At 72.6% G+C, this 115343-nt stretch carries 72 protein-coding genes, 1 tRNA gene and 1 pseudogene (2 of these 74 cut by a window edge); 26 read left to right on the forward strand and 48 right to left on the reverse strand.

The genetic code is table 11. The features are described from left to right. Window positions 1-516: the 5' portion of a PIG-L deacetylase family protein gene (locus ACIRL2_RS34800; RefSeq protein ID WP_402237576.1), read on the reverse strand. Its footprint begins 231 nt before the window's first position; 516 of the gene's 747 nt are visible here — the first part of the coding sequence; the start codon lies at window positions 514-516; its stop codon lies off the left edge, out of view. 84 nt (window positions 517-600) lie between these two features. Here ACIRL2_RS34800 and ACIRL2_RS34805 point away from each other — a divergent pair, with 84 nt between their 5' ends. The 3 genes from ACIRL2_RS34805 to ACIRL2_RS34815 all read left to right on the forward strand — a co-directional run bounded on the left by ACIRL2_RS34805 (window position 601) and on the right by ACIRL2_RS34815 (window position 3836). Next, window positions 601-2238: an ABC-F family ATP-binding cassette domain-containing protein gene (locus ACIRL2_RS34805; RefSeq protein ID WP_395859375.1), complete on the forward strand. Its 1638-nt coding sequence runs from the start codon at window positions 601-603 to the stop codon at window positions 2236-2238. Between the two features lie 22 nt (window positions 2239-2260). Continuing rightward, window positions 2261-3148 (forward strand): CAP domain-containing protein, encoded by an 888-nt coding sequence (locus ACIRL2_RS34810; protein ID WP_395859376.1) that lies wholly within the window; start codon window positions 2261-2263, stop codon window positions 3146-3148. A 196-nt stretch (window positions 3149-3344) separates the two neighbouring features. Continuing rightward, the gene (locus ACIRL2_RS34815; RefSeq protein WP_402237578.1) at window positions 3345-3836 is read left to right on the forward strand and encodes a hypothetical protein; all 492 of its coding nucleotides are present in this window, start codon (window positions 3345-3347) and stop codon (window positions 3834-3836) included. An 887-nt stretch (window positions 3837-4723) separates the two neighbouring features. On the opposite strand, the gene fahA is transcribed toward ACIRL2_RS34815, so the two are convergent. The 4 genes from fahA to hppD all read right to left on the reverse strand — a co-directional run bounded on the left by fahA (window position 4724) and on the right by hppD (window position 9207). Continuing rightward, the gene (gene fahA, locus ACIRL2_RS34820) at window positions 4724-5944 is read right to left on the reverse strand and encodes a fumarylacetoacetase (RefSeq protein WP_402237580.1); all 1221 of its coding nucleotides are present in this window, start codon (window positions 5942-5944) and stop codon (window positions 4724-4726) included. Between the two features lie 24 nt (window positions 5945-5968). Next, window positions 5969-6841, reverse strand: coding sequence for a hypothetical protein (locus ACIRL2_RS34825; protein ID WP_395859379.1), 873 nt, complete (start codon window positions 6839-6841; stop codon window positions 5969-5971). Further along, window positions 6838-8040: a homogentisate 1,2-dioxygenase gene (locus ACIRL2_RS34830; protein WP_395859380.1), complete on the reverse strand. Its 1203-nt coding sequence runs from the start codon at window positions 8038-8040 to the stop codon at window positions 6838-6840. The genes ACIRL2_RS34825 and ACIRL2_RS34830 overlap by 4 nt, the downstream gene beginning before the upstream one ends. Window positions 8041-8127: 87 nt before the next feature. After that, window positions 8128-9207 carry a 4-hydroxyphenylpyruvate dioxygenase gene (gene hppD, locus ACIRL2_RS34835; RefSeq protein ID WP_395859891.1) on the reverse strand — a complete coding sequence of 360 codons (1080 nt, stop codon included), beginning with the start codon at window positions 9205-9207 and terminating at the stop codon, window positions 8128-8130. Window positions 9208-9407: 200 nt separating this feature from the next. On the opposite strand from hppD, the gene ACIRL2_RS34840 reads away from it, so the two are divergent. Both ACIRL2_RS34840 and ACIRL2_RS34845 read left to right on the forward strand, forming a co-directional pair. Continuing rightward, entirely contained in the window at window positions 9408-9959 is a 552-nt protein-coding gene (locus ACIRL2_RS34840; protein ID WP_402237583.1) for an Lrp/AsnC family transcriptional regulator, read from the forward strand. A gap of 211 nt (window positions 9960-10170) precedes the next feature. After that, window positions 10171-12687 carry a Tex family protein gene (locus tag ACIRL2_RS34845; RefSeq protein WP_402237709.1) on the forward strand — a complete coding sequence of 839 codons (2517 nt, stop codon included), beginning with the start codon at window positions 10171-10173 and terminating at the stop codon, window positions 12685-12687. A gap of 1190 nt (window positions 12688-13877) precedes the next feature. Here ACIRL2_RS34845 and ACIRL2_RS34850 read toward each other — a convergent pair. Beyond that, window positions 13878-14450: a Clp protease N-terminal domain-containing protein gene (locus ACIRL2_RS34850; protein ID WP_402237584.1), complete on the reverse strand. Its 573-nt coding sequence runs from the start codon at window positions 14448-14450 to the stop codon at window positions 13878-13880. Continuing rightward, a complete protein-coding gene (locus ACIRL2_RS34855; protein WP_402237587.1) occupies window positions 14450-14659 on the reverse strand; it encodes a helix-turn-helix domain-containing protein in 210 nt (69 codons plus the stop codon). The genes ACIRL2_RS34850 and ACIRL2_RS34855 overlap by 1 nt, the downstream gene beginning before the upstream one ends. A 104-nt stretch (window positions 14660-14763) precedes the next feature. On the opposite strand from ACIRL2_RS34855, the gene ACIRL2_RS34860 reads away from it, so the two are divergent. After that, window positions 14764-15720 (forward strand): NAD-dependent epimerase/dehydratase family protein, encoded by a 957-nt coding sequence (locus tag ACIRL2_RS34860; RefSeq protein ID WP_402237589.1) that lies wholly within the window; start codon window positions 14764-14766, stop codon window positions 15718-15720. 224 nt (window positions 15721-15944) lie between these two features. Next, a tRNA-Leu gene (locus ACIRL2_RS34865) sits at window positions 15945-16031 on the forward strand. Between the two features lie 126 nt (window positions 16032-16157). On the opposite strand, the gene ACIRL2_RS34870 is transcribed toward ACIRL2_RS34865, so the two are convergent. The 14 genes from ACIRL2_RS34870 to ACIRL2_RS34935 form a co-directional block, all read right to left on the reverse strand. Further along, a complete protein-coding gene (locus ACIRL2_RS34870; RefSeq protein ID WP_402237591.1) occupies window positions 16158-17708 on the reverse strand; it encodes an MFS transporter in 1551 nt (516 codons plus the stop codon). A 284-nt stretch (window positions 17709-17992) separates the two neighbouring features. Beyond that, a complete protein-coding gene (locus ACIRL2_RS34875) occupies window positions 17993-19324 on the reverse strand; it encodes a serine hydrolase domain-containing protein (protein ID WP_395859394.1) in 1332 nt (443 codons plus the stop codon). Between the two features lie 118 nt (window positions 19325-19442). Continuing rightward, window positions 19443-20948 (reverse strand): hybrid sensor histidine kinase/response regulator transcription factor, encoded by a 1506-nt coding sequence (locus tag ACIRL2_RS34880; RefSeq protein ID WP_395859396.1) that lies wholly within the window; start codon window positions 20946-20948, stop codon window positions 19443-19445. A gap of 201 nt (window positions 20949-21149) precedes the next feature. Next, window positions 21150-22691, reverse strand: coding sequence for a carboxylesterase/lipase family protein (locus tag ACIRL2_RS34885; RefSeq protein ID WP_402237596.1), 1542 nt, complete (start codon window positions 22689-22691; stop codon window positions 21150-21152). Continuing rightward, window positions 22688-23491, reverse strand: a complete 804-nt coding sequence (locus tag ACIRL2_RS34890; RefSeq protein ID WP_402237598.1) for an Asp/Glu racemase — start codon at window positions 23489-23491, stop codon at window positions 22688-22690. Before ACIRL2_RS34890 ends, ACIRL2_RS34885 begins: the two co-directional genes overlap by 4 nt. A 62-nt stretch (window positions 23492-23553) precedes the next feature. Further along, window positions 23554-24459, reverse strand: coding sequence for a fumarylacetoacetate hydrolase family protein (locus ACIRL2_RS34895; protein ID WP_402237600.1), 906 nt, complete (start codon window positions 24457-24459; stop codon window positions 23554-23556). Window positions 24460-24581: 122 nt separating this feature from the next. Continuing rightward, window positions 24582-25691, reverse strand: coding sequence for a cupin domain-containing protein (locus tag ACIRL2_RS34900; RefSeq protein ID WP_402237603.1), 1110 nt, complete (start codon window positions 25689-25691; stop codon window positions 24582-24584). Beyond that, window positions 25688-26737 (reverse strand): carbon-nitrogen hydrolase family protein, encoded by a 1050-nt coding sequence (locus ACIRL2_RS34905; protein WP_395859401.1) that lies wholly within the window; start codon window positions 26735-26737, stop codon window positions 25688-25690. Before ACIRL2_RS34905 ends, ACIRL2_RS34900 begins: the two co-directional genes overlap by 4 nt. A 21-nt stretch (window positions 26738-26758) precedes the next feature. Further along, window positions 26759-29149 carry an FAD-dependent monooxygenase gene (locus tag ACIRL2_RS34910; RefSeq protein WP_402237606.1) on the reverse strand — a complete coding sequence of 797 codons (2391 nt, stop codon included), beginning with the start codon at window positions 29147-29149 and terminating at the stop codon, window positions 26759-26761. Window positions 29150-29276: 127 nt separating this feature from the next. Then, on the reverse strand, window positions 29277-29759 hold the full coding sequence (locus ACIRL2_RS34915) for an acyl-CoA thioesterase (RefSeq protein ID WP_395859403.1): 483 nt from the start codon (window positions 29757-29759) through the stop codon (window positions 29277-29279). Beyond that, window positions 29756-31438 carry an AMP-binding protein gene (locus ACIRL2_RS34920; protein WP_395859405.1) on the reverse strand — a complete coding sequence of 561 codons (1683 nt, stop codon included), beginning with the start codon at window positions 31436-31438 and terminating at the stop codon, window positions 29756-29758. Before ACIRL2_RS34920 ends, ACIRL2_RS34915 begins: the two co-directional genes overlap by 4 nt. A 437-nt stretch (window positions 31439-31875) precedes the next feature. After that, complete coding sequence (gene glmS, locus ACIRL2_RS34925) at window positions 31876-33699, reverse strand: glutamine--fructose-6-phosphate transaminase (isomerizing) (protein ID WP_402237609.1); 1824 nt, start codon at window positions 33697-33699, stop codon at window positions 31876-31878. 165 nt (window positions 33700-33864) lie between these two features. Beyond that, entirely contained in the window at window positions 33865-34125 is a 261-nt protein-coding gene (locus ACIRL2_RS34930) for a hypothetical protein (protein ID WP_402237611.1), read from the reverse strand. A 150-nt stretch (window positions 34126-34275) separates the two neighbouring features. Further along, window positions 34276-35139 (reverse strand): GNAT family N-acetyltransferase, encoded by an 864-nt coding sequence (locus ACIRL2_RS34935; protein WP_402237612.1) that lies wholly within the window; start codon window positions 35137-35139, stop codon window positions 34276-34278. 291 nt (window positions 35140-35430) lie between these two features. On the opposite strand from ACIRL2_RS34935, the gene ACIRL2_RS34940 reads away from it, so the two are divergent. Together ACIRL2_RS34940 and ACIRL2_RS34945 are read left to right on the forward strand one after the other, a co-directional pair. Continuing rightward, on the forward strand, window positions 35431-38991 hold the full coding sequence (locus ACIRL2_RS34940; protein ID WP_402237615.1) for an indolepyruvate ferredoxin oxidoreductase family protein: 3561 nt from the start codon (window positions 35431-35433) through the stop codon (window positions 38989-38991). 82 nt (window positions 38992-39073) lie between these two features. Then, window positions 39074-40225 carry an acyl-CoA dehydrogenase family protein gene (locus ACIRL2_RS34945; protein ID WP_402237617.1) on the forward strand — a complete coding sequence of 384 codons (1152 nt, stop codon included), beginning with the start codon at window positions 39074-39076 and terminating at the stop codon, window positions 40223-40225. Window positions 40226-40252: 27 nt separating this feature from the next. On the opposite strand, the gene ACIRL2_RS34950 is transcribed toward ACIRL2_RS34945, so the two are convergent. The 4 genes from ACIRL2_RS34950 to ACIRL2_RS34965 all read right to left on the reverse strand — a co-directional run bounded on the left by ACIRL2_RS34950 (window position 40253) and on the right by ACIRL2_RS34965 (window position 44102). Continuing rightward, window positions 40253-41074: an SGNH/GDSL hydrolase family protein gene (locus ACIRL2_RS34950; RefSeq protein ID WP_402237620.1), complete on the reverse strand. Its 822-nt coding sequence runs from the start codon at window positions 41072-41074 to the stop codon at window positions 40253-40255. A gap of 272 nt (window positions 41075-41346) precedes the next feature. Further along, complete coding sequence (ligD, locus tag ACIRL2_RS34955) at window positions 41347-42315, reverse strand: non-homologous end-joining DNA ligase (RefSeq protein ID WP_395859412.1); 969 nt, start codon at window positions 42313-42315, stop codon at window positions 41347-41349. A 180-nt stretch (window positions 42316-42495) separates the two neighbouring features. Next, window positions 42496-43263 (reverse strand): thioesterase II family protein, encoded by a 768-nt coding sequence (locus ACIRL2_RS34960; RefSeq protein ID WP_395859413.1) that lies wholly within the window; start codon window positions 43261-43263, stop codon window positions 42496-42498. Window positions 43264-43319: 56 nt separating this feature from the next. Next, window positions 43320-44102, reverse strand: coding sequence for a BTAD domain-containing putative transcriptional regulator (locus tag ACIRL2_RS34965; RefSeq protein WP_395859414.1), 783 nt, complete (start codon window positions 44100-44102; stop codon window positions 43320-43322). A 198-nt stretch (window positions 44103-44300) separates the two neighbouring features. On the opposite strand from ACIRL2_RS34965, the gene ACIRL2_RS34970 reads away from it, so the two are divergent. Together ACIRL2_RS34970 and ACIRL2_RS34975 are read left to right on the forward strand one after the other, a co-directional pair. Continuing rightward, a complete protein-coding gene (locus ACIRL2_RS34970) occupies window positions 44301-45191 on the forward strand; it encodes a metallophosphoesterase (protein WP_395859415.1) in 891 nt (296 codons plus the stop codon). Continuing rightward, window positions 45188-45859 (forward strand): 4'-phosphopantetheinyl transferase, encoded by a 672-nt coding sequence (locus ACIRL2_RS34975; protein ID WP_395859416.1) that lies wholly within the window; start codon window positions 45188-45190, stop codon window positions 45857-45859. Before ACIRL2_RS34970 ends, ACIRL2_RS34975 begins: the two co-directional genes overlap by 4 nt. A gap of 74 nt (window positions 45860-45933) precedes the next feature. On the opposite strand, the gene ACIRL2_RS34980 is transcribed toward ACIRL2_RS34975, so the two are convergent. The 8 genes and pseudogenes from ACIRL2_RS34980 to ACIRL2_RS35015 form a co-directional block, all read right to left on the reverse strand. Then, window positions 45934-46419, reverse strand: a complete 486-nt coding sequence (locus ACIRL2_RS34980) for a nuclear transport factor 2 family protein (RefSeq protein ID WP_395859417.1) — start codon at window positions 46417-46419, stop codon at window positions 45934-45936. Further along, a complete protein-coding gene (locus tag ACIRL2_RS34985) occupies window positions 46416-46880 on the reverse strand; it encodes a nuclear transport factor 2 family protein (RefSeq protein ID WP_395859418.1) in 465 nt (154 codons plus the stop codon). Before ACIRL2_RS34985 ends, ACIRL2_RS34980 begins: the two co-directional genes overlap by 4 nt. Before the next feature lie 57 nt (window positions 46881-46937). Then, window positions 46938-48248, reverse strand: coding sequence for a thioesterase domain-containing protein (locus ACIRL2_RS34990; protein ID WP_402237712.1), 1311 nt, complete (start codon window positions 48246-48248; stop codon window positions 46938-46940). Continuing rightward, window positions 48246-51935 (reverse strand): annotated as a pseudogene (locus tag ACIRL2_RS34995) (type I polyketide synthase); the annotation flags it as partial. The pseudogene ACIRL2_RS34995 and the gene ACIRL2_RS34990, both read right to left, overlap by 3 nt. Next, the gene (locus ACIRL2_RS35000; RefSeq protein ID WP_402237625.1) at window positions 51926-60616 is read right to left on the reverse strand and encodes a type I polyketide synthase; all 8691 of its coding nucleotides are present in this window, start codon (window positions 60614-60616) and stop codon (window positions 51926-51928) included. The pseudogene ACIRL2_RS34995 and the gene ACIRL2_RS35000, both read right to left, overlap by 10 nt. 1 nt (window position 60617) lies before the next feature. Next, the gene (locus ACIRL2_RS35005; RefSeq protein WP_402237627.1) at window positions 60618-70220 is read right to left on the reverse strand and encodes a type I polyketide synthase; all 9603 of its coding nucleotides are present in this window, start codon (window positions 70218-70220) and stop codon (window positions 60618-60620) included. A gap of 83 nt (window positions 70221-70303) precedes the next feature. Beyond that, window positions 70304-79876, reverse strand: a complete 9573-nt coding sequence (locus ACIRL2_RS35010; protein ID WP_402237630.1) for an SDR family NAD(P)-dependent oxidoreductase — start codon at window positions 79874-79876, stop codon at window positions 70304-70306. A 213-nt stretch (window positions 79877-80089) separates the two neighbouring features. Then, window positions 80090-83059 (reverse strand): AAA family ATPase, encoded by a 2970-nt coding sequence (locus ACIRL2_RS35015; RefSeq protein WP_402237633.1) that lies wholly within the window; start codon window positions 83057-83059, stop codon window positions 80090-80092. Between the two features lie 797 nt (window positions 83060-83856). On the opposite strand from ACIRL2_RS35015, the gene ACIRL2_RS35020 reads away from it, so the two are divergent. Genes ACIRL2_RS35020 through ACIRL2_RS35035 form a run of 4 tightly spaced genes read left to right on the forward strand, consistent with a single transcriptional unit; the run spans window position 83857 to window position 89084 of the window. Further along, window positions 83857-85521, forward strand: coding sequence for an ABC transporter substrate-binding protein (locus ACIRL2_RS35020; RefSeq protein WP_395859423.1), 1665 nt, complete (start codon window positions 83857-83859; stop codon window positions 85519-85521). Next, window positions 85518-86489: an ABC transporter permease gene (locus tag ACIRL2_RS35025; protein ID WP_402237635.1), complete on the forward strand. Its 972-nt coding sequence runs from the start codon at window positions 85518-85520 to the stop codon at window positions 86487-86489. The genes ACIRL2_RS35020 and ACIRL2_RS35025 overlap by 4 nt, the downstream gene beginning before the upstream one ends. Window positions 86490-86493: 4 nt before the next feature. Continuing rightward, entirely contained in the window at window positions 86494-87354 is an 861-nt protein-coding gene (locus ACIRL2_RS35030; RefSeq protein ID WP_402237637.1) for an ABC transporter permease, read from the forward strand. Continuing rightward, entirely contained in the window at window positions 87351-89084 is a 1734-nt protein-coding gene (locus tag ACIRL2_RS35035; RefSeq protein ID WP_402237640.1) for a dipeptide ABC transporter ATP-binding protein, read from the forward strand. Before ACIRL2_RS35030 ends, ACIRL2_RS35035 begins: the two co-directional genes overlap by 4 nt. On the opposite strand, the gene ACIRL2_RS35040 is transcribed toward ACIRL2_RS35035, so the two are convergent. Beyond that, the gene (locus tag ACIRL2_RS35040) at window positions 89062-89847 is read right to left on the reverse strand and encodes a TetR/AcrR family transcriptional regulator (RefSeq protein WP_402237642.1); all 786 of its coding nucleotides are present in this window, start codon (window positions 89845-89847) and stop codon (window positions 89062-89064) included. The genes ACIRL2_RS35035 and ACIRL2_RS35040 overlap by 23 nt on opposite strands. An 80-nt stretch (window positions 89848-89927) precedes the next feature. Here ACIRL2_RS35040 and ACIRL2_RS35045 point away from each other — a divergent pair, with 80 nt between their 5' ends. From ACIRL2_RS35045 to ACIRL2_RS35060, 4 genes are all read left to right on the forward strand, one after another. After that, on the forward strand, window positions 89928-91451 hold the full coding sequence (locus ACIRL2_RS35045; protein ID WP_402237645.1) for an MDR family MFS transporter: 1524 nt from the start codon (window positions 89928-89930) through the stop codon (window positions 91449-91451). 186 nt (window positions 91452-91637) lie between these two features. Further along, the gene (locus tag ACIRL2_RS35050) at window positions 91638-93326 is read left to right on the forward strand and encodes a hypothetical protein (RefSeq protein WP_402237647.1); all 1689 of its coding nucleotides are present in this window, start codon (window positions 91638-91640) and stop codon (window positions 93324-93326) included. Window positions 93327-93484: 158 nt separating this feature from the next. Next, window positions 93485-93883 carry a GNAT family N-acetyltransferase gene (locus ACIRL2_RS35055; RefSeq protein WP_402237649.1) on the forward strand — a complete coding sequence of 133 codons (399 nt, stop codon included), beginning with the start codon at window positions 93485-93487 and terminating at the stop codon, window positions 93881-93883. Window positions 93884-94046: 163 nt separating this feature from the next. Continuing rightward, the gene (locus ACIRL2_RS35060) at window positions 94047-95564 is read left to right on the forward strand and encodes a CHAD domain-containing protein (RefSeq protein ID WP_395859431.1); all 1518 of its coding nucleotides are present in this window, start codon (window positions 94047-94049) and stop codon (window positions 95562-95564) included. Between the two features lie 342 nt (window positions 95565-95906). On the opposite strand, the gene ACIRL2_RS35065 is transcribed toward ACIRL2_RS35060, so the two are convergent. Then, the gene (locus tag ACIRL2_RS35065; RefSeq protein WP_395859435.1) at window positions 95907-96137 is read right to left on the reverse strand and encodes a hypothetical protein; all 231 of its coding nucleotides are present in this window, start codon (window positions 96135-96137) and stop codon (window positions 95907-95909) included. 305 nt (window positions 96138-96442) lie between these two features. Between ACIRL2_RS35065 and ACIRL2_RS35070 the strand changes: the two genes are divergently transcribed. Continuing rightward, window positions 96443-96838, forward strand: a complete 396-nt coding sequence (locus tag ACIRL2_RS35070; protein WP_402237651.1) for a DUF427 domain-containing protein — start codon at window positions 96443-96445, stop codon at window positions 96836-96838. A 57-nt stretch (window positions 96839-96895) separates the two neighbouring features. On the opposite strand, the gene ACIRL2_RS35075 is transcribed toward ACIRL2_RS35070, so the two are convergent. The 9 genes from ACIRL2_RS35075 to ACIRL2_RS35115 all read right to left on the reverse strand — a co-directional run bounded on the left by ACIRL2_RS35075 (window position 96896) and on the right by ACIRL2_RS35115 (window position 105763). Then, window positions 96896-98029, reverse strand: a complete 1134-nt coding sequence (locus tag ACIRL2_RS35075) for a glycoside hydrolase family 19 protein (RefSeq protein ID WP_395859437.1) — start codon at window positions 98027-98029, stop codon at window positions 96896-96898. Between the two features lie 270 nt (window positions 98030-98299). Then, window positions 98300-99313, reverse strand: coding sequence for a 4-hydroxy-2-oxovalerate aldolase (gene dmpG, locus ACIRL2_RS35080; RefSeq protein ID WP_402237653.1), 1014 nt, complete (start codon window positions 99311-99313; stop codon window positions 98300-98302). Then, entirely contained in the window at window positions 99310-100227 is a 918-nt protein-coding gene (locus ACIRL2_RS35085) for an acetaldehyde dehydrogenase (acetylating) (protein ID WP_402237655.1), read from the reverse strand. Before ACIRL2_RS35085 ends, dmpG begins: the two co-directional genes overlap by 4 nt. Further along, on the reverse strand, window positions 100224-101288 hold the full coding sequence (locus tag ACIRL2_RS35090) for an amidohydrolase family protein (protein ID WP_395859440.1): 1065 nt from the start codon (window positions 101286-101288) through the stop codon (window positions 100224-100226). The genes ACIRL2_RS35085 and ACIRL2_RS35090 overlap by 4 nt, the downstream gene beginning before the upstream one ends. A gap of 56 nt (window positions 101289-101344) precedes the next feature. Beyond that, window positions 101345-101959, reverse strand: coding sequence for a 3-hydroxyanthranilate 3,4-dioxygenase (locus ACIRL2_RS35095; protein ID WP_402237657.1), 615 nt, complete (start codon window positions 101957-101959; stop codon window positions 101345-101347). Between the two features lie 163 nt (window positions 101960-102122). Continuing rightward, window positions 102123-102614: a RidA family protein gene (locus ACIRL2_RS35100; RefSeq protein ID WP_395859442.1), complete on the reverse strand. Its 492-nt coding sequence runs from the start codon at window positions 102612-102614 to the stop codon at window positions 102123-102125. Further along, window positions 102611-103453: a 2-keto-4-pentenoate hydratase gene (locus ACIRL2_RS35105; RefSeq protein WP_395859443.1), complete on the reverse strand. Its 843-nt coding sequence runs from the start codon at window positions 103451-103453 to the stop codon at window positions 102611-102613. Before ACIRL2_RS35105 ends, ACIRL2_RS35100 begins: the two co-directional genes overlap by 4 nt. Beyond that, window positions 103453-104265 carry a 2-keto-4-pentenoate hydratase gene (locus ACIRL2_RS35110; RefSeq protein ID WP_395859444.1) on the reverse strand — a complete coding sequence of 271 codons (813 nt, stop codon included), beginning with the start codon at window positions 104263-104265 and terminating at the stop codon, window positions 103453-103455. Before ACIRL2_RS35110 ends, ACIRL2_RS35105 begins: the two co-directional genes overlap by 1 nt. Window positions 104266-104299: 34 nt before the next feature. After that, window positions 104300-105763 (reverse strand): 2-hydroxymuconic semialdehyde dehydrogenase, encoded by a 1464-nt coding sequence (locus ACIRL2_RS35115; RefSeq protein ID WP_402237660.1) that lies wholly within the window; start codon window positions 105761-105763, stop codon window positions 104300-104302. A 249-nt stretch (window positions 105764-106012) separates the two neighbouring features. Between ACIRL2_RS35115 and ACIRL2_RS35120 the strand changes: the two genes are divergently transcribed. Continuing rightward, window positions 106013-106933, forward strand: a complete 921-nt coding sequence (locus tag ACIRL2_RS35120) for an alpha/beta fold hydrolase (protein WP_402237662.1) — start codon at window positions 106013-106015, stop codon at window positions 106931-106933. Here ACIRL2_RS35120 and ACIRL2_RS35125 read toward each other — a convergent pair whose 3' ends face one another. After that, window positions 106934-107083, reverse strand: coding sequence for a hypothetical protein (locus tag ACIRL2_RS35125; RefSeq protein ID WP_402237664.1), 150 nt, complete (start codon window positions 107081-107083; stop codon window positions 106934-106936). 117 nt (window positions 107084-107200) lie between these two features. Here ACIRL2_RS35125 and ACIRL2_RS35130 point away from each other — a divergent pair, with 117 nt between their 5' ends. Continuing rightward, window positions 107201-108352, forward strand: coding sequence for a cytochrome P450 (locus ACIRL2_RS35130; protein ID WP_402237667.1), 1152 nt, complete (start codon window positions 107201-107203; stop codon window positions 108350-108352). Between the two features lie 306 nt (window positions 108353-108658). Further along, window positions 108659-108943, forward strand: coding sequence for a hypothetical protein (locus ACIRL2_RS35135; RefSeq protein WP_402237670.1), 285 nt, complete (start codon window positions 108659-108661; stop codon window positions 108941-108943). Window positions 108944-109074: 131 nt separating this feature from the next. On the opposite strand, the gene ACIRL2_RS35140 is transcribed toward ACIRL2_RS35135, so the two are convergent. Then, the gene (locus tag ACIRL2_RS35140) at window positions 109075-109770 is read right to left on the reverse strand and encodes a TetR/AcrR family transcriptional regulator (RefSeq protein ID WP_402237672.1); all 696 of its coding nucleotides are present in this window, start codon (window positions 109768-109770) and stop codon (window positions 109075-109077) included. An 82-nt stretch (window positions 109771-109852) separates the two neighbouring features. On the opposite strand from ACIRL2_RS35140, the gene ACIRL2_RS35145 reads away from it, so the two are divergent. Next, the gene (locus ACIRL2_RS35145) at window positions 109853-111427 is read left to right on the forward strand and encodes an MFS transporter (protein ID WP_402237675.1); all 1575 of its coding nucleotides are present in this window, start codon (window positions 109853-109855) and stop codon (window positions 111425-111427) included. Window positions 111428-111449: 22 nt separating this feature from the next. On the opposite strand, the gene ACIRL2_RS35150 is transcribed toward ACIRL2_RS35145, so the two are convergent. Then, window positions 111450-112031, reverse strand: a complete 582-nt coding sequence (locus ACIRL2_RS35150) for a hypothetical protein (RefSeq protein WP_402237678.1) — start codon at window positions 112029-112031, stop codon at window positions 111450-111452. A gap of 274 nt (window positions 112032-112305) precedes the next feature. On the opposite strand from ACIRL2_RS35150, the gene ACIRL2_RS35155 reads away from it, so the two are divergent. After that, window positions 112306-113076: a polysaccharide deacetylase family protein gene (locus ACIRL2_RS35155; RefSeq protein WP_402237679.1), complete on the forward strand. Its 771-nt coding sequence runs from the start codon at window positions 112306-112308 to the stop codon at window positions 113074-113076. Window positions 113077-113747: 671 nt separating this feature from the next. Here ACIRL2_RS35155 and ACIRL2_RS35160 read toward each other — a convergent pair. After that, on the reverse strand, window positions 113748-114257 hold the full coding sequence (locus tag ACIRL2_RS35160; protein WP_395859453.1) for a Fur family transcriptional regulator: 510 nt from the start codon (window positions 114255-114257) through the stop codon (window positions 113748-113750). A 93-nt stretch (window positions 114258-114350) separates the two neighbouring features. Here ACIRL2_RS35160 and cobG point away from each other — a divergent pair, with 93 nt between their 5' ends. Beyond that, on the forward strand, window positions 114351-115343 hold the 5' portion of the coding sequence (gene cobG / locus ACIRL2_RS35165; RefSeq protein ID WP_402237682.1) for a precorrin-3B synthase. It continues 339 nt past the right edge of the window; the window shows 993 of its 1332 coding nt (coding positions 1-993); the start codon lies at window positions 114351-114353; the stop codon falls past the right edge of the window.

Consider the following 115343-nt stretch of genomic DNA (forward strand, 5'->3'; position numbering starts at 1 on the left):
CCCGCCCCACGGCTCGTGGCCCTCGGCGAGCAGCTCGCGGAACACCCACCGGTTGCCCGCGTCGCGTACCGCGTCCACGACCGCCCGGCCGACCGCGATGTGGTCGGCCTGGTTCAGGAAGACGCCGCCCCACGTGTCGCGGAAGTTGCCGGTGATCACGATCTCCGGCCGGTGCCGGCGGACCACGCGGGACAGGTCGCGGCGCAGCGGCAGGCCGTACTCGATCACGCCGTCCGGGTAGCCGAGGAACTCGACCGTGTCGACGCCGACGATGCGCGCCGACTCGATCTGTTCGGCCTCGCGCAGCGGGCGACACTCGTCCGGGTCGAGTCCGTCGATGCCGGCTTCGCCGCTGGTGACCATGACGTAGGTGATGTGCTTGCCCTGCCGGGTCCAGCGGGCGATCGCCGCGGCGGCACCGTATTCGAGGTCGTCGGGGTGCGCGACGATGGCGACGGCGCGCTCCCAGTCCTCGGGCAGCGCCTCGTACGGTTCGGGCCGGGGTTCGGTGGTCATGCGTGGTCCTTCCCAGGTGGCCGCACGGGCCGGTGCTACACGGACGTCGTCATCCTTTCAGCGGCCGATAGGATTCGTATCCTCATGAGCGCCACGATCGTCGTCAAAGACCTTGCCGCCGGACACGGTGACCGTGTCCTGTTCTCCGGATTGGACCTGGTGATCGCCCCCGGCGACGTCGTGGGTCTGGTCGGGGTGAACGGCGCGGGCAAGTCCACCCTGTTGAAGCTCCTCGCCGGGCTGGCCGAGCCGGAGGCGGGAGCGATCCAGTTGAGCCCGCCGACCGCGTCGGTGGGCCATCTGCCGCAGGAGCCGGAGCGGCGCCCGGGCGAGACCGTGCGCGCGTTCCTGGCCCGGCGCACCGGGGTCGCCGCCGCGCAGGCCGCGCTCGACACCGCGACCGAGGGCCTGGTCGAGGGCCGCGCGGGCGCCGACGACGAGTACAGCATCGCGCTGGATCGCTGGCTGGACCTGGGCGGCGCGGACCTGGAGGAGCGGGCCGAGGAGGTCGCGGCGGATCTGGGCCTGGCGGTGGACCTGGATCGCGAGATGACCGCGCTGTCCGGCGGCCAGGCCGCGCGCGCGGGGCTGATGTCGCTGCTGCTCAGCCGGTACGACGTGTTCCTGCTCGACGAGCCGACCAACGACCTGGACCTGGACGGGCTGGACCGGTTGGAGCGGTTCGTCACGGGGCTGCGCGCGGGCACCGTGGTGATCAGCCACGACCGCGAGTTCCTGGCCCGGACGGTGGACCGGGTGGTCGAACTGGACCTGGCCCAGCAGCAGATCCGCAGCTACGGCGGCGGCTACGACGCGTACCTGGCCGAGCGCGAGGTGGCCCGCCGACACGCGCGCGAGGAGTTCGACGAGTACGCCGACAAGCGCGGCGACCTGGAGGCCCGGGCCCGGATGCAGCGCGGGTGGATGGACAAGGGCACCCGCAACGCGCGCCGCAAGTCCACCGACAACGACAAGATCAGCCGCAAGACCCGGTCCGAGGCGAGCGAGAAGCAGGCGTCCAAGGCCCGCCAGACCGAGCGGATGATCGAGCGCCTGGAGGTGGTCGAGGAGCCCCGCAAGGAGTGGGAGCTGCGGATGGAGATCGCCGCGGCGCCGCGCGCGGGCGCGGTGGTGGCCGCGCTGCACGGCGCGGTGGTCGAGCGCGGCGGCTTCACGCTGGGTCCGGTGACGTTGCAGATCGACTGGGCGGATCGGGTCGCGATCACCGGCGCGAACGGCGCGGGCAAGTCGACGCTGCTGGCGGCGCTGCTCGGACGGGCCGAGTTGACCGGCGGTCGGGGTTCACTGGGTTCGGGTGTCGTGGTCGGCGAGGTGGACCAGGCGCGCGGGTTGTTCCTGGGCGACCTGCCGCTCCTGGAGGCGTTCTGCGCGGTGGTCCCGGACCTGCTCCCGGCCGATGTGCGTACGCTGCTGGCCAAGTTCGGGCTCAAGGCGGCGCACGTGCTGCGCCCGGCGGCGACCTTGTCCCCGGGTGAGCGCACCCGCGCCGCCCTGGCCCTGCTCCAGGCCGAGGGGGTCAACCTGCTGGTCCTGGACGAGCCGACGAACCACCTGGACCTGCCCGCGATCGAGCAGTTGGAGTCCGCGTTGGAGTCCTACGAGGGCACGCTGCTCCTGGTCACCCACGACCGGCGGATGTTGGAGGCGGTGCGCACCACCCGGCGGATCGAAGTCGCGGACGGCCGGGTCACCGAGGTGTGATCCGTCGTTAGAATCCGAGGTCATGAACGAACTGCCGCCGGGTGCTAACCAATCCTTGCCGGGCGGCGTCGTGCGCGTACGCGTGCCCGGCCCCTTCGACATCTCCGCGCTGATCACGGGTGAGGACCGACGGGTGTCCGGCGACGCGGACTTCGTCTTCTTCAACCAGGTCTCGGCGCCGGGGGTACGGCTGGGCGGGGACACCGTCACGGTGGACCCGACCGGCCTGCGGGCGGGCGCCACGCGCGTGACGGTGGTGATCAGTCCCGCCGACACCACGCACACGCTGGGCGAGTTGCCGCCGCCGGCGATGACGCTCACCGGTGCGAGCGGCACACTGCTGGCGCGGTTCACCCCGCCTCGGCCGCGCGCCGAGACGGTGTTGTTGCTGGCCGAGATCTACCGGCGCGGTGCGGGCTGGAAGGTGCGCGCGCTGGGCCAGGGCTACGCGGACGGGCTGGCCGGGATCGCCCGGGACTTCGGGGTCGAGGTCGAGGAGCAGACCCAAACCCCGTCGGGGCTCTCCGAGTTCCAGCGCGGGGTGGTCGAGCTGACCAATGGCGAACGGGCCCGGCACGGCCTGCGCGCCCTCGTGCCACAGCCACAACTGACCGCGTGCGCACAGGCGTTCAGCGCGGACATGATCAACCGCGCGTTCTTCTCGCACACCGATCCGGACGGCCGCGAGCCGTGGGACCGGGCGATCGCGGCGGGCTATCTCTACAGCCGGATAGGGGAGAACATCGCGTGCGGGCAGCGCACGCCGGCCGAGGTGGTGCAGGGCTGGATGGACAGTCCCGGCCATCGCAAGAACATCCTCACTCCGGAGTTCACCGAGATCGGTGTCGGGTATGTCACCGGCGGCACCTACGGCACCTCGTGGACCCAGGTCTTCGGCACCCCGCGATAGCGCTCCCGGAGCCGGTGTCGAAGCTTCCCGGATTGGCCCGAACGGGTACAAAGCCGAGGCCGACGCCGGCCCCGACGGGAGCGTTGCCGTCCGGGTACGGGCACCCGGCCGCCCTCCCCCGCCGAACCGGCAACCGGGTGCGAGGGAGCCCGATGACGGTGCGCCATACTCGGTTGTTCGAGGCGAGGGAGATCACGTGCAGCTTGAGTTGGATCCGCCTTACGGCGTAGGGCCGATCAAGATCGGCATGTCCATGGACGAGGCAGAGGCGGCTCTGCGCGAACTCGGAGGAGATCTGTCGGGACGCACTCGTGGGTTCGCCCACTTCGGCGCGGACCTCTCGATTCATGTGGTGAGCGACAAGGACGGACTGGTCGAGGCAATCGAGGTGCACCGGTCCGAGGACGACTTCGCGGACACGGTGTTGTGTCTGGGCGTCGACGTCTTCGGTACGCCGGCCGTCGACGTCACCCGACTGCTCGGTGAACTGACACCCGTCCGGGTGGAGACCGAGGGGGCCTCGTTGGTGGCCCCCGACCTGCTGGTGGCCCTGTGGCAGCCGTTCGTGCCCGGACACGGCAACAACAACGGCGTCGTCGGCGAGGGCCTGTACTTCCGCACCGCTCTGGTGGCCGGTCCCGGCTACTACGACAAAAGCGGGCAACACCGGGCGATCCGCATCGGATGACCGGTACCCCATGAACCGAACCGGGCGGCCCGGCCGCCCGAGTGTGTGACCTGTCCGCTCGTCCGGCGAGGCATTCGCCGAGCGGGTGGAGTCCGGAGGGATCGCGACCGGGATCGAGGCGGGGGCCGGCGTCTCGGTACGCGAGACCGCGTCGTGGCACGTCGACGAACGACAACCGTGGATCGCCGCCGAGGACATGCTCGGCAAGGTCCACGACGTCGTCGACGGGTCGCACGGCCGGCCGGATTCCACCGCTCGGCGCCTCGCCGGACGCGGCGTCGGGTGCGGGCCGGTGGATCGGCCGTTGGTTTGCGTCGCGATCGAGGCCCACGAGGCCGCCACGGCCTCGTGTGGCGGGCCGTGGGAGCCGCCGGGACGCGCGACCCGCCGGAGGCCCGGAGGCCGCTCACACGGCGACGGTGGACGTCGGGAAGTCCCGGAACGAGTGCCCGCGAGTCCGCGGGCAGGCGAGTCCGAGGGTCCGCGAGTCCGCGAGTCCGCGAGCAATCGGAGTCCGAGAGTCCGCGGGCGATCGTTTTCGGACGGTCGGCCGGCCCGGTGATCCGATCGCCGTGCAACGCGTATTCCGTCGCGATCGCGGTGGGCGCGGAGGTACCGTCCGTCGGTCGTGCGGATGTGGGGGCACGCTCGATCGCCGAGCGGCAGGGCTTCGCCGACGCGCGGAAGGATGCCGTCAGCGTGGGCGTCGGAAGGCGGCCTCGCGCGGTCGCCCCTGGGGTCCGCCTCGGTCTGCGCCTCGAACCGTCCGCCTCGGACCGATCGCCTCGACGCGTCCGCCGCGGACCGTTGGCCGCGGAGCCTTGTCCCCGGACCGTCCGCCTCCGGCGATATGCCGGCTCCCGCAAGCTGCGGGAGCCGGCATCAGGTCAGCGCGCTGCCAGGATTCGCCCGCTTACCTCGCCGAATCCGATACGAGTGCCGTTCGGACCGGGGGCGGTAGCGGTGATCGTGACCTCGTCGCCGTCCTCCAGATAGGTCCGGGTGGACCCGTCCGGGAGTTTGAGGGGGTTCTCGCCGTTCCAGGTGATCTCGATCAGCGCGCCGCGCTGGTCGGTCTCGGGGCCGCTGACCGTACCGGAGGCGAACAGGTCGCCCGGGCGCAGCGCCGCGCCGTTGACGGTCATGTGCGCGAGCTGCTGCGCGGCCGTCCAGTACATCGCCGCGAACGGCGGCCGGGAGATCAGGTGGCCGTTGAGCCGGACCTCCAGGGCCAGGTCCAGGCCCCACGGTTCGCCGGCGCGGTCGTCCAGGTAGGGCAGTGGCTCGACGTCGCGCGCGGGGGGTGCCACGCGTGCGACGCCGAGTGCTTCGAGGGGGACGATCCACGGCGACACCGAGGTGGCGAACGACTTGCCCAGGAACGGGCCGAGCGGGACGTACTCCCAGGCCTGGATGTCCCGGGCGGACCAGTCGTTGACCAGGCACACGCCGAACACGTGGTCGGCGAAGTCGGCGAGCCCGACCGGCGTGCCGAGTTCGGAGCCGGCGCCGACCACGAAGCCGACCTCGGCCTCGATGTCCAGTCGGCGGGTGGGCCCGAACGAGGGCACCGCGTCGGTGGGCGCCTTGCGCTGCCCGCTGGGGCGCACGATCGGCGTGTGCGAGACCACCACGGTGCCCGCGCGGCCGTGGTAGCCGATGGGCAGGTGCTTCCAGTTCGGGGTCAACGGCTCGGAGCCGGGCCGGAAGATCCGACCGAGGTTGCTCGCGTGGTGCTCGGAGGCGTAGAAGTCGACGTAGTCCGCGACCTCGAACGGCAGCCGCAGCACCACTTCCCGACGCGGGATCAGGTGCGGTTCGATGCTCGCCCGCAGCTCGGGGTCGGTCAGCCAGGTGGTGAGCGAGGCACGTACCGCGGTCCAGGTCGCCCGGCCGGCCGCCATCAACTCGGTCAGGCTCGGCGCGTCCAGCACATCGGCCGGCGCCCCGACCGCGTGCGCCGCCGCGCCGGCGTCCAGCACGAAGTCGCCGATCGCCACCCCGACCCGCGGCCGGTCCGGCTCGCGGTCGGTGGCGAACACGCCGTAGGGCAGGTTGTCGATGCCGTACACCGTGTCGGTCGGCAGCGGGACCCAGGTGGTGGGCATGAGACGTCGGGCTCCTCGATCGGATCAGTCGCGCTGGTGCGGGGGTTCGCCGAGCAGACCCAGGGTGAGTGCGTCCTGGAGCGGCTCGGCGACGCTACAGGTGCCGTACGAGGTCAGGTAGCCACGCAGGCGGGTGCGCTCGGTCAGGGTCAGGTCGTGCGCCATCCGGGTGAGTTCGGCGCTGTCGCGGATCGCCAGCAGGTCGGCGAGCGCGTCCGGTTCGGCGCCGGCAACGGCGTGGTGGGTGGCGAGCATCAGGTTGAGGTACCCGTGGTGCTCGAAACCCGTGGTCGGGTCGGTGTGCCGCACGGCGTTGTGCAGCCCGGCCGTGACCTTGAACGGCAGTTCGCGGATCCGGCACGCGTACACGAACGCGGCCAACTCGGCCTCGTCCGGGAACGCGTGCGCGGCGGTACCGCCGGTGCGGAACTTGGGCCGCCCGTACGTGCCGGCGAGATTGTCCAGGTCTGCGTCCAGGCCCGCGCCCTTGAGGACCTCGACGTAGCCCGCCGTCATCTCCGGCAGGTGTTCGTGCAGCGCCGCGACCGCCTTGCCGATCTCACCGTCGCCGGCGACCTCGATGCCCTCCAGGAACAACCCGGGGGCGCTCAGGATGGTGCGTACGGCGGGACCCACCGAGGCGGGGCCGCCGGGAGCCACGAGCACCACACGCAGTGGCTCGCCGGAATCGGCGAGCGCGAGCAGGTCGGGCACGTGTGCCGCACCGACCAGGAAGTTGCGCACGAACGGCGCGAACCACTCGACGCGGTACACCCGGTGCGCGGGCACCGCCTCGGCCATCGGGGCGTTGCCGGGTGGGAACAACGCGGCGTCGTCCCACAGTCCGGTGAACAACGCGTGGTGCAGGGTCTCGGGTGCCTCGGTGGATGCGCTCATGGTCCGGGCGCCTTCCCGGCCCAGGTCCACGCGTAACCCGGATCCTCGCTCGCGATGCCGCCCTCGCCGACACCCAGCGGGCTGAAGGTGTCCACCATGACCGCGAGCTCGTCGAAGAACTCGATGCCGATGCTGCGCTCGTAGGCGCCGGGCTGCGGCCCGTGCGCGTGCCCGCCCGGGTGCAGCGAGATCGATCCTTGGCCGATCCCGGACCCCTTGCGGGCCTCGTAGTTGCCGCCGCAGTAGAACATGACCTCGTCCGAGTCCACGTTGGAGTGGTAGTACGGCACCGGGATCGACAGCGGGTGGTAGTCCACCTTGCGCGGCACGAAGTTGCAGATCACGAACCCCTGCCCCTCGAACACCTGGTGCGCGGGCGGCGGTTGGTGGATCCGGCCGGTGATCGGCTCGAAGTCGGAGATGTTGAACACGTACGGGTACAGGCACCCGTCCCAGCCGACCACGTCGAACGGGTGGGTGGGGTAGACGTAGCGGGTGCCGGTGATCTCGCCGCCCAGGCCGCGGTGCTTGACCAGCACCTCGACGTCCGTGCCCTCGGCCAGCAGCGGTTGGACCGGCCCGCACAGGTCGCGCTCGCAGAACGGCGCGTGCTCGAGCAGTTGGCCGAATCGGGAGAGGTAGCGCTTGGCGGGCGTGATGTGCGAGTTGGCCTCGATGCAGTACGCGCGCAGCGGCTCCTCGGTGCCGGGCACCCACCGGTGGGTGGTGGCACGCGGCAGGATCACGTAGTCGCCGGGGCCGACGGTGAGCGCGCCGAACACGGTCTCCACCGTTCCGGAGCCGGACTCGATGTACACGCACTCGTCACCGAGCGCGTTGCGGTACAGCGGGGAAGGGCTGCCCGCGACCACGTAGGAGATCCGTACGTCGCCGTTGCCCAGCACCAGCCGCCGACCGGTGACCGCGTCGACGGCCTTCCACTCGTTGTCCGCGAACAGCTCGTGCAGCTTGAGGTGGCGCGGCTTGAGCGGGTGGTTGGCGGTGACGCTCTGGTCGGGGACCTCCCACACGCTCGCGTCGGCGATCGCCGACGGGATCGCGCGGTGGTAGAGGAGCGAGGAGTCGGAGGTGAAGCCCTCCTCGCCCATCAGCTCCTCGTAGTACAGGCCGCCGTCCGGGCGGCGGTGCTGGGTGTGCCGCTTCGGCGGCACCTCGCCCACGCTGCGGTAGTACGCCATGACTGCCCGACTCCTCCGTCCGCTCCCGCTGCCCTGTCGGCCCGTGTCCTGCCGGCCGCCGCCGTACGCGACGGCCGGCCCCGCGGCCTAGAGGTTGCCGCGGCGCTCCTGCTCGCGCTCGATCGCCTCGAACAGCGCCTTGAAGTTCCCCTTGCCGAATCCGAGCGAACCGTGCCGCTCGATCAGCTCGAAGAACACCGTCGGCCGGTCCTGCACGGGCTTGGTGAAGATCTGGAGCAGGTAGCCGTCCTCGTCGCGGTCGACCAGGATCTTCAGTTCGCGCAACGTCTCGACCGGTACCCGGGTCTCGCCGGCCCATTCCCCGAGCGTGTCGTAGTAGCTGTCCGGGGTGGACAGGAACTCGACGCCCATCTCGGCCATCGCGCGCACCGAGGCCACGATGTCGCCGGTGGCCAGCGCGATGTGCTGGACGCCGGGGCCGCCGTAGAACTCGAGGTACTCGTCGATCTGCGACTTCTTGCGGCTGACGGCGGGCTCGTTCAGCGGGAACTTCACCCGGTGGTTGCCGCTGGTGACCACCTTGGACATCAGCGCGGAGTACTCGGTGGCGATGTCGTCGCCGACGAACTCCTTCATGTTGGTGAAGCCCATGACGCGGTTGTAGAAGGCGACCCACTCGTCCATCCGGCCGAGCTCGACGTTGCCCACGCAGTGGTCGATGGCCTGGAAGTAGCGCTTGGGGTGGGCGGCGGGCTTGCCGCGGAACAGCGGCTCGGCGGCGACGAAACCGGGCAGGAACGGGCCCTTGTAGCCGGACCGGTCCACCAGCGTGTGCCGGGTCTGGCCGTACGTGGCCAGCACCGCGGTACGCACCGTGCCGTGCTCGTCGGTGTCGTCGTGCGGCTCGACCAGCACGGTCGCGCCGTTCTCCCGGGCGAAGGCGATGGCCTTGTCGACGTCGGGAACCTCGATGGCGATGTCGGACACACCGTCACCGTGGGCGGCGGTCGCGACGCCGACCTCGGTGCCGGCGTGAACCTCGCCGGTGATGCGGAAACGTGCCTTGCCGGACACGAGCACGTACTCGGCGACGTCGCGGCTCCCGGTCTCGGGACCGCGATAGGCGACGCAGGTCATCCCGAACGCCGTCGAGTAGTAGTGCGCGGCCTGCTTGGCGTTGCCGACGAAGAAACGAACATGGTCCATCGCGACGACCGGGAAGGGGTCTCCCGCCGGGTCGTGCTCGACGGCGCCGACGAGGGCGTCGGTGTCTTCAAGGGTGGTGAAGGTGCTCATGACGCGCGATCCCCTCGGAAAGGAACGGATGCCGAAAGTACACTTCCGAATGCAACATCTGACAAGGTTCGATCTGCGAGCTATGCAATTTGCCTAGATGGGCGGCCCGTATGCGGGATGATCTACAGGATTCGCGCAGCACGCTCGACGAATTGGACGTGCGTCTCATCCGGGCCGGCCGACTACACCCGCGGGCGGGCATGTTGGAACTGTCCCGGGTGATCGGTGTCTCCCGCGCCACGGTCCAGGCCCGCCTGGAGCGGATGGAGGCGGCGGGGGTGATCACCGGCTACGGCCCCGAGGTCGATCTGGTCGCCGCCGGGTACCCGGTTCTGGCCTTCGTCACACTGGAGATCGCCCAGGGCGGCCTGTCCGGCGTGGCCACCGCGCTGAGCGCGGTCCCACAGGTGCTGGAGGCGTACGGGACGACCGGCATCGGCGACGTGCACTGCCGGATCGCCGCCACCTCGAATCAGGACCTGCAACAGATCCTGATCGACATCAACCGCATCCCCGAGGTGGTCCGCTCCACCAGCGTCATCGTCTTGTCCGAGGTAGTCCCGATGCGCACCCTCCCCCTCCTCGAAGCCCAGGAACGCCGCCGCCCCAGCCGCGTCCCGTCCCTGCGCGACACCAACGCGCCCCCGCCCCCGGAAGGCTGAACCAAGCTCGACCGACGCGGCGGACAGGACGCGGGGACAAGGCGCGGCGGACAGAGCGCGACACCGCGACCCGAACCGGCGCCCGGGCGGCCGGCGGGTGGCCGGACCGGGAATCCGGGGGTGGTGGCGGTGGGGCAGGGCGACAACGGGGGGTGTGGCCCGAGAGAATGCCGGGGGCAGGCTTGGTGATGAGGTGGATCGGGACGTGACGATGTCGGTGTCGGGGCAGCAGGGTTCGGAGCAGGGCGCGCAGCAGGATGTGCATCGGCGGATCGCCGAGGAGCTCGGGGTTCGGGAGGGGCAGGTCAGAGCGGCGGTCGAGTTGCTCGACGGCGGGGCCACCGTGCCGTTCATCGCCCGGTACCGCAAGGAGGTGACCGGGACCCTGGACGACACGCAGTTGCGCAACCTGGAGGAACGCCTGCGCTACCTGCGGGAGCTGGAGGAGCGCCGTACCGCCGTGCTCGCCGCGATCGAGGCGCAGGGCAAGTTGGACGACCCGCTGCGGGCGCAGATCCTGGCAGCGGACTCCAAGGCCCGGCTGGAGGACATCTACCTCCCGTACAAGACGAAGCGGCGGACCAAGGCGCAGATCGCCCGCGAGGCCGGTCTGGAACCGCTCGCGCTCGGCCTGCTGGCCGACCCCTCGCGCGACCCGGCCGCCGCGGCGGAGGCATTCGTCGACGCGGACAAGGGTGTCGCGGACGCGCAGGCGGCGTTGGACGGCGCGCGCTCGATCCTGGTCGAGCGGTTCGCCGAGGACGCCGACCTGATCGGCGCGCTGCGCGAGCGGATGTGGACGCGCGGGCGCGTGGTGGCCAAGGTGCGCGAGGGCAAGGAGGAGGCCGGCGCCAAGTTCGCCGACTACTTCGACTTCGCCGAGCCGTTCACCCGGCTGCCCTCGCACCGAATCCTGGCCATGTTCCGGGGCGAGAAGGAGGACGTACTCGACCTGACCCTGGCGCCCTCGACGGACGAGGAGGTCGACGGCCCGACCGACTACGAGCGCTCGATCGCGCACGCGTTCGGCATCGTCAACCGCGACCGCCCGGCCGACAAGTGGCTCGCGGACACCGTGCGCTGGGCCTGGCGTACCCGGATCCTGGTGCACCTGGGCATCGACCTGCGCGGTCGGCTGCGGCAGGAGGCCGAGGACGAGGCGGTCCGGGTGTTCGCGGCCAACCTGCGCGACCTGCTGCTCGCCGCGCCGGCCGGCACCCGCGCCACGATGGGCCTGGACCCGGGCCTGCGCACCGGGGTCAAGGTCGCGGTGACCGACGACACCGGCAAGGTGGTCGCCACCGAGACGATCTACCCGCACGAGCCGCGCCGCCGCTGGGACGAGTCGATCGCCACCCTCGCCAAACTGGCCGCCGCGCACCGGGTGGACCTGATCGCGATCGGCAACGGCACCGCATCCCGCGAGACGGACAAGCTGGCAGCCGAACTGATCTCCAAGCACCCCGAGTTGGGCCTGACCAAGGTGATGGTGTCCGAGGCGGGCGCGTCGGTGTACAGCGCCTCGGCCTTCGCCTCGCAGGAACTCCCGGACCTGGACGTGTCGTTGCGCGGCGCGGTCTCCATCGCCCGCCGACTCCAGGATCCGCTGGCCGAGTTGGTCAAGATCGACCCGAAGTCGATCGGCGTCGGCCAGTACCAGCACGACCTGTCCGAACTGAAGTTGTCCCGCTCGCTGGACGCGGTGGTCGAGGACTGCGTGAACGCGGTCGGCGTGGACGTCAACACCGCGTCCGCGCCGCTGCTCACCCGGGTGTCCGGGATCGGCGCGACGCTGGCCGACAACATCGTGCAACACCGGGACGCGAACGGCCCGTTCAAGACCCGGCGCGACCTGAAGAACGTCGCGCGACTGGGCCCGAAGGCGTTCGAGCAGGCGGCGGGCTTCCTGCGGATCCCGGCCGGGGACGACCCGCTGGACGCGTCCTCGGTACACCCGGAGGCGTACCCGGTCGTCCGCAAGATCGCCGCGGCGGCGGGTGGCGACGTCCGGACCCTGATCGGCGCGGCGCCGAGGCTGCGCGCGCTGGACCCGAAGGCGTTCACGGACGAGAAGTTCGGCCTGCCGACGGTGACCGACATCCTGCGCGAGTTGGAGAAGCCGGGGCGTGACCCGCGGCCGGCGTTCAAGACGGCGACCTTCAAGGAGGGCGTCGAGAAGCTGTCCGACCTGCAACCCGGCATGCTCCTGGAGGGTGTGGTCACCAACGTGGCCGCGTTCGGCGCGTTCGTGGACGTCGGCGTGCACCAGGACGGCCTCGTACACGTCTCGGCGATGTCGAAGACGTTCGTGAGCGATCCGCACGACGTGGTCAAGTCGGGCGACGTGGTCCGGGTCAAGGTGCTCGACGTGGACATCCCGCGCAAGCGGATCTCGCTGACACTGCGGCTGGAGGACGAACCGGAGCAGCGCGGGGCGCGTGGCGATCGGGGCGACCGGGCCGACCGCGGTGACCGCGGCCCTCGCGGCCCTCGGCCGGAGCGCGGGGCCCGCGACGGTCGGCCTCAGGGCGACGGGCGACAGAGCGGTGGCCGGCAGGGTGACGGGCGGCAGGGCGGTGCGCGCCAAGGCGGCGGCTCGGGCAGTGGTCAGGGCGGTGGCCAGGGCCGGCGCGCGACTCCCCCGAAGCAGAGCCGAGGGCCGCAGGGCCCGGCCGGAGGCGGCGGCGCGATCGCGGACGCGCTGCGGCGGGCCGGCTTGGTCGAGTGAGGACGTGAAGTAGGACAGGGCGGTGGGATGAGGGCGGTGATCGCGGCCGGGCGGGACTGTGGGAATCGGGCTTCCCGGCCGCGTTCGGACCGTAGCTTCCCAGCCGCGTTCGGACTATGTGGGGACTGAAGTGATCGAGCCGGGTCAGGCGCGCCTTCACTCCGGATTCACTCCGGACGGTCCGGCCCGGCCGGCCCGGACGGTCCGGCATTGGCCCGCGTGGGGGATGGGCTCCGCATCCGGGCCGAGTCGGCCGAGTGGGCGCTGACCGGACCCGATCGGACGGGCGGGCCTTCCACCCTGGGCGACAAGGCCCGTCCGGAGTGATCGGGCCGGGTCAGTGGCCCACTCCGCACGGTTCGGCCCGGCCGGCCCGGACCCGGACGGTCCGGCATCGGTCCGCGTGGGGCATGGGCTCCGCATCCGCATCCGGGCCGAGTCGGCCGAGTGGGCGCGCTGACGGACCGGCCGGGCGGGCGGGCCTTCCTCCCCGGTGACCAGGCCCGTCCGGAGTGATCAGGCCGAGTCAGGCGGGCCCTCACTCCCGACGGTTCGGCTGGCCGGCCCGAACCGGACGGGCCGGCATCGGCCCGCGTGGGGCATGGACTCCGCATACGCAATCGGGCCGAGTTGGCCGAGCAGGCGCTGACGGACCCGATCGGGCGGGCGGGCCTTCCACCCCGGGCAACAAGGCCCGTCCGGAGTGATCGGGCCGGGTCAGGCGGGCCCTCACTCCGGACGGTTCGGCCCGAACCCCGGACGAGCCGGCATCGGCCCACATGGGGCATGGGCTCCGCATCCGCATCCGGGCCGAGTTGGCCGCGCAGGCGCCAACCGGACCCGGCCGGGTGGGCGGGCGTTCCACCCCGGAGACAAGGCCCGTCCGACCCGACCGCAGGCGCCGGAGAATGAGGCCCGGGTGGGGCTTCCGGTTCCCCGGCTCCCTTCGGGATGAGCAGGATCAGCGGGCTGAGCTGAGCCGGACCGGGTAGTGGGTCGGCCCTCCGCTCCGACCTGTCGATGGGCCGTCCACCCGGTGCGCGCGTGGGTTTCGGAGCCGGCCACCGGCGTTGGCCGGGCCGCCGCTCGTCGGGCGAGGGCGTACCGCTACGTCTCCGGTCGGCCGTCGGGCGAGGGCGAGGTCGAGGTCGGCCCACGACGTCCCGGTCCCCCATCGCCCGTGGGCGTGGTCAGCCCGCCTGTGCCGTCGGCGCCAGTGCCCGCAGTACCGCCGTGTGGGTGACGCCGTGTTCCGCGAGCAGATCCGCGACCACGCCCGAACAGGCGGTGATCGCGAGCAGGATGTGCTCGTCGCCGATGTGCCGCTGACCGCGGGCCACCGACTCGCGCAGCGACTGCTCCAGCACCTTCCTGGCGCCGGGCGCGAACGGGACATGCCCAGTACGCCCACCGAACGGCCACAGCCGGCGCCGCCGTCGGCCCACCGCCAACGCGCCCTCGCCGTGCGCCTGTTCGACGCGCGCGACGATCTCCCCCACGTCGATCCCCAGGTCTGCGAGCGCGGCCTCGTCGGCCTGCGACATGCCGCCGCGCCGCCGGGCCCGGGCCAGTCCGCGTTCGAACTCGTCCCGACTCGCCACGAACCCGAGCGTCGCCAGCGCGACCGAGGCCTGCGTACCCTGCGCGTCCAGCAGCGCCGCGAGCATGTGCTCCCCCTCCACGCGGGCGTCCCCCGCCCGCCGCGAATGCTCGATGGCCCCGTACACGACGCCCCGGGCACTGTCCGTGAACCTCTCGAACATCAGTTCCTCCCGTGCTTCTTGTGCACCGCCTGGCGGCTCACCCCGAGCTCGGCCGCGATCTCCTGCCACGACCACCCCTGCACGCGCGCACTGCGCACCTGCACGTACTCCAATTGCTCGAGCAGCCGGCGCAGCGCGGCCACGGCCCGTAGGCCCACCCGTGGATCCCGGTCCCCCGCACGACTGGCGAGGTCGGTTGCTTCGGTCATGACCGTCAACCTACGTTGACATCTCGGGCCTGTCAACCACAGTTGACATGCGACATCGAGAATGCGGGCGCGCCCGTCCCGGCGACCCGATACGGTCGCGAACCATGCGAATTCTTGTGCTCGGGGGCACCGCGTTCGTGGGCCGGGCGATCGTCGAGGACGCCCTGGCCCGGGGCGCCGAGGTGACCCTGTTCGGCCGAGGCAGAACCGGCACCGACCTCTTCCCGCAGGCCGCCCGACGGATCGGCAACCGCGACACCGGCGACTACACCGCGCTGCGCGACGGCGAGTGGGACGCGGTGGTGGACGTCAGCGGATACGTACCGCGCCACGTCGGGCAGGCGATGGCAGTGCTCGGCGACCGGGTCGGCCGCTACCTGTTCGTCTCCAGCCACGCCGTCTACGTACAGTCCGGAGTCGGCCCCGGCTCGGACGAGGACACCCCTCGCCGCGCACCCGTCCGCGACACCGAGGTACTCGACAACGACACCTACGGCCCCTGCAAGGTCGCCTGCGAGGACGACGTACTCGCCCGCTACGGCGACCGCGCCACCATCGTGCGCCCGGGCAAGGTCGCCGGCCCTCACGACGTACAGGAAACCTTCACGTACTGGAGCCGCCGAGCCGCCCGCGGCGGCCGCGTCGCTCTGCCGGGCCGACCCGAACAGCCGATCCAAGTGGTCGACTCCCGCGACCTGGCCCGCCTGGTCAACCGACTCCTGATCGACAACCGCCCCGGCGCCTTCCACGCCGTAGGCCCCGCCGAACCCACCACCCTGGGCGACCTGATCCACACCTGCGCCCGGGCCGCCGGCACCGAGGTGGAAATCGTCCCCATCTCCCCCGACGCGGTCCCCGGCCCCTTCCCCCTGGTCACCCCCGAGCCCCAATGGCCCGCTCGCCAACGCAGCGCCACCCGAGCCCGCGCCGCCGGCCTCTCGACCACGCCGCTGTCGATCACCGCCGCCGACGTCCTCGCCTGGGACCGCTCCCGAGGCGAACCCCCACTGCCCCAGGGCCTGACCCCAACCCAGGAGGCCCACCTACTCAACGGGCCCTGACCCACCCCACCAACCCCACCAATCCACCCCGCCCCCAATCCACCCCAGCCAGGCCCGGCAACCAAACCACCCCGGCCCCGGACCTCCCCCACCACCGAACCACGCACCGCGCCAACCCAGGCCAACCCCCCCAGGTCAGCCCCACCCATCCCGGTCCGATTCCCCTCCGGATCTTTGATATGGTTCTCCACGTCGCCGCACGAAACACCAGCGGAGACCACCCGGTCCGGGTGGCGGAATTGGCAGACGCGCTAGCTTGAGGTGCTAGTGCCCGAAAGGGCTTGGGGGTTCAAGTCCCCCCTCGGACACCACGAGAGACCCCTGTTGATCAGGGGTTTTTCTGCATTTACGGCGTGGGGCGTGCGACGCCGGGAAGCTGGAAGGTCCCTGCGCGGAGTTGACTTGGTCGTAACCGGTCGCGCCGATCCGACGCCCGGTCAGCCTCCCGGCCCCGCGGGGCCGTCGCCGCGTAGGCGTTCGAGGTCCGAGGCGCGGACCTGGATGACGAACATCGCGATCACGGCGGCGATCACCGCGAAGATCGCGGCCGTCACGAAGGCGGCGGAGATGCCCGTGGTCAACACCTGGTGGCTCCAGGGCGCGGGCAGGTCGCCGGTGCGCTCGAAGGCGGCGCGTTCGGCCGGGGTGGCCTGGGCGAGGAAGGCCGGGACCTGGTCCTTGGCCTCGTTGCGGTTGGCGGTGCCGAAGACGGTGACCAGGATGGACAGGCCGAGCGAACCGCCCACCTGTTGGGTGGCGTTGAGCAGGCCCGAGGCGGCGCCGGTTTCCTTGGAGGCGACGCCGGAGACGGCCATCAGGGTCAGCGAGACGAATTGCATGCCCATGCCGAGGCCGAAGACCAGCGTCGGGCCCAGGATGCTGCCGGCGTAGGTGCTGTGCACGTCGGTACGGGTCAGCCAGGCGAGACCGGCCGCCGCCAGGAGGGCACCGACGACCATGAAGGGTTTGGGTCCGTAGCGCGGCAGCAGTTGCGACGCGAAGCCTGCGCCGACCGCGATCACCGCGCTGATCGGGAGGAAGGCCAGACCGGCCTCGATCGGACTGAAGCCCAGGACGTCCTGGACGAACAGGGTCAGGAAGAAGAACATCCCGAAGATCGCCGCCGCCAGGCACAACATAATGCCGTAGGTGCCCGACCGGTTACGGTCCGCGAACATCGCCAGGGGGGTGATCGGCTGCCTGGATCTGCGCTCGATGGAGAGGAAGATCGCCAGCAGCACGACGGCCGCCGCGAACGCGGCGAGGGTCAGGCCGTCCCGCCAGCCCTCCTGGGCCGCCCGGATGAAGCCGTACACGAGCGAGCCGATGCCCAGGGTCGAGGTGAGCGCGCCGAGCACGTCGAAGTGGCCGGGATGTCGCTCGGACTCCCTGATGTAGCGCGGGGTGGCCAGTGCGATGAGCACACCGATGGGCACGTTGACGAAGAACACCCACCGCCAGTCCAGCCATTCGACCAGGATGCCGCCGGCCAGCAGCCCGATCGCGCCGCCGCCCGCGGAGACCGCCGCGAAGACGCCGAAGGCCCGGTTGCGGGCCGGGCCTTCGGGAAAGGTCGTGGTGATCAGGGCGAGGGCGGTCGGGGAGGCGATGGCGCCGCCGACGCCCTGCAGCGCCCGGGCGGCGAGCAGTTGCGGCGCGGTCTGCGCGAGTCCACCCAGTAGCGAGGCGACCACGAACAGCAGCACGCCGAAGATGAACACCCGCCTGCGGCCCAGGATGTCGCCCGCACGCCCGCCGAGCAGCAGCAGACCGCCGAAGGTGAGCGTGTACGCGTTGAGCACCCAGGACAGGCTGGTGGTGGAGAACTCCAGCGAGCGCTGGATGTGCGGCAGCGCGATGTTCACGATGGTGATGTCCAGCACCACCATGAGCTGACACGAGGCGATCACCGCGAGCGCGGCGCCATTGCCGCCGCGTCGTTTCGGTGCGGCGGCGGTCTGCGAGGGTGTCGCGTGAGGATTCGCCATGGTGGGTCCCGCGGTTGCCGAGGGCCGCGCCACGCGGCGCCGTCCGGCGGGAATCGACGGTCTCCGACCGATCCGGTGCGGTTCGGCGGTCCCGACGATCCGGTGTGCGTCGACGGCCCCGACGATCCGGCAATGGTGCGCCCGACCGGACGGGGTGCGCTCACTCGTTCGACCGTAAGCCCGGACCCGAACCGGCACCACCCGGGGCGCCTGGCACACGCGGGATGGTGCGGGTCGGATCCGGGCTCACCGGGCCGTGCTCCCCAAGGCGGCCCGGCGGCGGGTCAGGCGGTCTTCGGGGTGGCGCGTACGCCCATGTGTATGTACGGCGAGCCGTCGGCGAGTTCGTAGAAGACCACGTTGTCCCACAGCGGGCTGCCCTCGCGGCGGCCCACGAACGTGGTCTCGTCGACGGGTATCAGATCCCAGTCCATCTCCGGCGAGATGTCGGCCAGCGCACCGGTGATCCGGATGTTCAGGTGCAGCTTGGCGTCGTCCTGGACACTCACCGTGGCGAGGCAGCCCACCCGCTCGTACGTCCCCGCGTGGCGCGCGACGTCCACGTCCACCGGTGTGTCGGGCGGGCCGAGCAGCTCCGGCATCTCGACGTCCGCGAGCACGGCGAACAGCTCGGCGCCCAGGGTGCGTTGCAGCGCGGACGTCTCACCGCCGTTGGCCAGCAGGCAGACCACCGTGCCGGTGTCGGGCAGGACCCAGAGCATCGCGGACTGGCCGATGGTGTTGCCCGCGTGCATGATCACCCGGTGCCCGGACCACTCGTCGAGGATCCAGCCGATCCCCCACTCCGGAGCGATCGTGTACGGATTGGGCAGGCGCACCTGCGGCTCGGTCATCGCGCCCGGCGCGGCCAGCAGTTCGGTACCCAGGTGGGCCAGGCCGAACGCGACCACGTCGCTGGCTCGCGCGCAGATCAGGCCGGCCGGGCCCATGGCCCGGGTCAGGCCCCATACCGAGGTGGGGCTGCCGTCCTCGACGTGCCCCGTCGCCGCACCGAAGCGCAGCACGTCCTCCGGCAGCGTCCAGGTGTGCGTCAGACCCAGCGGCTCACAGATCTGCTCGCGCAGCGCCGCGTCCCAGGTCTTGCCGGTGAGCCGCTCGATGATCCGTCCCGCGATCACGAAGCCGGAGTTGCAATACGAGAACGACTCGCCGATCGGGTGGTTCTGGGTCAGCTCGGCGCAGGCCGCGACGTACTTCTCCAGACAGTCGTCGCCGCGCCCGGAGTCCAGGAACAGGTCACCGTCGATACCGGAGGTGTGCGTCAGCAGGTGCCGCACCGTCACCGTCTTGGTCACCTGCGCGTCGGCGACCTTGAACTCGGGCAGCAGGTCGACGACCGGCGTGTCCAGGGTGAGCCGGCCCTGCTCGACCAACAGCATCAGCTGGGTCGCCGTCCACACCTTGCTCACCGAGCCGATCTGGAACAGCGAGTCGGTCGAGACCGGAGTACCGGTGTCCTTGTTCAGCACCCCGGCGACGAAGGTGTGTACCTCACCCTCGTGCGCGAACGCCAGGCTCGCGCCCGGTACGTCGTATCGGGTGATCAGCTCGGCGAGACGGGCATTCCAGTGGGCGGAGTCGACGGTTGCGGCCATGGGACCTCTTTCGCGAGTGGGCTCGGCGGCGTACCGGCACGCTACGCGGACGAAGCGCTCCCGCTCATGGCCGTGACGACGAACCCGAGGGCAACCCTTGGTGCGAACGCACAACCGGTCAGCGCGGCAGGCCGGTGTGGCCGACCCGGACCAGGCCGGATTCGTACGCCACCACCACGGCCTGGGCACGATCGCGCAGGTCGAGCTTGCCCAGCAGGTCCCTCTCGTAGCGCTCCACGGTGGCGTCCTCGACCCGCATGGCCTCGGCGATCTCGCCGCTGTCCCTGCCCGCCGCGACCAGGCGCAGCACCTCGATCTCGGCCGGGGTGAGTCCAGCGAGGGCGTCGGGAACCGGGGGCGTCGACGGCGTCGTGGGCTCGTCGGCCGGCCCCGTCGCAGGCGTCACCGGGATGCTCGCCGCGACCAGGAACCCGCCGCCCGCGACGTGCTCGGCCCGGAACGACCCGCCGTGCACCGCCACCCGCTCGCGCATACCGAGCAGCCCGTGACCACCGCCGGTCGTCGCGTAACCACCGCCGGCCTTGTCGCCGCCGCCGTCGTCGCGGATCTCGATGGCGACCGCGTCCGGCAGGTATTCCAGCAGCACCCGAGCCATGGCCGCGCTGCCGGCGTGCTTGCGCGCGTTGGTGAGCGCCTCCTGGGTGATCCGGTACAGCGCGAGGCCGACCGGCAGCGGCAGTTCGCGGCGCGTGCCGAGCACCTGGAGCTCGGTCGGCAGGCCGGCCAGGCAGGATTCGGCGATCAGCCGGTCGAGGTCGTCGACGCCGGGCTGCGGGCTCGACGGCGCGCTCTCCGGGTCCTTGTCGCTGCGCAGCACGCCGAGCAACTGCCGCATCTCGTCCAGCGCGACCCGGCCGGACGCCTCCAGGGTGAGCAGCGCGCCGCGCGCACCGTCCAGGTCGCGTTCCAGACTGGCCCGGGCGCCGCCGGACATCAGATGCATGGTGGTGATGTGGTGCGCCACGATGTCGTGCAGTTCCCGGGCGATCCGCCGGCGCTCCTCGGTCAGCGCGCGCTCGGCGAGCAGGACCCGGTTGACCTCGACCTGTCCCTGCCAGTGCCGCACCGCCGCGCTCGCCCCCAGCACGAGCGCGGTCGCGACCAGGTCGCCGCTGAACACCCAGAAGAACGACTCGTCGGCGTTGCGGTAGCCGGAGGTCTGGGCGGCCATGGTCAGCGCCGCGGCCACCGCGATCGTCCGGGGCCGGCAGGCCAGGCCGACGGTGTACAGCGCGACCGCCAACGAGATGCCGAACCGCTGCCCGATGTCGGTCGACAGGTTCAACCCCACCTGGAGCACGAGAACCGCGAGCAGCACCGGGAACGGGGCGCGCCGGCGCGCCACCAGGCACAGCGCCGAGGCGACCAGGAACGCGACGCAGGTCGCGGCCTCCCCGGCGCCGTCGCCGCGGACGGTGACCACGTAGCCGAGCAGGTCGACGGCCATCGCCACGAGCGCGACCAGGAGGTCCGACCGGGTACGCGCCGGGAGGATCCGGCGCGCGGGGGCCGACCCGAACCCCGCGGGGGTGTCCGTGGCGGTCAGGTCACGGCCGGTGATCGCCTTGCCGAGCGTGGCCATGGACTTGGGGCCGAAGCCCATCCAGGGCCTCCTTCCATGGGGAGCCTCCATGCGGAGCGGCGGCCAGTATTCCACCGCGACGATCATTCGGCCGAAACGCGCGAACCGTGCGAACCACCCGGCCCTCGACGTCCCGGCCGCGCTCGCGAACCATCCGGCGGCCCCTCGAAACCCCCGCTCCCCACCCCCTCGGGCCGGCCGACACCGGCCCGCCACCCGCGCTCAGCCCCTCCCGTCGGCCCCGCCGGCCCCGTACAACCCGCGCTTGGCCGCGCCGACCGGGTCCGTCCCCGGCTCGCAGGCCGCCGCGAAGCGCATCGCCGCCCGGGTCGGTGTCGTGTACCGCTCCCACGCGGGCAGTCCGGCGTGGTTGGGGTCGCCGGTGCGGACGAACGCGATCCACGCGTCGTGCATCGCCGCGCCCAGCCCGTCCAGGGTCTTCGGCTCGACCCCGGCCAGGAACGGTGCGTGTGCCCACCGGTCCGCGTTGCGGAACGTGAACGGCAACTCCAGGCAGTGCGCGGCGCCCAGCCGGCCCCCGTAGGCGGGCGTCGCGTAGTCGAACTGGTAGAGCCACACCGGCCGTTCCTGTGCGGCCAGACCTTCCGCGAGGGCCGTGCCCGGCAGCCGGAACAGCTCCTCGGAGACCAGATCGGTCAGCAGTTCGAGGGCGGTTGCCCCCGGACGCTCGGCGGCGAAGATCTCGTACGCCTCCCCGCCCCGCGCGCCGAACGCCTCGTCGAAACGTGCCCGGACCTGCTCGAACGTGGCCCGCGCGTACATCTCGTTGGCCCCGAACGCGAAGCCGGCCTCGTCGGCGGTCCAGCCGAGCAGGATGTCCAGGTCCGGATTCTCCCCGGCCAGGAGCGCCGCCAACGGGTGCCGGGTCAGCGTCGAACCGTCGACCATGGGCAGGAACGGCACCGGCCATCGGCCCCACCGGGCCTGTACCCCGAACATGCCGACGGTGGCCTCGACCAACGCCTCCCACGGCAGCGCGCGCAATCCCGCGACGTCGGGGACGCCGGCCACCTCCAGCAGCGCGGCCGTGGTCCGCAGCGCCTCCTCGCGGTCGGGCGTGCGCACACCCAGCGGCGGGCTCTGCAGGATCGCCCGGTGGAACAGGCCGCGGCCCTGCGGATGTACGGCCAGCGCCGCCGTGGAGAAGGCGCCGCCCGACTGGCCCGCGACGGTGATGTCGTCCGGGTCGCCGCCGAAGGCCGCGATGTGCTCCCGGACCCAGCGCAGCGCGGCGAGTTGGTCGGTCAGCCAGAAGTTCCCGGCGTCCGCGTCGTCCTTGGCCCCGAGGTAGAGGTAGCCGAGCGCGCCGATCCGGTAGGAGACGCTCACCACGACCAGGTCGCCGTCGCGCGCGAAGGTGTCCCCCGCGTAGATCGGCAGCGTGCCGGAGCCGCTGACGAAGCCGCCGCCGTGGATCCAGACCAGGACCGGGCGGCGGGCGTCGTCCGGGCCCGGTGTCCAGACGTTCAGCGTGAGGCAGTCCTCGTCGAACGGCGGCGCGCCGTGGCCGCCGAGGACCGGGTCGACCAGCCCGACCTGCGGGGCACTGGGTCCGTACTCGCCCGCGTCCCGGACCCCCGCCCAGCCCGGATGCGGTCGGGCCGGCCGCCAGCGCAGTTCGCCGACCGGCGGCGCCGCGTACGGAATGCCGCGAAAGACCGCGAGCCCGTTCTCGGCCCGCCCGCGCAGCGTGCCGACAGGCAGCCGTACCAGCGGCGCGTCGTCCGGGCCCGGGGCGCTCACGTCACCGAGCCCGCGTCGGCGGAGGCGGCGCCCAGGGGCGCCTCGGCGAACTTCCCGGACAGCAGGTGTCCGGCCCCCGGCGCGAAGGCGGGCAGGTCGAGGGCGCGCAACATCTGGTGCACGGTGCACACCGCGGCGGAGACGACCGGCTTGCCCAGTCGTTGCTCGGCCTCCTCGATCGCGGCCAGCGAGGGCATCTGCACGCACGCGGACAACACCACCGCGTCCGCGTCCGCGTGGGCGAGCCGCTCCGCGATGCCCGGCAGGCGCAGCGGGTCGTGCGCGGCCACGTCGAGGTTGTCCGGGATCTCCAGCGCCTCGAAGTCGAGCACCTCGATGCCCTCGTGTCCCAGGTAGTCCACCACGGTGCGGGTCAGCGGCAGCATGTACGGCGCGACCAGGGCGACCTTGCGCGCGCCGATCGTGTGCAGCCCGTGCACGAGCGCGCCCGCGCTGGTGACCACCGGCGCGGGCGCGCCGTTCTCGACGGTCCGGGTGTGCAGGCGCTCCTCGGAGACCCGGTGGTAGCCCAGGCCCATGCTCATGATCGCCACCAGGCACGCGTAGCCGAGCACGTCCACCCGCGCGTCGGAGAGTTCGACGGCGCAGCGGTCGGAGTCGGCGTCCATCGCCTTGAGTTGCTCGGGCGTGACGTGTGTCATCCGCATCCGACTGGAGTGGAACGTGAAGCGCTCCGGGGCGACCGCTTCGCGCGCCCGCAGGATCGCGGGCACCTCGGTCTCCATCGTGACGTTCGAGCTCGGCACGATCTGGCCGATGCGGTAGGGGTGTTGACGCACGGAGGTCCTCCTGCTGGATGCCGACTGCGAGCCGAGAGTGTGGGGTGGGGTCGAGCCGCGGGTCAGCGGGCGTCGATCACCGGGTTGGACAGCGTGCCGATCCGCTCCACGGTGGCCTCCACCACGTCGCCGGGGCGCAGGTACTGCGGCGGGACCTGGGCCGCGCCGACGCCGGACGGCGATCCCGTGGAGATCACGTCGCCCGGCTCCAGGGTCATTCCGGAGGAGATGTCGGCGATCAGGCGCGGGATGTCGAAGAGCATGTGCCGGGTGTTGGACTTCTGCTTGACGTCGCCGTTGACCCGCAGCGACAGGTCCAGCGCCTGCGCGTCCGGGATGTCGTCGGCGGTGACCACCGCGGGGCCGAACGGCGCGTAGGAGTCCTGGCCCTTGGAGAAGAACCACTGTCCGGACCTGCGCTGGTCGCGGGCGCTGATGTCGTTCATGATGCTGTACCCGAACACGTGGTCCCACGCGTCGGCCTCGCTCACCTTGTACGCGGTCCGCCCGATCACGACGGCGAGTTCGCACTCCCAGTCGAGCTGCTGCGTGAGGTCGCCGTTGTGCAAAATCGGCGCGCCGGGGCCGGTGACCGCGGTCGCGGGCTTGCCGAACAGCACCGGGCGATCCGGGAGTTCCTTCGCGGTGTCCAGGGTGCGGTTGGACTCGGCCACGTGCTCGACGTAGTTGAGCCCGATGCCGATGATCTTCCCGGGCCGCAGCGGCGCGAGCAGCCGCACGTCGGCGCTCGCGTGCACGGCGGCGGCGGGCCGGTCGGCCGGGTCGCCGCCGAGCAGGTCGCGCGCGGCGTCGAACGCCTCGGCGCCCGCGCGGATGAACGACAGCAGATCGCCGGGCAGTTCGGTGTCCGCGGCGGCGGCGAGCGCGACGAGGTCGATCACGTGCGCGCCGTCCTCGGCGCCCAGGCGGGGCGTCGTGCCGTCGACGGTGTAGGTGACCAGGCGCATGGGAGTGTCCTCACTGTCCTTGCGTCCGGGCGGCACGGTCGCGCCGCCCGGATCGTCGTGGGGGTTGGGAATCGCGGGGCCTGCGATCGGTGGGCACGCGGCCTGATCGGCCGCCCCGGTGATCAGGGGGTCGGCTGGTGTCCGTCGTTGTCGACGTACGCCTCTTCGCGGTGGAAGCCGAGCGAGCGCATCACCGGGAAGTCGTTGAAGGAGAACAACACCGCGTCCTCGGACGGGTCGAGGTTGGCGTGTTCGTGCCAGGCCCAGGCCGGGACCGCGAAGACGTCGCCCTCGTGCCACTCGAAGCGCTGCCCGCCCACGATCGAGACGCCGTGGCCCTTGGCCGCGGTGTACACGACCGAACCGGTGTGCCGGTGCGCCTTCGTCGCCTGGCTCGCGCGCAGGAGTTGGATGTGCGCGCTCATCGTCGGCATCACCGAGCCGCCGGTGGCGGGGTTGGTGTACTCCATGATCACGCCGTCGTACGGCGATCCCTCGCTCGCCTTCGCCAGGTCCAGCAGCGCCTGGTAGGTGGGCTCCCACGGCCAGGCCAGCAGCGGCGAGTAGGGCCGGGTCCACCGCTCGGTGCCGTACGGCACCAGGTTGCCGCCGAAGGTCAGAACCGAGGAGTTCACCACCTTGCCGGGCACCTGGTACACGTCGGGGTGCACCTCGTAGAAGCCCGCGTCCAGCGCGTTGACCAGCGGGATGTCCAGGCCGTCCTGCCAGATCACCGGTGCGTCGTCGGACTCGTTGCCGTGCTCGTGCCAGGTGCCGTTCGGGGTGATCGCGAAGTCGCGGGCGCCGACCTTGAGTTTCTCGCCGTCCACGATGGTCCACGCGCCGGTGCCCTCCAGGACGAAGCGCAGCGCGGCGGCCTGGTGTCGGTGGGCGGTCATCGACTCGCCCGGGCCCATGATCTGCAGGCCCGTGTACAGCAGGCCGGCCGCGGCGCTGACGTCCCGGCGCCCGGGGTTGACCAGCATCACCACCCGGCGGCCCGCGTCGTCCGCCTTGACCAGGTCGAGCGCCTTGCGTACCAGGGGGCGCAGTTCGGCGTAGCGCCACAGTGTGGGCACCGACTTGGGCTGTGGGTACCACGGCTCGATCTCGTTCGCCACGGTCCACAGCGCACCGGCCTCGCGGTCGGCCAACTCGGCGTAGTAGGCGCTCAGTTCCGGGGTATCGGTGACTCGGGCCCGGCCGAGCATGTTGTCGTCCTGGGTGGTCATTTCTCCTCCTCGGGGGCAGGTGCGAGGGGCGTGGGGGCACTGTCGTGGGTGAAGGTGATCGGCGATCTGGGCCGGTTGTCGACGTTGAGTCGGAAGATGTCGAAGCGGTTGTAGTGGCCGACGATGTCGTGCATCTGCTTGGGCTGGATGCACTTGGCGAGATCGATGTCGGCGTAGACGATGCCCTCGTCGTCGATCAGCGGTTCGGTCACCGGGCGGCCGTCGGGGCCGAAGATCCCGGAGAGCGCGCTGCGTTCGCGGCCGAGCTGCTTGCGTACCTCGTCGTCGTCGCCGGCGATGGCGTCCACGATCTCCGGCGAGATGGTCGAGCACGCGACCACCGAGAAGACCTTGCCCTCGAAGCTGTGCGCGGCGGTGCGCACCGCGATGGCGTCCGCCATGTCGTAGTCGGCCGGTGCCACCGGCAGGGCGATGTAGCTCGCGGCGTGCACGAGTTCGCCCTGCGCGAGCAGGGTGAAGCGGGCCAGCGTGTTGGTGTTCTCGCCGCACGCGAGCACGCCGAGCGGGCCGATCCCGGTCGGGTGCACGCGCAGCGAGCTGCCGTCGCCGCCGGTCCAGGTCAGCTTCTCCGCCCAGGTGGGCACCAGCTTGCGGTGCACCCCGATCAGTTCGCCGTCCGCGTCGATGGTCAGCATCGTGTTGTAGAGCACGCCCATGCTGTGCGGGCCGCGCTCGTTGACGCCGATCACCACCACCGCGCCGGCCGCCCGGGCGGCGGCGCGCAGTGCCTCCACGTGCGGGCCGGGCACGTCCACCGAGGAGCGGTACAGGCGTTCGAACCAGGGAGAGCCCTGGACCGGGTTCATCGTCCAGTTCCAGTACGGGTACCCCGGCACGAACACCTCGGGGAAGACGATCAAAGCGGCGCCGTTGGCAGCGGCTTCGCGGATCAGCGCGACCGCCTTGGCCACCGTGGCGGCCGCGTCCAGGTAGACCGGCGAGGCCTGCACGGCGGCGGCCTTGAACCGGGGCGGGTTGTCGCGTTGTTCACCGGTCAGCACGATCGGCGGGGTGGGGCTGTCCATGTCGGGCTCCTCGTGTCCGGGTCAGCGCCGGCCGGGTACGGCCACCAGGCTCGGGTCGGGCTCGGGCCGCCAGCGCCGCGGCACCGCTTCGACGCTCTCGCGCAGCAGGTGCAGTCGCGGTGGCACCCGGTCGCTGCCCGCGCCGGGCGGCTTGCGGCTGCCGGGGCGCCACGCGCTCGGCCAGGGCGCGCCGGGTCCGGTGTAGCCCTGCTCGGCGGCGGCGTGCAGCGTCCACATCGGGTCGTACAGGTGGGCGCGGCCGACCGCGCACAGGTCGGCGCGACCCGCGAGCAGGATCGAGTTGACGTCGTCGTAGGTGGAGATCGCACCGACCGCGATGGTCGGCACGCCGGTCGCGTTGCGGATCAGATCGGCGAACGGGGTCTGGTAGCCGCGCCCGTAGGCGGGCCGCTCGTGCGCGACCACCTCGCCCGAGGACACGTCGATCCCGTCCGCGCCGGCCGCCGCCAGTGCCCGGGCGATGCGTACCGCGTCGTCCTCGGTGGTGCCGCCCCGGGCCCAGTCGCTCGCCGAGATGCGCACCACCAGCGGCTTGTTCGTCGGCCACACCGCCCGCACCGCGGACAGCACCTCTATCGGGAAGCGCAGCCGGCCGGCGAGCGAGCCGCCGTATTCGTCCTCGCGCAGGTTGGTCAGCGGGGACAGGAAGCCGGACATCAGGTGGCCGTGGCCGTACTGGAGTTCCAGCGCGTCGAAGCCCGCCCGGTCGGCCCGCGCGGCGGCGGCGGCGAACGCGGCGGTGATCGCGTCCAGGTCCGCGCGGTCCGCCTCGCGCGGACGGAAGTCGTTCGCGGTGTCCCATGGGATCGCCGACGCGGCCACCGTCGGCCAGCCGTTCGGGCCCAGCGGCACGCTCCGACCGTCGGCGTCCGGCACGGTGGTCGCCGCGCGGCGTCCGGCGTGGCTGAGCTGGATGCCCAACAGCGGGCCGTCCGGGGCCTGTTCCTTGACCCGGGTGACCACCTCGCGCCACGCGGCCTCGTGCGCGTCCGACCACAGACCCGGACATGCCTCGGTGGCCCGGCCGTTGGGCAGTACGGCCGTCATGCCCACGAAGACCAGGCTCGCGCCGCCGAGCGCGAGCGCGCCCAGGTGCGCGGCCTCGAACGGTCCCGGGATGCCGTCGCGGGCCGCGTAGGTGGCCATCGGCGGCACCAACACGCGGTTGCGCAGCCGGACCGACCCGAGCCGGAAGGGCTGGAACATCGGCGCGGCGTCCACCCGGTCCGGCCGCCCGGCGGTGAACGCGGCATCCACCCGGGCGACGAACTCGGGGTCGCGTTCGAGCAGGTTGGCGTGGGTGACCCGGCGGCTGCGGGTGAGCAGATTGAAGGCGAACTGCTCGGGCGCCTGGCCGACCGCGCGGTCGATGTTCTCGAACCACTCCAGGCTGGCCTGCGCGGCGCGCTGGGTGGAGCCGACCACCGGCTTGCGCTCGGCCTCGTAGGCGGTCAGCGCGGCCGGGATGCCCGCGTGCTCGTTCAGGCACGCGGCCAGCGCGAGCGCGTCCTCCATCGCCAGCTTGGTGCCCGAGCCGATGGAGAAGTGCGCGGTGTGCGCGGCGTCGCCGAGCAGGACCACGTTCTCGTGGTGCCACGAGGCGTTGCGCACGGTGCTGAACCTGATCCAGCGCGAGTTGTTCGGGATCAGCCGGTGGCCGTCCAGGTGTTCGGCCAGCAGCGCCTCGCACCGCGCGATCCCCGCGTCGTCACTGGCTCCGCGCGGCAGGTCGCGGCCGGCGAACTCGGCGAATCCGCCGCGGCGCCAGGCGTCCTCGGCGAGTTCGACGATGAAGGTGCTGCGTCGGTCGTCGAACGGATACGCGTGCACCTGCACCACGCCGAAGTCGAACTTGTCGACGATGAAGGTGAACGCGTCGAAGACCTTGTCGGTGCCCAGCCACATGTACCGGCAGCCGCGCTCGTCGAGATCGGGCCGGAAGGTGTCGGCGTAGCGTTCGCGCACCGCGGAGCGCACGCCGTCCGAGGCGACCACCAGGTCGTGGGTGCGCGCCAGTTCGTCCACGTCGGGTGCCTCGGTGCGGTAGCGCAGGTCCACGCCGAGCGCGGCGCAGCGTTCCTGGAGGATGCGCAGCAGTCGCTCCCGGCCCAGCGCGGCGAATCCGTGCCCGCCGGAGGTCAGGGTGCGACCGCCGTAGCGGATGTCGATGTCGGTCCAGCGAGCGAAGCCCGCGGACATCGCGGCGAAGATCTCCGGGTCGGCCTGCGCGATGCCGTCCAGCGTCTCGTCGGAGAAGACCACGCCGAAGCCGAACACGTCGTCCGGTGCGTTGCGCTCCCACAGGGTGATCTCCGCGGCCGGCGAGAGCTGCTTGGCGAGGGCGGCGAAGTACAACCCGCCCGGCCCGCCACCGATGACTGCGATGCGCACAGCGTCCTCCAATGTTCCCGGCCTACCCGAGCGTATGTAATAAATTCCACGGTCGTCAACAGGGCGCGATATCCGGCACGGGTCGAGGGCTCGCGGGTGCCTTCGAGCCCTCGCACCGGCGCGCCGGTCAGGCGTACGACTCCGGTCGTTGCGGGCCACCGCTGGAGAGCGCGGCCCGCGTCGCGTCCGGCCAGGGCGAGGCACCCTTGGCGTCCGGCGGGCAGTGCGCGACGGACACCCGACCGGTCGCGGCGACGCCCTGCTCGCCGCGCACCTCGAACGTGTAGTGCAGCGAACTGGTGCCCACCCGGGCGATCCCCAGCGCGATGTGCGCGGACTCGCCGAACCACAGCCGCTCGCGGTAGTCCGCCTCGAAGTGCACACGCGGGATCCGGCCGAACAGGTCGGCCACACCCAGCCGGCGCAGCAGCACCGCCTCCGCCGCCTCGACCCAGCGCTGCACCGCCGAGTAGTGGTAGTGGCCGGCGGCGTCGGTGTCCTGCCATTCGACCCGGCGCTCGATCACCACCGAGGGCAGCGTGGCCGCCTCGGCCGAGTCGGCCGGGTCGGTCTGTGCCGGGCGGGTGTCCTGCATCTCGTCGCCTTTCACGAGGTCTCCGGGGCAAGGGGGTTCGGGGCCGGGGGTTTCGGTCCGGCCGGTGCGGGCGCGGTAGGCGCCTGGGCCCAGGCGCGCAGTTCGCCGCGCCGCAGCTTGCCGTTGCCGGTGCGCGGCAGCGTGGCCACGAACTCGACCGCACGCGGGTACTTGTACGGCGCGATGGCCTGCTTGACGAAGGTCTGGATGCGGGTGGCGGTCTCGGCGTCGGCGGCCACGCCCTCGCGCAGCACGACGTACGCCTTGACGATCAGGCCGCGTCTGGGGTCCGGCGCGCCGACCACGCCGCACTCCGCGACGTCCGGGTGGGCGGCCAGGGCGAGTTCGACCTCGGGGCCGGCGATGTTGTAGCCGGAGGAGACGATCATGTCGTCGCTGCGGGCCTGGTACCAGAGGTAGCCGTCGGCGTCGCGGATGTAGGTGTCGCCGGTGATGTTCCAGCCGTCCCGCACGTAACTGGTCTGGCGCGGGTCGTCGAGGTACCGGCAGCCGGTCGGCCCCTTGACCGCGAGCTGCCCGGGCGTACCGTCCGGGACCCGCTGCCCCTCGGCGTCGAGCACCACGGCCTCGAAGCCGGGCACCGCTCGGCCGGTCGCGCCGGGCCGGATGTCCTGGTCGGCGGCGGAGACGAACACGTGCAGCAGTTCGGTCGCGCCGATCCCGTCGATCAGCTCGATCCCGGTCGCCGCGTGCAGGTCGTGCCAGGTCTCCGCGGGCAGCGCCTCACCCGCCGACACGCACCGCCGGACACCCTTGAGCAGGTCGGCCAGGCCCGCGCCCATGATCGCCCGGTACGCGGTCGGCGCGGTGAACAGCACGGTGACGCCGTGGTCGGCGATGATCCGGGCCAGCCGCTCGGGCGAGGCGTGCTCGAGCAGCAGGGTGGCCGCGCCGACGTGCAGCGGGAAGACCACCAGGCCGCCGAGACCGAAGGTGAAGCCCAGCGGCGGAGTGCCCGCGAACAGGTCGTCCGGGGTGGGCTTGAGGATGTGCCGCGAGAAGGTGTCGGAGTTGGCCAACACGTCGCGGTGGAAGTGCATGGTGGCCTTGGGGCGCCCGGTGGTCCCGGAGGTGAACGCGATCAGCGCGACGTCGTCGGCCGAGGTGTCCACCGCCTCGAACCCGCCGCTCTTGTCCGCGCAGCGCCGGCCGAGGTCGGTCGGCGCGTCGCCGCCGTAGGCGACGGTGGTCAGCCCCGGCACCCGGGCCGCGTCCAGCTCCTCCAGGAAACGGTGGTCGCACAGCGCGACCGTGGGCGCGCTGATCTCGCACAGCGTGGTCAGCTCGTGCGCCCGAAGCAGCGGCATCGTGGTGACCACGACACCACCCGCCTTGAGTACGCCGAACCAGCAGGCGACCAGCCACGGGTTGTTCGGGCCGCGCAACAACACCCGGTTGCCCGGCACCACGCCGAGTTCCTCGGTCAGCACCCGGGCCACCTGATCGGCCCGAAGCAGCAGGTCACCGTACGTCCACTCGTCATCGAGCGTGACCAGACACCGCCGGTCGGGACCCAGTCGGCGCACGGTGTCGTCCAACAGCACCCGGGCGCAGTTGAGCCGAGTCGGGTAGCGCAATTCCGGCAATTCAAAACGCAGTTCGGGCCACAACTCGGCCGGTGGCAGTCGATCACGACAAAACGTGTCGACATGAGCGGAGGGAAACAGCTCCATGTGCGCGCACCTCATCCTGGTGTCAGCGGGAGTCGCGGAGCCAGTATCTATCATTCCTGACGACAGTCAATGTAACGCGATAGTTCTTCGATCGGCAGAGTGCGCCTCGGGCGGGCGACGGGGTGGGCGCGGATCGCGTCCGAGGCGGGCTCGGGCCGGGTGGGATGGGTGGAGCCGTTGGGGCCGCGAGGGTAGGGAGGGTGGGGGCGGTGTCCACACCCGAGACTCCCCCGCCGCGGGCCGGCCTGCCCACCGCAGGTCGTCTCTCCGGGTGATCCGGACGGCCCCCCGATCGGTCGCCGGCGTGCGTTTGCGGGTCGCCGTACTGCCGTACCGGTGTCGTGGGGCCGGAGCAGGCAGGCCCGGACATGCGTCCGGCCCGCTCGGGGATGCCGAGCGGGCCGGGTGGGCAACGGGGGACGGGTGGACCGAGTGGCCTACTCGACCGTGACGGACTTGGCGAGGTTGCGGGGGCGGTCGATGTCCTCACCGAGGGCTCGGGCCGCGTGGTAGGCCAGCAGTTGAGTGGGGATCGTCAGCAGGATCGGGTCGAGTTCGGGTTCGTTGCGCGGGATGTCGATCCGGTCGGCTTCGAGGCCGCCGAGGTCCACTCCCGGGTGGGTGATCACGGTCAGCCGGCCGCCGCGCGCGCGGATCTCGTGTGCCGCCGCGAGATTGCGGCCGACCAGGCCGTCGTCCGGGATGATCGCCACCGTCGGCAGGTCGGCGTCGATCAGCGCGAGCGGACCGTGCTTGAGCTCGCTGCTCGGGTACGCCTCGGCGTGCCGGTAGGTGATCTCCTTGAACTTCTGCGCCGCCTCCCGCGCGACCGGGAAGCCCCGCACCCGGCCGATGAAGAACAGGCTGCGCGCGTGCGCGAGCCGCCGCCCCGCTTCGGCGATGGTCTGCTCGTCGGCCAGGATCTCGGCGATCTGGCCGGGCAGCGCCTGAAGGCCGGCCAGGATCCGCGCGCCGTCCACGTGCGACAGGTCGTGCACCCGACCGAGCGCCAGCGCCAACAGCGCGAAGCCCACCGACATGTGGGTCAGCGCCTTGGTCGAGGCCACCGAGACCTCGGGCCCCGCGTGCAGGTAGATGCCGCCGTCGCACTGCCGCGCGATGGACGAGCCGACCACGTTGACCAGGCCGACCACCCGACCACCCTTGCGCTGGATCTCGCGCACCGCGAACAACGTGTCGGCGGTCTCGCCGGACTGGCTGACCGCGACGTACAGCGTGTCCGGCTCGATCACCGGATTGCGGTAGCGGAACTCCGAGGCCGGTTCGGCGTCGGCGGGCACCCGGGCCAGGTCCTCGATCAGCCCGGCGCCCAACTGGCCCACGTAGTAGGCCGATCCGCACCCGAGCACCTTGACCCGACGGAACCCGCGCAGTTCGCGCAACTCCATCCGCAGTCCGTCCAGCCGGGCCGAGCCGAACCGGTCGTCGAGCCGCCCGCCCAGCATGCGCTCCACGGAGGAGGGCTGTTCGTGGATCTCCTTGTGCATGAAGTGCTCGTGGCCCGCGAGTTCGAGTTCCTCGACGGTGAGCTCGACCGTGGTGGGCGTCTTGGCGACGTCCTCGTGCTCACGGGTGAAGGTGCGGAAGCCGGTCGCGGTGACGCTCGCCAACTCGCCGTCCTCCAGGTGCACGACCGAACTGGTGTGCCGGACCAGGGCCGCGGCGTCGCTCGCGACGAACATCTCCCGCTCGCCGACCCCGATCACCAGCGGCGAGCCGTTCCGGGCCACCACGATCCGGTCCGGGGTCGCCGCGTCCACGACGGCGATCGCGTACGTCCCGGTCACCTGCGCGAGCGCGGCCACCACGGCCGCCTCCAGGGTGTCCTCGTTCGCCCGGGCGATCAGGTGCGCCAGCGCCTCGGTGTCGGTGTCGGAGGCCAGTTCGACCCCCTCCGCGGTGAGTCGGGCCCGCAACGCCGCCGCGTTGTCGATGATCCCGTTGTGCACGACCTGGATCCGGCCGTCCGCCGAAGCGTGCGGATGCGCGTTGGTCTCCGAGGGCACGCCGTGGGTGGCCCAGCGGGTGTGTCCGATGCCGACCCGGCCCGAGGTCTTGGCCGGCACGGCGGCCGCGAGCGCGTGGACGCGGCCCACCCGACGCACCACCTTGGCCGCGCCGCGCGCGCCCAGCACCGCGATGCCGGCCGAGTCGTAGCCTCGGTACTCCAGCCGGGCGAGTCCTTCGAGCAGGATGGGGGCGGCCTGCTGCGCGCCGATGTAGCCCACGATTCCGCACATGCTGCTGCGCTCCTTGCTCTTGGCAGGTCGGTCCGTTCGGCCGCGCCGGGCGGTCGAAGGGTCGGAGGTCGGTCCGTCGGGCACGTCGCGGGTCGCCGGCGAACGGGTCGGCCGAAGCGACCCGGTCGAGCCGGGGAACCCGGTCGGCCGGCGGAACCCGTCGGCTCAGCCGTAGATGACGCGCCGCAGTTGACGCTCGGTCAACTCGGGTGGCGCGACGAGGCGATCGGCGAGTTCGGCGGCGATCAGGCGGTAGATCTGCGCGTTGCGCTTGCCGTAGACCTTGTGGTGCCGATGCCGGCGCCGGACGTAGTCCTCGACCGGCTCGCGGTACCAGGCCAGCACGTCGTCGACGATCCGCGCCGCCTCCGAAGGAGAGAGCCCTGTCGTCGCCGCGATGCGCTCCACCAATTCGCCGTCAGCCACCCTCCGATCCTGGACCCGACCCGCCCGGACGGCAAGAATCTGCCCGAATTCGGGCAGATCCCGCCTCTGCGGCGGGCGAGAGCGCGCTCTCGACACCCGAACCGGTACGCCCTCGCCGGTCGACCCGTCGCGCGCGGGGGCGTGGCCTGGTCACTCCTGCCGCGAGCGCGACACCACATAACCCGCGTCCCGGTCGAAGCTCAGCACCGTGGCTCCGTGGTCGAGGAGCACGCCCAGGGTGTCCCGCAGGGCTGTGCGCCAGGCTCGGGACGTGGTCGGGTCGGTGCGGCGGAGGGATTCGATGTCCGGGGGGACCGCGATCAGTACCGTCTCGGCGTTCGTGCCGGTCGGAGCCGGTCGGCCGGCCCGTGTCGTCAGGGCCGACTCGGCGTTCGGGGGCGGCGGGGGCGGGGTCCAGTCGTGGCGCACGGCCGCTCGTACCCTCGGATCGTTCAGCTCCCAGGACACCAGGAGCCGGTCGCTCTCGTCACCGCTGTTGACGGTGTCCATCATGTCGCCGTAGAAGTCCGGCAGGTAGGACACCGGACGCGCGCCCAGCTTGGTCACGTTGAAGTGGGCGTTGCGACGGATCAGCGGGTCGTAGGTCCAGGTGATCCGGCGCAGCCCGCGCGCGAGGGCCCAGCCGCGCTGGTGCGTCTTGAGCGCGAAGCCCGCACCGCTCCCGGCCAGCGCGCCGGTGACGTGCGAGTGCAGCGTCTCGCCGATCGGCGCGCCCAGGAAGGCGACCGCCGCACCGACCATTCGACCGCCCCGATACGCCCCGGCTACGTAGTTCCCGGCGTACGTAAGCGCCCGCATCAACTCGACGGTCACCGGGAGGCCCTGCCCCGGCACGGCCGGCCAGATCCCGCCGTACAGGTGCTCGACGTCGCGAAACTCGTCGATCTCGCGCAGTTCGCGCACGTCCGGCTCGCCCACGTCCGGCTCGCCCACTCCCGGTGCACGCCCTCCCGGCTCGCGCACGCCCGGTTCACGCGCCTGCGAATCACCCATTCCAGCCGCACCGCCCCTCATCCCACATCTCGTCGTGTTTCGTCGTGCCCCTGGTGTGTTCGGCTACCCCTGGACGGCACCGCGCGAACGACCCGGGTCCCCTCCCGACCCCTTCGGTGACGCGCTTCACACGCAAACAATTCGACCGACCGATCACCGCTCGGCAAGATCTTTGCGTCTTCTGCCCCAAATCTCGCAAGGTACTTGCGTCCTGGAGGCGCCATTGGTGTGCTTATCGCACCCCACCCCACCCCCAGCCGCCCCACCCATCCGGCTACGACGGAGGCTTCCGTGCGCACAGATCAGGCTTCGCCTTCGCTTCCGGTCCCGGTGGCGCAGGACGCGCCCACGTCCTTCCCGGATGTCTCCCTCGACGACAAGTACACCGCCGAGCAGGGCCGGGTGCTGATCTCGGGTGTGCAGGCGCTGATCCGACTGACCCTGGAGCAGCGCCGTCTGGACATCGCGCGCGGCCTGGACACCCGGGTCTTCGTCAGCGGTTACCAGGGTTCGCCGCTGGGTGGCGTGGACCTGGAGATGGGTCGCGCCAAGCGCTGGCTGGACCCGGCCGGCGTGGTGTTCCAGGCGGGGTTGAACGAGGAACTGGCCGCGACCGCGGTCGCCGGGACGCAGCTCGTCGACCAGACCCCGGGCGCCCGGTACGCCGGCGTGACCGGATTCTGGTACGGCAAGAACCCGGGCCTGGACCGGGCCGCGGACGCGATCCGGCACGCGACGATGGCCGGTACCGCCCCGCTCGGCGGCGCCGTCGCGTGGATCGGCGACGACCCGGGCAGCAAGTCGTCGACGGTGCCCAGCTCTTGCGAGCCGATGATGGAAAGCCTGTCGATGCCGCTGCTCGCACCCGGCACGGTCGGCGAGATCGTCGAGTTCGGCCTGCACGCGGTGGCCATGTCCCGCGCGTGCGGCCTGTGGACCGGCCTGAAGATCGTCGCCGACATCGCCGACGCGTCGACCACGGTGGACGTGTCCGCGTGGGGCAAGGGCATCCCGGTCCCGGCGGCGACCAAGCGCGGCACGCTGCCCACCCTGGTCGGCCCGGCCGCGCTCGACGCCGAGCACGACCTGATCACCCGTCGGCTCGACCTGGCCCGCGCCTACGCCCGGGAGCACCGGCTCAACCGGATCGAGCGGGACGCCCCCGACGCCCGCCTCGGCATCCTCGCCGCGGGCGTGTCGTTCTCGGTGGTCCGCCGCGCGCTCGCCGACCTCGGCCTGGACGGGGACGACACACTCGGCGTCCGGCTGATCCGGATCGGCATGCCGTTCCCGCTGGACGACGCCGAACTGGCCGAACTCACCGACGGCCTGGACGAGGTGCTGGTCGTCGAGGACAAGGTGCCGTTCCTGGAGGCCCGCCTCAAGGAGGCGCTGTACCGTCGCCCGGACGCGCCGCGCATCGTCGGTCGCCGGGACGACACCGGTCGCCCGCTGCTCACCGCGCGTGGCACGCTCGGCGCGGACGACGTGGCCCGGGCCATCGCCGCGCGCATCGGCGTCGAGCGGCTGCCCGCGTCCGCGACCGCGTACCTGGCCACCCTCGCCCCCCGGCGCCCGTCGCGGATCGCGCTGCCGATGTTGGCCTCGCGCACCCCGTACTTTTGTTCCGGTTGTCCGCACAACGCCTCCACCCGCACCGCCGACGACACCCTGGTCGGCGTCGGCATCGGCTGCCACGTGATGATCGCGCTGGACGGCAAGGGCCGAGGGCATCAGCTCGGGCTGACCCAGATGGGCGGCGAGGGCGCGCAGTGGATCGGCCTGATGCCGTTCACCGACGACAAGCACTTCGTGCAGAACCTCGGCGACGGCACCTTCCACCACTCCGGGTCGCTGGCGATCCGGGCCGCCGTCGCGGCCGGCGCCAAGATGACCTACAAGCTGCTGTACAACGACGCGGTCGCGATGACCGGCGGCCAGAAGGCCGAAGGGCGGCTGGACGTACCGGCGTTGACCCGCTGGCTCGCGGTCGAGGGGGTGCGCCGGGTGGTGGTCACCACCGACGACCCGCGCGGCTACCGCGGAGTTCGGCTCGACCCGATCGCCACTGTCCGCCACCGTGACGAACTCTCCGATGTCGAGCGTGAGTTGGCCGCCCTCGATGGCGTCACTGTGCTGATCCACGACGACCGGTGCGCGGCCGAGGAGCGCCGGCTGCGCAAGCGTGGGCAGTTGCCGACCCCGGCCGAGAAGGTGGTCGTCAACGAGCGGGTGTGCGAGGGCTGCGGCGACTGCGGGGACAAGTCCTCGTGCCTGTCGGTGCAGCCGGTGGACACCGAGTTCGGCCGCAAGACGCACATCCACCAGGGCTCGTGCAACTCGGACTTCAGTTGCCTGAACGGCGACTGCCCGTCCTTCCTGCTGGTCGAGCCGGGCACCCGCAAGGCCCGGAGCATACCTGCCCTGCCGCTGGAACCGGCGCTGCCCGCGCGTCGGGTCACCGACGCCGACCTGCTGGTGCGGATGCCCGGGATCGGTGGCACCGGCGTGGTGACCGTGTCCTCGATCCTGCAGATGGCAGCCCACCTGGACGGGCTGTACGCGGCCGGCCTCGAGCAGACCGGCCTGGCCCAGAAGGGCGGCCCGGTGGTGTCCGACCTGCGCATCTCGAACCGGCCGATCGACGGCGCGCTGCGCGCCTCGCGGGCCGGCGCGGACGTGCTGATCGGCTTCGACCTGCTCGGCACGGCGGCCGCGAGCAACCTGGCCACCGCCGACCCGGAGCGCACCGTCGCCGTGGTCAACACCGCGATCGTGCCGACCGCCGCGATGGTCACCAACCAGATCGCGCTGCCCGGTTCACCGACCGAGACGCTGGAGCGCATCGACGCGGCGACCAGGCGCGCCGAGAACCTGTACCTGGACGCGCTGGGCCTGTCCGAGGCGCTGTTCGCCGACCACATGCCGGCCAACATGATCCTGATCGGCGCCGCGTTCCAGCACGGCTGCCTGCCGCTGAGCGCGAGTGCGATCGAGCGGGCGATCACCCTCAACGGCGCGGCCGTGGACAAGAACCTGGCGGCGTTCCGCTGGGGTCGGGCGATGGCCGTGGACCCGGCCGCGGTACTGGCCGCCGCCGTCGAGGCGCCGCCGCGCGCGGTGGTCGAGGTCGACGCGGCCTCGGCCGCGCTGGCCGACGGCTCGGGCGGCGAGGCCGAGCTGCGCGAGGTGCTGGGCACCCGGATCGCCGACCTGACGGGCTACCAGGACGCGGCCTACGCCCGCCGGTACGCCGACGACGTGCGCGCGGTCCGGACCCTGGCGATCGAGCGGGCCGGCGCGCCGGCGGGTGAGCGCGTCGCGGTGGCGTACGCGCGGGCACTGCACCACCTGATGGCCTACAAGGACGAGTACGAGGTGGCCCGCCTGCACCTGGACCCGGTCGAACAGGCCCGTCGGGACGCCGAGTTCGGCCCGGACGCGGCGGTCTCGGTGCTGCTGCACCCGCCGGTGCTGCGCTACCTGGGGATGAAGCGCAAGATCCGGCTGCGCCGCACGGCGGTGCCGGCCTTCCGGGCCCTGCGCGCCGCGCGCGGCCTGCGCGGGACCCGCCTGGACGTGTTCGGCTACGCCGAGGTGCGTCGGGTCGAGCGCGAACTGGTGCCGCAGTACCGGAACCTGGTCCGGGCCGCGCTGCGCGAGCTGTCCGCCGCCAACGTGGACGCGGTGGTGGCGCTGGTCGCGCTGCCCGAGTCGATCCGCGGCTACGAGGAGATCAAGCTCGCCCGGGTCGCCGAGTACCGCACGGCGGCGCGCACCGCGCTGGCCGAACTGACCGCGCCCGCCCCGGTCGACAGGGCCGCCGACCCCGCGCTCGTCTGGGCCGGCTGAACCGCTTCCCGCCTCGGCCGGCCCCTCGGGGCCGGCCTTCCCTCCCCCGACACCCCCGACACCCTCGACTTCCGGAGCAGCCGTGACCGTCGACCGCCTCCTGCCCACTCGGGACGCCGAGGACCTGCTCGATCTCACCCGTACCGTCGCGGATCGCGAGCTGGCACCCATCGCCGCGCGCTACGAACGTGACGAGACCTACCCCGAGGGGTTGTTCGGCATCCTGGGCGAGGTGGGCCTGCTGGGTCTGCCGTACGCCGAGGAGGACGGCGGCAGCGGCCAGCCCTACGAGGTCTACCTCCAGGTCCTGGAGGAACTGGCCGCGCGCTGGGCGGCGGTGGCGGTCGCCACCAGCGTGCACACGCTGGCCTGCTTCCCGGTGGCCACCTACGGCACGCCCGAGCAGCGCGAGCGGTGGTTGCCGCGGATGCTGGAGGGCCGGTTGATCGGCGGGTACAGCCTGTCCGAACCGCACGCGGGCTCGGACGCGGCCGCGATCGTCTGCAAGGCGCGCCCGGTCGCCGACGGGTATCGGATCAACGGCACCAAGGCGTGGATCACGCACGGCGGAAAGGCTGACTTCTACGCTCTGTTCGCCCGGACCGGCGAGGGCAGTCGGGGCATCTCGTGCTTCCTGGCGCCGGGCGCGGCCGAGGGGCTGGAATTCGGTCGGCCCGAGGAGAAGATGGGCCTGAACGCGGTGCCCACGACCAACGCGTTCTGGGACGGCGCGATCCTGGGCCGGGACCGCCTGATCGGGGCCGAGGGCCAGGGGTTGGCGATCGCGTTGAGCGCGCTGGACTCGGGCCGGTTGGGCATCGCTGCGTGCGCGACGGGATTGGCCCAGGCCGCGTTGGACGCGGCGGTCGAGTACGCCAACGAACGCACCACGTTCGGCCGTCGGATCGTCGACCACCAGGGTCTGGGCTTCCTGCTCGCCGACATGGCCGCCGCCGTCGACTCCGCACGCGCGACCTACCTGGACGCGGCCCGCCGCCGCGACCTGGGCCGTCCGTACAGTCGCCAGGCCAGCGTCGCGAAGCTGGTCGCCACCGACGCGGCGATGAAGGTCACCACGGACGCGGTCCAGGTGTTCGGCGGATGCGGCTACACCCGCGAGTTCCCGGTCGAGCGCTACATGCGCGAGGCCAAGATCATGCAGATCTTCGAGGGCACCAACCAGATCCAACGCATGGTCATCGCCCGGCAGTTCGCCCGGGCCGCGAAGGAGTAGGCCGATGCCCGCGAAGAACGCGGCGCGCTAGGGGCGCGCTCCGACGGTCGCCCCGACGGTGGCCTGGAGTGCGGGCAGGTAGCCCTGGCTCTGGCCCGCGCCGTTGGGGTGGTAGGACTCGTCGATGGGCAGCTTGATGCCGTTGATCCAGGGGTTCGAGCCGCATACGCCGTGTCCGGCGAAGCGGTTGCGCACGTCGGCGTAGTCGGCGTTCGCCGCACCGGCCCGCCCTCGGGTGATGTCGGCCAGGGTGTCGGCGGCCTGGTTGAGGATGGTGCGCTTGTAGGTGCTCATGCCCAGGAAGCACCCGCCGAGTTCGAACAGGCGCGGGTAACCGAGCACGACCAGCCGCGCGTTGGGCGCGCGGTTGCGGATCTGCGCGTACGTGGCGTCCAGGTCGGCGGGGAGCTTCGTCGTCGCGTAGGTCTTCGCCTTGTCCACGGCGACCGAGCAGTCGTTTTCCGAGCCCAGCACGCAGGACTTGACGGTGTCGACGAACCCGGCGTCGTTGCCGCCGATGCTGATGGTCACCAGGGTGGTCGCGGAGTTCAGCACGGACAGTTGGCCCGCGCGGACGTCGGCGGTCTTGGCGCCGGAGCAGGCGACGAAGGCGAAGCCGCCGCCCGGGTGGCTGTTGTTCCACAGGGCCGGGTAGGAGTTGGCGCTGCGCTTGCAGGCGCCGCTGTCGGGCAGGTAGTTGCCCGCGCCGACACCGGCGCTGTACGAGTCGCCCAGGGCCGCGTAGTTCGACGCGGAGGCGGCATGGGCGGTCGGCGTGACGAATGCGGTCCCGGCGGCGACGGTGACGGCCACGACCGTCGCGGACAGGGTGCGAGGCAGCGAGAGCACGAGTGGACTCCTCGGCGGACGTGGGGACGTCGGCGGAGGCATCGACGGAAGTTGCGCTGTCCGAACCCGATGACCCGTCGGGATGCCGAGCCGGAACGCCCGTTCGCGGTCCGGATCTTCCGCAGTCGTCGCCCTTGGTGCTCGGATGGGGTCCCTCATCGTCCCGTGCCGAAATCACCCCTGCATAGGCGGATTTCGGCCCCGACCGCCGACCCCGGCAATGTTCACCGGCCGGCCGCTCGGCGTTCTCGCGGGAATATCCAAGCCGCGCCTCAGCGACGGGTCAGGTCCGGGCGCAGCCGTTGCCAGGTCGGGTGGCGGAGTCGGCCGGCGGTGGTCCAGCCGGAGACGGTGACCTCGGCGACCAGGCGGGGTTCGACCCACTGCGCGCCGGGGATGTCGGCGAATCCGGCGAAGGGCGAGTCGGCACGGGTCAACGCGCCCAGGTATTCCCCGAGTTCGCCGCGCTCGGCGGCGGTCAGACCGTCCTCCACCGTGCCGACGAAGCGCAGCCCGTCCGGTGCGTCGACGCCCACGAGCAGGCTGCCCGGGAGGCCGCGCAGGTCGCCTCGGCCCTCGACCCAGCCGCCGATGACCACGTCGTGCGTCTCGATGTGCTTGGCCTTGATCCAGTCCGGGGAGCGGCGCCCGGGCTGGTAGTCCGAGGCCAGCCGTTTGCCCACGATGCCCTCGTACCCGTGGTGCAGGCTCGTCGCCCACGCGTGCTGCACGTCGCCCTCGCTCCATTCGGGCGTGGACCACCGGGGGCCGGCCAGGTCCAGGCTCTCCAGGAGCATCCGGCGCTCGCGGTACGGGGTGGGCAGCAGCGAGCGGCCGTCCAGGTACATCACGTCGAAGAGCATCAGGTGCACCGGCGCGTCCATGGTCAGCCGGGCCACCTTGCGCGGGTTCACCACGCCCATCCGCCGTCGGAGCAGTTCGAGGTCGGGGCGCCCGCGATCGTCGAGCACCACGATCTCGCCATCGAGCACGGCCTGCCGCTGTCCGTGCTGCTCGCCGAGGCCGGCCAGCTCGGGATAGGTGCGGGTGACGTCCTCGCCCTCGCTCGAGACCAGCCGTACGGTCCGGTCCCCCGCGCAGTACGCCACCGTGCGGGCGCCGTCCCAGTTGACCTCGAAGCCCCAGTCGAGGTCGTAGCCCGCCCCGGGCAGCGGCGCGGCGGTGGCCAGCATCGGCTGAATCTCGGGCAGTACGGCGTGAACTTGATCCTGACCGGCCATGCCTCGATCATCGGCGGGCCGCATCGCCGCCGCCGGCGGAGCGTGCACCGTGTTTCGTACACGCGTTCGATCCGGCGCTCGCCGGCCCCCGTGTCCCGGACCGGTACGCCGGTCGAGACCGGGAGCCATTCGAGCGAGCGCCTCGGGCGGCGGTCCGCCGACGGGGGCACTCCGGGTCGCTCAGGCCCGGGAGCGGCCCGTCACCGCCGCGACCGCGGCGGCGATGCGCGCGGTGACCTCAGCCTGGTGATCGGTCAGGTAGAAGTGACCTCCGGAAAAGGTGTGCAGGGCGAATGTGCCGATCGTGTGTTCGCGCCAGGACATCGCCTCGTCGAGGGTGACCTTCGGGTCGCTGTCTCCGATCAGCACCGTGATCGGGCACTCCAGCGGGTTCGCGGAAGCGCACTTGTACGTCTCGATCGCGCGGTAGTCGGCGCGCAGTGCGGGCAGCACCATGCGCAGCACCTCCTCGTCCGCCAGGATGCTCGCGTCCGTGCCGCTCATCGAGCGCAGTTCGGCGGCCAGCCCCGCGTCGTCCAGGAGGTGGAGCCGCTCGTCGCGCCCCCGGTCCGGGGCCCGGCGGCCGGAGGCGATCAGCGCGGCGGGCGGCACCCGCAACCGGCGGGCCACCTCGTAGCCGAGGATCGCGCCCATGCTGTGGCCGAACAGGATCAGCGGACTCCGCTCGTCCAGCCACGGATCCAGGGCCTCGGTGATCCGGTCCGCCAGGGTGTCGATGTCGTCGATGAGCGGTTCGGCGCGCCGATCCTGGCGCCCCGGGTACTGCACGCCGAGCACCTCGGCCCGACCCTCGAGCGCCGCCGACAGCGGAAACCAGAAGCTCGCCGATCCACCCGCGTGCGGCAGGGCGACCAGGCGCGGCAGCGGTTTCGCGGCCGGATGGAATCGGCGGATCCAGGCATCCGAGACGGCGGAGGCGGTAGTCATGTGACGGGTTCCTTCCCGATCGTCGCTGTTGATCATCGCTGCACGGTGCCGGCCGGCTACCCGGCGAGCGAGTCGGTCCGCGTGCCCCGCGGCTCCACCCCGGTGAGCACGGCGTGCTGTACCTCGCGCAACGCCCGGGACGGCTCCAGGCCCAGGACCTCGCGCAGCGCTCCCCGCGTGCCCTGGTACACCGCGAGCGCGTCGCCGCGCCGGCCGCAGTGGTTGAGCGCGACCATCAGGTGCCGGGCGAAGTTCTCGTGCAGCGGATACTCGGCGGTCAGCGCGTACAGCCGCGCGACGCTCTCCCGATAGCGGCCGAGCGCGAGGTTGGCCTCGATCAGCATTTCCAGGCACTCCAGCCGGGACGCGTCCAGCCGCGCGGCGTGCGCGCGCACGATCGGCCCCTGGGCGACGCCCGCGTACGCGGGCCCCCGCCACAGGTCGAGCGCGCTCGTGAAGGTCTCCGCCGCCTCGTGCCGCCGCCCGGCGCACAGTCCCGCCCGGCCTCGGTCGACCAGGCCGTGGAACGCGTCCGCGTCCAGCCGGTCCGGTCCCGCGTGCAGCACGTAGCCGCCCGCGCAGGTGGCCAACGGGCCGTGCCGCGCGGGCCCCTGGGCGCCGAGCATCGCCCGCAGCCGGGAAACGTACACGTGCACCGTGGACTTGGCCCGCTGCGGTCCGGCGTCGGGCCAGATCTCGGCCACGATCTGCTCGACGGTCAGCAATTGGCCCCGCCGCGCGAGCAGGGCGGCCAGGAGGGTCTCCGGCTTGGGCGCCGCGATCGTGCGCGGCTCATGGCCGTCGACGATCCGCACGGGGCCGAGAATCTCGTACCGCAACGGCTCTTCCCTCTCTTTGACGGTCGGGTCTTGCGCTCTCCGGCGGTCCGGTCTTGCTTCCTGACGACGGTGACATACGCCGGGCGTGTGGCGTACCCCTGACCGACCCCTACGCGACCTTGCGCGGGACTTGCGTGCGGGTCGGACCACGCCGTGTCGGCCTTCCCAGCGCACCGCGAACCCGCTTATGGTCGATCGATGAGCACTGCCCGTTTGCCCGAGCGCGCGCTGTACGCAGTCAGCGACCTGCATTCCGCGATCCCGTCCAACCGCGTACTCGTCGAGGGCATCCGGCCCGGAACCGACGAGGACTGGATCCTGGTCGCGGGTGACGTGGCCGAGCACATCGAGGAGACCCAAGCGACCCTTCGGCTGCTCGCCGAGCGTTTCGCGCGCGTGGTGTGGGTCCCGGGAAACCACGAGTTGTGGTCCACACCGGATGATCCGGTGCAACTGCGCGGCGAGCGGCGCTACCGCCATCTGGTGGCGATGTGCCGGGAGTTGGGCGTGCTCACCCCCGAGGACCCGTTCCCGGTCTGGGACGGTCCGGGCGGTCGGGTCACCGTGGCACCGTTGTTCGTGCTCTACGACTACACCTGGCGCCCGCCCGGCACGACCACACAGCAGGAGGCGCTGGACGCCGCGTACGCCGCGGGCGTGGTGTGCAGCGACGAGTTCATGCTGCACCCCGACCCCTATCCGACCCGAGGCGAGTGGTGCCGGGCCCGGGTGGCGTACAGCGAGGGCCGACTCGCGGCGGCGGCCGATCCGGACGCGCCGCTGTTGCTGGTCAATCACTTCCCGCTGGTCCGGCAGCCCACGGACGTGTTGTGGTACCCGGAGTTCGCGCAGTGGTGCGGCACCGACCTCACCGCCGACTGGCATCGCCGCTTCCCGACCGCCGCCGTCGTCTACGGCCACCTGCACATCCCGCGCACCACGTGGTACGACGGGGTGCGCTTCGAGGAGGTCTCGCTCGGCTATCCGCGCGAGCGCAAGAACGGGCTGCGCCGGCCGATCCCGCGCCGGATCGTGCCCGCCGAGACCGCCGACACCTCCCGTACGGACCAACAGGCGGGCGCCCGATGACCGCCGCGCGTCCCGTCGACCGGACGCTGATCGCCCGCGTGCTGCCGCCCGAGGTGTTCGCCGAGGAGTCCTTCGACGACCCCGACGGGCCGCCGCTGTTCCCGGCCGAGGAGGCGCTGCTCGCCAAGGCGGTGGACAAGCGCCGCCGCGAGTTCACCACCGTACGGCGCTGCGCTCGCCGCGCGTTGGCCCGGATGGGTGTCCCCGCCGCACCGCTGCTGCCGGGGTTGCGCGGCGCGCCCGGGTGGCCGGCGGGCGTGGTCGGCAGCATGACGCACTGCGCCGGGTACCGTGCCGCGGCCGTCGCCGATCGGGCCGTGCTGCTCACCCTGGGCATCGACGCCGAACCGGCACTGCCGCTGCCCGAGGGGGTGTTGACGACCGTCTCGTCCGAGACCGAGCGCAAGCACCTGCTCGACCTGGCCGCCGCTCGACCCGAGATCGCCTGGGATCGGCTGTTGTTCAGCGCCAAGGAGTCGGTCTACAAGGCGTGGTTCCCGCTCACCGAACGGTGGTTGGACTTCGCCGAGGCCGAGGTCGAGTTCGATCCGGTGGCCGGCACGTTCGCCGCCCGGCTGTTGATCGAGGACCGACCGCTGGACGGGTTCGCCGGTCGCTGGCAGGTCGACGCGGGCATCGCACTGACCACGATCGCGGTGGCCCGCTAGGGCCTGTCCGCAGTCCCCCACCGCGTTCCACGGATCGGGGCGGGCCGTCGGCCGCGCCCCGATCCGCGCGTTTCTCACTCCCGGGCGAAGCGCACCACGTTGTCCGCCGTGGGCCGCCACGCCCGGGCGAACTCCTCCGGCAGGTCGATCCGGTCCAGGATCGGATGCCGGGGCACCGAGACCCGGTACTTGATCCGCCAGCCCCGCGGCGTGCGTTCGAGGATGTCGTAGTAGTCCCCGCCGTGCACCTCGCCGTCGGTCAGCGTGGCGATGTACCGGCTGCGGGCCCGCACCGTGCCGCCCGCGTCCACCAACAGCACCGTGTCCAGCGTCTGGTGGTCGGGTGTGTCCGGGCTGCGTCGACCGGTGAACTGCCGGGCCGAGGCCAGGCCGTCGATCGTGTAGCCATTGCCGATGGTGTTCTCGATCACCGCGTCGTCGGTGAACACCCGGTCCAGCTCGCCGATGTCGTCGTTGTCGAAGACGTGCGCGAACAGCGCGAGGGTGTCGTGGATGCCCGCGACGTCCTCGGCGGTCAGCCTCGCCGCGCCGGCGGTCACGGTGCGACCACCTCGGAAAGCCGTACCGGAAGCGGGAATTCCGCCTTGGGCACGCCCGCGCCGGCCTGCCGGGGGGCGCGCGGCAGGCTCAGTCGGTAGGCGATCCGCCAGCCGTGTGGAGTCTCCCGCAGGATGTCCAGGAACTCGCCGCCGGTCAGCCGGCCCGCCGGGTTGATCCCGATGTACCGGCTGCGGGCCTGGACCTGCCCGTGCCCGTCCACCTCGACGGTGGTGTTGAGCGTGTGGTGGTCCGGCGTCGCCGCGCTCTTGCCCCGGGTGTACTCGGCGAACTCGGCGATGCCCCGGAAGGATCGCGGCGCGCCGACGCCGATCTCGACCACGACGTCCTCGGTGAACACGAGATCGAGCCCGGCCACGTCCCCGTTGTCGAAGACGTGCGCGAACAGCGCGAGTGTGCGGTGGATCTCGGCGAGATCCACCGGGGACAGTACCTTCGTCATGAATTTCCCAGCCTCGAAGTGGTGTTGTGCTCGCGACGTGCCGTGGTGGTGGAGCGGTCAGCCGGGCAGACCGGCCGCCCAGTCCACGATCGTCGCCGCCGTCAGGTCGGCGTGGTCCTCCAGCACGGTGAAGTGGTCACCGGTGATCCCGATCAGGTCGTGCGGCAGCGGCCAGTACGCCCGCCAGTCCCACCGGCCCTCGGGATCGATCACCGTGCCCCGTACCGGGGTCTGCGCCTGGGCGACCAGGGTCGGGGTCGCGATCGGCTGCGGCTTCCAATCGGCGAACAGCCGCTGATACCGGCCCATCGTGGTGAGGTTGGTGTCGTTCAGGGTCATGTCGTACTGCGCGACCCGGCCGAGCATGCCCTCGATCATCGCGGGCAGCCACCAGTCCATGCCCGGGACCAGCGCGGTGTCGATCGGGAACGTGTCGATCAGTCCCAGTCCGACCGGGCGCACCCCCTCGGCCTCCAATCGGCGGGTCACCTCGTGCGCGATGCAACCGCCCATCGAACGCCCCACCACGATGAACGGCCGCTCGCCCACGGCCGCCCGCACACTCTCCAGATGAATCTGGATCAGGGTGTCGGCGTGCTCGGGCAGCGACTCCTCCGCCGCGAAGCCCGGTGTCCGGAGCACGAACACGTCCCGCTCGCCCTGGAACACCTGCCCGAACCGGGCGTATTCGTGCGGTCCGGAGATCGCGCTCACCGACGGGAAGCACACGATGGCGGGCCCCGTGTCGCCGGTGGCCAACCGCAGCACCGGCTTGGCGTGCCGGTCGCGCTCGGCCGGCGGGAAGGACGGACGCAGGCCCGCCGAGGCCATGATCACCTCGGCCGCGGTGTTGTACTTGCCGGCCGCGCAGAGCTGGACGTAGAAGGAGGCCAGCGCGCCCTTGGCCACCTCGGTGGGCGCGGCATCCGAAGCCGGCGCCGGCGCCGGGGACGTGCCCTGTTCGGCCAGTTCGGCGTCCAGATGCAGGGCGAGGCCGCGCGGGGTGGGGTGCGCGATCGTGACCGTGGCGGGCAGCCGGAGACCGGTCGCCGCGGACAGCCGGTTGCGCAGTTCCACGGCGGTCAGCGAGTCCAGGCCGACCTCGAGGAACGCCTGTTCGGCGTCCACCGATTCGTCGTCCGCGTGGCCGAGCACGACGCCCAGTTCGGCACGCACCAGATCCACCAGGATCTCGACCCGCTCCCCCTCGGACCCCGCCGCGAGCCGCTGCGCGAACGCCGATGCGGTGCTCGCCGGCGCCGAGCGCACCGCCCGCCGGGTGCGCCGTACGGCTGCCGAGCCGGGTACGTCCGCATCCGCCGAGGCCCGCGACCGGGTGCCGCCGCCGGCCGGCAGGCCGCCGGGCACCGGGCGGGAGATCAGCGACCCGACCGACAACACCGGCGCGCCCCGCTCGTCCGCGGCCTCCAGGGAGACCGCGTCCGGACCGGCGAACGCGAGTCGCACCCGCAGCCGCACCGCGCCGGTCGCGTGCAGCCGCACACCGCTCCAGGCGTAGGCCAGGCTCGTCCCGGCCTGCTCACCGGCGGCCGCGGCCCGCCGCACGGCCTCGACCACCGCGATGTGCAGCGCCGCGTCCAGCAGCGCCGGATGCACACCGAACCGCGGTGCGTCCTCGGCCTGCTCCGGGGCCAGCGCGACGTCGGCGAACAGGGCGTCCTCGCCGCGCCACGCGGCCTGTAGGCCCTGGAAGACCGGGCCGTAGTCGATCCCTGCGGCGACGAGCACGTCGTAGGCGTCCTCGACCGGGACCTCGACCCCGTCGACGGGCGGCCAGTCGCCGAAGGCGAACGCGGCGTCCGTCCCGGCGTCGACCTCGGCCGTCTCCGGCGCCAGGAAGCCGCCCGCGTGCCGGGCCCAGTCCGCGTCGTCCGGCGCGTCCTCGGCCCGCGAGAACACCGCGAACCGGCGCCGCCCGTCCTCGGCCGCCGCGCCCACCGCGACCTGAAGGTGCACGGCCGTGTCCGGGTCGGTCAGGATCAGCGGCGCCTCGATCACGAGTTCGTCAACCGTGCCCAGGCCCACCTCGTCACCGGCCCGCAGCGCGAGTTCCAGGAAGGCGGACGCCGGCAACAACACCGTGTCGCGCACCGCGTGGTCGGCCAGCCACGGATGCGAACGCACCGAGATCCGCCCGGTCAGCAACACGTCGTCGCCGTCGCCGGCACGCACGGCAGCGCCCAGGAGCGGGTGTTCGACCGGGCGCAGGCCCAGCGACGCGGGCCCGGCCGTCGGATCGGCCGGAATCTGCCGCCAGTAGCGCTTGCGCTGGAACGCGTAGGTGGGCAAGTCGACGCGGCTGGGTTGGTGTTCGGCGAAGGCCGTGCCCCAGTCGACGGACACCCCACGCACCCACAACTCGGCGAGCGAGGTGTACAGGCGCTGCGCGCCGCCCTGGTCGCGGCGCAACGTGCCGACCACGACCGGACTTTCCCGACCCGCGTCCTCCAGCGTCGCCTCGATCGCGGCGGTCAGCACCGGATGCGGGCTCACCTCGACGAACACCCCGTGCCCGGATGCCGCCAACCCCCGGGTCGCCTCCTCGAACCGGACCGTCTCACGCAGGTTGGTCGCCCAGTACGCGCCGTCCATCCCGGTCGTGTCCAACCAGTCGCCGGTCACCGTCGACCACAGCGGCACCGACCCGGACGCCGGCGCGATCGCCGCCAGATCCTCGGTGATGTGTGCCCGGATCTGCTCCACCTGGGCCGAGTGCGACGCGTAGTCCACCGGAATCAGGCGGGCCCGGCCACCCTCGGCCGTCACCGCCGCGACCAGCTCCTCCAGCGCGTCCGGCTCTCCGGAGACCACCACCTGCCCCGGACCGTTCACGGCCGCGACCGAGATCCGCCCGTCCCACGCGCCGATCCGCGCGCGGACGTCCGGCTCGGCCAGCGCCACCGAGGCCATCCCACCGCGCCCGGACAACGCGACGATCGCCCGACTCCGCAGCGCCACCACCCGGGCGCCGTCCTCCAGGGACAATCCGCCGGCCACCACCGCCGCCGCGATCTCCCCCTGCGAATGGCCCACGACCGCGTCCGGGACCACCCCGAACGAGCGCCACACTTCGGCCAGCGACACCAGCACCGCCCACAACACCGGCTGGACCACATCCACCCGGTCCAGGGACGGCGCGCCCTCGGCGCCGGTGAGCACATCGATCGGCGACCAGTCCACGAACGGCTCGAGCGCCTTCGCGCACTCCGCGAAAGCCGCCGCGAACAGCGGTGACTGGTCGTACAGCTCCGCCGCCATCCCGGTCCACTGCGAACCTTGGCCGGGAAAGACGAACACGGTCCGGCCCACCGGTCCGGCCGACCCGGTGACCACGCCGGCCACCGACTCGGCGCGCAGCACCGCGCCCAGACCCGCGACCAGTCGGCTCCGGTCGCCGAGCACGACGGCGCGCTCCCCGAACGCGGCCCTGGTGGCCACCAGCGAGAAGCCCACATCCACGGTCGCGGGTGACGGGTCGGCGCCGAGCCGATCCGCCAGGCGACCCGCCTGCGCGCGCAAGGCGTCCGGGGTCTTCGCCGACAACACCCACGGCAGTACGGCGGGCTCCGGCGCGTCGTTGTGCTCGGCGACCTCCGGCTCCGATTCCGGGAGTTCCAGGATCACGTGCGCGTTGGTGCCGCTCACCCCGAACGCGGACACCGCCGCCCGACGCGGGCGGTCCGCCTGCGGCCAGGGCCGAGCCTCGGTCAGCAGCCGCACCCCGCCCGAGGACCAGTCCACGTGCGGCGTCGGCTCCTCGGCGTGCAGCGTCCTCGGCAACACGCCGTGGCGCAGTGCCTGGACCATCTTGATCACACCCGCGACACCGGCCGCGGCCTGCGCGTGGCCGATGTTGGACTTCAACGAACCCAGCCACAGCGGCCGTTCGGCCGGGCGGTCCCGGCCGTACGTGGCCAGCAGGGCCTGCGCCTCGATCGGGTCGCCCAGGGTGGTCCCGGTCCCGTGCGCCTCCACCACGTCCACGTCGCCCGCCGCCAGCTCGGCGTTGGCCAGCGCCTCGCGGATCACCCGCTGTTGGGCCGGGCCGTTCGGCGCGGTCAGACCGTTCGAGGCGCCGTCCTGGTTGACCGCGCTGCCGCGCACCACGGCGAGCACCCGATGACCCAGGCGCTCGGCGTCCGAGAGGCGTTCCAGGATCAGTACGCCGACCCCCTCGGCCCACCCGGTGCCGTCCGCCGACGCGGCGAACGCCTTGCACCGGCCGTCCACGGACAACCCGCGCTGCCGGGAGAACTCGACGTAGCCCATCGGCGACGCCATCACCGTGGCGCCGCCCGCGAGCGCGAGATCGCACTCGCCCGAGCGCAGCGACTGCGCCGCCAGATGCAGCGCCACCAACGACGACGAGCACGCGGTGTCCACCGTCACCGCGGGCCCCTCGAACCCGAAGGTGTAGGAGATCCGCCCGGACGCCACGCTGCCCAGCGTCCCGGTGCCCAGGTAGCCCTCCAACTCCTGCGGAACGCGGTCCGGGGCCGGCGCGTAATCTATCCCGGCGATTCCGGTGAACACCGAGGTCCGGCTGCGGCGCAGGCTCGTGACGTCGATCCCGGCCCGCTCGAACGCGTCCCACGCGGTCTCCAGGAGCAGCCGCTGCTGGGGGTCGGTGGCCAACGCCTCGCGGGGCGAGATACCGAAGAACGCCGCGTCGAAGTCCCCGGCGTCCGGCAGGAAGGAGCCCGCCGTCGTGTAGGTGGTGCCGGGCCGGTCGGGGTCCGGGTCGTACAGGTCTCGCAGGTCCCAGCCCCGATCGGTGGGGGCCTCACCAACCGCGTCCGTCCCGGATTCGACCAGCCGCCACAGGTCTTCGGGCGAGCCGACGCCACCGGGCAGCCGGCAGGCCATCCCGACGATCGCGATCGGCTCGCGCCGGCTCGCCTCGATCTCGTGCACCCGTTTCCGGGCCTGGCGGACATCGGCCAGCGCGCGCTTGAGGTATCCCCGGAGCTTGTCTTCGTCCGACATGGAACTGCCTTTCCTGGTGGGTTCGGTGGTCCGGGGGGTCAGAAGGATTCGACGTTGCCGTCGAGCAGGCCGAACAGTTCCTCGTCGCTGGCGGTGTCCAGATCGATCTCGTCCGAGTCGGCCGGTGCCGAACCGGAACCGACCGAGGGGTCGGCCCACTTGGTCGCGAGCACCCGCAGCCGGTCGAGGATCGCCAACCGCTGGGCGGAGTCGCCGAGGTCCGCCGACAGTGCGGCGTCCAGCCGGTCGAGTTCCTCCAGCGCGGACGGCAGCGGGCGGCCCGGGATCGTGCTCGCCGGTCGGTCTGCGAGCAACTCGGCGACGAACGCGGCGACCTCGGCCGGGGTCGGGTAGTCGAAGATCAGCGTGGCCGGCAGTTGCAGGCCCGAACCGGTGTTCAACCGGTTGCGCAGCTCCACGGCGGTCAGCGAGTCGAAGCCGAGTTCGCGGAAGGCACGTTCGGGCTCGACCGCGACCGGGTCGCCGTGGCCGAGCACGACGGCGGTCTCGGTGCGTACGAATTCCAGCACCACACCCTCGCGTTCGGCCGCTCCCAGGCCCGCGAGGCGGTCGGGGAGTGTGGGCGCCGCGTCCTCGACGGGCCCCCCGCCGGCCTCGCTCGGCAGGCCGAGCGCACCCGCGCCGCCCCGCGCGGTCCGGCTCCCGTCGAGCCAATAGCGCTCGTGCTGGAACGCGTACGTGGGCAACTGCACCCGGCGTGGCCGATACCCCGCGTAGGCCGCGCTCCAGTCGACGTCGATGCCGCGCACCCACAACTGGGCGAGCGAGGTATACAGGCGCCGCGCACCGCCCTGGTCGCGGCGCAGCGTACCGACCACGAGCGAGCGCTTCGTCTCGGCGGCCTCCAGGGTCTCCTGGATCGCCGCCACCAGCACCGGGTGCGGGCTCACCTCGACGAAGACCCCGTGCCCGGAGGCCGCCAGGGCTCGCGTGGCCTCCTCGAACCGCACGGTCTCCCGCAGATTGCCCGCCCAGTAGCCGGCATCCATCGACGCGGTGTCCAGCCACTCGCCGGTGACGGTCGACAGGATCGGCACCGTCCCGGACACCGGCGCGATATCGGCCAGATCGGTGACGATCCGGTCCCGAATCTCGTCCACCTGGGCCGAGTGCGACGCGTAGTCCACCGGGATCACCCGAGCCCGGCCACCCTCGGCCGTCACCGAGGCGACCAGTTCGGCGAGCAGTTCAGGCTCGCCGGACACCACCACCTGACCGGGACCGTTGACGGCGGCGATCGACACCCGCCCGCCCCAGCTCGCGATCCGCGCCCGCACATCCGCCTCGGGCAGCGCCACCGACGCCATTCCACCGCGTCCGGACAAGGCCACGATCGCCTTGCTTCGCAGCGCAACCACCCGCGCGCCGTCCGCCAACGACAACCCGCCCGCGACCACCGCCGCCGCGATCTCGCCCTGCGAATGGCCCACGACCGCGTCCGGGAGCACGCCGTACGAACGCCACACCTCGGCCAGCGAGACCAGGACCGCCCACAACACGGGCTGGACCACGTCCACTCGATCCAACGACGGCGCGCCCTCGACACCGGTCAGCACATCGGTGGCCGACCAGTCGACGAACGGTTCGAGCGCCTTCGCGCACTCGCCGAATCGGGACGCGAACACAGGTGACTGGCCGTAGAGTTCGGCTGCCATTCCGGCCCACTGCGAGCCCTGCCCGGGAAAGACGAACACCGTCCTGCCGAGCGTGCCCGCCGCCGATCCGGTCACCACGCCGGCGGCCGAGTCGCCTCGGGTCAGCGCGGCCAGGCCCTCGGTCAGCGACTCCCGTTCGCCGATCACCACCGCGCGCTCTTCGAGCACGGCCCGGGTGCCGATCAGGGCCGAGCCGACGTCCACCGGATCCGGGCCGCTCGCGAGGAGGTCGGCCAGTCGTTCGGCCTGTGCGCGCAGCGCCGGGACCCGCTTGGCGGACACGATCCAGGGCAGCACCGCGTCGGGGTGCGCGTCGCCCGGGTCGGGCTCGACCTCCGCCGGCGGCTGCTCCAGGATCACGTGCGCGTTGGTGCCGCTGACCCCGAACGAGGAGACCCCCGCTCGGCGGGGCCGCCCGGTCTCCGGCCACGGCTGGGCCTGCGTCAGCAGCCGCACCGCGCCCGCCGACCAATCCACGTGCGGCGTCGGCTCGTCCACATGCAACGTCCTGGGCAAAACCCCGTGCCGCAGCGCCTCCACCATCTTGATCACACCCGCCACACCGGCAGCCGCCTGCGCGTGCCCGATATTCGACTTCAACGACCCCAACCAGAGCGGCCGTTCCACCGACCGGCCCTGCCCGTACGTCGCGATCAACGCCTGCGCCTCGATCGGATCCCCCAACGTCGTACCCGTCCCGTGCGCCTCGACCGCGTCCACCTCACCGACGGCCAGACCGGAGTTGGCCAGGGCCTGACGGATCACCCGCTGCTGGGACGGACCGTTCGGCGCCGTCAGACCGTTCGAGGCACCGTCCTGGTTGACCGCGCTCCCCCGCACCACCGCGAGCACCCGATGCCCGTTGCGCCGCGCGTCCGACAACCGTTCCAGCAGCAGCATGCCGATGCCCTCGGCCCAGCCGACGCCGTCGGCGGCGCCGGCGAACGCCTTGCAGCGCCCGTCCACGGACAGGCCGCGCTGCCGGGAGAACTCGGTGAAGGCGCCCGGTGAGGCCATCACCGCGACGCCGCCCGCGACCGCGAGGTCGCTCTCGCCCAGCCGCAACGACTGCGCGGCCAGGTGCAGCGTGACCAGCGAGGACGAGCACGCGGTGTCGATGGTGACCGCCGGGCCCTCGAAGCCGAACGAGTAGGAGATCCGGCCGGACGCGACGCTGCCGGCGTTGCCATTGCCGACGTAACCCTCCAGTGCGCTGGGCACGTTGCCCGGGTGCGGCGCGTAGTCGTGGTACATCACGCCGGCGAACACTCCGGTCCGGCTGCCGCGCAGCGTGGTCGGGTCGATGCCGGCCCGCTCGATCACCTCCCACGTGGTCTCCAGGAGCAGCCGCTGCTGGGGGTCGGTGGCCAGCGCCTCGCGCGGTGAGATCTCGAAGAACCCCGCGTCGAACTCGGCGGCGTCGTAGAGGAAGCCGCCGTGGCGGGTGTACGACTTGCCGGCCGCCTCGGGGTCCGGGTCGAACAGGTCCTCGACGTCCCAGCCGCGATCGGTGGGGAACTCGCCCACCGCGTCGGTGCCGGATTCGACCAGCCGCCACAGGTCGTCCGAGGAGGCCACGCCACCCGGGAGCCGGCAGGCCATGCCGACGATCACGATCGGGTCGTCCGCCGTCGCGGCGAGCCCGCTCGCCGGCGCCGGCACCGGCGCGGCGTGCGTGTCCGGCAGGTCGCCGAGCAGTGCGCCGCGCAGGTGGTCGGCCAGCGCGCCCGGGGTCGGGTGGTCGAAGACCAAGGTCGCGGGCAGCCGCAGGCCGGTGGCGGTGTTGAGCCGGTTCCGCAGTTCGACCGCGGTGAGCGAGTCCATGCCCAGGTCGCTGAACGCGCGTCGGACGCCGACCGCCTCGGGGTCCGCGCCCAGTACGCCCGCGACCTCGGCGCGGACCAGGTCGAGCAGTGCCTGCTCGCGCTCGGCCGCGCCCAGCGCGGCCAACCGCTGCCCGAGCGAGGCCGGTCCGGCCGTCTTGACGGCCTGCCGTCGGCCCGGCCGCACGAGGCCGCGCAGCAACGCGGGAACCGTCTCCGGCCGGGCTCGCAGGCCCGCCAGGTCCAGCGGCGCCGGCACCAGCACGGCCCGGTCGATCCCGCTCGGGCCGCCGTCCGGCCGCACGGCCAGGTCGAACAGGCGCAGCCCGGCGGCCGAGCCCAACGCGCGGATCCCGGCCCGGGCCGCGCGGAGCCGGTCCGCCTCGGCCAGGTGCGCGGTCATCCCGCCCGCCTCGGCCCACATGCCCCACGCCAACGACACCGCGGGCAGCCCGAGCACCCGGCGTCGGACGGCGAGCGCGTCCAGGAAGCTGTTGGCGGCGGCGTAGTTGCCCTGCCCGGGGCCGCCCAGGGTGGCCGCCACCGAGGAGAACAGCACGAAGCCGGCCAGGTCCTGATGCCGGGTCAACTCGTGCAGATGCCAGGCCGCGTCGGCTTTCGGCCGCAGTACCGCCGCCAGCCGCTCGGGGGTGAGCGCGTCGAGCACACCGTCGTCGATGACACCCGCCGCGTGCACGACGGCGGTCAGCGGATAGGCCGCAGGCACACCGGCGATCAGCGCGGCCAGCGCCTCGCGGTCCGCCACGTCCGCCGCCGCCACGGTGACCCGCGCGCCGAGCGCGGTCAGTTCGGCGACCAGGTCGGCCGCGCCCGGGGTGTCCGGGCCCCGACGGCCGGTCAGCAGCAGCCGGCGCATGCCGTGTTCGGCGACCAGGTGTCGGGCGAGCAGCGCGCCGAGCACGCCGACACCACCGGTCACCAGGACGGTGCCCTCGGGGTCCCAGCCGCGCACCTCGCGCGGATCGAGCGCCGCGGCCCGGCGCAGGCGCGGCGCGTACGGCGCTCCCGCGCGGATCGCCAGTTGCGGTTCGTCGGCGGCGAGCGCGCTCGCGTGGGCCGCGCCGAGCACGGCGTGTGAGGCGGGTTCCTCGTCCAGGTCGATCAGCACGATTCGGCCCGGCTGTTCGGACTGGGCGGAGCGGACCAGACCGGCCACCGCCGCGCCGGTCGGATCCGGTACGTCGCCCTCGGTCACCGCGAAGGCGCCGCGGGTGAGCACCAGGACACGTTCGGCGTCGCCTTGGAGCTGCGCCAACACCCGCGCGGTCTCCCGGTGTACGGCGGCGAGTGTGTCCTCGGCGGCCTCGACCGTCACCACGAGCGTTCCGTCGGCGAGCCGCATGCCGTCCGTGCCGAGTGCGATCACCGGGGCCGGCGAGCCCGGTGCGTCGACCACCACGTGGTCGACCCAGGCGAGTTCGAACAGCGCGTCCGTATCCGCCGCCTGCGACCCCTCCAGCTGATCCGCCGTCACCAGCCGTGTGGCCAGCGTGTCGATCGACACCACCGGTGCGCCGCCTGCGTCGGTGGCCGTCAAGGTCAGCTCGCCGGGCCCGGTCACCGAGATCCGGATCCGGAGCGTGGTGGCGCTGGAGGCGTGCAGTCGCACGCCGTTCCACACGAACGGCAGCCGGCGCCCTTCCGTGTCCCGCGATTCGTCCAGGCCGTCCAGGGAGGCGACGTGCAGCGCCGCGTCGAGCAGTGCCGGGTGGATGCCGAACAGGGCTGCGTCGGCGTGTTGTTCGGCGGGCAGTTCGGCTTCGGCGAGGATCTCGTCGCCCAGCCGCCAGGCGGCCCGCAGGCCCTGGAACGCCGGGCCGTAGTCGATCCCGGCCTCGGCGAGCGTGGCATACGCCCGGCTCACGTCGATCGCCGTCGTGCCCGCCGGCGGCCACACCTCGCCCGCGGCGCCATCGGTCCGCGTCCGGTCCTCGGCGGCGGCCAGGAAGCCGACCGCGTGCCGCGTCCACGGCGCGTCCGACTCGGCGTCCTCGGGCCGGGCGTACACGGCGATCGGCCGTCGGTCGCCGCGATCGTCCTCGGGGCCGTCGACGACGACCTGGAGATGTACCGCGTCCCGCTCACGCAGGATCAGCGGAGTCTCGATCACCAACTCGTCGACGGTGTCCAGGCCGACCTCGTCGCCGGCCCGGATCGCGGCCTCCACGAAGGCTGTTCCGGGCACCAGGACCGAACCGAGCACGACGTGCGCGGCCAGCCACGGGTGGGTGCGCACCGACAGTCGCCCGGTCAGCAGCACCGCGTGTGATCCGTCGTCCGCCGCCGCGCCCCGGCCGGTGGCCACCCGCAACGAGGCGGCCAGGAGCGGGTGATCGGCGGTGGCCAGCCCCAGGCCGGCTGCGTTCCCGGCCGTCGTGGCGGGTTGCTCGATCCAGAAGCGTCGGTGCTGGAAGGGGTACGTGGGCAGGTCGACCCGGCGTGCGCCGGAACCGGCGTACAGCGCGGCCCAGTCCACGTCGGCGCCGTGCGTGTGGGCGGTGCCGAGTGCGAGCAGCGCGGTGTCCGCCTCCGGCCGATCCCGGCGCAGCGCCGCCGCGAAGGCGGGCGGGTGGTCGCTCGCGGGCGCGTCGGCCAGGCTGTCCTGGGCCATCGCGGTGAGCACGCCGTCCGGGCCGAGTTCGAGATATGTGGTGACGCCGGCCGTCGCGAGGTGTGCGATCACGTCCCGGAAGCGGACCGCGTTGCGCACGTGCGCGACCCAGTGGCCCGGGTCGCCCAGTTCCTCGATCCCGGCCGGTCGCCCGGTGAGGTTGGAGACCACCGGGACGCGTGGCGCGCGATAGGTCAGCGTGGCGGCGACGCGCTCGAACTCGGCGAGCATCCCGGTCATCAGCGGCGAGTGGAACGCGTGGCTGACCCGCAGTCGTTTGGTCTTGCGGCCCTGTGCGGCGAAGCCGGCGGCGATCTCCAGGGCCGCGTCGGCGTCGCCGGAGAGCACGATCGAGCGCGGGCCGTTGATCGCCGCGATGCCCACCTCGTGCTCGCGCCCGGCCAGCGCGGCGGTGACCTCCTCCTCGCTCGCCTGCACCGCGATCATCGCGCCGGTGGTGGGCATCGCCTGCATCAGCCGGGCCCGGGCCGCCACGAGTGTGGCCGCGTCCGCGACGGTGAGCACGTCCGCCACGTGCGCGGCGGTGAGTTCGCCGAGCGAGTGCCCGGTGACGAAGTCCGGCCGCAGGCCCCACGACGCGTACAACCGGTACAGCGCGACCTCGATCGCGAACAGCGCCGGCTGCGCGTACACGGTCCGGTCCAGGTGTTCGGCGGCGCCCTCGGCGACGCCGAACACCACATCGCGCAGCGGGTACGGGACGTGACCTGCCAGCTCGCCGTCCAGCGCGTGCGCCACCTCGTCGAACGCGGCGGCGAACACCGGATAGGCGTCATACAGTTCACGGCCCATGCCGACGCGCTGGCTGCCCTGTCCGGTGAACAGGTAGGCGAGCGGCCCGGATCCGGCGGCCGAGCCCCGGACCAGGGTCGGGGCCGGCGTGTCGGCGGCGAGCGCGTCGAGGCCGGCCAGGAAGCCGGCCAGGCCGGTCGGCGTGTCGGCGCCCGCGACCAGCACGGCGCGCTCGTCGAACCGGGCCCGGCCGGCGGCCAGCGAGTAGCCGATGTCCACGACATCGGTCGCCTTGACCGCCGCGCCTCGTACGTGTGCCGCGAGCCGGGCCGCCTGCGCGCGCAGCGCGGCCGGCGTCCGGGCCGAGAGCAGCCAGGGCGCGGCGGCGAGCGTGCCCTCGCGCTCCTCCTCCTCCGCGGTGGTCGCCGCGACGGCTTCCGGCTGCTCCAGGATCAGGTGTGCGTTGGTCCCGCTCGCGCCGAACGCCGAGATGCCGACCCGGCGCGGACGTCCGGTCTCCGGCCAGGGCGTGGCCTGCGTCAACAGCCGCACCGCGCCCGCCGACCAGTCCACGTGCGGGGTCGGCTCGTCCACGTGCAGCGTCCTGGGCAGCACGCCGTGTCGCATCGCCTCGATCATCTTGATCACGCCGACGATTCCGGCGGCGGCCTGGGTGTGTCCGATGTTGGACTTGGCCGAGCCGATCCACAGCGGTCGATCCTCGGGGCGGTCCTTGCCGTAGGTCGCGATCAGCGCCTGCGCCTCGATCGGGTCGCCCAGCGTGGTCCCGGTGCCGTGCGCCTCGACCGCGTCGATGTCGGCCGCGCTCAACCGGGCGTTGCGCAGTGCCTGCCGGATCACCCGCTGCTGGGACGGGCCGTTCGGCGCGGTCAGACCGTTGGAGGCGCCGTCCTGATTGACCGCGCTGCCCCGCAACACGGCCAGCACGCGATGGCCCAACCGCCGTGCGTCCGCCAGCCGTTCGACCAGCACCAGACCGGTGCCCTCGGACCATCCGGTGCCGTCCGCCGCGCCCGCGAACGCCTTGCAGCGGCCGTCCGGGGCCAGGCCGCGCTGCCGGGAGAACTCGACGAAGCCCAGCGGCGAGGCCATCAGTGTCACGCCGCCGGCGAGCGCGAGATCGCATTCGCCGCTGCGCAGCGAGTGTGCCGCCAGGTGCAGCGCGACCAGCGAGGACGAGCACGCGGTGTCCACGGTGACCGCCGGGCCCTCGAAGCCGAACGAGTAGGCGATCCGCCCGGACGCCACGCTTGCCGCGTTGCCGTTGCCGATGTAGCCGCCGACCTCGTCGGGCACCTCGCTCAGCCGGGCCGCGTAGTCCTGCCCGTTGAGGCCGGCGAAGACCCCGGTCCGGCTGCCCGCGAGCGTGGTCGGGTCGATGCCGACTCGTTCGAAGAGCTCCCAGGCGGTCTCCAGGAGCAGCCGGTGTTGCGGGTCGGTGGCCAGCGCCTCGCGGGGCGAGATGCCGAAGAACTCGGCGTCGAACCCGGCGATGTCGGACAGGAACGCGCCCTTGCGGGTATACGACTTGCCTGGTCGATCGGGGTCCGGATCGTACAACTCCTCGACGTCCCAGCCTCGGTCCTCGGGGAAGTCGCCGACCACGTCGACCCCTTCGGCCAGGATGCGCCACAACTCCTCGGGCGACTCGGCGCCGCCGGGCAGCCGGCACGCCGCCGAGACGATCGCGATCGGCTCGGGCGTCGGGTTCTGCGCCTCCTTGAGCCGTTCCCGGGTCTCGTGCAGCTCGACGGTGAGCCGCTTGAGCAGGTGGCGGATCTGCTGGTCGCTCATTGTGGTTGTGCCTTTCGCATGGACCGACAAGTCAGGAGATGCCGAACTGCTTGCCGATGAATTCGATGAGCTCGTCGTCGGTGGCCGAGTCGATCTCGTCGGCGATGCCTTCGAGTTCGCTACCGGGCGACTCCGGAGCGGGTGCCGCGCCGGCGGCCCAGCGTGCGGCGATCTCGGCGAGCCGGACCGCGGTCGCCTCGTGTTCGGCCGGATCGGCGGCCGCGTGCGCGAGGAGCGCTTCCAGGCGGTCGATCTCGGCCCGGATGGCGTCGGCGCTCGGAACCACCCGCGGCAGCAGCTCGCCGTGCAGGAATTCGGCGAGCGCGTTGGGCGTGGGGTAGTCGAAGACCAGCGTCGCGGGCAACCGCAGACCCGTCTCGGCGGTCAGCCGATTGCGCAGCTCCACCGCCGTGAGCGAGTCGAACCCCTGGTCCCGGAAAGGCTTCCCGGCCGCCACCGCGTCGGCGGAGGCGTGCCCGTGCACGATCGCCGCCCGGGTCCGGACCAACCGCACCAGATGTGGTCGGCGCTCCTCTTCGGCCAGTTCGGCGAGTGTCGCGATCAGCCTGGTCGCGGCCGTCTCGGGTGAGGTCGACGCCGAATCCGTTGCCGATCCCGAGGCCGTCGCCGAAGCCGCGGGCGCGCGCAGGAGTTCGGCGACCAACGGGTGCGGCCGGTCGCGGAACAGCACGTCCCAGTCGATGTCGCAGACCGTCAGGTGGCTCTCGTCCGCGTCCAGGATCTGCCCGAGCGCCTCGACCGCGAGGGCCGGATCGAGCATGGTCAGGCCCTGACGGCCGAGGCGCTCCTCGATCTCCGGCGCGGCGATCCCGCCGCCGGCCCAGTGCCCCCAGGACACCGAGGTCGCGGGCAGCCCGTCGGCCCGACGACGTGCGGCGAGCGCGTCCAGATAGGCGTTCCCGGGCGCGTAGTTGCCCTGGCCGGCGACCCCGCACAGTCCGGCCACCGAGGAGAACAGCACGAACGCCGACAGGTCGGCGTCCCGGGTGAGTTCGTCGAGATGCCGGGCGCCGTCCACCTTGACCCGCGCCACCCGCTGCTGCTGCTCCGGGGTCAGTTCGCCGATCACCGCGTCGTCCAGGATCGCCGCCGCGTGCAGCACGGCGGTCAGCGGGAACTCCACCGGGATCGCGGCCAGTACGTCGGCCAGCGCGTCCCGGTCGCCCACGTCGCACGACGCGAAGGACACCCGCGCGCCCGCCGCGGCGACGTCCTCGGCCAGTCGATCGGCGCCGGGCGCGTCCGCGCCGGTACGGCTGACCAGCAGCACGTGCTCGGCCCCGCGCGCCGCGACCCAGCGGGCCACATGCCCGCCCAGCGCCCCGGTCCCACCGGTCACCAACACCGTGCCGGACGGCCGCCAGGTCCCGGCCGGCCGGGCGGCACCGAGCGGCGCGCGAACCAGCCTGCGGCCCCAGGCCCCGGTCGGCCGCACCGCGACGTCCCGCTCGTCCACCGCGCCGGCCAGCACCGCCACCAGGCGGGCCCAGGCCGGTGCCTCGGCGTCCGTGCCGGGATACGCGCTCGGCAGGTCGATCAGTCCGCCCCACGAACGCGGATTCTCGGCCGCGACGACCCCGCCGAAGCCCCACACCTGCGCCTGCTCGGGTACCCGGACCGGGTCCGCCGCACCGGCCGTCACCGCGCCGCTGGTCACCGCCCACAGCGGTGCCACCACTCCCGCGTCGTCCAGGGCCTGGACCAGGGCGACGGTCGCCGCCGTCCCCCACGGCACCGCGTCGAACCCGGCCGCGGTGCCGTCGGCCAGTGCCAACAGCGAGAGCACACCCGCGACCGGTCCTGGCTGTGCCGCGGCCAGGTCCCGCAGCGCCGCCCGCTCGCCCCGGTCGCGAGCGACGGGAACACGCTCCACCCGGGCACCGGCGGCGGTCAGCAGCGGGGTCAGGAAGTCCGCCCACCCGCGGGCAGCCTCCTCCTCGGGCACCACGAGCAGCCAGGTCCCGGACAGGTTCCCGATCCCGGTCCCGGCGACCGGACGCCACACGATCCTGTGCCGCCACGCGTCGAGGGTGGCTCCCGAGCGCCGACGGTCCCACCACGACGACAACGCGGGCAACACCGCGCCCAACGACTCCGCCGAGGTCTGCGTACCCAGCGCCTGGGCCAGGCCCGCCTGGTCACCGCTCTCCACGAGCGACCAGAACGCCGCGTCGATCGTGTCCACCACCCCCGTGGCCGTAGCCGCGCCGGTCGTCGAACCGGCCGGGCCCGGGGTGTCGAGCCAGTAGCGCTTGCGCTCGAAGGGATAGGTGGGCAGCTCGACCCGACGCGGCCGGGTTCCGGCGAACGCGGCGGTCCAGTCCACCGCGACGCCGCGCACGAAGGCTTCGGCGAGCGAGATGTACAGGCGCTGCGCGCCGCCCTGGTCACGGCGCAGTGTGCCGACCACGACCGGGTTCTCCAAACCCTCCTCGTCCAGCGTCGCCTCGATCGCGGCGGTCAGCACCGGATGCGGGCTCACCTCCACGAACACGCCGTGACCGGTGGCGGCGAGACCTCGGGTGGCTTCCTCGAAGCGCACGGTCTCGCGCAGGTTGGTCGCCCAGTACGCGCCGTCCATCGCGGCCGTGTCCAACCAGTCCCCGGTGACCGTCGACCAGATCGGGATCGTCCCGGACACCGGTGCGATCTTGGCCAACTCGGCCACGATCTCCGACCGGATTTCCTCGACGTGCGCCGAGTGCGACGCGTAGTCCACCGGGATGAGCCGGGCCCGGCCGCCCTGGCCGGTGACCGCCGCGACCAACTCGGCCAACGCGTCCGGCTCGCCGGAGACCACCACCTGGCCGGGGCCGTTCACGGCCGCGACCGAGATCCGCCCGTCCCAGCCGGCGATCCGCTCGCGGACCACCACGATCGGCTCGGCCACCGACGCCATCCCGCCGCGCCCGGACAGCGCGACGATCGCCCGACTCCGCAGCGCCACCACCCGTGCTCCGTCGGCCAGGGACAGTCCGCCGGCCACCACGGCCGCCGCAATCTCGCCCTGCGAGTGGCCGACCAGCGCGTCCGGCGCCACCCCGAAGGAGCGCCACACCTCGGCCAGCGACACCAACACCGCCCACAACAGCGGCTGGACCACATCCACCCGATCCAACGACGGCGCGCCCTCGACACCGGTCAACACCTCGACCGGCGACCAGTCCACGAACTCCGCCAGGGCCGCCGCGCACTCGTCGAAGCGGGCCGCGAACACCGGGGACTGGCCGTGGAGTTCGGCCGCCATACCGGTCCATTGCGAGCCCTGGCCCGGGAACACGAACACGGTTTTGCCCACCGGTCCGGCCGTCCCGGTCACCACGCCCGCCGCACTCTCGCCGCGTGCCACCGCGTCCAGGCCGAACGCCCATCCGGTCGTGTCCCCGACCAGCACGGCCCGTTCCGCGAACAACGCCCGCGAGGTGAGCAGCGAGAACCCCGCGCCCACCGGATCCTCGTCCAGTGCGCCGCGCACCCGACCGGCCTGCGCCCGCAGCGCGTCCGGAGTCCGGCCGGACAGGACCCACGGGAGCACGGCCGGGGCGGCCGCGAGCGGCTCCTCGACGCGCACTTCCGCAGGAGGCTCCGGGAGTTCGAGAATCACGTGCGCGTTCGTGCCGCTCACCCCGAACGCCGACACCGCCGCTCGGCGCGGCCGACCGGTCTCCGGCCACGGCTGGGCCTGCGTCAGCAGCCGCACCGCGCCCGCCGACCAATCCACGTGCGGCGTCGGCTCGTCCACATGCAACGTCCTGGGCAACACCCCGTGCCGCAGCGCCTCCACCATCTTGATCACACCCGCCACACCGGCAGCCGCCTGCGCGTGCCCGATATTCGACTTCAACGACCCCAACCACAAAGGCCGTTCGACCGGCCGACCCTGCCCGTACGTCGCGATCAACGCCTGCGCCTCGATCGGATCCCCCAACGTCGTACCCGTCCCGTGCGCCTCGACGACGTCCACGTCCGCCGCCGTGACACCCGCGTCGGCGAGCGCCCGGCGGATCACCCGCTGCTGGGACGGGCCGTTCGGCGCGGTCAGACCGTTCGAGGCGCCGTCCTGGTTGACCGCGCTGCCCCGCAGCACCGCGAGCACCCGATGCCCGTTGCGCCGCGCGTCCGACAACCGTTCGAGCAGGACGAGTCCGACGCCCTCGGCCCAGCCCGTACCGTCGGCGGCGCCGGCGAACGCCTTGCAGCGCCCGTCCACGGACAGCCCACGCTGCCGGGAGAACTCGACGAACATGCCCGGCGTGGCCATCACGGCCACGCCCCCGGCGAGCGCGAGGTCGCTCTCCCCGGTGCGCAACGACTGGGCGGCCAGATGCATCGCCACCAGTGACGACGAGCACGCGGTGTCCACCGTGACCGCGGGGCCCTCGAAGCCGAACGAGTAGGAGATCCGACCCGACGCGACACTGCCCGCGCTCCCGGTGCCGAGATAGCCCTCCAGGCCCTCGGGCGCCTCGGTCAGGCCGCGCCCGTAGTCGTGACCGGCCATGCCGGCGAACACGCCGGTCCGGCTCCCGATCAGCGTGTCCGGGTTGATCCCGGCCCGCTCGAACGCCTCCCACGCGGTCTCCAGGAGCAGCCGCTGCTGCGGGTCCATGGCCAGCGCCTCGCGCGGCGAGATGCCGAAGAACGCGCTGTCGAACCCGGTCGCGTCGGACAGGAAGGCACCCGCACGGGTGTACGACGTGCCCACCCGGTCCGGATCCGGGTCGTACAGGCCATCGATGTCCCATCCCCGGTCGGTGGGGAACTCGCCGACGGCATCCGTACTGGCCTCCACGAGCCGCCACAGGTCGGCGGGCGAACTCACCCCACCGGGAAGGCGGCAGGCCATCCCGACGATCACGATCGGATCGTCGGCGTCCGCCCGAGCCGCCGCGCCGGCGGCGGCCGTCGTCTCGGTCTCGCCGACGCCACCGACGTCGCCGAAGATCTCACCGCGCAGGAATTCGGCGAGCGCGTTGGGCGTGGGATAGTCGAAGACCAGCGTCGCGGGCAACCGCAGACCCGTCTCGGCGGTCAGCCGATTGCGCAGCTCCACCGCCGTCAGCGAATCGAACCCCTGGTCCCGGAACGGCTTCCCGGGATCCACGGCGGCGGCGCCGCGGTGGCCCTGGACCACCGCCGCCTGGGTACGCACCGCCTCGACCAGGAAGCGCAGCCGGTCGGCCGAGCCCAGCCCGGTCAACCGGGTCGCGAAGGTGTCGCCGCCGGCCTCGGCGAGTGCGGGCGCGGACGCGGCGGGATCCGGGCCCTTCGCGCCGAGCAGTTCGGCGACCAGCGGCGCGCGCCGATCCCGGAACAACACGTCCCAGTCGATGTCGCACACCGTCAGATGCGACTCGTCCGCGTCGAGCACCCGGCCCAGCACCCGGATGGCCGCATCCGGGTCGAGCATCCGCAACCCCTGTCGGGTCAGCCGCTGTTCGACCTCGGGAGCGGCGATCCCGCCACCGGCCCAGTGGCCCCACGAGATCGCCGTCGCGGGCAGCCCGGCGGCGCGGCGCCGGGCGGCCAGCGCGTCGAGGTGGGCGTTGCCGGGCGCGTAGTTGCCCTGGCCGGGCACGCCGCAGATGCCCGCGAGCGAGGAGAACAACACGAACGCGGACAGGTCGAGGTCGCGGGTGAGTTCGTCCAGGTGGCGGGCGCCGTCCACCTTGACCCGCAACACACGGTCGAGTTGATCGAGGGTCAGGTCGGCGATCACCGCGTCGTCGAGCACCGCCGCCGCGTGCACGACGGCGGTGAGCGGGAATTGTGCGGGGACGCCCGCGAGTACGTCCGCCAGCGTGGTGCGGTCGCCGACGTCGCAGGCCGCGAAGGACACCCTGGCGCCGGACGCCTCCAGGTCCGCCGCGAGGGCCGGTGCGTCCGGGGCCTCGGCCCCCGACCTGCTCACCAGCAGCACGTGTTCGGCGCCGCGCGCCGCGACCCAGCGGGCCACGTGCCCGCCCAGCGCTCCGGTGCCGCCGGTGACCAGCACGGTCCCGGACGGCTGCCACGACCCGGCCGAGGAGCCGGCCGCGTGTGGTGCCCGGACCAGCCTGCGGGCCCACGTCGCCGCGCCGCGGATCGCGATCTCGCTCTCCCCCGCCGCGCCGGACAACACGGCGCTCAGCCGTGTGGCCGCCGCGTCCGCCGGCAGCGCGTCCGGAATGTCGATCAAACCGCCCCACAGGTCGGGGAGTTCGGCCGCGGCGATGCCGCCGAAGCCCCACACCTGGGCCTGTTCCGGCACCCGGACGGGGTCGTCCGCGTCCACCGAGACCGCACCGCCCGTGACCGCCCACACCGGAGCGTGCACGTCCGCGTCGCCCAGGCCCTGGACCAGCGCCAGTGTGGCCGCCGCGCCCCACGGCACCGCCGGGTACGCGGTGACCGACCCTTCGGCCAGGGCGAGCAGCGACACGATCCCGGTCACCGGCTCCCCGGCGGCGCCGGCGGCCTCCGCGAGCAGCGCGCGCAGCGCGGCGCGATCCGCCTGTTCACGGCCCACCACGACGGGCGCCACCCGAGCCCCGAAGGATGCCAGGGCGGTATCGAACCACCGGGCCACCGGGCCGGAGTCCGACCCCTCCGCAAGCGCCAGCAGCCAGGTGCCGGTGAGCCGCTCACCGCCCTCCGCGCCCGCCACCGGCCGCCAGACGATGCGATGCCGCCAGGCATCCGTGCCGGCATCGGAACGGCGCCGGTCCCACCACGAGGACAGGGCCGGCAACACCGCGCCGAGCGGCTCGGCCAGATCGCCGTCGACGTCGCCCAGCGCGGCGGACAGACCCGCGCGGTCGCCGCCCTCGACGAGGTCCCAGAAGGCCGCGTCGACCGCCACCGCGGCGGGCGGCGTGTACTCGCCGGTGTCCAGCCAGAACCGCTCACGCTGGAACGCGTAGGTCGGCAGGGACACCCGCTCGACCGCCCCCGCCTCGAACGCGACGTCCCACGCGACCGGTACACCGCGCACGAACGCCTCGGCCAGCGAGGTGTGCAACCGGAGCAGATCGCCCTGATCGCGGCGCAGCGTGCCGACCACGACGGTGTCGGCCGCGCCGATCTCCTCCAGCGTGTCCTGGATCGCGGCGGTCAGCACGGGATGCGGGCTCACCTCGACGAACACGCCGTGATCGGCGTCCGCGAGCGCGCGCACGGCCTCCGCGAACCGCACGGTCTCGCGCAGATTCGTCGCCCAGTACCCACCGTCCAGTTCGGCGGTGTCGATCCACGCGCCGGTCACCGTCGACCAGAGCGGGATCGTCCCCGAGGTCGGCGCGATCGCGGCCAGGTCGGCGACGATGCGCGCGCGGATCTCCTCCACCTGGGCCGAGTGCGACGCGTAGTCCACCGGGATCACCCGGGCCCGACCGCCCTCCGCGGTCACCGCGGCGACCAGTTCCTCCAGCGCGTCCGGCGCGCCCGAGACCACCACCTGACCCGGGCCGTTGACCGCCGCGACGGAGATCCGCCCGTCCCAACCGGCGATACGCGCCCGGGCCTCGGGCTCGGCCAGCGCCACCGAGGCCATCCCGCCCCGTCCGGACAGCGCGAGGATCGCCCGACTGCGCAGCGCGACCACCGTGGCCCCGTCCTCCAGGGACAACCCGCCGGCCACCACCGCGGCCGCGATCTCGCCCTGCGAGTGACCGACGAGCGCGTCCGGGACGACCCCGTACGCCCGCCACACCTCGGCCAGCGACACCAGCACCGCCCACAACACCGGCTGGACCACGTCCACCCGATCCAACGACGGCGCGCCCTCGTCACCGGTCAACACCTCGACCGGCGACCAATCCACGTGCGTTTCCAGCGCCTTCGCGCACTCGTCGAACCGTGCCGCGAACACCGGCGACTGGGCGTACAGGTCGGCGGCCATCCCGGCCCATTGCGAGCCCTGTCCGGGAAAGACGAACACGGTCCTCCCGGCCGCGTCCGCCGTGCCGGTGACCACGCCCGGTGCCGATTCGCCACGTGTCAACGCGCCCAGCCCGGTGGTCAGCGCGGCCCGATCCGCGCCCACTACGACCGCCCGCTCGCCGAAGACCGAGCGCGCGGAGGCCAGTGAGAAGCCCACCTCGGCGGCGTCGATCGCGGGGGCGGCGTCGAGTCGCTCGCCCAGTCGAGCGGCCTGGGCTCGAAGTGCCCGCGGCGACTTGGCGGAGAGCACCCACGGGGTCGACGGTGCGGGCGCCGGCGGCGGAACCGGCCGCGAGTCGCGATCCTCGTCCGGGAGTTCCAGGATCACGTGCGCGTTGGTGCCACTCACCCCGAACGCGGACACCGCCGCGCGGCGCGGCGCGGCCGTCTCCGGCCACGACCGGGCCTCGGTCAGCAGCCGTACCCCGCCCGAGGACCAGTCCACGTGCGTGGTGGGTTCGTCCACGTGCAGGGTCTTGGGCAGTACGCCGTGCCGCAGCGCCTGGACCATCTTGATCACGCCGGCCACGCCCGCCGCGGCCTGCGCGTGGCCGATGTTGGACTTCAACGAACCCAGCCACAACGGCCGTTCCGGCGCCCGGTCCCGGCCGTAGGTGGCCAGCAGCGCCTGCGCCTCGATCGGGTCGCCGAGCCGGGTGCCGGTGCCGTGTGCCTCGACCACGTCCACATCGGCCGGGGTCAGGCCCGCGTTGGCCAGCGCCCGGCGGATCACCCGCTGCTGGGAGGGGCCGTTGGGCGCGGTGAGCTGGCTGCTGGTGCCGTCCTGGTTGACCGCGCTGCCCCGGATCACCGCGAGCACCCGGTGCCCGGCCGCGCGTGCGTCGGAGAGCCGCTCCAGCACCAGCAGCCCGACGCCCTCGGCCCAGCCGGTGCCGTCGGCGGCGCCGGCGAACGCCTTGCACCGGCCGTCCGCGGACAGGCCGCGCTGGCGGGCGAACTCGACGAACATCCCGGGCGATGCCATCACCGTGGCGCCGCCCGCGAGCGCGAGATCGCACTCGCCCGAGCGCAGCGACTGCGCCGCCAGATGCAGCGCCACCAACGACGACGAGCACGCGGTGTCCACCGTCACCGCGGGCCCCTCGAACCCGAAGGTGTAGGAGATCCGCCCGGACGCCACGCTCGTGGTGCTGCCGGTGAGCACATAGCCGTCCACCCGGTCGGGCGTGGTCTTGTACAGCCGCGGCGTGTACTCCTGTGCGATCACACCGGCGAAGACCCCGGTGGACGAGCCGCGGATCGCCGCCGGATCGATCCCGGCGTCCTCCAGGGCCTCCCACGCGGTCTCCAGGAGCAGCCGCTGCTGGGGATCGGCGGCGAGCGCCTCGCGCGGCGAGAGACCGAAGAAGGACGCGTCGAATTCGGCCGCGTCGTGCAGGAATCCGCCCTGGCGGGTGTACGTCCTGCCGACCGCGTCCGGGTCCGGGTCGTACAGACCGTCCAGGTCCCATCCCCGGTCGGTCGGGAAGCCGCCGACCGCGTCCCGGCCCTCGGCAACCAGCCGCCACAGGTCGTCCGCCGAGTGCACGCCGCCCGGCAGCCGGCAGCCGATACCGACCACGGCGATCGGTTCGTTCCGGGCTTCCTCGTTCTCCCGCAGCCGGCGCCGGGCCTGGTGCAGGTCGGCGGTCACCCGGGTGAGGTAGTCGCGCAGCTTCTCTTCGTTCGCCATGGGGTATCTGCCTTTTCCGTGCGGCGGCTTCGCCGTGGTGGTGGTGCCAGTCGTGGGGGCCCGGGGGGCGTGGGTGGGCCGGGTCAGGAGATGCCGAGTTCGTTGTCGATGAAGTCGAAGAGCTCGTCGTCGCCGGCCGCGCCGAGTTGTTCGATCAGCGCCGCCGTCGGATCCCCGGGTACCTCGGCGCCCAGCCGGCCCAGCAGTGCGTACAGGCGCGCCACCGCGCCGGTCCGGAAGTCCTCGTCCGGGGCCTCGCCGTCGGCCAGCAGCCCGGTCAACGAGACCTGCCAGCGATCGAGTTCGGCGAGTAGCGAGCCGGTGCCCGGGTGCGGGGTGGCGGCGAACAGCCGCTCCCGCAGGTGTTCGGCCAGCGCGATCGGGGTCGGGTGGTCGAAGATCAGCGTGGACGGCAGTTCCAGGCCGGTGCCCGCATTGATCCGGTTGCGCAGCTCGATCGCGCCGAGCGAGTCGAACTCGGCCTCCAAAAAGCCGCGTTCGGGCTTGATCGCGGCCGGTCCGTCGTGCCCGAGAATGGCCGCGGCGGTGAGCCGGACGAACGTCAGCAACTCGCGGCGCTGTTCGTCGGCCGGGCGGCCCGCGAGCCGCTCCCGGATCCCCGCGCCGGCCCGACGGCCCGTGCCGGTGCGGGACGAGGCGCCGCGTTGCGCGGGCACTCGGCCGGGGCCGGCCGCGCGGATCAGGCCGGCCAGGAGCGCGGTCGCCGCGTCGGGACGCAGCGCGCCGGTATCGATCCGGGCCGCGACCGGTGCCGGCAGGGGTGTGTCCAGCGCACGGTCGAGCAGGTCCAGGCCGGTTTCGCTGCTCATCGGGGCCAGGCCGCTGCCCGCCATCCGGCGGCGGTCCACCTCGGTCAGGTGCGCGGCCAGACCGCCCGCCTCGGCCCAGTGCCCCCACCCGATCGAGGTCGCGGGCAGGCCGTGACCGTGTCGGTGGTGGGCGAGCGCGTCCAGGAAGGTGTTGGCGGCGGCATAGACGGACTGGCCGGGGTTGCCCAGGACGCCGACGGCCGAGGAGTACAGCACGAACGCGGACAGGTCCAGGTCGGCGGTGAGCGTGTGCAGGTGCCACGCGGCGTCCACCTTGGGCCGCAGCACGGCGTGCAGTCGCCCGGGGTCGGTGCCGGTGAGCGCGCCGTCGGCGACCACGCCGGCGGTGTGCACGACGGCGGTGAGCGGGTGTGCGGTCGGAATGGCGGCGAGCAGTTCGGCGAGCGCGCTCGGGTCGGCCACGTCGCACGCCGCGATCTCGACCTCGGCGCCCAGCGCGCGCAGTTCGGCGCGCAGTGCGTCGGCTCCGGGCGCGGCCGGGCCGGTGCGGCCGACCAGCAGCACGTGTCGGGCGCCGTGTCGGGTGATCAGCCGGCGGGCGGCCAGGGCGCCCAGCGCGCCGGTGCCGCCGGTGATCAGCACCGTGCCGGTCGGGTCGAGGCCGGCGGGTGCGGGCGCGATGGTCAGGACCAGTTTGCCGGTGTGTCGGGCCTGGCTCAGGTGGCGCAGCGCGCGTACGCCGTGCCGGATGTCCCACGCGGTGACCGGCAGCGGGGTGAGCGTGCCGGCCGCGAACAGCGGGGCCAGCACGCGCAGCATCCGGCCGATCCGCTCGGGCTCCAGGGTCAGCAGGTCGAACGCGCGGTAGTCGACCCCCGGGTGGGCGGCGGCCACCGCGTCGGGTTCGCGCGGGTCGGTCTTGCCCATCTCGACGAACCGGCCGCCGGGCGCGAGCAGCCGCAGTGAGGCGTCGGTGAACTCGCGGGCGAGCGAGTTGAGTACGACGTCGACGCCGCGCCCGCCGGTGACGGCGCGGAACCGGCCCTCGAAGTCGAGGGTGCGCGAGGACGCGATGCTCTCGTCGGTCAGGCCCTGGGCGCGCAGCGTGGGCCACTTGGCCGGGCTCGCGGTGCCCAGGACGTCGGCGCCCAGGTGTCGGGCGAGCTGCACGGCGGCGGTGCCGACCCCGCCGGTGGCGGCGTGCACCAGGACGGATTCGCCCGGGCGCAGGCCGGCCAGTTCGACCAGGCCGTGGTACGCGGTCAGGAACGCCACCGGGACGGTCGCCGCCCGTGCGTAGGTCCAGCCCGCCGGGATCGGGGTGAGCAGTCGGTGGTCGACCACGGCGTGCGAGCCCAGGATGCCGGGCAGCAGGCCCATCACCCGGTCGCCGACCGCGAGTTCGCTCACTCCCGGGCCGACCTCCAGGACCCGGCCGGCGCCCTCCGCGCCGATCCGGGCGGCGCCGGGGTATCCGCCCAGTGCGATCAGCACGTCGCGGAAGTTCAGTCCGGCCGCGCGCACCGCGATCCGCACCTGGCCGACCGCCAACGGCAGGGCGGCCTCGGGCGCGGGCAGCAGCGCGATGTTGTCGATGCTGCCGGGTTCGGTGACGTCCAGTCGCCACGGTGCGTCGAGGGCGGGCGGTTCCAGTGCGTCGTCGGGGCGTACCGGGGCCAGTCGCGGGGCCAGGATCGCGCCGCCGCGCAGCGCGAGTTGCGGCTCGCCGCCGGCCAGTGCCGAGGCCACCGCGGCGGCCGAGTCGGGGTGCGCGTCCAGGTCCAGGATCCGCAGCCGGCCCGGGTGTTCGCCGGCCGCGGCCCGGATCAGGCCCCACAGGCCGGAAGCGCTCAGGTCGCGGACGTCCTCGCCGGCGTGCGTGGCCACCGCCTCGCGGGTGACCAGGACGAGTTCGATGTCCGCGAAGCACGGGTCGCCCAGCCATTCGCGGAGCAGGGTGACCGCCCGTTCGGTGACCGCGTGGGTGGCGACGGCGGTGCCCAGTGCGGGGCTCGGCGGGTCGAAGGCCACCAGCACCCGCGTGGGCGGGCTCGCTCCGGCGGCGAGCGCGGCGCGCAGTCCGGCGAGGTCGCGGTGCACCTCGGGCGACGCGGGGCGCATGCCCGATCCGAGTGGGTCCGCGTCGCCGTCCGCGAGCACCACCCAGGTGCCCTGGTCGGCGGCGACCGTGTCGCCCGGCACCGGCACCCAGTGCACGTGATACCAGGAATCCGGCGTGGTGGTCGGGCGGGCGGCGAAGCGGTCGGCCGGGATCGCGCGCAGGGTCAGCCGGTCGATCGAGACCACGGGCGTGCCGTCGGCGTCGGTGGCGGTCAGCGCGACGGCGTCGGGGCCCAGCGGCGCGATCCGCACCCGCAGTTCGCGGGCGCCGGCGGCGTACGCCCTGATCCCGGCCCACGCGAACGGCAGCCGGGTGGGCGCGTTCGGGTCGGATCCGGGCAACAGCGCGACGACGGCGTGCAGCGCGGCGTCCAGCAGTGCGGGGTGCACCGGGTGGCCGAACTCCTCGGCCGGGTCCGGCAGCACGACCTCGGCGAGCAGCTCCTCGCCGTGGCGCCACGCGGCGGTCAGGCCCCGGAAGACCGGGCCGTAGTGGTATCCCAGGTCGGCGAGCCGGCCGTACAGGTCCTCGACGTCCACGGCGACCGCGCCCGGCGGCGGCCACGCGCCCTCGTCCCGGCCGGGCGCGGCGGTCTCGGCCGGGGTCAAGCGTCCGGCGGCGTGCCGGGTCCAGTCCTGGGCGTCGGCGGCGCGCGAGTGCACGGTGACCGCTCGGGTGCCGTCCGTCTCCTGGGCGCCCACCGCGAGTTCGATCCGTACGGTGCCGTCCTCGGGCAGGACCAGGGGTGCGGCCAGCACGAGTTCGCCGATTCCGCCGGCGCCGGCACGTTCGGCGGCATGCAGCGCGAGGTCGACGAACGCTGTGCCGGGCAGCAGGACCGTGTCGTGCACGGCGTGGTCCGCGAGCCACGGCCGGCTCCGGGTGGAGAGTACGCCGGTCCAGACCAGGCCCGAGCCGTCCGCGCGCTCGAAGCCCGCGCCGAGGAGGGGGTGTTCGCTGGGGTCGAGCCCGGCCGAGGTCGGGTCGGCGGCGTGCGGCGCGTCCAGCCAGTGCCGGCGGCGCTGGAAGGCGTACGTGGGCAGGTCGACGCGGCGCACGGCGCGGCCGGCCCAGACCGGGGCCCAGTCGACACCGACGCCTGCCACGTGCAGTCGGGCCAAGGCCCGGGTGTAGGTGAGCGCTTCGGGGCGGTCGGCGCGCAGTGCGGCGAGCACGAGCGGCGCGGGGTCGTCCAGGCTCGCGAGGGTGAGCGCGGTGAGCACGGCGTCGGGGCCCAGTTCCAGGTAGGTGGTGGTGCCCAGTTCGGCGAGTCTGCGCACGCCGTCGCGGAAGCGGACCGCCTCGCGGATGTGCCGGACCCAGTAGTTCGGGTCGGCCAGTTCGGCGGCGTCCGCCACATCGCCGGTCAGGTTGGAGACGATCGGGATGCGCGGCGGGGAGAAGCTCAGGCTTGCCGCGACCGCGCGGAACTCGTCGAGTACGGCGTCCATGTGCGGCGAGTGGAAGGCGTGGCTGACCTGGAGCCGCTTGGTCTTGCGGCCGCCCGCGCGCCACCGCGCGGCCAAAGCGTCGACGATGTCCGCCGTACCCGAGATCACCACGGAGTCGGGGCTGTTGACGGCCGCGACGCCCACGTGCGCCTCGTGGCCGGCGACCAGTTCGGCGACCTCCTCCTCGGTGCCCTGGAGCGCGATCATCGCGCCGGTCGCGGGCAGTTCGCCCATCAGCCGGCCGCGGGCCACCACCAGCGTCGCGGCGTCGGCCAGCGTGAGCACGCCGGCGATGTGCGCGGCGGTCAGTTCGCCGATCGAGTGGCCGATCAGGTGATCGGCGCGGATCCCGCGCGATTCGGCGAGTCGATACAGCGCGGTCTCCACCGCGAACAGCGCGGGCTGGGTGTACTCGGTCGCGTGCAGCAGCGCGGCCTCGGGGCTGTCCGGCGCGGCGAACAGCAGGGCGCGCAGGGGGCGTTCCAGGGAGGCGTCCAGGTGCTCCAGCGCCTCGTCCAGGGCTCGCGCGAACACCGGTTCGGCCGCGTACAGTTCGCGGCCCATGCCGACGCGCTGGCTGCCCTGTCCGCTGAACAGGACGGCGAGCGAACCGGTCGGTCCGGCCTCGCCGCGGATCAGGTCGGCCGCGTCGACGCCGTCGATGAGCGCGTCCAGGCCGCGCAGCAGGTGCTCCCGGCCGGTCCCGGTGATCACCGCGCGGTGCGCGAAGGTGCCTCGGCCGTCGGCCAGCGCGAAGCCGAGGTCGCCGGGCGCGACGTCGGGGTGGTCGGCGACGTGCTCGCGCAGTCGGGCCGCCTGGGCGCGCAGCGCGTCCTCGCTCGCGGCGGACAACAACCACGGGCCGGCCTGGTCGGTGCCGGGCGGGACCGAGGTCTCCGCGGCCTGTTCCAGGATGACGTGCGCGTTGGTGCCGCTGATCCCGAACGAGGACACCGCCGCGCGGCGCGGGCGGTCGGTCCGGGGCCAGGCGGTCCGCGCCGCGAGCACCTCGACGCCGCCTCGGGACCAGTCCACGTGCGGGGACGGCGCGTCCAGGTGCAGGGTGCGCGGGAGTTCGCCGTGCCGCATCGCCTCGATCAGCGCGATCACGCCGGTCACCCCGGCGGCGGCCTGGGTGTGTCCCAGGTTGGACTTGACCGAACCGAGCAGGAGCGGGCGATCGGCGGGCCGGTCGGTACCGTAGGTGGCCAGCAGCGCCTCGGCCTCGATCGGGTCGCCGAGCGTGGTGCCGGTCCCGTGCGCCTCGACCGCGTCGATCTCGGTCGGGTTCAGACGCGCGTCGGCCAGCGCCTGGCGGATCACCCGCTGCTGGGCGGGTCCGTTGGGCGCGGTCAGGCCGTTGGAGGCGCCGTCCTGGTTGACCGCGCTGCCGCGCACCACGGCGAGCACGGGGTGGCCCAGTCGGCGGGCGTCGGACAGCCGCTCCAGCAGCACCAGGGCGACGCCCTCGGCCCACGCGGTGCCGTCGGCGGCGGCGGAGAACGGCTTGCAGCGGCCGTCGGGGGCGAGCCCGTGTTGCCGGCTGAACTCGGTGAACATGCCGGGCGTGGACATCACGGTGACGCCGCCGGCCAGCGCGAGCGTGCATTCGCCGGCGCGCAGCGCGCGGGTCGCCAGGTGCAGCGCGACCAGGGAGGAGGAGCACGCGGTGTCGATGGTCAGGGCGGGGCCCTCCAGGCCCAGGGTGTAGGCCAGCCGGCCGGAGGCGACGCTGCTCAGGCTGCCGGTGAGCAGGTGGCCGCCGTAGCCTTCGGGCGCCTCGTGCAGCCGCGGGCCGTAGTCCTGCGGCATGGCGCCGACGAAGACGCCCGCCCGGGTGCCGCGCAGCGCGGTCGGCGCGATGCCGGCCCGCTCGACCACCTCCCACGCGGTCTCCAGGAGCAGCCGCTGCTGCGGGTCCATCGCGGCCGCCTCGCGCGGGCTGATCCCGAAGAAGCCGGGGTCGAACGCGTCGGCGTCGTAGAGGAATCCGCCCGCGCGCACCGAGGAGGTGCCGGGACGGGCGAGTTCGGGGTCGTAGAGCGCGTCCAGGTCCCAGCCGCGGTTGCTCGGGAACGGGCCGATCGCGTCGGTCTCGGCCGCGAGCAGGTCCCACAGCGCCTCGGGGGTGTCCGCACCGCCGGGCCAGCGGCCGCCGGTCGCGACGACGACGATCGGGTCGTCCTCGTGCGCGACCGGCGCCGGGCCGGCCCCGGACCGCGCGGCACCGGCGGGCACGGTGCCGGCCGTGCGATCCGCGAGGTGACGGGCGACGGCCCGGGGGGTCGGGTGGTCGAAGGTCAGCGACGCGGACAGCCGGGTCCCGCTCGCGGCGGCCAGCCGATCGCGGAACTCCAGTGCGCCGACCGAGTCGAAACCGAGGTCCTTGAAGGTGCGGTCCGGGTCGACCGCGCCGGGTCCGGCGTGTCCGAGCACGACGGCGGCGGTGGCGCGGACCAGGAGCAGCGGGTCGGGTCCGGCGGGAAGGGCCGGCTCCGGGTGTGCCGCCGGCTCCGGGTGTACGGCGGGCTGCGCGGGCTCGGCCGGGCGCGCGGGCTCGGCCGGGCGCGACGCGGCGTCGGGAGCGGGCGACGTGTTGTCGGGAGCGGGCGATTCGGGTTCGGGGATCCAGTGCGAGGTGCGCCGGAACGCGTATGTGGGCAGTTCGGCGCGGCGGGCCGCGGCCGGCAGCGCGGCGGTCCAGTCCACCGGGGTGCCGTGTACGTACGCCTGGGCCAGCGAGGTCAGCAGTCGGCGCGGCCCGCCGTCGCCGCGGCGCAGCGTGCCCACCGTCAGCGCCTCCGGTCCGGCCGCCTGGTCCGCGTCCAGGATCTGGCGAAGTCCCATGGTCAGCACGGGATGCGGACTGGCCTCGACGAAGGTGCGCCGGCCGTCGGCGAGCGCGGCGCGGGCCGCGTCCTGGAAGCGCACCGTGCCGCGCAGGTTGCGGTACCAGTAGTCGGCGTCCAGTTCGGCGGTGTCCAGCGGACCGCCGGTGACCGTGGAGTAGAACACGATCGGGCTCGACACCGGCCTGATTCCGTCGAGTTCGCGGGCCAGGTCGGCGCGCAGCGGCTCGACGTGCGGCGAATGCGACGCGTAGTCGACCGGGATCGCCCGTACGTCCACGCCCGCCTGGGTGTACTCGGCCAGCAGCGCGTCGAGCGCGGCCCGGTCGCCGGAGACCACGGTGGACGCGGGCCCGTTGATCGCCGCGATGCCGAGCCGGTCGGCCCGGTCGCCGAGCGCGGCCCGCACCTCGTCGGCCGGACGCGGGATGGAAGCCATGCCGCCGCCGGGCGCCAGACCGGTCAACAGTCGGCTGCGCCGCGCCACCAGGCGGGCCGCGTCCGCCAGGGTGAGCGCGCCGGCGATGTGCGCGGCGGCGATCTCCCCCTGCGAGTGGCCGATCACCGCGTCGGGTCGAACCCCGAACGCCTCCCACAGCCGGGCCAGCGAGACCATCACGGCGAACAGCACGGGCTGTACGACGTCCACCCGATCGAGCGAGGCGGCGCCCGGCACGTCCCGCAACACGTCGTGCGGCGACCAGTCCACGTGTGGCGCGAGCGCGTCCGCGCAGGCGTCCAGGTGAGCGGCGAACACCGGTGAGGCGTGCAGCAGTTCGGTGGCCATGCCGACCCACTGCGAACCCTGGCCGGGGAAGACGAACACGGTCGAGGTGTGCGGGCGGGCGGTGCCGGTCACGGCTCCCGCGGTCGGCAGCGCCTGGGCCAACGCCGCCGTGGCGTCGGTGAGTTCGGCCAGGTCCGCGCCCAGCAGCACGGCCCGCTGCTCGAACGCGGTGCGGCCCGCCGTGAGGGTCAGCGCGACGTCCTGCGGCACGGTGTGCTCGGTCAGCGCCGCGCACAGCCGGCCGGCCTGCTCGCGCAGCGCCTCGGGGTCGCGGGCGGACAGCGGCCACGGCAGCACCGCGGGTGGGTCGAACCCCCGGGTTCCGGGCAGCTCCCGGGCGTGCGTGGCGGGCGGCTCGCCCAGCACCACGTGGCAGTTCGTCCCACCCATCCCGAACGAGCTGACCCCGGCGAACAGCGGCCGGTCCGGGTGCGGCCAGGGGCCGGGCACGGTCTGCACCCGCAGGCCGGCCTCGTCCAGGTCGATCGCCGGGTTGGCGGTGGCGTGGTTCAGGCTCGCGGGCAGGGTGCGGTGCCGGATGCCCAGCACGGTCTTGACCAGTCCGACGATCCCGGACGCGCCTTCGAGGTGGCCGATGTTGGTCTTCACCGAGCCGACCGCGACCCGGTCGGCGCCGGTGCGGCCCGCGCCGTAGGCCGAGCCCAGCGCGGCGGCCTCGATCGGGTCGCCGACCCGGGTGCCGGTGCCGTGCAGTTCGACGTACTGGATCCGCTCGGGGGCCACGCCCGCGGCGTCGGCCGCCCGAAGCAACACGTCCGCCTGCGCCCCGGCGTCGGGCACGGTGAGTCCGTCGGTGTCGCCGTCGCTGCCGACCGCACTGCCGTGGATCACCGCGTGGATCGGGTCGCCGTCGGCCAGCGCCCGCTCCAGCGGCTTGAGCAGCACCACCGCGCCGCCCTCGCCGCGCACGAAACCGTTGGCCCGCGCGTCGAAGGTGAACGAGCGGTGGTCGGGCGAGAGTCCGCCGAACCGTTCCGCGCCCACGGTGCTCTCGGGCGCGAGGTTCAGGTGCACGCCGCCGGCGAACGCGACGCTCGACTCGCCGCGGCGCAGGCTCTCGCAGGCCAGGTGGATCGCGACCAGGGACGAGGACTGCGCGGTGTCGACGGTCAGGCTCGGGCCGTTCAGGTCCAGGGCCCAGGACAGCCGGTTGGCGATCAGGCCGCGGGCGACGCCGGTGAAGGTGTGCCTGGTGATCGCGTCGGTGCCGTACCGGTGCACCACGGTGGACCAGTCGGCCGCGATCGCGCCGACGAACACGCCGGCTCGGGTACCGGCCAGGGATCCGGGCGGGAGTCCGGCGTCCTCGGCGGCCTCCCACCCGAGTTCGAGGACCAGTCGCTGGTGCGGGTCCATCGCGTCGGCCTCGCGCGGCGAGATCCCGAAGAACGCCGCGTCGAAGGTGTCGACCCGGTCCAGGTAGCCGCCCGGACGCAGTTCGGCGCCGCGGCGGCGCTCGGCGCCGGCTTCCCCGACGGCGTCGACGCCCTCGCGCAGGAGTCGCCAGAACGCGGCGGGGTCGGCGGCGCCCGGCAGCCGGCACGCCATCCCGATGACGGCGATCGCGTTGCCGTGCCGGTCACGCTTGCTGGTGGTGTTCTCGCGGCTCATCATCGCGGAGTGGTCGCCCCTCATCCCGAACGGTCCGGTCCCGAACGGCGACGACTGCGCCGAACGGTCTCAAGATTCGTCCGGTGGACCCCACCCGAATAACCCCTGTCGATCCCCTACCGACCCCATAGGGGAGCAGTCGTGCACAGGACTCGCGAAACGGCCCCCGACCGGGTCTTCCGGGGGCGCCGCCCGACCCGCGCGGCGTCCCCGGTCCCACCCCCGGTCAGGGGCCGTTCAGCCCGCGATCTCCTCTTCCAACCACGGCGGCAGATCCAGTCGGCGGGCCACCCCGAGCTTGCGATAGACCCTGGTCAGGTGCTGTTCGACGGTGCTGACCGTGATGAACAACCGGCGTGAGATCTCCCGGTTGGTCTGCCCCTGCGCGGCCAGTGCGGCCACCCGGCGCTCGGCGTCGCTCAGGCCCGCACCGGGCTGTTCGTCCACACCGGCGGACGCGCCGACCATCGGGGTGGGCTCCGAGGCGCGGGCCCGGCCCGCCTCGACGACGCGCCCCGACTCGGCGACCCGACCGGCCTCGCCTACCCGCCCGGCCTCGCCGATCCGGCCCGCCTCACCGATCCGGGCCGGTTCCCGGATCGGCGCCGGCTGCGGCACGTGCGGTATCGCGCCGTCCCGATCGGGCACCGCGGCCAGCCGCTCGGTGCGCGGCAGCGGGCGCGGCGGCTCGCCCTGGCACGCCTCGGACAACTGCTGCGCCCGTCGCGCGGCGCGCCGGGCCCGTCCGAAGTCGCCCAGCTCGCGGTAGGCGTTGCCGAGTCGGGCGAACGCCAGCGACAACTCGAAGCGGTCGCCGCAGGCCTGGAGTTCGCGGATCGACTCCCACAGCAGGGCGGGTCTGCGGCGCAGTTCGACCACCTCCGCCTGCACGCCCAGGGCCAACCCCCGGGTGCGCGAGGGCTCGTCCGACAGCCGGTCGAACTGCTCCGCGAGCAACTCGCGGGCCGCCTCGTGATCGCCCAGTCGCACATGCGCGCGGGCCGCCTCGACCCGCCACGGCACCAGCCCGGGCAGGTCGATCCGCCACGCCATCATCAACTCGCCGCACGACATGAAGTCGTGCAGGGCCGCGTCCGGGCGGCCGGTGGCCAGGTTGTACCGCCCACACGCGTGCAGGTAGTGCAGCCCCGCCGGGGTGTGGAACATCGCTCCCGGCACCGGGAGTTCCAGATGCCGGGCGGCCTGCTCGTGGTCACCGCGGGCGACCGCGGCGGTGATCCGCGCGGCGAGTGGGACGCCCACCGCGACGCCCCAGCCCTCGGGCACGATCCGGGTCAGCGCCGTCTTCGCGCTCTCCTCGGCCCCGAGCAGGTCGCCCTGGCGGACCGCGATCTCGCCGAACACGGCGGCCATCAGCGCGTGCGCGATCGGGCTGCGCCGCGCCGCCGCCTGGTCGATCAGCGCGGCGCACCACTCCTGTGCCTCGGCGGCACGATCGGCGTACACCAGCGCGGTCAGCGTGGAGGTGAGCGATTCCATCGTGCCGTCGTCCAGCCGTGAGCCGCGCAGGATGCGCTCGGCGCGATCGCACACCTGGTCGCCGCTCAGCCGCCCGGCCAGCACGGCGGTGAGCAGGTCCAGTCCCTCGATCCGGCCGATGGTCGCGGGCAGCGGGGACACCTCGGGCTCGGATACTCCCGCGTCCACGGCGGGATACCAGTACTTGAGCCAGACCCGGGCGGCGCGGACCTCGGCGGCGGTGGCCCACTCGGCCTCCTCGCCGGGCGCGCACGAGTGCCGGCCGGCCTCGACCACGGCCTTGGCCTCGTCGAGTCGGCCGTACCAGGCCAGATAGCGCACGCACACCAGCGCGTCCCGGCCGGTGAGTCGGCCGTCGCGGACCGCGGTGGCCAGCCACGGCACGTGTCGTGCCGCGGCGGCCGGGTTGACCAGCCACTCCAGACCGATCAGGAACGCCTTGATGGACACCCGGGTGCACTCGTCCGGCGCGATCCGCTCGGCCAGCTTGAGGTAGTCGACGGCCAGCCGCAGATCACCCTCGGCGACCACCGCCTCGGCCGCCTCGCGCAGCGTGCGCACCGCCCACGGCGCCCGGAACTCCCCGGCGCCGGCGAGGTGTTTGGCGACCGACTCGGAGGGGGCGCCGTCGATGTGCAGCAGCGTGGCCGCCCGGCCGTGCCCGCGCTCGCGCTCCGGACGGGTCATGGTGTCCAGCACCGCAAGGCGGGCCCGGTCTTCGCGGAATCGACCGCACGCCACCAGTCCCGCGTCGTTGAGCGTGCGGGCCGCGCGGGTGGCCGTGGCGGGTTCGAGTTCGAGCAGTTCGGCCAGACCCTCGGTGGTCTCCGATTCGCCGAGCAGGGCAAGTCCGCGCGCGACGTCCACGGTGGCCGGGTCGAGCCGGTACAGGCAGCCGACCACGGCCCGGCAGTACGCGTCCGCGACGGTGGGCCGCAGTGGGCGTCGGGAGGGGTCCGAGCGGGCGCCGGGGCCCGTGTCCTCCAGTAAGGCACGGATCAACAGCGGGTTGCCGCCGCTGAGTTCAAGCACGTCGGCGGACAGCCGGGCGGCCGCGGCCGGGCCCAGCGAGTGGGCCAGCAGCTCGGTGACCGAGGCGCGGCCTAGCAGGCCCAGGCGGATCCGCTGATGGTGCGGCTGGCGTTCGACCTCCGCCGAGAACGCGGCGAACGCGGCCGAGGGCGCGGCGGCGTGATCGCGCTCGCCGAGCAGCACCAGGACCGACGCGCTGCGGATCCGCCGGATCAGGTGGGCCAGGAACTGGAGCGACACCGGGTCGGCGTGCTGGATGTCGTCGACCACGATCACGACGGGCCGGGTCTGCGCCAACGTCAGGAGCACGGCGCTGAGTTCGTGCACGGCACGCACCGTGGTCGGGGTCGGCGCGTCGGTGCCGCCGAACGCGGCGGTGTACGCGCCGTCGTCCAGGAGTCGGTCGATCCGGCTCGCGTCCACGTCGGCCGGCGGCGCCGCCAGGACCAGTTGGCGGACCACACCGAGCGGGAAGTCCTGTTCCATCGGGGTGCCGACGGCGCGCAGGAAGAGCGCGTCGTCGGACGCGGGCCGATCACCGAACGCGTGCAGGAGCGCGGTCTTGCCGACCGCCACGGGCCCGCAGACGGTGATCACACCGCCGACGCCGGTCGCGCAGCGGGCCCGGGCGGTATCCAGTCGGCTGAGTTCCTCGGTTCGACCCACGAAAAACACGTGCCACTCCCCCGGCGGAAATCTCTGCGTTTCCGCATGTTGAATTCGCTATTGACGCTGAATTAATATTTCCGCACGCCCGTACCACGCCCGGGCCGAAACGAGGCAGGATATCCATGCCTCGAACGACTGCGGCACGCGTGATTTCGGAGTCCGGGGTGCCGGAGCCGTCGGGCACGTCGATGGGCCCGAGGGGACCAGGGAAACGGAGAGGGATCGACCCGGTCCTGGTCGGATGTACGGGTACTCGGATGTACGGGTACGACATCCGCCCGCCACCTGCCGGGCGGCGCGGGCATCAACCCGACGAACGATCCCTGCGACGAAGGACTCGACGACACAGCCCGCTGGACATGCGCGCGAGGTCGACGTCGAGGCGGGACACCAGGGCGAGTCGCGAAGCGCTCGCACCACGGGTCCCCTGCACGGCCATCTCCGAAGAAGAAGTAGTAAAGCTCCGAGTCGGTGATCCGGACTTTCGCTTCATAGCTGAACGGCAGTCTAGAAATCCGCCCGCGTCGCGTCAACACGAAGGCATCGCGAAAGAAAGCCGACACACGGACACGCCGTTCGCCCCCTTATGACCCGGGCGAGACGCACAAATGGAGCACCGCCGGACAAGTCACGCCGGGCTCTCGATCGCACCCGTTTCCGTCCCCGCACCCGCAAGGGTCGGTAGGGGTCCGTTAGGGGTGCTGGGGGTCGCGGCGGCGCCACTAGCGTCCTGGTGTGCCGGCGGCGGTCGCTCCGCCCTGCGCCTCTTCGCACGATCCCCCGACTCTCGACAGGACTCGACCATGCGCGTATTCCGACCACGTCTACCCGGAATCGTCGGTGCGGCACTCGCCGCCGCGTTGGTCCTGTCCGCCTGTACCGCGAACACCAGGACCGACAAGGCGGCGGCGGAGCCGGCCGCGGGTCCGCCGGTCAAGGGCGGATCCGCGACGGTGGCGATCAACACCGAGCCGACCTGCTTCGACATCCACGTCAGCCCCCAGGACATCACCGCCTCGATCCAGCGCAATGTCTTCGACTCGCTGGTCTCCGAAGACGAGCAGGGCAACTTCCAGCCCTGGTTGGCCACTTCCTGGGAGGTCGCGCCGGACCTGACCAGCTACACGTTCAAGCTGCGCACCGACGTGAAGTTCACCGACGGCACCGCGTTCGACGCGAACGCGGTCAAGGTCAACTTCGACCGCATCGCGGCCAAGACCACCAAGTCGCAGTACGCGGCAAGCCTGCTCGGCCCCTACACCGGCGCCGAGGTGCTCGACCCGGCGACCGTCAAGGTCACCTTCAACAAGCCGTTCGCACCCTTCCTCCAGGCCGCGAGCACCGCCTACCTCGGCTTCTACTCGCCACAGGCGTTGACCGCGGCGGGCGACAAACTGTGCGCGGGCGGAGCCCAGTTGGTGGGCACCGGCCCGTTCAAGTTCGCCGCGCACACCAAGGCCCAGAGCCTGACGCTGGAGAACAACCCGGCGTACAACTGGGCGCCGGCCGGATCCAAGCACCAGGGCCCCGCCTACCTGGACAAGCTCACCTTCCGCTTCCTGCCCGAGGACTCGGTCCGGGTGGGCGCCTTCGCCGGCGGTCAGGTGGACATCGCCGGTTCGATCCCGCCGATCAACGTCAAGAGCCTGGAGGCGCGTGCGGACGTGCGCGTACTGCGGCACGACTTCGCGGGCGCGGTGTACAGCCTGTTCCTGAACACCACGCGGGCACCGTTCGACGACGAGCGGGTGCGCAAGGCGGTGCAGCGCGGGATCAACATCGGACCGAACATCCAATCGATCTACTTCGACCAGTACCGGCGCGCGTGGGGCCCGCTGGGACCGGCCACGCCGGCCTACGACAAGTCGTTGGAGAACACCTGGCCCTACGACCCGGCGCTCGCGGGCCGACTGCTGGACGAGGCCGGGTGGAGCGCGCGCGACGGGGACGGCTATCGCACCCGGGACGGCAAGCGGTTGACCGTGCAGTGGCCGACCGCGCCCGCCGCCGTGCGTGAGCAGCGCGACATCCTGGCCCAGGCCGTGCAGTCGGACCTGAAGAAGATCGGTGTGGAGGTCCAGCGCCCGGCCCTGGACCTGGGCGCGTTCACCACGAACGCGTACGCGGGCAAGTACGACCTGCTCGACATGAGTTGGGCCCGGTTCGAACCGGACGTGCTGCGGCTGTACTTCAACTCGGCGAACCTGCCCAGCACCGGCGGACAGAACGCGGCCTGGCTGAGCAACCCGCAGATCGACGAATGGACCAACGCCGCGGCGGCCACCCTGGATCGGCCCACCCGCGACCAGCTCTACGCCAAGACCCAGGGCTGGGTGATCGAACACGCCGCGGTGGTCCCGCTCTACTCGGCCACCACCCTGTTCGCGACCGGCAAGCAGATCAACGGGCTGCGGTTGGACCCGAACGCGTGGCCGCTGTTCCACGACGTGTGGACCTCACGGCGATGACCTCCGCCGCGGCCTCGGCCGCCCCCACCGCCCGCCTGCCGCGCGTGTTGCGCGCGGTCGGCGGGCGCCTGGTGGCGATCGCGACGGTCCTGCTCGGCGCCGCGACGCTGGCTTTCGCCGGGCTCAAGCTGCTGCCGGGCGATCCGGTGGCCACGCTGCTGGGACCGCAGACCACCGCGTCCCCGGCCGTACGCGCGCAGATCCGCGCCGACTACGGCTTCGACGACCCGCTGGCCAGCCAATACCTGCACTATCTGCGGGAGTTGCTGCACGGCCGACTGGGCGAGTCCTATCAGCTCCAGCAGCCGGTGTCCGCGCTGATCGGCGAGCAGTTCGGCTCGACCTTCGAACTGGCGCTGTCCGCGCTCGTGTTGGCCGTGGTGATCGCCGTGGTGTCGGCGCTGGCCACCGCCGGGCGGCGGTCCGCGCTGCGGTCGGCCTTGGGCGCGTGGGAGTTGGTCGCGGTGTCCACACCCTCGTTCTGGCTGGGCATCGTGCTGCTGACGGTGTTCTCGTTCCGGTTGCAGTGGTTTCCGGTGGCCGGCACCGAGGGCGTGCAGACGCTGGTGCTGCCCGCCGTGACGCTCGCCCTGCCGATCGCGGGGGTGCTCGCGCAGGTGCTCCGGGAGAGCCTGGACAAGGCACTGGGCGAGCCGTTTGTGGTCACCGCGCGGGCGCGCGGGCTGAGCGCGACCGCGGTCCGGGTCCGGCACGCCTTCCGGCACGCGGCGATTCCGCTGCTGACCCTGTCCGGCTGGCTGATCGGAACCCTGCTCGGCGGCACGGTGCTGGTCGAGAAGGTCTTCGCCCGACCCGGGATCGGCGCGCTGACCCTGCAATCGGTGAACACCAAGGACATGCCGGTGGTGATGGGCGTCGTGCTGCTCGCCGCCCTGGTGTTCGTGCTGATCTCGCAACTCACCGACGTGCTCTACGCCGTCATCGACCCACGGCTGCGGAAGGGCTGAGCGGATGAGCCAGACACTGGCGGCCGGCAAACGGCGGGTGCGGATCCGGCGCGGCGACACACCGCGGCCGAGCGTCGTGGTCGCGCTCGCCGTTCTGCTCCTGTTCGCGCTGATCGGCCTCGCGCCCGGGCTGTTCACCGGCACCTCGCCGATCGAAACCGATCCGCTCGCCGCCCTCGAGGGACCGAGCGCGGAGCACTGGTTCGGCACCGACCAACTCGGTCGCGACGTGTTCGCCCGGGTCCTGCACGGCGCCCGCCCCTCCCTCCTGCTGGGCCTGGGGGCCACCGTGTTCGCACTGGTCGGCGGGACCGTCTGGGGGCTGCTCTCGGCGCTGGGCGGGCGGGCCGCCGACCAGGTGGGCATGCGCCTGGCCGACATCATGTTGTCGCTACCCGAACTGCTGCTCGCGCTGTTCGTGGTCACCCTGCTCGGCCGGGGCACCGTGGACGTGATGGTCGCGGTGGCGATCGCGGCGATGCCCGGTTACGCGCGTCTGGTGCGCGCCGAGGCCCTGGTGGTGCGCCGCTCGGGCTACGTCGAGGCGGCGGCGGGCCTGGGCCTGCGTCGACCGGTGCTGATCGTGCGGCACGTGTTGCCCAACGCGATCGGGCCGCTCCTGGTGCTGGGCACGGTCGGCTTCGGCACGTCGCTGATCTACGCCTCCGGGCTCAGCTTCCTGGGCCTGGGCGCTCAGCCGCCCTCGCCCGAGTGGGGCGCGATGCTGTCCGAGGGGCGCGGCTTCCTGGAGACCGCGTGGTGGATCGGGGTGTTCCCCGGCGCGGCGGTCACCTGCGCGGTGATCGCGGTGAACGTGGCCGGCCGGCATGCCCATACCCGATTCGCCGGAGGGATTCCCCGATGACCACCACCCCCGCGACCGATCCGCTGCTCGTCGTGGACGGACTCGACGTCGCCTTCCCCGGCCGTGAACCCGTGGTGCGCGACGTGTCGTTCACCCTGGCACGGGGAGAATGCCTGGCCGTGGTCGGCGAATCCGGGTCCGGCAAGAGCGTCACCGCGCGCACTCTGGTCGGGCTCACCGGCGGCGGCGCCCGGGTGAGCGCCCGTCGCCTCGACTTCGCCGGCACCGACCTGAGCCGACTGTCCGAGTCGCGCTGGCGAACGATCCGGGGCCGCCGGATCGGCCTGGTCCTCCAGGACGCGCTGGTCTCGCTCGACCCGCTTCGCACGGTCGGCGCGGAGGTCGCCGAGACGCTGCGTACCCACGCCGTGGTGCCCCGCGATCGGATCGGCGCCCGGACGCTCGAACTCCTGGGCGACGTCGGCATCCCGGACCCCGCCCGCCGAGCCCGGCAGTACCCGCACCAGCTCTCCGGCGGGCTGCGCCAGCGCGGCCTGATCGCCTCCGCGCTGGCCGGCGGCCCCGAACTGCTCCTCGCGGACGAGCCGACCACCGCGCTCGACGTCACGGTGCAGGCCCAGGTGCTCGGCCTGCTGGGCCGGCTCAAGGAACAGGGCACGGCCGTACTGCTGATCAGCCACGACCTGGCCGCGGTGGCCCGGATGGCCGACCGCATCGCGGTGATGTACGCGGGCGAGATCGTCGAACAGGGGCCGGCCGAACGGGTCTTGTCCGAGCCCGAGCACTCCTACACCCGGGCGCTGCTCGCGGCGGTGCCGTCGGTGCACGCGAAGGGAACCCGCCTGTCCGCGCCGGTGGGTTCGGCCCGGGTGGCGGTACCGGCCGCGCCGCCCGTGGGCGAGGTGTTGTTGGAGGTGGCCGGGATCGGCAAACGCTTCCGCGGGCCGGACGGGACCCGGCACGACGCGGTCCGGGACGTGTCGTTCGAGCTGCGGGCGGGCGAAACGCTCGGCGTGGTGGGCGAGTCCGGATCCGGCAAGACCACGGCCGCGCGGATCGTGCTGGGCTGGGAACGGCCCGACACGGGATCCGTGCGCTTTCGCGACGCGCCGTGGAGCGAGCTTCCCGAGTCCGCGCGGCGTGCCTCGCGCGGTCGGATCCAGGCGGTACAGCAGGACCCCCTCGGCTCGTTCGACCCCCGCTACCCGGTCGCCCGGATCCTCGGCGAGGCGGTCGCCGCCGCGGGGCTCCCGGGCGGCCGGCTGCGGCCCACCCGCGCCGCGCATCGCGCCCGGGTGGCCGAACTCCTCGAACTGGTCGGCCTGTCCACGGACCTGTTGGATCGCAGGCCACGCGACATGTCCGGCGGTCAACGCCAACGTGTGGCCATCGCACGGGCGTTGGCGCCCTCACCGGACCTGATCGTGTGCGATGAGCCGGTGTCCGCGCTGGACGTGTCCATCCAGGCCCAGATTCTCGACCTGCTCGCCGATCTACGTGCCGAGTTGGGCCTGGCGCTGCTGTTCATCTCGCACGACCTGGGGGTGATCCGGCACGTCAGCGATCGCATCCTGGTGATGAAGGACGGACGGGTGGTGGAAAGCGGCGACGCCGAGCGGGTGTTCACCCGGCCGCAGGCGCCCTACACGCGCGAGTTGCTCGCGGCCGTACCGCGCCCGGTGGCGGCGGCCGACGACAACCCGCTCCCCGCACCGAGGCATCCGGCGGAGCGCGACGGTCGGGTGCTCAGCGCCGGGGGCGCGTCGTGACCGGGGCGGCGCCCGCGCGCGGCCCGAACGCGCGCAGGAACGTGGTCACCCCGGCGGTGACCGCGCGGTCCAGGGCCGCGTCGTCCACCGGCCGGGTGCCCAACGCGGTGAGTGTGGGCAGGTCCCCGGAGATCAGCGCCAGGAACTGGTTCGCGGCGGTGACCGGGTCGTCGATGTCCAGGTGTCCGCCGTGCGCGAGCCGGGCGAGTCGGCCCGCCAACGCGTCGATGATCCGTACCGTGCCGCCCTCGCGGATGGTGTCGTACAGGTCCGGGAAGCGCGCGGCCTCGGCGTACACCAGCCGCTGCAGCGCCCAGCCCTTCTCGCCGGCCTGACACTGCACGACGCGATGGGCGATGGCGGTCAGCCGCGGATGCAGGTCCTCGGCGTCGGTGGGAAACGCCTCCAAGGCGGCCAGGATCCGGCCGCTGGACTCGATCGCGGCCTCCACCACGACGGTGCGGAAGAGGTTCTCCTTGCCGCCGAGGTGGTTGTAGATGGTCGGCTTGGACACGCCCGCCTCGGCCGCGATCGCGTCGATCCCGGCCAGCGTGTAGCCCTCACGGGTGAACACCGCCTCGGCGGCGGCCAGGATCGCCCGGCGCTTGTCGATCCGCCCGCGCGTGGTGGCGTGCGCGGCAGGCGGCACCGGTTCGGCCGCCTCGGTCGGCGCCGTTTCCGCGCTCGCGCGGGCCGCCCCGCCGGCCCGCGTCGCCGTACCGCCGGTCGTTCGCGTCGTCGACCTCTTCGTTCCCTCGACCATGTTGCGACGTTACCAGACGTGCTGTTACTTTTTACTCGCGAGTTTAGTTAACTGATCTCATCGGTAACTTGGAGGCGTTCATGGCCACCGCACCCCCCGACCCCGAGACCAAGATCGACGGGCCACTCCTGCGCCTGATGCTGGTGATGCTGCTCGGCGGCGTGATGGGCATCCTGGACACCACGATCGTCAACGTCGGCATCGAGACCCTCGGCGACCGCTTCGACGCACCACTCAAGACCATCGAATGGGTGGCCACCGGCTACCTGTTGGCCCTCGCCGCGACCGTGCCACTGGCCGGCTGGGCGGCCGCCCGCTACGGCGGCAAGACCGTATGGCTGACCGGGCTGACCGTCTTCCTCGCCGGTTCGGCGCTGTCCGCGATCGCCTGGAACGCGGAGAGCCTGATCGCCTTCCGGGTGCTCCAGGGCATCGGCGTCGGCGCACTGGAGCCGACCCTGCTGACCATGCTCGCCCTGGCCGCCGGCCCCAAGCGGGCCGGAAAGATGATCGGCATCGTCGGCGCCGTGGTCACCCTGGGCCCGATCCTGGGACCGGTTCTCGGCGGCGTACTGCTCGAACACGCCAACTGGCGCTGGATGTTCATCATCAACCTGCCGATCGGTGTGCTCGCGCTGGCACTGGCCTATCGGCAGATCCCGGCCGATCCGCCGCGCGAGGGCGAGCCGCCGCCATTGGACGCGCGCGGCATCGCACTGCTGTGCCCGGGGTTCGCGGCGGTCGTGTACGGCCTCTCCCAGGCCGCCGGCGACAGCGGCTTCGGCGCGCCGCAGGTGATCGCGGCACTGATCGCGGGCGCGGCCCTGATCGTCGGCTACGTACTGCACGCGCTGCGCGCGGAGCACCCGCTGATCGACGTCCGGCTGTTCCGGATCCGCGGCTTCGCGGGCGGCATCGGCGCGGTGTTCCTGACCGGGATCCTGTTGTTCTCCCTGCTGTTCCTGATCCCGCTGTACTACCAGGTCGCGCGCGACCGGGGCGTGATGGCGGCGGGCCTGCTGCTGGTACCGCAGGGAGTCGGCGTGTGGATCGGCATGCCGATCGCGGGGCAACTCTTCGACAGGATCGGTGCCCGCGCGCTGATCCCGTTCGGCGGCGTACTGGCCGCGCTGGGCATCCTGGGCTTCAGTACCGCCGACGCCGGTACCAACACCGCGATCCTGGTGGGCTATTCGCTGGTGACCGGTGCGGGCCTCGGCTTCGTCGGCGCGCCCGCGATGTCCTCCGTGTTCGGCTCGGTGGCCCCGGAATCGGTGCCCAGCGCGACGGCGGCCGTCTACCTCAGCAACCAGATCGGCGGCACGCTCGGCATCGCGATCGCCGCGCTGGTCCTGCAGAACCGCACCGAGAGCCACGCCGTGGTGCCCGCGTTCCAGGGCACCTTCGGCTATTTGATCGCGATCGCGCTGGTCGTCGGGGCGGTCGGGCTGGTGTTGCGGCGCGCGACGGCCGGAGCTTCGGGCGGGGACGTGGACGGGGCTTCGGACGAGACTTCGACCGGGGACGCGAAGGCGGTGGCCGAGACGGAGGCGGGTTCGAAGGACGGCGTGGCTGCGGCCGGACCGGCGCGGCTGGAGGTCTGACGCCCGGCGTGGTCCCGGTCCGTGCCCCGTCTCGGCGGCGCGCGGACCGGGGCCGCCGGGTCTCGGCGGCTCGACGTCTCCTCCCGCGTTCGAAAATTCCGCGCACGAGGCGTGAGGATGCGCCGGTCGCGGTGTCCCAAGGAGGCAGGATCCGGCGGGGAGCCGGGCCACCTCGGGGGGATACACATGGGGGACACCGATCGCGACGGCGAACGACCGGACGGTTTGGTTCCGGTTGATCTACGCAAGGACCTTTCGCTCGCGCGACAAGCACCCGAAGCTGCGTCCGCGGCTGCGTCGGCGACCGCGACCAAGACCGCGCCCGCGCCCGCACCGAAACCGACCGGTTCCCTCGCAGAGCCGACCGGCCTGATCTACGACCTGATCCGCTGGCCGATCCGGATCGTCGCGGTGCTCGTGCTGTTGCCGACCCGGCTGGCGTGGGAACTGCTCAAGGTCGTCGGCCGAGGCGCCCGGAACCGGGTCCTGTACCCGGCCGGCCGGTTTCTGGCGGCGCTCGGGCGCGCCGCCAAGGCGGGAGTTCGGAACTGGTTCCTGATCCCGATGGTGCGGGCGATCGTGGCCATCGGGCGCGGGCTCCATACCTGGGTGTGGGGCCTGATCGTGGTCCCGCTCGCGAAAGGCGTGCGGGCCGGTGTGTTCGCGGTGGGTCGCGGGCTGCGGTGGCTGGCCGTCGACCTGCTGTGGCGCGGGCTGCGGCTGTTCGTTCGGTACGCGATGGTGGTGCCGCTGCGCTGGGCCCGGACCGCACTGCTGCGTCCGCTGGGTTCCGGGCTGGTCGCGCTGATCCGGTTGCTGATCCGCGCCCTCCGCCTGCTCGGCGCCGCGATCGGCCGCGCCGGGTACGTGCTTCTCGTGTTGCCCGCCCGGTGGGGTTGGCGCGCCGGCCGGGTGGCCGGTCGCGGCCTCGGGCGGTGGTTGCACTACCTCCTGATCGTGCCGCTGAAGTGGCTGTCGCGCGGCGTGTTGGCCGGCGCGCGATTCGGCCGACGTGGTCTGGTCGTGCTCGGGCGGGGTGTCGGCTTCCTGCTCCGGCACGTCGTGCTGACGCCGGCCGGGTGGGTGTGGCGCGGACTGCTCGCCGGAGCCGACCTGGTCGGGCGTGGCCTGGTCCTGAGCGCCCGGTTCGTCGGACGCGTGTCGTACCTCGGCCTCGTCGTCCCGATCCGCTGGGCCGGCCGAGGCACGCTGCGCGGGCTGCGGCTCGTCGGGCGCGGGATCGCGGCCGTCGGGCGCGGCATCGGGATCGTCTTCGAGGTGGTCGTCGCACGATCGGTGGTCTGGGCCTGGCGCCGGGTCGTCCGCCTCGTCCGCGCCCTCGGCCGGGTGTTGTACGTCCTGGTCGTGCCGCCGGCGCGCTGGGCCGGCCGCGGGACCCTGGTGCTCGCCCGGATGATCGGCCGCGCGCTGCGCTTCCTGATCGTGCTGCCCGTGCGCTGGGCCGGCCGGGAGACGGTGCTGCTTGCCCGGGCGGCCGGCCGAGGACTGCGCTTCGCGGCGGTGCGACCGGCGTTGTGGATCGGACGGCGGACGGCGCTCCTGGTCGGCGCGAGCGCTCGGGCGGTGCGCGTCCTGATCGGGCGACCACTGGTGTGGGCGAGGACGGCGGTGGTGGCCCCCACCACTCGCGCGATCGCCGACGGTTGGCGCGCGACGCTCGGCCCGATCGGCGCGATCTCGCGCACCGTCTGGGCCCAATCCCGGCAGGCCGGCCGCGACGTACGCCGCGCGCTGTCGTTCGCCGGGAAGTCGTCCGGGAAGTCGTCCGCCGAATCACCGGGCAAGTCGCCGTCGCCGGGGAAGTCGCCGTCGCCGGGGAAGTCGCCGTCGCCGGGGAAGTCGTCCGGCGAGTAGGCGGGCAGAGCCGACCCGCGTCAAACCGTGCCATTCCTCCCGAAGCCACCCTCTCTCCGCCCCAACCATGGGATGTCCATTGCCCGCCACGGCTTCTGGAACGGGTCCGAATCTCGTTGAATGTCGTCGTGGATACGAATGTGGCGACTATTCGGCGTGTGACGACGGTGGCGGACGTGATCGCGGCCGGGGACCTCTTCGACGACCCGGTACGCCCGGACTGGGCGGCCCGCTTCCTGGCCGAGGCGGGGCATCACATCCTGCTGGCCTACGTGGGCGCCACCCCGGTCGGGATGGTCACCGGTGTCGAGACGACGCACCCGGACAAGGGCACCGAGATGTTCCTGTACGAACTGGCCGTCGCCGACGACCACCAGCGCCACGGCATCGGCCGCGCGCTCACCGAGGCCCTGGCCGAGTTGGCCCGCAAACGCGGCTGCTACGGCATGTGGGTGCTCACCGACCGCGACAACGAGGCCGCCGTCGCGACCTACCGCTCCGCCGCCGCCGACACCGAGTCCGACCACGTCATGTTCGCCTGGACGTTCGAGGACTGAACCCGCGCGGATCACCCGTGTCGGGCCGGCGGAATCGGGCACAGGTATCCGCGAGCCCGGTCGGCGAACTCCGGTCCGGGACCTGTCGACCATCCGCCCCCGAGGATCCCTCGCCCACCCGGATCGAGGCCCTCGCGACGCCCCGAGGAAGCAGGTGCGTGCCATGGCAGAAGTCGTGCGTGAGGTCGAGCGCAAGTATGTCGCGCCGGACGGGGTGGGCGTGCCGGACTTCGCCGGGATGCCGGACGGGGTGCGGGTCGAGGTCGGCGAGACCGTCGAGCTGGACGCGATGTACTTCGACACGCCCGGCCTGGCGCTGGCCGCGCGCGGGATCACGCTGCGGCGGCGGACCGGCGGCGCCGATGCCGGGTGGCACCTGAAGTTGCCCGCCGGAGTGGACACGCGGGACGAGGTACGGGTACCGCTCGGCGCCTCCGAGCGGGTGCTGCCGGCCGAACTCGCGGTGCGCATCCGGGCGTACACGCGCGGGACCGAGCCGGTGCCGGTGGTGCGGTTGCGGACCGTGCGCGAGGTGCGCGTCGCCCGCGCGGGCGGGCCCACGCTGGCCGAGATCGCGCGCGACGCGGTCACCGCCGACGTACTCGTCGGGCCGAGCCCCGGCAGCACGTCCTGGTCCGAGGTCGAGGTCGAACTGGTGGACGGCGAACCCGCGTTGTTGGACGCGCTGGACCGGCGACTGGCCAAGGGCGGTTGGCGCCGCGCGGCGGCCCCCTCCAAGCTCGGGCACGCGCTGGCCGAGGCGGGCCTGCGGCCGGAACGCCGGGTCGCGAAGCCGCGCGCGGACAGCGCCGGCGCGGTGGCGCTGGACTACGTACGGGAACAGGTCGACACGCTGCTCGCGTACGACCCCCGGGTCCGCCTCGACGAGCCGGATTCGGTGCACAAGATGCGGGTCGCCACGCGGCGGCTGCGCAGCGCCTTCCGGGTCTTCTCGCGGGTGCTGGACGAGCGGGTGACCGGGATCCTGGGCGCGGAACTCAAATGGCTCGCGGCGGAGTTGGGTCGGGTTCGGGATCAGGAGGTGCTCGCCGAGCGACTGCGCGAGCGGATCGCCGCGCTGCCCGCCGAGGCGGTGCTCGGTCCGGTCGAGGCCCGCTTGACCGCCTGGGACACGCGCGGGCGTACCGAGGCCCGGGTTCGCGTCCTCGCCGAACTCGACGGCGCCCGCTACTTCGCCCTGCTGGACGCCCTGGACGCCCTGATCGCGAGGCCACCGTTCACCGTGAAGGCGGGCCAACCGGCACGCCGCCCGGTCGCGGCGGCCCTGCTCCGAAGCGATCGGCGGATCTCCCGGCGTGCCCGGGTCGCGCTGCGCTCGCCCACCGGCCGGGCCCGCGACACCGCACTGCACGAGGTGCGCAAGGCCGCGAAACGGGTCCGCTACGCCGGCGAGGCCACCCGCCCGGCACTGGGCAAGCCCGCCAAGCGGCTCACCAAGCGGGCCAAGGGATTGCAGAGCCTGCTCGGCACGCACCAGGACAGTGTGCAGACCCGCAAGGCGCTGCGCCGGCTGGCCATCGCGGCACACGGCGCGGGAGAGAGCTCCTTCACGTGGGGCCTGCTGTACGGCCAGGAGATCGCCCTGGCCCAGCGGGTCGAGGCCGAGTTCCCGGCCCACTGGGCCGACTTCGCCCGCCCGCGGCTGCGCCGGGGTCTGTAGCCCGCTCCCCACCCCCGTTGCCCGTGTCCTCCCCGCTTCCCGTGTCCTCCCCGCTTCCCGTGTCCTCTCGCTTCTCCGCTCTCCCCGCTTTCGGATCCAGGGGTGGGCATGGACAACCGATCAAAACGAGCTCGTCATGGCCTTCGCCCTGGTCCCGCCCAGCACCGCGATCTCCTCCGACCGCCGCCTGGTCGCCTTCCGCGCCAAGGACTCCTCCCGGTCCGCTGCCCCGATCGTGACGACCCCGGCCTGACCGTCACCGTCATCGCGTGGTGTGACGAGGAATGAGGCGGTGCCCCCCACTCGGGGCACCGCCTCATTCCTCGGCCCTACCGAGTGCCGCTAGTGCACCCAGAGCGACCAGAGGGTGCCGCCGTTGTTGAGACAGAGGTACACCGGGCCGTGGGCCGGTGCGGCCGCGCGGCCGGCCGCGTCGCAGGAGGCCTGCGACGGGTAGTAGCCGTAGAAGATGAAGCTGCCGCCCGGGGCCGGGTCCGCCATCGCGGGCTGCGCGGCAGCCCCCACGCCCAACAACGCCGCAGCCAACGCGACACCCGCCATAGCCTTGCGCATGTGCTCGACTCCAATTCTCGCCCCGAGGGCAACTCGGTTCGCTGGAACGGTATTTGGTCCCTGCTGCGCTGCCGGCGCGCACGCGGAAAACGCTAGCCGGTGCCTTCACCTCGAGCAATAGGTCTATACCAATTGAATCGATCCACACGTTACTCACACATTCGCCGGACGCTTTCGCGGCCATCCGGCGCCGAAGCACCGCGCCGGATACCGCCCACGGCCCACGATGCCGCCGGAATGGTTCGCCCGTCGCGGCGGTTGACCGAGGGAAGACCGCAGCACCGAGTTCCGCGGAGGAGATTCGCATGCCGATACCCGCACAGGGCCACCTCGTGACGACCGTGCACAGTACGCAGACGGTGACCGTCGAGATCGACGGCGAGGTGGTCGCACGATCCACCCGTCCGGTGGTGCTCTACGAGACCGGACTGCCGATCCGGTACTACCTCCCGCCGGACGACGTCGAGTTGACCCGCTTCAAGCCCACCGACACGCACACCACGTGTCCGTTCAAGGGCGAGGCCTCGTATTGGACCTACCTGGGCAACGGCGACACCGGCCCGCGCGCGGACGTGGCCTGGGCCTACCCCGAGCCGATCGACTCGGTCCCCGACATCGCCGGCCGGCTGTGCTTCTACGACACGGTGGCCACGGTCACGGTGGAGGGGGAACCGCCGGCACCGCCGGCGCCGTCGGCCTGACCCGCGATGCCGGACGCGCGGGGCCGGCCGCCGGATCGGCCCGCCCCGCGCCCGGATTCAGCAGCTCAGGTTGTTCCCGGGCGTGGTTCCCAGGATCGACACGAACGACTGGTAGCTGTTGATCCGGCTCTGTACCTGCGCCGGGTTGCCGCCGTTGCATTCCAACGCGCCGTTGATGCTGCGGATGGTCTCGCCGAAGCCCGCCCCGTTGACCATCGCGTTGTGCGGGGTCATCGTGCCGGGGCCGTTCTGGGTGTTCCAGTACCAGAGGCCGGTCTTCCAGGCCACGGCCGGATCGTTCTGGACCAGGTAGGGGTTGTTCAGCAGGTTGATGCCCAGGGCGTCACCCGCCGCCTTGTAGTTGAAGTTCCAGCTCAACTGGATCGGACCGCGCCCGTAGTAGGCGGCCTGACCGGCCGGGCAGCCGTACGGCTGGTTGGCGTCGCAGTAGTGCGGGTAGTTCGCGGTGTTCTGCTCGACGATGTGGACCAGGCCACCCGTCTCGTGGTTGACGTTGGCCAGGAAGGCCGCCGCCTCCTGCTTCTTGACCGTGTCGCTGCCGGTCTTGGCGAAGCCCGGGTAGGCGCTCAGCGCGGCGGTCAGGCCGGCGTACGTGTAGAACGGGTTCCGGTTCGGGAACATCTGGTTGAACTGCGCCTCGCTCACCACGAAGTCGCCCGGATTGCCGCCGTTGCCGCCCGTGCTGCCACCGGTGGTCGTACCGCCGGTGGTGGATCCGTTGCAGGTGAACGGCTCCCAGAACCAGGTGCTGATCACCGGGTCGTAGCCGGGGTTCGCGTTCTTCGCCCGGTAGAGGTTGCCGTTCGTGTAGCGCACGATGGCGCCGACCGCGTAGTTCGTGCCCGCCGCCCAGTTCGGGTACGTACAGGTGCCGCCCCCGCCGGTCGACCCACCCGTCGAGCCGCCGGTGGTCGGGTCGCCACCGCCGCCGCACGAACCCTGGTCCGCCCAGACGTCCGTCGTTCCGGGCACCTCACCCTGGGTCCACCACTTGGCGCCCCAGTTGTGGCCGTTGTACGAGGCGGTCGCACCGCCCGTGTAGACGGCCGACGAACTCCATCCGGTCGCGCAACCGGCCGCGGAGGCGGTCGAGGCGAACGGCAGGGCCGCTGCCAACGCCCCCACCACCGCGATGGCCAACAGGAATGCCACGATCCGTTTTCTCGCCATGGAAGCCCACTCCCTCGCGCGGGGGACACCGCGCTTGATCGACGGGAAGTACCATTACGCGTACGTCAACTGTCGTACCTGGACCGGCGCTTGCCTCGATTGAGGCCCCTGGACGAGATGTTGCGGGGCTCACTCAATACGAATGGTCTATACCAGTCAAGGTCTGCGCGGCATTCGTCTCACGCTCTGGGCGCCGTCCATGCGCCGGCGAAGACGACGGGAGCCGGCCCCGCCCCTCGGCGAAACCGGCTCCCGTCGTCGCCCATCGGGCTACTTCGCCGCGTTGACCAGGTCCAGCGCGATGTCGACGATCATGTCCTCCTGGCCGCCGACCATGCCGCGCCGACCGACCTCGACCAGGATGTCCCGGGTATCCAGGCCGTAGCGGTCGGCCGCGTCCTCCGCGTGCCGCAGGAAGCTGCTGTACACGCCCGCATAGCCGAGGGTGAGGGTCTCCCGGTCGACCTGGACCGGCCGGTCCTGCAGCGGGCGGACGATGTCGTCGGCCGCGTCCATGAGCCGGAACACCGCACAGCCGTGCCGCCACCCCATCAGATCGGCGACCGCGACGAACGCCTCCAACGGGCAGTTGCCCGCACCCGCGCCCATGCCGGCCAGCGAGGCGTCCACCCGACGCACGCCGTGCTCCACCGCGACCACCGAATTGGCGACGCCCAGACCGAGGTTGTGGTGCGCGTGGATGCCGATCTCGGTCTCCGGCGCCAACACCTCGCGGTACGCCCGCACCCGCTCGCGCACGCCGTCCATGGTGAGCCGGCCACCGGAGTCGGTGACGTACACGCACTGCGCGCCGTAGGACTCCATCAGCTTGGCCTGGCGCGCCAGTTCGTCCGCGGGCGCGAGGTGACTCATCATCAGGAAGCCCGCGACGTCCATGCCCAGCTCGCGGGCCGCCGCGATGTGCTGGGCGGAGATGTCCGCCTCGGTGCAGTGCGTGGCCACCCGGACCGAGCGAACTCCCAGGTCGTGGGCCCGGCGCAGTTCGGCCAGCGTACCGATGCCCGGCAGCAGCAGGGTGGTCAGCTTGGCCCGGGTGACCACCTCGGCCGCCGCCGCGATCCACTCGTCGTCGGAGTGCGCGCCCGGCCCGTAGTTGACGCTCGACCCGGCCAGCCCGTCGCCGTGCGCGACCTCGATCGCGTCCACACCGGCCGCGTCCAGCGCGGCGGCGATCTCCCGGACCTGGTCGGTGGTGTACCGGTGCCGGATGGCGTGCATGCCGTCCCGCAGGGTCACGTCCTGGACGTAGATCTCGTGCGTCATCGGGTGGCCGACCTCTCTGCCGCGCGCAGCGCGGCGGACGTCATGATGTCCAGGTTCCCGGCGTAGGCCGGCAGGTAGTGCGCCGCGCCCTCGACTTCGAGGAAGACCGAGACCAACTTGCCGCTGCCGCCCGCCAGTCGGGCGAGCGGATCGTTCGCCGTGATCGGGCGGAACTGCACGTCCTGCTTGAGCCGGTAGCCCGGGACGTAGGAGGCGACCTCGGCGACCATGGTCAGGATCGACGCGGTCACCGCCGCCTCGTCGGCGTCCGCGCCGATCACGCAGTACACCGTGTCGCGCATGATCATCGGTGGTTCGGCCGGGTTCAGCACGATGATCGCCTTGCCCTCGGCCGCGCCGCCGACCTGTTCCAGGGCACGCGACGTGGTCTCGGTGAACTCGTCGATGTTGGCGCGAGTGCCGGGACCGGCCGAACGCGAGGAGATGGACGCGACGATCTCCGCGTAGGCCACCGGCGCGGTTCTGGACACCGCGGCGACGATCGGCACGGTGGCCTGGCCGCCGCAGGTGACCATGTTCAGGTTGGCCGCGTCCGGATGCTCGTCCAGGTTGACCGCCGGGATCACGTACGGGCCGAGCGCGGCCGGCGTCAGGTCGATCAGCCGCTTCCCGTACGGCGCGAGCACCTTGGCGTTGTGCCGGTGCGCACCCGCCGAGGTCGCGTCGAACACGATTTCGATGTCCGCGAAGTCGGGCATGGCGAGCAGGCCCTCGACGCCCTCGTGCGTGGTCGGTACGCCGAATCGGGCCGCCCGGGCCAGGCCGTCCGACGCGGGGTCGATGCCCACCATCGCGGCGAGTTCGAGCGTGCTCGACACCCGCAGAATCTTGATCATCAGGTCGGTGCCGATATTGCCCGACCCGATGATGGCGACCTTGGTCCGGTCGGTCATCGCTTGAGTCCCTTCGTGGGTTCCGCCAACTGTCGCGGCGCGTACCGCTCGCCCGTGCCGGGTCGCTCACCGAGTCCGAAGAAGCGCGCCGCGTTGCCGCCGAGGATCATCCGCCTTTGCTCCGCGGTCAGTTCGGGGCAGGCCCGGATCACGCCGCCGGGGTCCGACTCGCCCAGCGGGAACGGGAAATCGGTGCCGAGCATGACCCGATCCGGCCCCATCACCTCGACCAGCAACCGCAACGCGCGCGGGTCGAACACGGCCGAGTCGACGTGGAAGCGCCGTACGTACTCGGACGGCGGCCTGGGCGAATCGGCCCGGACCAGATCCCGGTTGTGCCACGCGTTGTCGGCCCGGCCGAGCAGGAAGGCGAAGCTGCCGCCGCCGTGGCAGAAGCACAGCCGCAGTGACTCGGGCAACTTCTCGAACGCGCCCTGGAGGATCATCCCGAGGATGCTCAACTGGGTCTCCGCGGGCATCCCGACCAGCCACGGCAACATGTGGCCGCGCATGCGCTCGCCGCCGAGCATGTCCCACGGGTGCACGAGCACCGGGATCTCCTCGGCGGCACAGTGCGCGAGGAACTCCACGATCCCGTCGTCGCCGAGGTACCGGTCGCCGACGTGGTTGCCGATGTGCACGCCGCGATGCCCGGCCGCCGCGGCCCGGGACGCGGTCTCGCATGCCGCGCCGATGTCCTGGAGCGGGACCTGACACAGCGGCAGCAGTCGCTCCGGGTCGAGCGAGCAGTAGTCGAGGATGCGTTCGTTGACCAGGTCGCACCACTCGACCGCGCGCGCGGTCTCGGCCGCGTAGCCGAACATCAGCGGCGTCGAGGAGATCGCCTGGACGTCCACGCCGAGCGTGTCCATGTCCGCCAGCCGGCGTTCGGGGTCCCACAGCGGCGCGATCACCGGGCGGTACTCGTCCTCGCCGCTCATCATCATCCCGGTGCCGTCACCGTGGACCCGCAGCCACGGCTCGCCCGCGCCCGTCAGGATGCGGCTCTCGGCCCGCGAGATCCTCGGGAAGACGTGCGAATGGACGTCGATGACAGTCACGGAACCTCCGTGGTTTCACCGCCGGGCTCGGCCGGCGGTCGGGGCAGGGGTGCAGATCAGGCGGCGGGTCCGGGCCCGGTCCGGGGGGTCCCGGCGGTGTCGGAGCGGGGCACGGTTCGCGGACGCATCGCGTCCGGCCAGTGCCGGCCCGGGTGGATCGCGCCGCAGTGCGGGCAGGTGCGGTCGCCGTCGTAGAAGGCCTCGAACAGCGGCGGCAGGTCTTCGACGATCGACCCGAGTTGCACCGTCGAGCGGTTCACCAGCCGGTGACACTCGACGCAGTACCACTCGAAGGCGTCGATCAGACCCTGCGCCCGGCTGAATTCGACCACCAGTCCGATGCTGCCCGCCTCGGGCCGCTGCGGCGAGTGCCGCACGTGCGGCGGCAGCAGGAAGACGTCGCCCTCGTTGATCTGGATGTCGACCGGCGGCTTGCCCTCCTCCTCCATCACCCGGAGCACCATGTTGCCCTGGAGCTGGTAGAAGAACTCCTCGATCGGGTCGTCGTGGAAGTCGGTGCGCTGGTTGGGCCCGCCGACCACGGTGACCACCAGGTCGGCCTCGGTCCAGATCTGGATGTTGCCGACCGGCGGCTTCAGCAGTTCCCGGTGCTCGTCGATCCACCGGGTGAAGTTGAACGGCAGGCCATTGGTCGGCTTGGGCAGACTCATCGCTCGCGGTCCCTTTCTCTCACGGTCCGTTCGCGTTCTCGCGCGGTCGGTTCGGGTGCTCGCACTTCGGTTGTCGCGCGGTCGGTTCGGGCGCTCGCGCGGTTCGGGCGCTCGTGCGGTTCGGGCGCTCGTGCGGTTCGGTTCGGGTTCTCGCGCGATCGCTTCAGGGCTCGCCGACGACGGCGGGGTCCGGCGTGGAACGGTCCCGCGTGGAACGGTCCCGCGTGGAGCGGTCCGGCCTCGGCAGGTACGCGACACAGGAGATCTCGATCAGCAGATGCGGATGCGGGAGCTGGTGGACCGCGACGGTGGTGCGCGTGGGGCCGCTCTCGTCGAAGTACTCGGCGTAGACCTCGTTGTAGCCGCCGAAGTCGTTCATGCTGACCAGGTACGTGGTGAGCGAGACCGCGTCGGCCAGACCACCGCCCGCGGCGGCCAACAGGTCGGCGATGTTCTCGATCACCGCCCGGGTCTGCGCCCGGATGTCCAGATCGGTGGTGCCCATCGCGTCCGCGCTCGCGCCGACGAAGGTGCCGTCGGGTCGCCGGGAGCTGGTGCCGGACACGTAGACGAAGTCACCGGCCCGCTTGACGTGCGGGAACCGGCCGCGCGGGGCGGCCTTGCCGGCGACCAGGATGCCGTCGTCGGCGCTCATCGTGTGGTCACCTCCGCGCGGCCGAGGCCGGCCGCGGACACGCGCACGTGCGCGCCCTTGGGCAGCGGCATCGCGGCGGTGGCAGCCCCCGCGAGCACGACCCATCCGGGCCGGAGTTCGAGACCGGCCTCGGCGGCCAGTCGGGCTGCCGCGATCAGCGAGCGCAACGGGTTGCCCAGGATCGCCGCCGAGGACCCGGTCGCCACGACGCGTCCGTCGATCTCGACGAGCAGGCCCAGGTTGCTCAGGTCGAGTCCGGTCGGGTCGTGCCAGGGACCGAAGCCGAAGCCGGCCGCGGACGCGTTGTCCGCGATCACGTCGGGCAGCGTGAACTTGAAGTCCGCGTAGCGCGAGTCCAGCACCTCGTAGGCGACCGCGACACCGGCGATCGCGCGGACCGCCTCGGCCGGGGTGATCGTGCCGGACAGCGGGCTGCCGATCAGGAACGCGATCTCCGGCTCGATCCGGGGGTGGATCAGCTCGCCCAGGTCGAGCACACCACCCTCCTCGACCAGCATCGCGTCGGTGAGCAGCCCCCAGATCACGTCGTCGACGCCCATCTGGACCATCTTGGCGCGGCTGGTGAACCCCATCTTGACGCCGATCAGCGCCTCGCCCCGGGCCACCCGACGGTCGATCACGGCGCGCTGGACCCGATACGCGGTGTCCAGGTCGAGATCGGTGGTGTCGGTGAGCCGGGCGACGGTACGCCGGCCTCGTCCGGCCTCGTCCAAAGTGGCGGCGAGGGCGGCCACGAGTCGGGCGCCGGTGGCTTCGCCGTCACCCACGTGCGGGGCGCCCGCGGTGCTCTCGGTCGCGCCGTCGGCGGTGTCGGTCATCAGTTCTCCTCGGGGTTCGTCGCCGCGAACGCGACACGTACGTCGCCGAGCCCGTCGATCCGGGCCTCCAACACGTCTCCCGGGGCCACCGCCACCATCGGGCCCAGCGCGCCGGTGAGCACGGTGTCCCCGGCGCGCAGCGGTCGGCCGAGCCGGACGAGGATGTCCGCGAGCCAGATCGCCGCGTTCAGCGGGTGGCCCAGGCAGGCCGCGCCGACGCCGGTGGAGACCGGCTCGCCGCGCCGCTCCAGGACCATGCCCGCGAGCCGCAGGTCCGAGTCGCCGAGCGCCACCGGCCGGTTGCCGAGCACGTACATCCCGGAGGAGGCGTTGTCCGCGACGGTGTCCGCGATGCCGATGTCCCAGTCGCGCACTCGGCTGCCGCACACCTCGATCGCGGGCAGCACGAACGCGGTGGCCCGGATCAGGTCGGCGACGGTGTGCCGCTCGTGCGTCAGGTCGGCCTCCAGTACGAGCGCGACCTCGGCCTCGGCCCTGGGCTGGAGCACCGCACCGACCGGTATCTCGGCGCCGTCCGGCACCGCCATGTCCGCGTACAGCATGCCGAAGTCCGGTTCGTGCACCCCGAGCTGGCTCTGCACGGCGGCGGAGGTCAGGCCGATCTTGCGCCCGACCAGCCGGCGGCCCTCGGCGAGCCGGCCGACGGTCAGCCGCTCCTGGACCGCGTACGCGTCCTCGACGCCGGTGATCAGGTCGCGCACCGGCGCACACGGGACGCCGGACCTCTCCGCGTCGAGCAGCCGCGCGGCGGCCGCGTCGATGGCGTTCGTCGTTGTCTCAGTCACTGTCACTCTCGTTCCCGGCGGCGGTCGGATCCTGATTCGGTCAGATCTTGATGCAGATGTTCACCGGTTCGGAGAAGAAGTCCAACGAGTACTCGCCGCCCTCCCGGCCGATCCCGGATGCCTTGATCCCGCCGAACGGGGTGCGCAGGTCCCGCAGATTCCAGCAGTTGACCCACACGATCCCGGCCTCGACGCGCGGGGCGACCCGGTGCGCGCGGGAAAGGTCACGCGTCCAGACGGTCGCGGCCAGGCCATACGGGCTGTCGTTGGCGAGTTCGATCGCCTCGTCCTCGGTGTCGAACGGCAGCACATGGCAGATCGGCCCGAAGACCTCCTCCCGTACCGTGCGCGCGCTCTGCGGCAGGCCGGTCAGCACCGTCGGTTCCACGTGGAACCCCCGGTCCCGCTCGTCACCGAAGCTCGGTACGCCGCCGCCCGCGACGACCGTGGCCCCCTCCTCGACGGCGAGCCGGTAGTAGGACAGCACCTTGTCCCGGTGCGCCGCCGAGATCATCGGACCGTAGTCGGTCAACGCCCCCGCTCGGGAGCCGAGTTCGGCCACGAACGCGGCGAAGATCGAGCGCTCGACGTAGATCCGCTCGGTGCACAGGCAGATCTGGCCGGAGTGGGTGAAGGCGGAGCGTACGGTGCCCGCCACCGCTTCCTCGAAGTCCGCGTCGGCGAACACGATCGCCGGGTTCTTGCCGCCGAGTTCGAAGGACACCGGGGTGATGTGCTCGGCCGCCTTGCGCATGATCGCGCTGCCGGTGGCCGATTCGCCGGTGAACGCGATGGCGTCGACGCCCGCGTGCTCGGTGAGGAACTCCCCCGCCGCACCCGCGCCGTGACCGTGGATCAGGTTGAACACGCCGACCGGCAGCCCGGCTTCGTGGATCACCTCGGCGAGCAGCGTCGCGGTGCACGGCGTCTCCTCGGACGGCTTGGCCACCACGGTGTTCCCGGCCGCGAGCGCGGGGGCGACCTTCCAGGTCAGCAGCAGGAGCGGGAGGTTCCACGGCGAGATGATCGCGACCACGCCCAGTGGACGGCGCACGGTGTAGTTGAGCGCCTGGCCGGTGCCGCCGCTCCATCCGGGCACGGCGGTCGAGTGGGCCCGCTCGGGCCGCCCGTACAACAGGTCGGCGTAGGCGCGGAAGTTGCCGATCGCCCGGGGGATGTCCACGGTGGCGGCGAGCTCGCGCGGCTTGCCGGTGTCCGCGACCTCGGCGGCCACGAACTCCTCGAACCGGGCCGCGATGCCGTCCGCGATCCGCCGCATCGCCTCGGCCCGAAGCTCGACGGACGTCGACCCCCACTGCGAGAGCGCGCTGCGCGCGGCGGCGACGGCGGCGTCGACGATCGCCCGATCGGCCTCGGGAACATCGCCCACGACGGCCCCGTCCACCGGGTTCACCAGCGGGAATCTCTCGCCGCCCGCCCGGCTGAACTCTCCCGCCAGATAGTGCGCGGGCAGCACACCCGTCCCGGCCACCGACCGTCCCATCGCCCAATCCCTTCGCCGCAAGCCCCGACGCAGCGAGCTTCCCCCGGCCACGACATGCCCGTCCAATACTCTTTGGACCGTGATGCATATCGATTTCGGTATGTCACTCTCCGCCATCGACCCGCTGATGCGACCGCTCGATCGCACCTCCTCCAACGCACGATCAAACTAATGCTTGAAGATGGCTTGACTCATTAGTTCGATGATCGATAGAACTACGACATCAAGCCGTCGCCGGAGGTAGAGATCATGGGCATCACCGCTGTTCCGCAGGTCGCGCACCGTTTCGTGGAGGTCGACGGGGTTCGGGTCTTCTACCGGGAGACCGGGCCGGTGGGTGCGCCCACGTTGCTTCTGCTGCACGGCTTTCCCTCGGCCTCGCACCAGTTCCGACGGCTGATGGACGTGCTGGGCAACGACTTCCGGTTGATCGCGCCGGACTACCCCGGCTTCGGGCACACCGAGGCACCGGCGGGCTTCACCTACTCGTTCGAACGGCTGGCCGATGTGGTCGAGGGCTTCGTGGACGCGCTCGGGCTGGATCGGTACGTGCTGTACACCTTCGACTTCGGCGGTCCGGTCGGGTTGCGGCTGGCCGAGCGGCGGCCGGCGGCGGTCGCCGGGTTGATCGTGCAGAACGCGAACGCCTACGCCGAGGGCCTGTCGGAGATGGCCCGCGACTTCATCGCACTCACCCCCGAGGTGGAGGGCGCCCGGGAGAAGGCCGCCGAGTTGCTGGTGCTGCCGGTGACCCGGAGCCAGTACGAGGGCGGCACCGCCGACCCCACCCTGGTGGCGCCCGACGGCTGGACCCTGGACCAGCACTTCCTGGACCAGCCGGGCCGCAAGGAGGCCCAGGTCGACCTGGCGCTGAACTACCACACCAACGTCGCGCTGTACCCGAAGTGGCAGGCATGGCTGGCCGAACACCGCCCGGCGACGCTGATCCTCTGGGGCCGCAACGACATCTTCTTCCCGGCGACCGGCGCACACGCCTACCTCGCCGACCTCCCCGACGCCGAGCTGCACATCCTGGACACTGGGCACTTCGCCCTCGAGGACAAGCTGCCGGAAATCGCCCCACTGATCGCGGACTTCCTGCCCAGGGCCTGGGATGGGAAGGCCCGGGCCGGGGACCGGAAGGAGAGCATCGGATCGGTGTCCCGCTGATCACGCCCGCCTCGGGTCCGCGTGTCGATCTCCCGGATCGGCGCCGTGCGCGGCGCGAGCCGGGAGCAGGGGCCCGAGCCGGAGCAGGGTGGCGGCGAGTGCGAGGACGTCCGCGACGGCGGTGACGGCACGCGACAGCGTCCATGCCACCTCCGGATCGGGCGTCGTCGCGGGGCTCGTGGTTGGCGGGCGAGGTGGCGCCTCGCTAGGTTGGCCAAGCACGTTGTCGCCGATCGAAAGCGGTTCTCGGTGGATGTCGCTCGCGCCATGGCCCACGATCCGCACGGCGTCTTCGCCCGAATGCGCGAGGCCGGACCCGTGCACGCGATCGTCGCGCCGGACGGCAGCCCCGCATGGTTGGTCACGCGGTACGCGGATGTCCAGGCGGCTCTGGGCGACCCGAGGTTGTCGTTGCACAAAGGGCATGCCAAGCCCGGCGGTTACAAGGGATTCGAACTCCCGCCCGCACTGGACGCCAACCTGCTCAACATGGACCCGCCCGACCACACCAGACTGCGCCGCCTCGCCGGCCAGGCCTTCACCCCGCGCCACACCGCCGACCTGCGCCCCCGGCTCCAACGCACCGTCGAGTCCTTGGCCGACGATCTCGCCGGCCGCGAACGGGTTGACTTGGTCAAGGACTTCGCGTCGCCCTTCGCGGTCGACGTGATCTCCGAACTGCTCGGCGTGCCGACAAAGTCCCGGTCCGACTTCCGCACCTGGACCAATGCCGTACTGGGTGCGGACGCCACCCGGGAGGGCATCCGCGCGACGGTGCGCGAGATGTACGCGTTCTTCGTCGCGCTGCTCGCCGCCAAGCGCGCCGAGCCCGGTCCCGACCTGCTGTCCGCGCTGATCGCCGCGCGGGACGCCGAGGATCGGCTGAGTGAGGACGAACTGACCTCCTTGGCATTTCTGTTGCTCTTCGCGGGCTACGAGAACTCGGCCAACCTGATGGCCGGCGCGCTGCACGCGACGATCGAGGACGAGGCGCTGCGCGACGCGCTGCTCGCCGACCCGGAGGCGGTTCCGGTCCTGGTCGAGGAGGTCGCCCGGCACATGTCGCCGGCGCTGCTCGCGATCCGCCGCTTCCCGCTGGAGGACATCGAACTCGGCGGCGTCACCATCCCGGCCGGCGACACCGTCTTCCTGTCGATCGCCTCGGCCAACCGCGACCCGCGTCGCTACGCCCGTCCGGACCGGATCCAGTTGGACCGCCCCGATCCGGCCCGCCACCTGAGCTTCGGCCAGGGCATCCACTACTGCATCGGCGCACCGCTGGCCCGCCTGGAGGCCGAACTCGCGGTCCGCACCATCCTGACCCGCTTCCCGAAGACCCGACGGCACGCGCCGGTCTCGTGGCAGCCGTCGGTCCGCGTGCGCGGCCTGAGCACGCTCCCGGTCGAACTCGGCGACTGACCCGGACGACTTGTGTCGCCCCGCGCCGGCGTCGGGGATTCCCGGGGCCGCTGTCCGGGCGTTTCCGGGAGTCGCGGCGGGAGGGTGCCGCCGCGGCGGAACCGCGAAACGGGTCGTCCGGCGTCCGTTGGGTCATGCCACTGTCGGCGAACTGTCACAACTCTGTGAGAACTCTGTGGGCCGGCCGGATTGTCCGGTGACGGCGCGTCCGAAAGGGACCACAGTGGAAGCCGCACGACAGGGGATCGACGGTGCGACCTCACGACCGTCGAAGGGTGGCGTGCCATGGATGGGGAGTCGGAGCAGATGTCTGTTCGTCGAGCGGTTTCCGCGCAGGCGCACCACCACGGCGTACTCGGCCGGGAGACCGACGGCGGCGCCCTCGGGCGGGCCCGAGCCGGCCGGCCGTCGGGCGTGCGCTGGTGGACTCGGCGCACCACGCAGGGCGCCGCGATGATCGCGCTGATGGTCGTGGCGCTGGTGGTCGGGCCTTCGCTGGGCGTACTGCCGTCGCTGTCCGAGCGAGTGGACGGGGTCAGCCGGATCACGAACGTGGTCCACGACTCGGACGCCCCGGTACACAAGCGCTGACCGAGCGGCGCGCTCGCCTCCCGCTCCGCCCTCTCCCGAAGGCCGGACTCTGCGATCGGGTGGGGCCGGCGGGCCCGGGTCGGTTCGGTGCCCGCCCGACACCGTTTTCGTGCGGGCCGCCCGACATCGCTTCAGTGCCGTACCGACTCGATCACCCGACGCAGGCCGACCTCCAATAGCCGCGGGTCGTCCCAGTCGCGGGTGACGTGGTCGAACAACATCCCCTGGAGCAGCGCCAGCATGATGTGCCCGTCCAGGCGCGCGTCGGTGGAGCCCAGCGACAACGCGATCAGTTCCGCGAAGGCTCGGAACTCGGCCTGACAGCGGATCATCGCCTCGCGGATCAACGGCTCGCGCGCGCCCGCGAGTTCCAGCTCCAGACGGGCCAACTGCACGCTGCGTTCGCCGTCCCACCACTCGCGCATGTACACGGCCAGTTGCGGATAGTCGATCTCGATCGGCCGGACCGCCGTCATCCGCATCAGTTCGTGCGTGATCTCCCCGGCGAACCTCTTGTCCCGTTCGGCCATCCGCTCGATCACCGCCAGGATGAGCTGATCGCGGGTCTTGAAGTAGTACGTGACCGAGCCGTTGGGCAGCCCCGCCTCCTCTTGTACCGCGCGATGGGTGAGCCCGCGCAGCCCGTGAGTGGCCAGCACCCGAATCGACGCGTCCAGCATCAGCGTGCGGCGGTCGACGCGCGCCGAGCCGGCGGGCGGATCGGGTGTGGCGGGTACGCCGGCCGGGGCCACCCGGACTGCCGGGGCCGATGTGGCGGAGGGGGCAGAGGCGTCGGGCGTGCCGGCGGGATCGTTCACGTGGGGCATGTGTCCATTATCCCTGCGCTTGACGCTTGTAGAAATATTCTCTACAACTATAGAACTTACTTCTACGAACGTAGGAACAGCGATGGCTTCCTCAGGGATACCCGCCACCGAGTCCGCGGTCGGGGCCGACGCGGACGCGGCCACCGAACCCGCCGAATCCGCCGGGGCCGCCGGGCGCTCGCGATCCGCGGGCCCCGGCTCGACCCGCTCCGCCCGCCCGGTGAATCCGAAGCTCGTTCTGCTGCTCGTGTGTGTCGCGCAGTTCGTGCTGCTCGTCGACGACACGATCGTCAACGTCGCGCTGCCCACCATCGGCGACGATCTCGACTTCACCGAGAGTTCGCTGTCCTGGGTCACCAACGCCTATTTCCTGACCTTCGGCGGCTTCCTGCTGATCGGCGGCGGTCTGGCCGACCTGCTCGGCCGACGGCGCCTGTTCGGGATCAGCCTGGTGATGTTCGTGCTGGCGTCGGCGGTCTGCGGCATCGCGCCGAACTCCGCGGTGCTGATCGGAGCCCGCGCCGCACAGGGCATCGCCGGCGCGCTGTTGTCCCCCGCCGCGCTGGCCATCCTGCTGGCGACCTTCCGGGAACCGGCCGAGCGAGCCCGTGCGCTGGGCACCTGGGCCGCACTCACCGGGCTCGGCGCGGCCACCGGCCTGTTGCTCGGCGGCGCGCTCGTCGAGTGGACCCACTGGCGCTGGATCTTCCTGATCAACCTGCCGGTGGGCGCGCTCACGCTGCTCGCGCTGCCCAAGGTGATCGGCCCGGACGACCGGGAAGCGGTCCGTCGCGTACCGGACTTCGCCGGTGCCGCGATCGGCACCGCCGCCGTGCTGACGCTCGTGTACACCGTGGTCGAGACCGACACCCACCCGTGGAGCTCGACCCGGACCCTGCTCGGACTGGGCATCGCGGCCGTCCTCGCGATCGGCTTCGCGGTACGCCAACGCTACGCGGCCGAACCGCTGCTGCCCCGAGCCCTGTTGCGGATGCGGCACCTGGTACTCGCGGACGTCCTGGTGCTGGTCGCGGCCGGCGGTCTGTTCGCGATGTTCTTCTTCCTCACCCTGTACATGCAGCGAATCCAGGGCTGGTCGCCGATGGAGACCGGCCTGTCCTTCCTGCCGTTCAGCGTCGGCATGGGACTCGGGGCGGCGGTGTCCACCAAACTGATCGCCAACCGCGGCCCGTTGCTTCCGGTGAGCGTGGGCCCGGCGGTCGCCGCCGGCGGCATGTGGCTGATGAGCCGCCTGGACGCGCACAGTTCGTACACCGGTCACCTGATGCCCGCGCTGGTGGTCACCGGCCTGGGCCTGGGCGTCGCGTTCGTCGCGATCATTCACACCGCGACCGGCGGAGCCGGCGAGGGCGAAGGCGGCGTCGCCTCGGCGATGGTGACGACGTGTCAGCAGATCGGCGCGGCGATCGGCATCGCGGTCCTGGTCACGGTCGCGACCAACCACACCAAGGATCGGGTGAAGTCCGGCGTCGTGCAGCAGGACGCCGTGGTGGACGGATTCAGCCGGGCATTCGAGATCCAGGCGGGCCTGATGGGCGCGGCAGCCCTCCTGGGCATCGTGGTCGGCGTGGCCACCGCCCGCCACCACGCGGCCCGGAAGGAAGCGGGGCCGGATCCTCTCTCGGGCTTGACGTAGGAGAACCCGGGGCGGCCGGGTTCTATTCGGCGCCACCTCGGGCGGGTTCGCCGAGGTGGCGCCGGCGGTACGACCACGTCACCGCCGCCAGGAGCGGCGCCCACCACACCAGCGGCTGGTACAGCACGCCGAGCAGGTCGCCTCCGGAATCGGTCATGTCGTCGTGCGGAACGGCCCACCAGAACAGGAACTGGGTCCACAGCAGGGCCAGGATCACCACACCGGTGTAGGCGACGCGCGTCACGAGCACCGGATTCATCCGCCGCCCGCCGACGAACGGGACCCAGCGGGGTGGGCGTTCGCCCCAGGGCCGGACCAGTCCGAGGGTGAGCAGGGCGGCCAGTTCGGTGCTCAGGCTGAGGAAGACCACCCACGGCCCGCCCCACCCGGTCATGTTCATGTTCGCGTAGCCCTGCTCGGTGTATCCACCGTGGTTGCCGAAGACGAGCGCGAACCGCCAGATCGCGGAGGGCAACGGGGTCAGCGCCGCGACATGCGCGGCCACGATCGCCCAGCGCGGGGCGGGTGGCACTTCAACGGCGGAGCCCGGTACGGGAGCAGGTGCGGGTGTGCTGGTGGCGCCGGTCTCCGGAGGTGTGATCATGTGCGGAATTCTGGCATCGGGTGCGATGTCACCACCTCGGCGTACGGACCTGCCTTTCGGTCGATCGCGGGGATGAGGGCGGAGCGTCGGGTACGGCCCGCGAGGGATCGACGGCCCGGCGGTCGAGACCGGATTTGTTCGAGGCGGTCGGGTTCAGTCGCGTTCGGCCCGCCGCACCGTGCTCGAGTCCTGGGGCTCGAATTCGGAACTCCGGCGCGCGGGACGACGATCCACCGACCCCCGATCCGCCGATCCGGTGAACTCCCGTCGCGTCGTGCGTGTCCTCGTGAACGCGGTCTCGGACATGTGCAAGACACTCGGCATGGACACCACTTCCGCCACGTCGCGCCGTACGTTGCTGATGGGCGCCGCCGCCACCCTCGGTCTTCTCACCGTCGCCACACCGTCCGCCGTCGCCACCGACGGACAACCCTCCCCACGCCCCGCCTTCGTCTCGGAACCGGTCCGCTTCGTCGACGCCGGGCCCGGACGCATCGCGGTCACCTTCGACGACGGACCGCACCCCGAGTACACGCCGCGGGTACTGCGGGTACTGCAGAAATATCGGGTGCCCGCGACGTTCTGCGTCGTGGGCTCGGAGGTCGAACGACACCCCGGACTGCTCCGCGCGATCCATGACGGCGGCCACGCGATCGCCGGCCACTCGTGGTCCCACGCCGACCTCCGGCAACTGCAGCCGGCCGCCGTGATGGAGGAAGTGGAGCGCAATCTGACCACAATCGATCAAGTCCTGCCGGGACTTCGGATCGAGTGGTTCCGCGCCCCGTACGGCCGCTGGTCGGCGGAGGTGATGGGCGCGCTGCGCGCCAACGGCCTGCGCCCCCTCGGCTGGTCCGTCGATCCCCGCGACTGGGAACAGCCCGGCACGAACGAGATCGTCCGCCGAATCCTGGCCGACACCACAACCGGCTCGATCATCGTCAACCACGACGCGGGCGGCGACCGCTCCCAAACGGTGGCCGCCCTGAGCCTATGGCTCCCCCGCCTCCTGGCAGCCGGCTACCGCTTCGTCCTCCCAACCTGACCCGCCCCCACCACACATCCCACCCCGAGAAACCCGACACAAGCGCAAGCCCAAGCCCCGGGCCGGCAACGCACGTAACCCGACGCAGCCGACACCGGCACGCCGGACGTGCGACAACGCAGCCCGGGTCGGCACCACAGCCAAGCAGCGGACCGGGGTCGCGCGCGATCGAACCGCGAGCGCCCCGGCAGCGCACCACGTCCGCGCGACCACGCAACGCGCCGACGCGGCGGGCGGCGGTGGACGACCGGCCCAGCCGCCGAGTCGCAGGTCACCGCGGCGACGAGCATGGGCGGCCGTGGGCGGCGCTGAGCCCGCGCCGTGTGGCGGTCGCTGAGCCCGCGCCGTGTGGCGATGGGAGTGGCCGGGCGTAGCGGGTCCTGTGCCGGGCGCACGTTGGTGTCGGCGGATTCGGCCCTCGCTTCCTGTACGGGTGTCCGCGTCCGGCCGGGCAGGAGAAGGCCCCGAGACATGCTCGGCCGGTGCCGCACGATCGGGGCGCGACGCCGGACGGTCGGGTGCTGCCGGTGGGCCACGACGGCACGCACATCCTCGACCGGAGCCCGGACGAACGGAGGTGACGCCCGGTGGTCGAGTGACGCCGGTCGATCGGGGCGAAGTGCCGAAGAGTACTCGACCGGGTGGGTCGGGTGAGGGTGGTCGGGTGTGGGTCAGGGGCGGGTGGTGTGTCGGCTTCGGTGGGGGGCTTCGAAGGGGGCGGGGGGCTTCGTGCAGGATTCGCAGCGGCCGGTGAGGGCGACGGCTGTCGGGTCGAGGACGAAGCCCTGTGCGGCGGCCAGGCGGGAGGCGACGTCGTCCAGTAGGTCGCCCGGCGCGTGGCTGACCGTGCCGCAGACGCGGCAGCGTACGTGCACGTGTGTGCCGCCGACCAGGTGGCCCGCCAGGTGGTAGGTGGCCGCGTCGTGGCGCAGCCGGGTGAAGGCGACCAGGTCGAGGCGTTCGAGTGCGTCCAGCGCGCGGTAGATGGTGGTCCGGTGCACGCCCGGCGCCGCCCGGGACACGGCGGCGAAGATCGCGTCGGCGCTCAGATGTTCGTCGGCGTCCGCGAGCACCCGAAGCACTGCGGTGCGCGCCACCGTGACCCGCTCGCCGTGCGCGCGGATCTGCCGCACCGCCTCGGACACCGGGTCGGGGGTGGGGTGCTGTACACCGTCGTCCATATGCAACAGTGTCGCATCTGGCCGATCGACAACCCGACATGGGGTGACAGGCCGGGCATACCGATACGAGGCACCGAGGCACGACGAAGGGCGGTGGGTGCGGTGGTGGTCCGCGAGCGCGACGACGCCTGCCCCGGGGTCGTGGACGCGTCGCCGGCCGACGACGGCCTGATCGCGCGCGTACGCCTCCCGGGCGGTCGGCTCACCCCCGCCCAACTACACGAACTCGCCGAGCTGGCAGCGCGTTTCGGTACCGGTTCGATCGACCTGACGGCACGCGCGAACATCCAACTGCGCGGCCTGGCCGAGGCCGACCTGCCCGCCCTCGCCGAGGCCGTCACCGCGGCCGGCCTGATGCCCTCCCGCAGCCACGACCGGGTGCGCAACATCCTCGCGAGCCCACTGGCCGGCCGCGACCCGAACGCGCTGCTGGACGCGGACGCCGTACTCACCGCCGTCGACCACGCCCTGTGCGCGGCCCCGGATCTGACCGCCCTGTCCGGCCGCTTCCTGATCGGCATCGACGACGGCGGGCTCCCGATCGCCTCCGCCCGGCACGACCTGGACCTGGTCGCGCCGGCCCGCGACACCTTCGCGCTGCACACCGCCGGCCACGACACGGCCTGGCGATTCGCCCCCGCCGACGCACCGGCGGCGATCGTTCACGCGGCCCGCGCGTTCCTGGCCGCCCGCGCCGACACGGGTGCCTGGCATATCCGCGAACTCCCTTCCGGCGCGGCCCGGTTCGCCGCCACCCTCGGGTCCGCCCCCTTCCCGAGTCGTATCCGCGAGCCCGCGGTCGCCGGCCCGAGCCCCGGCGGGCCACGTCGCCACAGCGGCAGCCGGCCACCCATCGGCGTACTCCCGCAGTCCGACGGCCGCTTCGCCGTCGGAGCACTGGTCCCCCTCGGTCGCCTGACGCGACGTCACCTGTCCACCCTCGTCGGCTTGCGGGCCGAACTGCGCATCACCGGCACCAGAGGCGTGGTGATCCGCGACGTGACCGACCCGGCAGCGACCTCGGCCGCTCTCGAAGCAGCCGGCCTGCCATGCGACCCCGCTTCCCCGTGGCGCGGCGTGACCGCG

This window comes from Embleya sp. NPDC127516, from assembly GCF_044765325.1.
Lineage (GTDB): Bacteria > Actinomycetota > Actinomycetes > Streptomycetales > Streptomycetaceae > Embleya.

Coding starts and splice junctions, on each gene's coding strand:
- ACIRL2_RS34805 (WP_395859375.1), top strand. CDS start 601: ATGAGCGCCACGATCGTCGTCAAAGACCTTGCCGCCGGACACGGTGAC.
- ACIRL2_RS34810 (WP_395859376.1), top strand. CDS start 2,261: ATGAACGAACTGCCGCCGGGTGCTAACCAATCCTTGCCGGGCGGCGTC.
- fahA (WP_402237580.1), bottom strand. CDS start 5,944: ATGCCCACCACCTGGGTCCCGCTGCCGACCGACACGGTGTACGGCATC.
- ACIRL2_RS34825 (WP_395859379.1), bottom strand. CDS start 6,841: ATGAGCGCATCCACCGAGGCACCCGAGACCCTGCACCACGCGTTGTTC.
- ACIRL2_RS34830 (WP_395859380.1), bottom strand. CDS start 8,040: ATGGCGTACTACCGCAGCGTGGGCGAGGTGCCGCCGAAGCGGCACACC.
- hppD (WP_395859891.1), bottom strand. CDS start 9,207: ATGGACCATGTTCGTTTCTTCGTCGGCAACGCCAAGCAGGCCGCGCAC.
- ACIRL2_RS34840 (WP_402237583.1), top strand. CDS start 9,408: ATGCGGGATGATCTACAGGATTCGCGCAGCACGCTCGACGAATTGGAC.
- ACIRL2_RS34845 (WP_402237709.1), top strand. CDS start 10,171: ATGTCGGTGTCGGGGCAGCAGGGTTCGGAGCAGGGCGCGCAGCAGGAT.
- ACIRL2_RS34850 (WP_402237584.1), bottom strand. CDS start 14,450: ATGTTCGAGAGGTTCACGGACAGTGCCCGGGGCGTCGTGTACGGGGCC.
- ACIRL2_RS34855 (WP_402237587.1), bottom strand. CDS start 14,659: ATGACCGAAGCAACCGACCTCGCCAGTCGTGCGGGGGACCGGGATCCA.
- ACIRL2_RS34860 (WP_402237589.1), top strand. CDS start 14,764: ATGCGAATTCTTGTGCTCGGGGGCACCGCGTTCGTGGGCCGGGCGATC.
- ACIRL2_RS34870 (WP_402237591.1), bottom strand. CDS start 17,708: ATGGCGAATCCTCACGCGACACCCTCGCAGACCGCCGCCGCACCGAAA.
- ACIRL2_RS34875 (WP_395859394.1), bottom strand. CDS start 19,324: ATGGCCGCAACCGTCGACTCCGCCCACTGGAATGCCCGTCTCGCCGAG.
- ACIRL2_RS34880 (WP_395859396.1), bottom strand. CDS start 20,948: ATGGGCTTCGGCCCCAAGTCCATGGCCACGCTCGGCAAGGCGATCACC.
- ACIRL2_RS34895 (WP_402237600.1), bottom strand. CDS start 24,459: ATGCGCCTGGTCACCTACACCGTCGACGGCACGACGCCCCGCCTGGGC.
- ACIRL2_RS34900 (WP_402237603.1), bottom strand. CDS start 25,691: ATGACCACCCAGGACGACAACATGCTCGGCCGGGCCCGAGTCACCGAT.
- ACIRL2_RS34905 (WP_395859401.1), bottom strand. CDS start 26,737: ATGGACAGCCCCACCCCGCCGATCGTGCTGACCGGTGAACAACGCGAC.
- ACIRL2_RS34920 (WP_395859405.1), bottom strand. CDS start 31,438: ATGGAGCTGTTTCCCTCCGCTCATGTCGACACGTTTTGTCGTGATCGA.
- glmS (WP_402237609.1), bottom strand. CDS start 33,699: ATGTGCGGAATCGTGGGCTACATCGGCGCGCAGCAGGCCGCCCCCATC.
- ACIRL2_RS34935 (WP_402237612.1), bottom strand. CDS start 35,139: ATGGGTGATTCGCAGGCGCGTGAACCGGGCGTGCGCGAGCCGGGAGGG.
- ligD (WP_395859412.1), bottom strand. CDS start 42,315: ATGGCCGGTCAGGATCAAGTTCACGCCGTACTGCCCGAGATTCAGCCG.
- ACIRL2_RS34960 (WP_395859413.1), bottom strand. CDS start 43,263: ATGACTACCGCCTCCGCCGTCTCGGATGCCTGGATCCGCCGATTCCAT.
- ACIRL2_RS34970 (WP_395859415.1), top strand. CDS start 44,301: ATGAGCACTGCCCGTTTGCCCGAGCGCGCGCTGTACGCAGTCAGCGAC.
- ACIRL2_RS34975 (WP_395859416.1), top strand. CDS start 45,188: ATGACCGCCGCGCGTCCCGTCGACCGGACGCTGATCGCCCGCGTGCTG.
- ACIRL2_RS34985 (WP_395859418.1), bottom strand. CDS start 46,880: ATGACGAAGGTACTGTCCCCGGTGGATCTCGCCGAGATCCACCGCACA.
- ACIRL2_RS35005 (WP_402237627.1), bottom strand. CDS start 70,220: ATGGCGAACGAAGAGAAGCTGCGCGACTACCTCACCCGGGTGACCGCC.
- ACIRL2_RS35010 (WP_402237630.1), bottom strand. CDS start 79,876: ATGAGGGGCGACCACTCCGCGATGATGAGCCGCGAGAACACCACCAGC.
- ACIRL2_RS35020 (WP_395859423.1), top strand. CDS start 83,857: ATGCGCGTATTCCGACCACGTCTACCCGGAATCGTCGGTGCGGCACTC.
- ACIRL2_RS35025 (WP_402237635.1), top strand. CDS start 85,518: ATGACCTCCGCCGCGGCCTCGGCCGCCCCCACCGCCCGCCTGCCGCGC.
- ACIRL2_RS35030 (WP_402237637.1), top strand. CDS start 86,494: ATGAGCCAGACACTGGCGGCCGGCAAACGGCGGGTGCGGATCCGGCGC.
- ACIRL2_RS35035 (WP_402237640.1), top strand. CDS start 87,351: ATGACCACCACCCCCGCGACCGATCCGCTGCTCGTCGTGGACGGACTC.
- ACIRL2_RS35040 (WP_402237642.1), bottom strand. CDS start 89,847: ATGGTCGAGGGAACGAAGAGGTCGACGACGCGAACGACCGGCGGTACG.
- ACIRL2_RS35045 (WP_402237645.1), top strand. CDS start 89,928: ATGGCCACCGCACCCCCCGACCCCGAGACCAAGATCGACGGGCCACTC.
- ACIRL2_RS35050 (WP_402237647.1), top strand. CDS start 91,638: ATGGGGGACACCGATCGCGACGGCGAACGACCGGACGGTTTGGTTCCG.
- ACIRL2_RS35060 (WP_395859431.1), top strand. CDS start 94,047: ATGGCAGAAGTCGTGCGTGAGGTCGAGCGCAAGTATGTCGCGCCGGAC.
- ACIRL2_RS35065 (WP_395859435.1), bottom strand. CDS start 96,137: ATGCGCAAGGCTATGGCGGGTGTCGCGTTGGCTGCGGCGTTGTTGGGC.
- ACIRL2_RS35070 (WP_402237651.1), top strand. CDS start 96,443: ATGCCGATACCCGCACAGGGCCACCTCGTGACGACCGTGCACAGTACG.
- ACIRL2_RS35075 (WP_395859437.1), bottom strand. CDS start 98,029: ATGGCGAGAAAACGGATCGTGGCATTCCTGTTGGCCATCGCGGTGGTG.
- dmpG (WP_402237653.1), bottom strand. CDS start 99,313: ATGACGCACGAGATCTACGTCCAGGACGTGACCCTGCGGGACGGCATG.
- ACIRL2_RS35085 (WP_402237655.1), bottom strand. CDS start 100,227: ATGACCGACCGGACCAAGGTCGCCATCATCGGGTCGGGCAATATCGGC.
- ACIRL2_RS35095 (WP_402237657.1), bottom strand. CDS start 101,959: ATGAGTCTGCCCAAGCCGACCAATGGCCTGCCGTTCAACTTCACCCGG.
- ACIRL2_RS35100 (WP_395859442.1), bottom strand. CDS start 102,614: ATGAGCGCCGACGACGGCATCCTGGTCGCCGGCAAGGCCGCCCCGCGC.
- ACIRL2_RS35105 (WP_395859443.1), bottom strand. CDS start 103,453: ATGACCGACACCGCCGACGGCGCGACCGAGAGCACCGCGGGCGCCCCG.
- ACIRL2_RS35115 (WP_402237660.1), bottom strand. CDS start 105,763: ATGGGACGGTCGGTGGCCGGGACGGGTGTGCTGCCCGCGCACTATCTG.
- ACIRL2_RS35120 (WP_402237662.1), top strand. CDS start 106,013: ATGGGCATCACCGCTGTTCCGCAGGTCGCGCACCGTTTCGTGGAGGTC.
- ACIRL2_RS35130 (WP_402237667.1), top strand. CDS start 107,201: ATGGCCCACGATCCGCACGGCGTCTTCGCCCGAATGCGCGAGGCCGGA.
- ACIRL2_RS35135 (WP_402237670.1), top strand. CDS start 108,659: ATGTCTGTTCGTCGAGCGGTTTCCGCGCAGGCGCACCACCACGGCGTA.
- ACIRL2_RS35140 (WP_402237672.1), bottom strand. CDS start 109,770: ATGCCCCACGTGAACGATCCCGCCGGCACGCCCGACGCCTCTGCCCCC.
- ACIRL2_RS35145 (WP_402237675.1), top strand. CDS start 109,853: ATGGCTTCCTCAGGGATACCCGCCACCGAGTCCGCGGTCGGGGCCGAC.
- ACIRL2_RS35150 (WP_402237678.1), bottom strand. CDS start 112,031: ATGATCACACCTCCGGAGACCGGCGCCACCAGCACACCCGCACCTGCT.
- ACIRL2_RS35160 (WP_395859453.1), bottom strand. CDS start 114,257: ATGGACGACGGTGTACAGCACCCCACCCCCGACCCGGTGTCCGAGGCG.